This window comes from Sphingobacterium sp. 2149, from assembly GCF_031455655.1.
Classification (GTDB): domain Bacteria; phylum Bacteroidota; class Bacteroidia; order Sphingobacteriales; family Sphingobacteriaceae; genus Sphingobacterium.
The window spans coordinates 1-115,343 of sequence record NZ_JAVDTD010000007.1 but is presented as its reverse complement, the minus strand read 5'-3'; the positions used below and the strand labels follow the sequence as shown (position 1 = coordinate 115,343).

Genomic DNA, 115,343 nt, shown 5'->3' with positions numbered 1-115,343 from the left:
TGGCAAACGAAATGCACAAAAAAACCGCTGCCTTTTCGCGTGGAATGAAACAGCGACTCGGCCTGGCTGAAGTGCTCATCAAAGCACCCGCCGTTGCTATCCTCGACGAGCCGACTCTGGGTATTGACCCCAAAGGTGTGGACGAATTTTTGGAACTGATCAAACAGCTCAGCAAAGAGCAGAACCTTACCGTACTGCTCTCTTCGCACCATCTTCATCAAGTACAACGCGTCTGCGATCGAGTGGGTATCTTTGTAGGCGGTAAACTGTTGGTCGAAGGTTCCATCGACAGCTTGGCCAACAACCTCCAGCAACAAGAAGGCGTCAGTACAGTTATCATGCTCGAAAATAGTGGCGACAGTAAACGCTTTGAGTCGGCGCTCAAAGAACTCCCCGGGCTTCGGACTCTTTCTTTAGACGGCGACAGTATTAAGTTGAAATCAGAAAAAGACAACACCGCCGATGCCGTCCGCATCCTGGTACAGCATGGCGCTGCAATTGTTTCTGTACAGCGCAATGATTATGCGCTTGACCAAATCTATCATACGTATTTCGAAAATAGTAAATTATAAAAATGATGAATGTATTGATCAATAAGGAGGTTGCCACACATATCCGCAGCTGGCGCTTTATCGTGCTGATCCTGCTGATTGTACTGACATTTGGCGCATCCCTGTATGTTTCATCTTCAGGACTTAAAGAAGCTGTCGGTAATATGAAAGATCCCGACCAGTCATTCCTTTACCTCAAGCTGCTTACAACTACGGATAACTCGATCCCTCCATTCCATGTGTTTCTGAATTTTTTGGCTCCCCTATTGGGTATAGCCCTTGGCTTTGATGCCATTAATGCCGAGTATAACAGCGGCACTTTAACACGACTTGTGGCACAGCCGATCTATCGCGACAGCCTTTTAATTTCCAAGTTTCTTGCTCCGCTGATTGTTGTGAGCACCCTATTTACCGCACTGGTATTGCTCATGATCGGGGGAGGACTAATCGGCACAGGTGTGCGGATAGAACCACAGGAACTCCTGCGCATCTTAGGATTCACCCTGATCAGCATACTATACGTTGCCTTCTGGCTCAGTCTGTCGATATTACTTTCCATTCGTTTTAGGCAGCCGGCAACTTCAGCGTTGACAGCCATCGGCATCTGGCTATTTTTTACGGTATTTTTTCCGATTTTGGTCAACTTGGCCATACGGCCATTTTTACCCAATCCCAATTACATTTCAGAGCAGGAATACCTGAGCTACAACGAACTCATTCTTAATCTGCTCCGCCTATCGCCCAGCCAGCTTTACACCGATGCCACTACAACCTTATTAATGCCATCGGTACGCAGCCTTGGCCCCATCGCCATGGAACAGATGGTTGGCGCCATTCCCGCACCACTTTCCTTTCGCGAGAGTTTCCTGATGGTATGGCCGCAGATCAGTGGGCTTACAGCAGCCATGATGATCTGCTTTGCCTGGTCCTATTTCATTTTTATGCGAAGAGAAATTCGGAATTAGGAAAGTTTTATTATCGATCAAATACGTTTAAAAGCAGGATCTATGCAAGTCAAATTGTCGTGCAATAGATTACAAAAAATAAAGGTTGCCTGGAATAACTCCGGCAACCTTTATGCATTTAAGATTAATCCCCCCCTTAAGCAGAGGGCACTCTGTAAACAGTTATCCTAGTATACTGTTCGAATTTATGTATCACTTGTGCTTTTTAATGCCCATGCTACCAGCACTGGCTGAAAAAACAAGCGTGCTAGGCGTTTACCGTCCGTATCCAGACCAAATCCATCGCGGCGATCGGTATATTGTGCAATATTTCCAGGAAATACTGCCGCAAAAAAAGCAGCAGCAATTTTCCCAACCTTCGACCGCTGTTTAGCAGGCGCCAGTATCAATGCTGCCCCCAGGGCAATCTCAGCGTAGCCAGAATATACAACGGTGTCGTCTTTGGAGATCGGCACCCAATCCGGCACTTGTGCCCGAAATTCTTTGCGAGAAAATGTCAGGTGTCCAATTCCCGCCACAACTAAAAATGCACCTAAACCATACCGTGCAATTTTTTGCATTTGCGATTTATCCTTCATCTTTTAAATTTTAAAGAGTACAGCTATCTTAGTGGAATTGTTTTTCCATGCTAAAAAAAGAAGTATCCAGTTTGAAAAAAAGCGGACTATCCATTATGAGGAAATCCGCTTTAATAGATAGACATAGGGAAATCCGCCACATTGGGCAGCGTCTCCCATAGACCGAATCGATGTCAAGCAATAAACATTTCCCGTCGTTCAATCGTTTTCAAAGAAATAAATTAAATGCAGTCCGCACTAATTTCAAAACCAAAAACAGCCTATCTGTAGATGATAGGCTGCCTTTCGAATAGGAACTCAAATCGATCAACCTGTCAAGACCTGAACTGTTCCCGCTGATCGAACGTTTTAAATAAAATAAATACATTCATCGTAATTCCTATTTATTTCAATTCATTACTGGATCACACCACCCAGTGTTGGATCTTCCCCTACCCTAGGATTACTTAAACCGTTTTTAAAAGCATCTATCGCATCCTGTGCATTGGTAAAGCGCCAGTCTGTCTCCTTGTTGATATTAAACCATACAAAACTTTTTATTTTTGGGAACTGCGTTTCCAGCTGGACAAACATATCTTTGATCCACGCGGCTTTATCACCGCCTGTCGATGAACAGCCCATTTCAGCAATAAAAATTGGTTTGTTGGGGAAAGCAGTAGTTAACTTATTATAAAGTGGACCAAAAACCTGTGCAAAGGACTGCCAGGAAGACCAGCTCTGGGAGGTCCCAAAGTTGTATCCATCCATACCGATGAGATCCACATACTCATCCCCTGGATAATAAGATTCTACCGTTTGCGGATTTTTATTACCATTGCCGTTATTGGGTGCCCACACCCAACGTGCATTTGTTCCACCCGCCGCACGTACCTTATCGTGCACATAGCGAAAGGCTTTGATATAAGTAGCTACGGGTACCACCTGATCATTCTGCATGCTCCAGGGATACCAGTCCCCATTAAATTCATGCGCAAATCGCAACACGACTGGCTTACCAAATTTGGCCAACGCTTCCCCGTAGCGTTTGATGTCGTTATCATATTTCCCTGACATCAATTCATCGAGTCCCATCATGGGCTCCCAGGTTACGTGCGGTACATAGCCCGCAGCCGATGCTTCCTGACAAAATAGAGATGGAAACTCGCGTGCTCCATCGGCGTTCCAGCCATTGAACATCATGGTCATGCTCGGCTTTTTGCCAAACCCATTGTAAAACGTCATTGGCGTTCCTGAATCATCAAAAAAGCCCCAATAAAACAAGCTTGCATCAGTTTTCTGATTGACTTCGAGCGCAACAACACTCGATTTACCACCAAAAGTTAAAGCAAAAGATGCCGTCCCCGCCTGTGCCGGGACACCACTTATTTTATACAGCAATGAACCATAGCCTTTTTCCAAACGCCCTTGCTGCAAGGTCGCCGTCAACCCCAACACACCGGTTGAGGCGATGGACGCTCCATTTTCAAAGGCTGCCCCATTACCACCAGCATAAGGAAGATAGACCTCTGCCTCGTACGTAGATCCTGCAACCGCTGCTTTTGACACTTGCATAAATGCCGCATCCAAAGATTGAATCTCAGCAGATCCGTTAATAATTTCGGCATTGTTTTTTGAGCAGCAGCACAAGTAAAAACACAGTGTTATGAGCAATAGATATGATTTTTTAGCCATCATTATGATATAATTTTTATGCGTTAATTTTTATTTTACAAATAGAATGTCATCAAAATAGATCGTTTCATCCTGCGGTACATTCCAGTTATTCAATCGCCAGCCAAATTTTCGGAAGGTCGTTCCTTTACTCCACATTGGCCTACCGGAACCTTTGCCGATTGGAATTTTATAATAGGTCCATTCGTTCGTCACGATAATGCCTACTCCGGCAAAATCATTTCCATAGCCATCCGGCATTCCGTCACCCATTAAAGCCATTTGTATGCCTTCATCGCCAGCACCAGAAGTCGTTCCTTTCGCCCAGAAAGTAATGTAGTTATAGCCTTTGTCTTCAAAGCCCACCGTATTGACCAGTCCGCCGGGCGAGTAATTATTTGCCGCATATTTAATTGCCAAAGAAGACGTTCCCCGCTTAAAGACACTGGTGGATATTGATTGACTAGATCCATAATCGTCGCCATCTTTATTGGCTCCGGTATTCGCGCCATAAGCATCTGTAAATACCTGCAGTGCAAGATTTAAATTGACCATTTCGAATGCACTTTTTGTTGTTCCAAAAGGTGTCACCAGGTCGATGGTTGAGCGCGAAATACCTTCCATCTCCGGAACCTTTACCTGTAAGCTGTTAGCTGACTGTGCTAGAATAGAGAGTGCTGTTTCGCCATTAGTAAACTTCAAGGCCGTTACTTTGTCGAGATTCTGTCCAGAGATGGTGATGGTAGCACCCGGCGTCACATTGATCTCCGATGTTGTATTTGCAGACGGAAACAGACCTGCGATATTGATATCCACCAAAGTAGTTGCCCGTTTTTGATCCAGCGTATAACGGCTTGGATTGGCAATCTGCACCGCTACAACCAAATGTTTACCAAAGTTGTCCGGATCTGTAATAACACTGTTGTCCACCTCAAGATAAAATGTTGCAGCGCCATTCTCCGGCACATCCAACCGATTGGGCAAGCTATATTTTGTCACGGGCAGCGCTTTATAGTCAGTTCCAAGCGTACCTTGCTTTAAGAGTTGCTCTAAGGTATCTGTATTCGCTTTAACGTCAACGCTAAATGCGCCTTTCGCTGTGCCCGAAAGGGATGCACCTAATAGGATCTTTGTTTTGTTGGATTGTTCATCGACGATATAGTTCATCCCCGTTGGACTGATCCCATTGGATGATCCCGGAACGGGATAGATCGCATTTGATCCCATGGAAAAATTAACGCTTTGCGGCATGTAAATAAGCGAATCGCCATATTCTTTTGCCGAATCATCCTTTTGACAGGCCGCAAAAGTAAAGGCCATAGCCCAGGCAATGAACATCCTGTATATGTTATTTTTATAATTGAGTAGATTCATCTGTTCACTCCTCTTTTTATTTTTTCAACTTGTTGATAAACATCCATAACCTTGCTTGCTTGCTTGCTTGCTTGCTTGCTTGCTTGCTTGCTTGCTTGCTTGCTTGCTTGCTTGCTTGCATCTCTATTACCAGCCTGGATTTTGAATCAGCGTCCCGCCGCTGATATGGATTTCAGCTTGCGGAAAAGGATAGAAGTTCATTTTGGGTGCTATAAAAACCCGATTCTGAACCTGTCTTGTTCCATATTGTAGGTTGCCTGAAGCTGTTTTTGCGACGGTAACGCCATAGATCGGTTTATTCAAAACGTTGGCCGCATCGCCCCAACGGATCAAATCCCAATAGCGATGATTTTCAAAGGCCAGCTCCACCTGACGTTCATGTTTGATCGCTGTGCGCAATTCGGCTTTACCGCTAGCCTGCACGGCCGGCATATCGACACCCGGACGAGCCCTTAATTTATTAATCGCTTCCCTTGCGCTCAGCCCCCAGCCATTGGCTTGATCAGGGCCATAGGCTTCATTCATCGCCTCGGCATAGATCAACAACAAATCGCCATAACGGAAAAGCGGCCAATTGTGTGGATTGGTGGCGTTATTGACCAGATTAACATTGTCGTTTACAAACTTCTTCAGGTAATACCCCGTCCTACTGGCGTTGGCCCTCCGCATATCATCGGATCCACCAGCCGTCTGATCAATGATACGGCTGTTCCATTCGCTTCCATTCACCACGACTGTATAGCCGAGACGTGGATCTCTCTTGTCATACGGGTTATTTGCTGAATAATTATCCAGTTTCTCGTAGGCTGACACCAAATTCTCCGTCGGTGTGATTCCACTTAATCCACCAGGTGTAGCAATCGGATAGTTTGCACGCTCCAGATCGTTGCTTGCCGTGTAGCGGATGGCCATAATCGTTTCGGCACTGTTAAGCATATTGTTGCCGAGAAAGTAATTTCTGTAGTTATTGTCAAGCCCGTTTCTTCCACCTGCATCGTCCATACGATCGGCAAACTGTAGCGCTTCCGCAGCGGCCTTTGCAGCACGTTGCCATTTGGTGATATCATTGCCAGGATTATGCAAAGGACTGGCGGCATAGAGCAGAACACGCGCTTTCAGCATGAGCGCTGCGCCCTGATTAAAACGCCCGTCCTGGTTCGTAAATTGCGAAGTTTTCCAATTTGGTTGCAGATCTTTTACGTGGCTATCGACAGATGTCACAATAAATTCTACCACATCCTCAAATGACGAAGCTGCAATCGCTGGTTTTTCATTCACGTTGAACGTTTTGGTCAACAGTGGTACACCACCATAACGCTTGATCAGCTCAAAATAGTAGTAGCCCCGCAATACATGCGCTTCGGCAATAGACCAGCCCATGGAAGCCACATCTTTGAGGTAGTTGGTCCTTGATTCAACCGTGATGGTATCGCGGTTTACCGCCAGCAGGGCCTTGTAATCACCTCCTTTTTTTTCGAGGTATTCCAAAAAATAATTAGCGGCATAGATGCCCGAGTAGTACATGTTGTAACGATCGTCGGGATTATTAAAAGCGCCCCAATTGCCATTATTGAACAGATAAACGTCACCTATAGTATTGGTTTGCCGGGCTTCATCGGTAGCCGCAGCAAAGAGGTTTCCGTCCAGAGCCGCAAACTCGTTGCGTTGGGACAAATAGGCATAGGGCGTATTGGCCAGCTGCATCAGACTGGCGTAGTTGCCATCAATATTATGCTCGGTAGGCTGCGTGTCGAGACGCGTATCCAAAAATGATTTCCCACAGCCCGACAGGCTAAGCGCTGTTATAGCAATCGCTATTTTGGTAGTTATATGATCATGTAAATACATGGGATAAACAGTTAAAAGGTAAACGAAATTCCTAAATTATAAGATTTCAGTGCCGGATAGCCTGCAGGTGTCTCTGGGTCCATTTTGTATTTCCGGTAGAATGAAGACCAGACGAACGGGTTAACAGCAGTCAGAAATACCCTAAATTTCTGTAGGTGCATTTTTTCCGATACAGCAGATGGCAAGGTATATCCGACCTGCAGTGATCTCAGTTTGAGGAAGTCGGCATTTTTCATCCAGAAGGTAGAGCTGGTATAATTATTTGCATTGCTCTGCGTCGTCAAACGCGGAAAAGTTGCACTATTACGCGTGTCATTACCTTCCGTTGGATAATAAGCCCATGCATTTTCCGCGATGGGATAAATCGTTGTATTTCCCACAAAAGGAACAACCTGATTGTAGGCTGCGCCCAATAAGTTGACATCCATACCCGCTGCGCCCTGAAATAAAGCCGATAGATCAATTCCTTTGTAGACGAGCCCCAGATTGAAGGCATAATACCATTGCGGATAAGCCGGTTTACCAATTGCTGTCACATCGCTTTGATCAACAAGGCCATTCTGGTCCAGATCTTTGTATTTCAGATCCCCCGGTTGCACCGGACCAAAGCTTGGCTTGGCAAGCCCGTCTTTCAGATTGCCGTCGGCATTGAAATCCTCAAACTGGTAAAATCCATCTGCGACGAGTCCCATAGGGGTACCGATAGCACGTCCAGTCGTATTGGAGAAGGCATTTTTATTGGGTATTTCGGCCTGATATACGATCTTATTTTTCGCATAAGTCGCCATCATACCTACATTCAGCTGCATTGCTCCGATCTGTTCCTGATAGCTTAGTCCCAGCTCGATGCCCTGGTTGTTGACTTTGCCTATATTCTGAAGCGGCAACATATCAGCCCCTGTATAGCCCAGGTAGCCCGCTACGAGGTTGTTTCGTGTGATAATGCCCGATCTCCGATCGCTAAACCAAGTCGCTTGAAAATCCACATTTTTGACCAGACGCAGATCCAGTCCCAGTTCGTATTTCATGCTTTGCTCAGCAGTAATATCCGGCGTAGCCAGCCGTCCCAACCCCAGTCCGCCGTTGAATGATAGACTATTGTTACCCGTTACACTACCGGGCAGGAAACGATAGTACTGCTGATAGAGGTACCTCCCCTGCAAGGTCTGGTCATTGCCAGTCTTTCCTGCGGCGATGCGCAGCTTGGCATAATTGATCACCGGACTGTCCTTGAGGAAATCCTCTTCCGAAAGTACCCAGCTCAGCGATGCTGCCGGATACAATTTCCAGCGGTTTCCCGGTGCATAAGAATCCGACCCGCTGTATCCCCAGCCGAGTTCCGCGAAGTATTTATCTTGATAAGCATAAGATGCCCTTGCAGAAAACTGCTGATAGTGGTAAGCAATTTTTGAAGCATCCTCATTTGCATCGGGGATCATATCACTTGCATAGTAATTGATCACAGCATTTATCCGATGATTTCCGAACTGCCTTTTATAGCCGGCCGATAAGTTGGACTGTCGCCAGGTCAGCTGCCCATACGGTGTATTACTTCCGAAAACTAGCGGTGTATTCTGATCGGCAGTAGCCTGTTTACCTTCGTAATAACGGGCATAGGTAGCCGTTTTATTCTGGATCACACGTGACCAGGTGTTAAATGAAACGGCCTGTTCAAGGTATAATCCTTCCGTCAGAAAGCTCAGATCTTCCCGCAGACTAAAGTTTCCCTGGAGGGTACGGTCATGTGAGGCGTACATGCCCAAGGCGTTCAGCTCCGCAACCGGATTGTTTGGATAAAGGGCATTACCAGACCATTGTCCTGTCAGCTCATCGCGCACGGGATAGATCGTATTGGGGTAAGTTGTCAGCCTTTTCCAAAAATTCTGCGCATTGTCGTAAGTATTGTTGCTAAAGGGCTGGCTATAGCTTTCTATACGTCCCCCCAGATCAATCTTTCCGGTAAAAATCTTAAAGAATTTCAGGTCCACATTGGAGCGTAAGTTATACCTTTTGAGCCCCGTATTGCGGCTTGCTTCAGCTCCACCCGGGATATTGAATAAACCGGTTTGATCCATATAATCCAAGTAGAGATTATATTTAGCCACTTCCTTCATTCCGCCCTGCATATTGACATAGGTATTGGTATAACGGCCGTTCTCCCTGAGCGACTCATCCAGCCAGTCGACATTGGTTCCGGCCCCGTCTTTATACTGCTGCAAGGCTTCATCACTGTATACAGGAGACCACTGAAAACGGTTGCCATTAAGGGCATACCCATCGTTACTGATGGCCTGATTGTATAGGCTGGCGTAATGATAAGCGTCATATGGCTTCCTGATCTTTACGGCCTGTTGAATACCAGACACTACCTGCGCGTCAATACGGAAGGTGTCGGTGTTGGCCCGTTTTGTCGTCACCCACAACACGCCATTCGCACCTTTCATGCCGAACGTAGCTAGGCTTACAGGATCTTTCAAGAGTGTAACGCTTGCGATCTCGCCTGTTGCGAGGTACTGAAAATAAAACGATATATCCACTTGGAAGCCATCGACGTAACACACCATGGCGGCCTGATCGTAAGTTGCCCTTCCCCGCATCATGAGTGTAGCTTGGTCATACCCCGGCTGCCCATTGGTCTGCGATACCATCAGCCCGTTCAGGCGTCCATATAGGGTATTCGTTAAGTTGGCCACAGGTATCTTTTCCAATTCCTGTCCACTTACTGTAGCATAATTTTTCACTTTTTGACTGCCGGTGGAATCCGGGGCAATCCATTCGCCCGGTTGCTGGGCCATCAGCGCAGTGCTTCCCGACCAAACCGCAAAAAGTAAGGCGGTAGCCTTTTTTATCATCGAATAGGTATTCATAGTTTAAAGTCTTCTAATAGGGTCAATCTTATAATTAATAGCCCGGATTTTGGATCAGATAACCTTTGTTTACCTCACCTTGTGGGAAAGGATTTAACAATTGTCTAGGATGCCAGAAGCCGTTATAACGTACGGCATTTCCAAAATTGGTATTTCCAGAAGGCAAGGCATCGCCACCATTATTAAAAACCAGAAAACGGATCGGTCCACCGATGATGCCCTTGTCGATCTGACTATCCTTCCAATGTTTCAGGTCGTTAAATCGGTATTTTTCCTGGATAAACTCAATTGCCCATTCCCGTTGGATAATTTTGCGCAGCTTATCTTTATTGGTCTCGGTGACAGCTGGCAGTCCTGCACGCTGATGGATCACATTGAGGCGGCTGAGTGCTTCGACAGGCTGCCCCATTTCGTTATACGCTTCTGCTGAACTCAAATAATAAGCTGCCAGACGGAAAATCGGAAAGTCAAACCATTCGCGACGTCCTGCTTTATAATAAAATTTTGTGGGCTGTCCAGCACCGAAGTGGTTGACATCCTTGTAATGCTCGTTCATATGCCAAATGGGATCGCCAGGGTTGTTGTCGGCCTGCATTTCCCAACCGTTGAAATCAGCGCGCATACGCGGCTCCATCTGTTTAAATTTCGTCAGGTATTCAGAAAATGGTGCCGTCTGCCCTACCCCTGGCCAGTTCTGCTCAGTACCGTCCGCCTTGTAGTAATTTTCCAGCATACTGCTCGACAACACCGCGCCATTGGCCTGATAATGGAAATTGACCACGTTAAAAATATTGTATGGACCAGCACCACCAGACGATGGTACCTGCTGTTTGAACGCTAAGATCATTTCCCGGTTACTCGGCGTGGAGGTAGCCGTACCATAGTCGTCCAATGGATTTCCCGTATTGATGATATGCAGTCCACCTGCCCCCTCAGCTTCTTTGATCAGGGCTTCACTGGCTGCTAGCGCCACATTCCAACGTTGTGGATCATTGTTTCCAAAACAAATCAGATCATTGTTTGCACCCAGCTGCAAATAAGGTGTTGCACTGTTGAATAAAGGACGGGCTGCATAGAGTAACGCTTTTGCTTTAATCGCCAGTGCTGCAGACTTGGTTATCCTCCCCAACGAGTTATCTGCCCAGCGCGAAGGCAGAACCGCAGCAGACTGATCACACCAGCTTACGATGGTATCCAAAACGCTTTTTAAAGGAGCCCGTTGGATGGCCAGTTCTTCCAGATTGTTTAAGGAAGTAAGCGGAAAGCTTTTGGATATAATTGGCACTCCACCATACATGATAAACATTTGGGTATAGCGGTAAGCGACCAGCGCCTGCATTTCAGCCTGTACAATTTTCTTATCCGCATCGCTCATATCAGGCACGCGGCCAATATTTTCCTTCACCAGATACGCTTTGCGGATCGCCTGAAAGTTGTCGGTGTAGCCATCATTTCCATAACCACCATTGGAACCCATATCCTGACTATTAAAATTGGGCGTAAAGCCGCCACCAAGAATGGATACCGCAGCCACGCTGCCGGGAATCTGCACCCAAAACGCCTGACTTCCCGCCAGCTGATCATCGGTGCTTGGTGAATAGTAACCGCTCCAATTCAGTCCCTGGCGCAACGAAGCGAAATAGGCGCCGGCAATGGCATTATAAGCGTTAGAAGACTGGTTAAAAACCGTATCCACGGTAGGGCTTCCCCCCGGGGGAACCTGCAAAAAATCTTTTTGGCAAGATATACTGCTTCCCAAGATCACCATGGACATGGAAGCAAACAAAGCCTTTTGCCAATAGCGTTGTATTGTATTGATCATATCTGTAAGTTTTAAAATGAAATGTTCACACCCAGGTTGTATGTTCTCACAAGCGGGAATATATAGCCATTGCTATTCTGGCTGGTAGACTCGGGATCTATCCCTTTCACGAGCTTGGTCCAGGTAACGAGGTTATTGCCACTGGCATACACCCGCACCGAACTCAGGCCTACACGCTGCAAGAGTTTGTTGTCGCGGACGGTATAGCCTACAGAAGCATTTTTCAAACGCAAAAAGTCTGTTGAGCGCAGCCAGAATGTACTTCTTATTTTCGAGGCCTGTGAAACCCCGTCAATAGCATTCAGTGCCGGGTACAAGATTTCCTGTCCACTTTCATATTTTTCCTGCGTCCATCTGCCATTATTGACCTCCTCGACGATACGATTGCCTCCATAGTAGGTGTTGCTGATATCATAAGATCCCTTTGCAGTACCGATAAATAGCGTGTTTAAGTCCCAGCCTTTGTAGGTTACCCCCAAACGGAAGTTGTACGAGATCAGCGGAAAAGAAGGATAGCCAATCGGGATCATATCGTTGTTATCGATAATACCGTCACCATTAATATCCTTATAACGCAGGTCGCCAACATCCACCAGATTGCTAAAACTATTGTACGGGCGGTTAGCCAGGTCGGCAGCATTGTTGTAAAAGCCATCAGCGACTAATCCTTTTGGCTGACCGATCATGTAACCCGTTTGGTTCATCCAAGGATATGGGAATGCAGCTTCGGCCATGTAATCGATCTTATTCCGTGCATAAGAGAAGTTTCCTTTCAGGAAGTAGGTAAAATCTTCGCTCAACTTATCGTCCCAGCCCAATTCAAACTCCCAGCCGCTGTTACTAACGCGGCCGACATTGGAAACCGGCGTACCGGCAACTCCGAGATTGGCCGGAATAATGCTCGGCTGGACAAGGATGTCGGAGCGTTTCTCGTTAAAATAAGTACCTGAAAAAGATAATTTATCGCGGAAAAATTTCAGATCAAGCTGCACATTGCTCTTTTTTGCCCGTTCCCAGGTGACCAGCGGATTTCCGACCGACGCTTCAATAGCTCCTGGAATATGCGGATTGGTTGCCGATCCATCTGTGCTTCCAAAATAATAACCATTGTTCTGATCCGCCAGGTTCCATGAATTGGCCAGATAGAGGTAGCGCATGGCACCGATCTGATCATTACCGACCTCACCATAGGATCCTCTGATCTTGGCAAAGCTCAAAAAGCTATTATCCTGCAAGAATGCCTCTTTGGAAATAATCCAGCCCGCCGAAAAGGCCGGAAAGAAGCCAAAACGTCGGCCAGGGGCAAACTGTTCGGTCCCATTGTAAGCCATATTGACCTCGGCTAGATAGCGTTCGGCATAGTTATAAGTTGCCCGTCCAACTAAGCTCATTAAACCCGAAGGTGTATTATAGGCCAAGTTGTTGTCAATATATTTTTGGGCATTCGCCAATACGAGCCCCGATATATTATGTTTACCAAAGTCACGGGTATAGTCTATGCCAGCTTCATAATACATTTTTCTAAAACTGGAGTTGAAAAGGTAGTCGGTGAGGCTATTGTCGGTATTGACCATGCCACCGATGTAGACGATTTCTGTCGGGTTTTGTGGATTGCGGTAAGCCGAATAGGTCGGTACACCGGGAGTAATCGTATAGCCCTTCCCATAATTATCGTCATAGGCCACTGTGAAATGCGATTTGAGCCCACGTGTCAGGTAGTCCATTTTATGCTTTAGCACAGTCTGCGCACTCAGGTTGGTTCCCTGCGTAATACCGTAGCCCCGCGTCACGAGATTGAGTGGATTAATCACCTGACTCGGGAAGCCCCCATTTCCCCCTCTTACCGTACCGATGGGATTCGTTGCGCTGCCATCGGCTCCAAGAAAGTTCAGGACAATTCGTCCGTCAACGATTCCGGGCGATATAAAAGGCCCATGCTTCAAGTTGAGCAATAAAGACTGATACCGCGAAGCCAGGTCGGAGCCCGATACATTGCTAAAATTATCCGACTTTGGGTTGGCAATTTTATTTTTTAGAAACTGCCCGCTGATGTTGACACTGATATCCAGATTTTTGACCACCTCAATATCGAAATTATTACGGAATGTATACCGAGAGAATTTTGGATCCACATCTGCCCCCGCTATTTTTGTATAGTTCAGGATACTCGTCTGGTCAAAATAACCTATTGAACTGGCGTATTTAAATCGCTCACTGCCCCCTGAAACATTTAAGTTATATTGATTCTGACGGCCTGTACCATTGAAGAGTTCCTTATACCAGTCGTGGCTGGTGTAATACAGTGCCGGACTGTTTTGCAGCTGCTGCTTCTGTTGCTCGCTGATCGGCATTGCTGCAATTTCTGCCGCTGTATAATCGCGGTTGTTCTTAAATTTCCAAAGCTCGTCTTCCGAAAACAACATATTGTTGTACACACCATTTCCTGAGGCATCGAGTTTGCGGATCGATTCATTTCTACTGGATGCAAAATCGTGCGAATTGGTCATCGCCATAAGGGACGTGGCCCGCGTAAAGCCAGTATTTGCCGAAAAACTAAAGGCAGGTCTGCCCGAGCGGCCGCGCTTAGTGCTCACGATAATCACACCATTGGCCCCACGAATACCATATACTGCTGTCGCCGAGGCATCCTTTAAGATACTGACGTTCTCGATATCGTTTGCATCGATGGCATTCAACATGGTAAACGGATTTTCAGCAGGCTGTTGTACCCCGTCAATGACGACGAGCGGATTGGCACCATTCAAAGTGGATATCCCGCGGATACGCAAAGTTGTCGCATTTTGTCCAGGCTCACCGCTGTTCTGTATACCTGTTATACCGGGAGCCATACCGACCAGCATATTGCTGACATTAGCGACGGGGGTCTGCACCAGATCTTTCCCTGTTACCACACTGACAGAACCTGTTACGGTAGGTTGCTTCTGTTTACCATAGCCGACCACTACTACCTGTTCCATCTGGATATTATCTTTATACAATTGGATGTTGATGGCTTTCAGGTCGCCTACGACCCTACGTTGCGGCAAGTAACCGACAAAGGTGTAGATAAGTGTATCAGTAGGAAGTGCTTTTATCGAATAATCCCCCGCAACATTGGTCAATGTCACATTATTCGAATTTTTGACGCTGACATTAACGCCAGTCAGCGGACGTCGCTGCTCATCCACCACATTTCCAGAAATGCGGGTTTGCGCATGAGCCATGAAGGTGATTGACGCCATAAATATCCCTAAAAAGGCCACCTTTTTAGAAAAATGTACTGTCGAGCGTTCAAGACAAGTCGAATGACTGTCAGTGGACAAACAAATCATATTTATCAGTTCGTTTATAATTTTGAAATTATTTCCCTTACGGTAACCTGAGTGGTTAATCAAAAAATTGGTTACAGCATTAGCGTCAAAATTAGGCTATTGGCTATGTTTGAGGGGATGAATTTTAGCAGAATATAGGGTGAAAAATGTTTCATTTTTACCTTTCTAGAGCTTCTGGCGGTGTTTTTCCTGAAAGGCAGAGGGTGTAATGCCGAATTCCTCCCGAAATACTTTGGTGAAATATTTCGGATCTGTAAAGCCAACTTGGTAGGCAATTTCAGCAATAGACCACTGTCCGTTTTCGAGCATATGCTGCGCCCGCTGCAAACGGATGTTCCGGATAAATTCTACCGGAGTCTTACCCGTCAGGTCAAAGATACGACGGTATAGGGTTGCGCGCCCCAAGGCAAAAGCCTCACCAAGTCCCTGCACGGAGAGGTTTGAATTGCCCATGTTGGCCTCGACATAGGCCAGCACCTTCGTGATCCATTCATTATCGAGCGACGAAGTGTCCAGTTCACTGGCAGCTACTGAGACCTGCTTTTGGTAAGTTTCCTTAAAACGGTCCTGTTGCGCCAGTAGGTTTTTCATTTTTGAGATCAGCATTTCCATGCGGAAAGGCTTGGTGATGTAATCGTTAGCTCCCTTTTCTAGGGCCTGCAGCTGACGCTGCTCTGAATTTACCACGGTAAGCAGGATAAAAGGAATAAATGCCGTCCGTTTGTCCGTCTTAATTTTCTGGCAGAGCTCCGCACCATTCATTTCGGGCATATTGAGATCGCTAACGATCAGATCGGGATGCTCAGCGAGCGCCTTCTGCCAGCCTTCCTTTCCATTGGAGGCCACAATAACATGAAAATAAGGCTGTAGGAACTCCTTCATATAACTGCGGTAATCTTCGTTATCTTCAACCAGCAGTACAGTTTTGTGCATCGAAAATGGGGTGCCTAGTTCTTCGGGCAGCACAGGATCGGACATTGCTTCGGCATGCTCCTGTAACGCTTGCAACGGCAGTCGCAGCACCAAAGCACTACCTTGTCCGACTTCGCTTTCAGCATGGAGGGTCCCCTGGTGCAGCTTGGCAAACTCGCGGCTGATGGCCAGCCCGATACCACTCCCCTGATTGATCATATTTTTGGGCAGTTCATTCTGAAAAAAACGTTCAAAAATCTGTTCCAACCTATCGGCAGCAATACCTATCCCCGTGTCGCTGACGCGAATTTCAAGCCTATCATCCCCTCTGGTGTCGACAGATAAGGTCACCTTCCCGCCTTCGGGTGTAAATTTAAAAGCATTGGTTAACAGGTTGAACAGAATTCGTTCCATTTTATCCGGATCTAGGGCGGCCCAAACATCCTCGCCCAACGTTTCGAAGGCAAACTGCACCTGCCGTTTTTCAGCCAGGTCCAAAAACGACTCATAGACCTCTTTACAAAACCCAAAAATCCGAAGGTCTTTTTTATGCACATGGAGCTCACCAAGCTCCAGTTTACGAAAATCGAGCAGTTGGTCGACGAAATTGAGCAGGCGTCTGGCGTTTCGGTGGATCAACCGGAATTGGCGGTGTTCATTTTCCGGATAAGGCTGATCCAACAGTTTTTCAACTGGCGTCAGGATCAAGGATAGTGGAGTCTTAAGCTCGTGACTGACATTGGTAAAGAAGTGAATCTTCATGGCATCCAGCTCCTGCCTACGCAGCAGCTCCTGCTCCTGTTGCTCTTGCTTAAATTTCAGGCGCGTACGGTTAATAATCCGATAGCGCCCCCAGACCAGTCCCAGTACGATGACCACGCCATAAAAGCCATATGCCAAGGCACTCGCCCAAAAAGGGGGCCTAATTTCAATTTCCAGTTTAGCATATACTGGATTGGCAGCTCCGCTTTCTTCGGCACGGACCACCAGCGTATATTTTCCGGGTGCTAATCCCGTAAAACTTATTTTTCGGTTGTTCCCATCCACGGTGATCCACTGGTCATGCAGCCCCTGCATCTGGTAGCTGTAGTTTATTTTTCCGGCGTTGACAAAATTAAGTGCCGCAAATTGGATTGCAAACGCATTCTGATCGTATTTTAAAGCCAGTTTACGGGTGGTGGATATACTCTCAGACAAAATTAGGTTGCCCTCATAGTGCTCCCCCACACGCACACTATTATTGAACAGCTGGAGATCGGTAAACAGCAACGGATAACAATGCCCTTTCACTTGGTCATTAGGTGGAAAGAAAAGGTTAAACCCATTACTGCCACCAAATGCCAATTCACCTGCTTTGGTGATAAATGCCGCGTCATCATTGAAGACATTGCCCTGCAGGCCGTCCGTCTCATCGTAATTCCGAAACGACAATTTAACACCATCCTTTAGGTATTGTGGAGAAATTCTGGACAAGCCATTAGGTGTACTGGCCCAGATCGCATGCTGATGGTCCATAATGAGACGCAAGATCGTCTGGTGGGGCAAGCCATCCGCTTTGTGATATTTGAAAAACTTTTTTTGTTCCGGATTATAAATCGATAAGCCATCGCGTGTTGCGATCCAGATCAAACCCTTTGCATCCTCAATAATATCCAGAACTGTGGTATTACAGAGGCTATTTTCAGCGCCCTGCTGATAGCTAAAGTGTTGCAACAATCTTCTATTCCGATCATACAGTTCGATACCCGCCGATCCACCCACCCACAGGTTTCCTTTACGGTCTTCCATGATGGCGTTGACCGAAAAATTAAAGGGATGTTTGTAGCGGTAATCCACGAAGGTATTTGTGCTACGGTCCAAAAGCTGAAGTCCATTATTTAATGTTCCCACCCACAAACGTCTTTCGCGATCCTCAAATATTTCCCACACATTATCCTCCGATAAGCTGCCTGGCCGCTTGCTATCGTGTCGATAGTAAGTAAATCGCTGACCGTCGTAACTATTCAGTCCACCAAAATAAGTACCGATCCACAGCTTGTTATCGCGGTCGACATATAAGCTCGCAATAATATTACTTGAAGGCCCGCTCCCATTGTTGGCCTGCAGAAACTTTGTAAATGTTTTTGCTGTCCGATCGTAATAAAGTAAGCCGCGCCCATTCGTTCCGATCCACAGATTACCGCGTTTATCTTCGGCAAAGCAATTCACATCGTCGAAAGGCAAGCTTTTCGGATTATTCGGATCGTGACGGTATTGTGGAAAAGAAGATTTTGTTTCGCTATAGGAATTAATGCCAGCTTTGAAGGTGCCCATCCAGATCGTTCCTGACTCATCCTTTAATAATGACTGTATGGCATTTCCCGGTAAAATTTCTTTTGTACCAAATTCATTCGATATATAGCTAATGGCTCCTTTTTGTTTATCAACGAGGTTGATTCCACCGTGATCCGTAGCAATCCATATCTTTCCCCTATCGTCCTGCACGATCCCATTGACAATATCGTTATTGAGTTGAAATTGCCCCGGCTTTCGATCGAGGGTCAACCACCTATTCGCTGCAGACCGCAACCAATAGACCGCATTAGCTTTACCCGGTACATAGACCCAAGCATCATCCTGAGCATCTATAAACAGGTGGTAGGCCTGCTCGGCATTGCTTGCGGGCACATGCAACCGTCTGAGCAATTGATGATCCGAATAGCGCCGTACGTCCACTGTTCCATCTGCATACACTATCCAGCTCTGCTGCTTCGAATCAAACGCTAGTGAGGAGACCGCATTGCTATAAAGCGGTCGGCTGCTGTTTTGCATATTCAAAAGCTGCGACTTCTTCTCCCGGATGAGGTATTTATAAATCCCCTCCCCTGGGTAGATAAACCAAAAATTCCCGATGGGATCGGCAACAATTGTTTTGAACCATTCGTGCGGCAATCCAAGCTGGGCGAGCCAACGTTTGGGCTTGGATTCAAATTGTTCATTTGCCGCATTGTATCTATTCCAGCCTTTTGGTGTATAGATCCATAGCGAATGGAGCGGTCCTTTGACTATTTTATCGATATAATTATCGTTGATACTGGTGCTATCCTGCTCGTTGTGTAGAAACACCTTGAAGTCATAGCCGTCGAAGCGATTCAATCCTGAAGCCGTACCAAACCACAAAAATCCATTTTGATCTGTCGCCATAGCGATTACCCGACCATTGGAAAGACCGTTTTTGATGCCCCTATTATTAAAGAAATAGCTTTTTTCCTGCGCATACGCCTTTACGCACAGCATAATTATCGCCAGCGAAAACAATAGGCGACAGTAAACCATCAAAAAAGGAAATCTTTCTTTCAATTCAGCCAATACTTTTGAACAGGAGGAAACGCTAATTAATTATTTTCCACATTAGGATTGTCAAAGATACGTTTATTCCCTTACATCGTATAAATTAAACTTTTTTTGGACGACGTTAATGGTTTTACTTGGGAAAGTCCTCCAACCGCCTACATACTGAGGACGTAACCGTGGATTTGCAATACTATTTATCAAGAAAAGGCCGACTTAATTTTATACCTGACTGGGTATAATTACGACTAAACGCAAATAAATATACGCGATTGGGTATACAAAGAGATCGCAAATAATAGCGTAAAACAAAGTCTTTACCCAAAAGACCGGATCGAATGTTAGAAAAAAAAGAGCGAATCATAAACCATCGCCATGCGGATTTAAATTGGTCGAATAATTGCTTTATCGAGCTATGCATATTTGCATGAACACAAAGTCGATCCAACATGAAAAAATATATTATCGTATTCAGTTTATCCTTACTTACGCTAAGCGTTTCAGCACAAAAGAAAAAGAAAAAAGAAGTTCCGCCGCCTAAGGTGGAAGTTCCGCCCGTGGTGGAAAAGGTTCCTGACGCAGGATATGAAAATATAATGGTCGCCCCTATGCCGGCAAGGGATTTCACCAATATAAAGGCAAAGACCATCACCGGAAAAGACATCAGTTTTAACGATGTAAAAGAACTTCAGCAAGCAGATCTTTCTGAAATCAGAGAACTATCGTTCAACACTTTTACTGCTGGAAAAGTGCTCGAGAGCAGCATTCTGCAGCACGTGGTTAATGAAGCCAACCAGTTGGAAAGTCTGACAGTAGAAAATTTTACGCTAACAGATTTTCCGGCGCCTAAAAACAGCAATCAAAGCTTGAAAAAATTAAAATTAACGCAGAATAAACTCGCTGCATTGCCAGCAGATTTCTCCAATTTTACTGCACTTGAAGATTTCTCTAGCACTAATCCTTTGACGGCCCTGCCGGAGTCCTTCGCACAGCTTAAAAAGCTACAAGTGCTCGGTTTGGATAACACACTTTTTACGACTTTTCCCAAGGAAATATTTAGTTTGCACAACCTGAATTTTTTATACATTTCGGGTCAATATAAGAACCGCATGAAAGTATCGACATTGCCAGACCTTTTTGGTCAACTACCCCAACTGAAAGAGTTGGGCATAGAACATGCCGAGCTAACAACGCTACCAAAATCTATTGCTACCCTTAAGAATTTAGAAAAAGCTCATTTTTCATTCAATAAATTTACAAGCTTCCCTGCCGCATTGTACAACATCCCCAAACTGGAATATGTCCCTTTCACCAATAATCCCCTCCAATGGGAAGAGTTTTTGACTTCCGTAAAAAATATAAAATGGAGCGGGCTTTTCTTTATAAACGAGACGGGACTGAATAAAAAACAATACGAGCAGGTGCAGCAGATCCTGAGCAAAACCGATGTATATTACGATGGCATGAATGAATAAAACAACAAAACCAAAGAACATTAATATTTACAACGGATTCAACGAAGCTTGCTGTACAAATTTGGGTTTCACCCCAAAATGTTTTTTAAAACTCGACGAAAAATGGGCAGGGTTGTTATAGCCTAAAAAGCGGGAAATTTCGTTTATTGGCCGGTCCCCTTGTGCAAGCAAGCGCTTCGCTTTTTGCATTCTACTCGCTGTGACATAGCCATAAATGGTTGTACCGTAGCATAGTTTGAAATATTTCTTTAAATAGTTTTCATTTGTTCCCAATTCGGCAGACAACTGTGCCAATGATGGTGGATCTGTTAATCTGCTCTCAACTATTTCTTTCGCTTTAGTCATCAGCTTTTTCATTTCAGGGCTGAGGTTACTATCTGGCGGGAGCACCCTATTGCCAACCCTATACTGATCGAATGTACGCGCCAACAGCTCCAGAACCTTACCAAAACAAAACAGCGATTTCCATTCTTTGCCCATCTCCGGATGAAGCAGTTCAGCAATGATATGTTTCTGCTGCGCGCTGATCAATATGGAGTCGTCAAACAGTACGCCCGTCTGTGATTTTTCCAAAAGGCTATGCAACTTAAGCCGAAAAGAGCTATCTACCGGCAAATAGGACTCTACTAAAGAAATCGGTATATTGATTTCAAAAAAGCTTTCTGCTGGGCGACGATGCCATAAGCCAATAATCTGAGGTGCTGCAAACAGGTAACTTTGGACATGTCCCGGTGAGCAGCTGCCTAATAGTTCACCATCCACGTAGTACTGCCGGTCACTATTTAATGCGAAAAAAACATGAATATACGGTACAGCATTGTTTATACAGAGATAGCCATCACTTGTAGATGTCAGTTCCGAATGCATCATATGCATACCCTGTGGCAAGACGATCTCGGAGACATTCATCTGCGAAGAATACTGTTTCATCGTATTTTGGCGAAATTGGAAAGACTGATTGCTAAATGTACGGATATCAAATGAGTAATGTGGTGGCGTGTCGGCCATTTCGCGCGCAACTTGCTCATCCAAAGACCATGATTCCTGCAGATGTGCATTATTGAGAAGTACTTTTTCTAAACCATCCATAGCTAGGGTAACCTTTAAAATTCCCGAATTGCATATTTTTTCTCCGCCAAATATAAGTTTAATCATCGAATTTTGTCTGCTTATTAAGATTAAATTTAAATAAGATGCGAAAAATACCTATGCTTGTCGCAACCATATGGAGTTTACAACTCACCTTCACCTATGCGCAAGAAAAACAGTTATTCAACGGAACAGTTTTGGATGAATACAATGCTCCCCTTGCCGGAGCCACAATTACAGTACTTAAAACCAACCAGCATACCGCAACCGACCATCATGGGCAATTTATATTGCCTACCCTAAGTAAAGGAACGTATGATATCCGCATTCATGCAATCGGTTACAAAACCATCAAACAGAAAATATCGATTGATCCGGCACATCCCTTTACCCTGACATTTCCCATGTTTCGCGCAGAGGAAGCGCTGGAAACGGTAGAAATCTACGGGCGCAAAGAAAAGTCTTATCGAAACACGCAGTCGTTTATCGGCAGTAAGACCGAAACCAAATTACGAGATTTGCCGCAATCGGTTTCTTATGCGACCAAAGAGCTTATTGCCGACCAAGGATTGATGCGTGTAGGCGAAATTGTTAAAAATTTCAGTGGTGTAAATCAGTTTACGTTTTACGACGACATTACGATCCGAGGTTTTCGGATCAATGGTGGATCCAACACCCAGCTTGTCAACGGGATGCGTACTACAACAGGATTCTGGAAACAGCCGCTGGCCAATTACCTGGAACGGGTAGAAGTACTGAAAGGCCCATCGTCAGCCCTATTTGGGAATGCGAGCCCCGGCGGTGTCGTTAATCGTGTGACAAAAAAGCCGCTTGACGAGGCACGCAAATCGTTGCAGTTCTCGGTAGGAAGCTTCAACAACCTCCGTGCCCTGGCGGATTTCACAGGGCCTATGACATCCGATAAAACGTTGCTTTACCGCCTCAACATCGGTTATGAAAACGCACAAAGTTTTCGGGATCTGCAGTTTGACAAAAACTTGGTGCTGGCACCATCGTTTTCCTTTATTCCATCAGAAAACACCCGTATCAATTTTGATATGGTCTATAACGATTCCAAGTCGAGACTCGACAGGGGACAATCTGTCTTTGCCAACGGTGATCTGTATTCCACCCCTATCAGCCAATCCATGAGTACGGCCAATGATTTTCTGAACGAACAAACCTATATGGTCACTGCCTCATTGAATCACCGTTTCAATGATAAATTGAGTTTCAATGCATCTTATATGAAAACAGGCTACGCCGAGGATCTTTCAGAACACCGCTCGGCCAATGCATATGCTGTAGATGGCAAAGGAGCCAATATTGAGAATATGGTGGCAAGACAGGTTTTCATCCGAAACAGAAAACGATTTGTCGATAACATCACCGCTTTCTTCAATTACAACGTCAATACAGGTGTGCTATCCCACAAACTCATTGCCGGCTATGATTACGCGCAGGAGGTATTACCTGTGGGTGGTTCGCAGCTGACAGCGAGCGGTTACAGAAATAAAGATAATACAGGCAGCATTGCTAAATTTGATCCTAAAAAGATCAATGATTATTTACTTGACAAAAATGGCAATCCAGTGCCCAACGTATCTAGTTTTGACCTTAGCAACCCCCTGAAAAGTCAACAGTTGCAGGACGAAAGCAAGTATTTTTTTGCACCGGCATCCACTACATCAGTTGCTCCTACCTATTATCATCTAAATGCATTGTATGTGCAAGATCAGCTCACTCTTGGCCCGCTTCAATTATTACTGGGATTACGGTATGAGAATTACAAAGATATTGCCAATTATAAAACAGATCAGGCCGAGAATGTACACCAAGATGTGCTACTGCCACGCTTTGGCGCAGTGTATACCATCAATCCGCAGATTAATCTATACGGAACCTACGTCAAAGGCTATAACCCGCAAACGGCTTCGGCACTGGCAAATCCAAATGCAGGCGGGCCATTCGATCCGCTCGAAAATGACATGACCGAGTTTGGATTAAAAACCGGCTGGTTGGATGGAAAATTACAGGCGAGTACAGCCATCTATCAGATCAACCAGAAGAACACGCTTTATCCCGCGCCTACCGCCGAAAATGCGGATTTGATGGAACAGATCGGTAAGGAAAGATCCAAAGGGATAGAGTTTGACATTCAGGGTCAGATCCTTCCGTATTGGAGCATTATCGCTTCTTATGCTTACAACGATGCCAGAATTACCGAAGGCGGGAATAATGAAGAACTGAACAAACAAAAACCCAATGCGCCTCAGAATACCGCGAATATCTGGACCAGATTTTCTATTCCCTCCGGAAAAGCCAAAGGTCTGGGAATCGGCGTCGGCGCCAACTACGTAGACAAGCGATACCTGTCGCTTAACTTGAACCAGACAATACCCTCATACAGTTTATTGAATGCTGCTTTGTACTATTCCATTGGTAAGGTGCAGCTGCAGGCCAACTTCAATAATATCACCAATAAAACCCATTGGGTAGGTGGTTACGATTACATCCGTCTATTTCCAGGTGCACCACGAAACTTCCTATTTACACTCGGCTATACCTTTTAAGGATGACTTTTAAAAAGACGATCTTGTTTTTACACCGCTGGATCGGATTATTGTCCGGTCTGGTGGTTTTTATTGTGAGCATTACAGGCGCTATTTATGTATTTGAGAAGGAACTATTTGCCCTTTTTCATCCAAGTTATGTGACGGTAACGGCACACAAAGGCGAGAAAACACTTCCCCTTTCCATCTTGAAGGCAAATGCACAGCGTGTCACCGATCATCCCATTACCCTTATCCGTGTGCCTGCTACAGATGATCAGCGACAAGTTTATCTATTTGAAGCCCTTAAGCGTCGTCCAAAGAACGATATCGTCGGCGTATTCATCAACAAAGAAATCCGCTATTGGGACCGTATTTTTGTAGACCCCTACAGCGGAAAGGTTTTAGGGAAAATAGATGTCGAAACTAATTTCTTCTGGATTGTGAGGCAGATCCATCAATTCTTATATCTGAGGCGCGATGTGGGCAGCACCATCGTAGGTACCGGCGTCTTGCTGTTTATCATTACGTTACTTTCGGGTATTTTCCTTTGGTGGCCCAAAAACCGTAAAGTCGCTGTTAAACGCCTCAAGATTAATTTTAGTGCTAAATGGAAACGCATAAACTACGATCTTCACCAAGTACTTGGCTTTTACGCTTTCTTCGTTGCTATCGTCATTGCGGCAACGGGTTTAGTTTGGTCCTTCAAATGGTGGGAAACCAGTATTTACTGGTTGCTGGATGGTAAGCGGCCCAATAAGAAACACGAAGAGCCAAAAGCTCCAGACAATACGATAGATGCCGCCAGTGTGGCCTCGTTAGATCTGATATGGTCTGATGTTGTGAAAAAGTATGGCGCGCATGAAGGTGCTTTGTTCAATATCCCACAAAATGCTTCACTAGCCAATATTACCGTCTATAAAAAAGGAAATACCTGGTGGTCAGCTTCCGATACCTATACCTATGATCTTCGTAGTGAAAAGTACTCTTTCAAGCGGCTGCAAAATGATAAAACATTGGGCATGAAGTGGCGCGATTCCAACTATGATATCCATGTAGGAAAAATTGCCGGGCGTACAGGCATGTGGATCGCATTTTTGACCAGTTTAATCTGCGCCTCTTTGCCGGTAACAGGCTTTTATATCTGGTATAGTAGAAAGTTTAAGAAGAAGAAACGGGACTTTTAAAAGATGTCTATTATGATGGGATTAATGATTATTCTAAATTACACGCGATACAATTATTGTTCATGAAATTTATCTCTAATTGCTTTTGTTAAATTGGGTATATCATCTATAGCTTGATCAATTTTTTGTCGATATAAATTTTCTCCATATTTTGCTATTAAATGCTCATTTAAATCACCGCTCGTCGGCCTTCCGTCACTATAGACATAAGTAGGCAAAATTAAATAATTTGGCACATCATCAAAGGTTATCATTTCCCATGACAATAGCCCTTTAAAATCTTTTACAGCATCCTTGATTTTGCTATATATAACATCATTTTTATCTTTTTCCTTAAATCGGAAACGTAGAAATGGGTATCCCGCATACCGATTTTCTATTCACATCTTGTATCAATAAGGCAAATATCATTTAGTGTAAAAAATAAAATTCTATCTACTTTTTCGAAATCCATATTACAGAAATTTAATTTAATAGCAATGTTAGTCTGACAGTATATTCGCCTTGAATTTTAAAAATCAAATTTCAATTCTTTACTTTTTCCAATCCAAACTACATCTTCCTCAGCACTTTTAAACAGAACATAACTAGATACTTTCGCGGTAATATCATACCAAGGAAGCATTTTAATATTAAATTTTATAGCGCGATTACGAGAAAAAGTAAAACTAACATGCTGATAATTAAACCAAATAGACGGCAATAAATTTACTATTTCCTGATTTAAGATCTTTCCTTCGAATGTAATCTCAAAGTTATTATAACTAAAATTATCTTTATTGCCTAAAACCAATTTTAGCTTTTCGAGCAAACTAGGGTCATCATAATCAGGCCTACTTGCATTTATATAAAAATAACCCGTTTCCAAATTTAGCTTTAAAATCAAGTTGATAAAATATTCTCTATCAGAATAGATATCAACTACAGACTTGATAGACAGCAAATTGCTACCCGCATCATTATGAATTTTTAAATCTTTCATTATTTCATTTTTGATATTTCCTTAAAAAATGGTACTTTAAGTGTCGATAACTATTTTAATTAGAATATCGTAGAACCGCTCCATAGTGAACGCATAAATATATATTAGAATTGATTCACTATCATAAAATGTTTATGCTTTACCACTACCTCATCTAATTTACCCCTAAAAATCAACAGACATTATTAATTCGGAGAAAGTGCGTTTTGAAAGATTAATTTCTAATTTCCCATAGCTACCTTCATATGCGGGCGAATCAAAAGAAATTATAGGATAGTACCTAAAAAAACCCTTAAGAGATTTATTATTCTTTAAGAAGATATTTACCTCAACAAGTACACTATCCGAATTACTATAAACTTTCAATTGTTTGTAAAATGCACTATTACCATCTTTATTTTTCAAAATTGATGTTAGAACAGAATCAATAAAAATTAAATCTCTTTGATTCAGATTATAACTATTATCAAAAACAGAATCCTTTGGAGCATTGAAAATTGCATAATCATGAAACCTCTTTTGATCGAAATAATTTATACTATACGTATTCCCTTTTTGTAACCGTAGCCTCCTAAAGAAACTATCCCCTATATATAAATCCATAAAGCCATTTTTTAGTAAAGCCTTATCAACCTGTTTAAAACCGGGATTAAAGAAGAAAGTATTTCCATCTATTCTAGTTTTACCAGTAACAGTATTCTCTGCCAACAATAGCGAATTTTCTTTAGGATCTATTAATTCAAACGTAACAGAATCAAGACCTACAGAGTAATCAATTATCCGATATGAGGAGTCTTCTATTATTTCAACAACGTAATCTGCAGCACCAAACATATCACTATTGACTGTCATAGCCTTAACCAAAACATGGTCTTTACAGGTTTTATTACAAGAAACTGTAAAAATTAATACGACCATGCAAATAAACGCAGTTAATCTCATCGTTTTCCCCATTTTAATTGAACCGACATAACCTATTCGAGCCCAACTTCATACCCTTCCTCCTTTAGATTCCATTACCTTCTCAAGCTTTTCATGATCAGACAAATCCCAATACCACCATTTGTAAGGATTGTCTTTTTCATCAATAAATCTTCTCACATAAGCTACTTTAAATAAATTTAAAAGCAGTACAAATGCTTTTGTTAACTCATATTCCGGCAGATTTATAATTTCTTTTAAATTATGGTTTGAACTCCTCTTTTAAGCAGAACGCAGGGGGTAAAAGTGGAATTTAAATCACTTTTTATAATCGCGGGTTCAATATCTCCTTCTTCCGGTTTAGACTGCATAATTAGAAAACGAAGTTCGCTTAAAAATTCCTTTTTCGTCATCAATTCAAGTAATCTAAAACCTGTTGTTAATTGATCAATTGCAATCAAACCTTGTCCAAACCCATTGACTAAAATTTGGTCTTCTAATTTCATATTTATATAAGTACGGATAAATAGCCACATGAACTTGGTTCTCTTTTTAGCGACAACAATAATGGTAAACATGTCGTTTTTTTCATATATAGTGTCTCACCCCTAAGACTATAATATCAATTAAATTGAAGTAAATAGACGCTTTAGTGCTGTAAATTTTTATTTTCAAAATTTTATTCTCTCTATCATAATTGAGCCAATTATCATAAAAAAGAAACCCGCGATTAAAGTGAACTCAATATATTTTTCCAAGATTTAAAGATTCGCCTTCTCGTGGCAACTTTGTGTCTCTTTCTTAACATCGTTGGAAATTTCTATCGTATCATTTAGAAATAATATGCTGGCTCTAGCTTTGAAGTAACAGTCTTCTTTAACTTTTCTTCAATAGACAATATACCCGCTCTAGTCTCAACCCTGGAGCTGGAAAGTAGTAGAAACCATGGCCCTGACTGTTTTCTAAATACTTCTTTTCATCCTGTTTATTATTTGCAATGACCTTTAAAGTATCCTGGTCTATCTCATAAATTCCGTAAGGTTTTTCCTTTGCAATTTTATCGAAATATTTAAGATTTGGGCAGTCTGGCGAAATGCTATCCCCAGTAACAAATATATTATCAATTTTTTTACTATAATCTTTTGTTGTGCCGTACCATCCTTCTTTCCCGCCCGGCAATCCGATCGCTCTACCGTATATGTGTAATTTATTTTCTTGAACAATATAGTTACCGTTATAGGTATCTTTCAAAAGATAATACACCGAATCCTTTCCCGTGTAATACTTTAATACCAACAATACACTATAATCTTGTAAAAACGGGCCATTATCAATCATGGAGATTAATATTAGCGAGCTATCAGCACTCGTCCAAACAATGTTGTTATTATTTCATATCTATTAAGATCGGTCGCTGTAACCCTCCGAAAAGAATCTTGACTATAACCTAAAACCAATAATCATCAGTTTCCATAATATTTTCTTTGAAATCATATTTCCCTGTTAATGATACCCCAAATTAAAAGTAAACCTTGTTCATCGCGTTACCGGTATGTTTGTACGGGAATCCCAGATTATCCAATACCCTGTTTTTAAGTTTTCTATAGCAATTTTTCTATCACGGATCTCCTCTTCATTTTCAGTTTTGTTATTAACATGTTTTCTTTCTCCCGATTGCTTATTTTCTACAGAAAGAAGCAATAATTCGGTTGGAGGATCTGCTGGAACCGGAATTAATACCCAGTAGATATCATTATTTTTCTCATCATTGAAATAACCTTTGTAAAAATACGGACTGTTCGCACCAATTTTTAAATAATGAATCCTGGAGATTCATCTTATTATAAGCCGTTATCTTTTTAATAAAAGAATCCTGTGTTATATCAAATTCATACCGTTCGGCCATTAAATTACTTCCTGCGGCAATATAGTCGCGAGAAGAAAAGAAAACACTCAATAGAATTATACTCACTATGGTTTGATAAAATTTGAACATGCTTATTCATTTTAAAAATAATATGCTATCAAGTTATTCAGAACGATAAGAATTTATTTTGATCCAATTGCTTGACGTTATAATTCTTCCATTTCCCTTATTTTTTAGATATAGGTGCAATTTCACCTTCCTATCTGAGGTCGAAACCCTCAATTTATTTTGGTCTTTCCCCGCAGCAAATTCATAAACAACTACTTTATTTTTTTTTAACGCCAATTCAAATTCTTCTAGGAAAGCACAATTAGGGAGGACAGATGGAGTAGTTTCTTCTCTTGGTATAAACTGAGATGATAATAGTCTAAGTTTATCATCTGTATTTTCAACAATAATTTGGTTATGTTTTAATGCATCTGGATTCTTGGTTTTATAAAATACGGTCGGGTCTTCCCAGTAATCAGGACAGCCAGTAGCAAACATTCGTTGATCTAATTTTAATATTGTATCAATTTTTGATTTGAACTCCAATCTTACAAGATAATTATTCCCCGTTTTTCTAATCGCTGTTTTTAAACATATAGGATCTTCACATTTTTCAACAGATTGACATGAAGATAAGATAACTATCATTAAAATATTAAAAAGTAAATTTGTTTTCATAACCTTTTATACCTCTTTTAAATTTTTCAGTTGTATTTTGCCAAGTTTTTGTCGATCGTTGGTAACGGATCGCATCCAATTCTAATATCGTACGAGTTGGATTAACTAATGAACCATGGTGAACTTTGACCGATTGAAGTAAGTGTCTTTTTTCATGAGAAATTGCATTCCTGGTATTATAAGGATCGGATAATAAGGTATTTGTTAACCCTTGATCTTGTATTACAAATTTAATATTAAACATATCATTAGCCTTTTCGTAAACCTGCACTCCTAAAAGTGCATCGACTGAGAAGGCACTCTGATCATCAGTTTTTACCTCAAACTTATTAGTACTTGAAAACCAGTCGAATCCTCCTTCAGCAAATTTCCACTGAGACTTAACATAATCAATTTTTTGTTGGTCAGTTCCAATCCAAACATTTAACTTCGCTAGCTGAATTGAATTTCCTTTAAGCATTTCTAAACTTGTTATTTTCCCAACATCATCATTAACTAAAAATAAGTTACCATCTGCTTTTCCGTCATCGAAAACTACCGCCCCTTTTCTGTTTATACCTATGTTATCCTTAGACCATCCTCCATCTACATCAATGCCACTTACCGGATTATTTCCCATCCCAACATAAGGTGAATCATATTGACCATAAGGATCAGGTGTGAGCCATCGCGCTAATATCGGATCATAGTTACGGAGCTCGAAACTATTCAAACCGGTTTCTTTATCCCGTTCTGCATACAATCCCTGATAACCATAGCGATGGTCTGTTCCCCCGGATCGAACTTCTGTACCAAATGGAAGGTAATCGGCATAATATACGACATCTACAGATCCACCCGTAGTCTTATTGCGATTGATTACCACACGGGTGTTACCTAGATGGTCATTTAACGTATATTGGTAGTTACCTCCCTGTCTATAATATATACCCAACCGATCCGAGCCATAGATTGGCTGCTCCTTTAATTTAATGGCACCTGTACCCTGCTGTTCAAAGATCGCTGCTAGACTTCCATTCCCATCATAACTGTACCAGGTCACCGCACCGGTACGATGGTCCTTCTTCATCACACGGTTGCCATCTTCGTCATACTCAAAGCTAACAATTATATCCGATTTCCTTGTACTATCATAAATCTTAGTAACCTTATTGAAAACATTATATTCGTAATATTGACCACGGGAATCGTTAGCATCCTTTACAAGCCGCCCGATTTCATCATATCCATAACTGGCATAATCAGATTCTCCAGCTAATTTATTTGTATTAGGTTCATAGTAATAAGAATATTCTTTATCAACCCCTCCTCCTATCCTCGTCATACTTAGAATATTTCCATGTCCATCATAAACTATATCTTTTTCCCGATTGATATCACCCGCAGAACTAAACGAAGCATTAGCAAAATTCGGGGTTCCCCAAGTACTCTCCAATAATTGGCCTTTGTAATCGTATTTATAAATATTCATGACAGGAGCAATGTCTGTCGAACTCGGTTTCTTCGAAAACCAGCTTATCCCATTAATCAATCCACTATAGCTTGCGACATTTCCCCCATTCTGGATATTCGGTATTCCCACCTGTTTATTGTTATAGTCCCCTGCATGATATTCCATGTTCATCCCAAAAACATCCGCAGCAAAACCATTGCCACCGTCACCCCCAGGATCTTTAGCCGCATTCGCATTGTTGATGCTCTTGAGCTTACCATCAATACCATACACATAATCTATCCCCTGTAACTTATCCCCCAACTCTACTCGTTTAAGCGGACCATGTAGGTAATAACTATATTTCGCATGCAGGACTTTGGTACTTTTGTTATCCGTTGTATTGGTATATGCGGCAACTAATCGTTTATTCTTGTCGTATTCGAAATAATGGACCATCGTCTCAGCTGCTGTACCCTTTTGGTAAATACTCTTGGTCACATTGTCCAGATCATCATACACATAATCCATTGTCTTGTATCCAAGCCCCGTAACATACTTGACCATCCACACAACATTGCCATTCCCGTCATAATTGTACCAGGTTTTGCTGACCAGATTGGAAGCTGTTACAGGATATCCACTGTATTTTGCTTTGCTTGATACCGCGCTTCCTGAAAGGAAATAACTATCCTGTACATAGCCTGCCGGATTTGGAATACTCTCTGGTTTATCATAATTGATCACTGTAACATCGGTACGGGTACCCGTCAGGTAATTTGAAGCAGCAGTACCGACAGCATCAAGACCGGCTGTACTCACTGTTCCAAAGTTGAGTGTACCTGACGGAGTAATTTCTCCACTTTCAATACTACGTCCGTAACTGTCATAGTTCGTATAACTAAACTTATTTGTCAGCTTCTGTAGTGCATTCTGTGAAAAACGAAGTTTGCCATCACTGCTATATTTCATCTCGGCCTTACCTGCATCGGGACCCGTACTCTCGATCAGATTGCCTCTACCATCGTACTTGAATGTTTTGACAAATGGGATGCTGGCTAGCGTCGCATAGCTCGTCACTCCATACGTCCATAATTTCTTCACACCTTCCGGTGGGATCGTTGCCCTCACCCGGCCAAGCTGGTCGTAAAAAGTAAAACTGACATCGGAAAGGCCCACTTCATAATTTATATCATAACCATCAAAATGTGAAAACTGGTAAAAGCCTGCTTGTAACGAAACCGTTCCTGCTGCCAAAATCTCTGCCTCGGAGCGGAAGTAATCTTTCAACTTGCCCGAAGCAACAGCAATCGGACCCGTTATCTTAGGAAAATAGATCGTCTGGGCATTAGGCAACCAAAAATAACCCGTCCGCGAACTGTCCAGTACAAGGCTACCTTTCAGGATCATATCATTACCTCCACGACCCGTCATCACGGTACGCCCGTCGATACTGATATTCACAGAAGCCCGACTGTCTGCATCAAAGCTAACCGACATCATTTTTTGACCATTGGATACCAATACTGTGTCACCAATCTCGGATACAGAGAAATAGGTACGACGAACTAGATTATAAAAATCAAGTTCCTTGTTCACAGGAACATTGAATTGACGTACTTCATGTCCTCCTCCCAGTTTCATTACCTGTCCAACTCCCCCACTCACTGTGTAAATATTGGTTCCGTTCTTAGCACCGGCTGTCGTACTATAAGGCATATTGGTATGGTCCTGTAGACGTTCCCAAGCATTGCGACTACTGTAATAATATGCCAGACTTCCTATCGTACTCCCTGCAGTATCAAGCGGATCCGGAGCAAAGCTTTTATCAGGCAGACCCGATGTGCTGGTAAAACGACCGTAGTTCCGGTAATTTAGTGTTGTAAAATCAGCCTTGTAACTAAAGGCGGCATTATTGATCGGAGCTGACATAGTCGATCCTACCTGCTTACCGCCAACATCGTACAGTGGCTCAACCGCAAAAACATGCCCCGCTTCTATATTGCGCGTCTGTGTCTGAAGCTGCTTACCCATTTTATCGAAAAATGTCTTAGTCTCGCCGATTACTGCTCCGCTCGCATCAAAAGACCGCGCAAGTGTCCAGTTCAGCTCTAGGTTATCATTAGGATTGTTGGGGGCCGCCGGACCTGTCATATTATTGTCGATCCGAAGAACCACATTTGAGCCGCTTTTAAAGTGGACTCCTGGCCTGAGTGTAATTCCGACAGCACTTGTCGCATTATAGCTTTGACCAGATTCCACCACAAAAGACGTTGTACCGCCAGAAGGCAACACGATAGCGTTCCGATTGATGGTCTGGGCTTGTATTATATTATGATGGATTATAATTAATAAAAATAAAAATACCTTTTCAATTCTCTTGTTAAGTGATTGCTTTTCCATATATACATTACAATTAATCACAGTTTCCAACTAACTCTATCTCTGCAGACACATTAACATTTTCCTGATTTTGCCCTCGACTAAATTGTATACCTGAACGAATGGTGCTAACACATACATATGCGACTAAATATGCCCCCGTATTTATATCTTGAGGAAGTGTTTCATAAGTAACAGATCTATATTGATTATTACAGTCGTAATAGTTAAAATACAACTTATCAAAATTCATTCGATGGACTTTTACACGATACTTTTTACAGGTAATACATCCATTTGTACTATTAGCATAAGCTTGACCATTTTGATTTGCTTCTGCCATAGCTTTGCTATTTGCATCACCTTTACTAATCTCAGAACTGTATTTTCCTTCGGGGACATCATATTTTACTTCTGCACCCTCTCCAACTGTACAATTAGATTTACGAAAATATAGAGTTATTTTATCATTATAATAAACACTGCTGCTAAATCCATAATTTTGTTGATACTCATTGGTTTTATATGGAGCTCTTCCAAACTGTTCTTTATAAGTTCTCACCAAACGACCCATTCCGTCATATTCAAATCGGGTATATAGATTAAAGTGATCTAAAATATAGGTCAGCTCGCCAGAGAAATTATCGTAGACATAGGCCAGGGCATTTGTATTCTTGGGATGAAAACGAAAATCATCTACAAAACTTGAAACTGTACCTTCATTTTTTACGTACACCTTTAATTGAGTGCCACCTGAAATCGGAATCTCAATATTTACAAGGTTCCAGTCACCAGATTTCTTGGTGCTCTGTGCTGAATTTATCGGCGCTACTGTTGCAACACCATCAACATCATAATAAAGACTAACTTTACCATTTATTGCATTTTTCACCCAAACACTAGCAACGTAGGTCCTATTTTCGGTGAGATTGGTGATCGGGACACTATATTCAAAACCTGTGGCGCCTCCTGCCAAGGACAAACTTTTGCTTCCGGTATGAAATGCTCCGGTAGATACTGTACCCTGCCCCTTGGAAACCTCTCCCAATACTGAAGTTCCCATCAGCTCATCCTCAGCCCCACTGAAAGCAAGTTCACCGTATTTTGCAAAATTCGCTCCAGCAATGATCTTACCATTGTTGTATCCATAGCGGTTTGCAGAATAATTGTTGTTACGATCGTAGTCTTCCAGCGCTTTAGAATATACATTGTATATCCTAATTCCATTAACTAGTTTCCAGTATCCATTAGTAAGCGTGAATTGAGCGATTGGAAGAATACCTGAACCGCCATATGTGTCAGGAATTTCTAAAACCTCTTCACGTTCTTTGCGCCAAACTTGGCCATTTGCAGCACTATTCTGTTTAATGATAGTGCCATTAGGCATTAGAACATCGGCTTCTTTGCTCCAAATAGCTTTAGTACCGCCTACAACACCAACTTTTGCATTGCTATTGTCAACCTTGTAGGAAACCCGGCTATAAACCTGCGTCAACATATTTTTGTTACTTATGTTGGCAAGTCTGTTCCCCATTTCTGCATACTGTAAATAAGCAAACCCAGTTTCGGTTAGGAATCTGTTGCCATAGGAATCTTTTGTTAGCACCTTATTAGGTTGGCCGTTATAGAAATCAAAGCCAAGATTTTCAGTGCTTTCAGACGATTTATTAATAAAATCTTGAGTAGTCGAAGATAATAGTATCGAAGGATACTGCTCGCGAGCGGCCATTACTATGTTAGTACGGTTGCTATATTTTTTGTTATTATGATATCGGGCTTCTGCGAACCGTTCGGTAACTAGCCCTTGGGAATTGAACCTGCTGCTAAGTATATTTCTATACTGGGCTCTTAAATCAGCTGATTCTGTTGCCTCATCAAAAAGATATCGATTTCTCATCTGTTTAACCAGCCTACCTTCAGCGTCGTAAGACGTGATCTGAAGTACATCACCTATGTTTGTAGTAAAGTCAGAAATACGTAAATTAACACCATGCACATACCCTGTTGTACCTGGCATATCCTGCATAACCGTCCTGCTAATCATCCTTTCATCCATGACGCGATAAGTATTGTCGGTAAAACCTTCCTTTTGACTATCGCCATTAGATTGTAAAACCTTGTTTTGTATACGGACTCTGCTATACATGATACCAGGTCCAGGTATTTCTCTAGCGAATTTTAGAATTTTATTAAAATCTCTATTTAAAACTTTTTTATAATTGGTCTTTACGCCCTCTAAAGGGAGATTCTCAAAATAGCCTGTCTCCATATTAATAGGTAAATAAGATGTTACGCCATTTGAAATATTGCCGGTTCTATACAAATAATCAGTTTGGTAGATTACATTATTAACTCCTACATTTTTAATACTTTTAATACGACTTCCACCCCCATAATTTAGATTCTGGCTAATATTCAAGCGAATATTCCCATAGTATAAGTCTTTAACTGGAGATGGATTCAGAGGTGTATCATAAAATTTTTTAAAATTTAAAATAATCCTATCAGAGGTTCCATCTCTCCCACCAAAATAGCATTGCGCTGCATCTAGAGAGGACTCAATAAGCGCGTATGATTTTGCACCAGAGGGGAATAAGTAAGATTCTAGAAAAGTACCGTCTACTACCTCATTTAAAGCATAGCTGTCGATAAGATCCTGAACACCACCTATCAGCTCTACTGAAAATTTATTATCACTAATTCTCCTAAAATCCTTTATTGGGACAGAAAACTTCTTTTCAAAAATTGCCTTTTTAAACTCATTACTTTCATAATCCAAATCAATACGATTACCCGTAGGCGAACTAATTGACCTAAGGTTCCAAGCGTCAGTTGATTTTGCAGAGCTTAATGTAACTTTTCTTGCAATATCTTCATTCAAACCCAGTAATGTTTTATCTATATCACCTTTGTAAAAACCCCATATATCCCTACAATCTTTGCAATAGTTCGGATTCTTGGTCTGCCTGAGTGTAATATTGGTAACATTGGAGTCAAAAGCTTTTCCATTCATCAGCGTATAAATTTTTCCCTGTCCACCGTTTCTGACCGCTGTAACCATCCCGTAATACACTGGATTATCTTCCGCACTTTCAATCATCATTCCCAACTCTAAAAATGTTGTATTGGCAGTAGAAAATTCATTAACAGCATTTCTAGTCGCCTCGAATGAACTCACATCGGATTCTTCATAAGAAAATCGGGTGGGTGGTAAAAGATTGACTCCACCTTTACCACGAAAAAGGATTCCATCCAAAGTTAATTTCCCCAACTTCTCATCGGGTTTTCGACTATTAAAGCTATTGGGTGTTTCAGCACTCAGATCATAACTAAATCCAAAGTCAATAATTCGGATAGCTTTAGCTTCAACAACACTACGTCCAACCTTATCTATATCAAAGTTATCAATCACATTATCGTAATATTCCCAACTATTTCCCATATTGATAGTCTCACTTGTCTCATTAATGACACTGGCATCGGTACTATTAAAAAGATAAACTTTATTCAATCGCATGCTCTGCCGAGAAGTACCATCAAATAAGTTCGCATACATCCCCAAATTCTTAGTCTGCAGAGCACTTGTAGAATTTCCTTTACCATCAAATCGAGCTTCCTTTTCGAAGATAGCAGTATGTGTACGTGTTCTTATCTTATTTATATAATATAGCTCTTTTTGTCCGGAAGTATACATTGAATAGTTCTGATCGAGATCCCGATCTGTTCCTTCTGCCGGAGTTCTCCACACATAGTCATTACTCCATTTACCATAATCCATTGCCACCCAATACCCCCAGTCATAAGCATCCACCAAGCCGTTTCCATTTCGATCCACATAATCGGGACCAGTGACCGCAGTCAGTAGCCAAGTGTAAGCATATGGCTCTTTACGCGTAGTTTCAGTATATTTACCATTATCTTTAGGAGTATAGTTGTATGAATATTCATTGAAAGAATAGACGGGTAAAGCATAATGGTATGTTACGCCTGATTCGTTGGTAACCATAAATCCACCTATTTGACTCCCCCCCTTGGTGGCTATCGTAGAATTAGGAAAAGTGGTTCCATTCGTTATTCGAGTAAACCCCCTATTAACTGAACCGACATCAATAAAGCCTTTAGTCTTAGCATTTCCATTCCTTATCTCATCATTAGTAAAATATTTAACGTATTTGGAGGCTGCAAGTTCGTTACCAATCCTTCGATCAGTATTACCTCCCATACCAAAGGGTAATGTGTTTGGATCCTGAGGTGTTCCAGATTGATAGATGACATCGTCAAGCCCTTGGTCAAAGGAATTAGAGAAATCATTAACAAAACGAAAACCAGCTCCTGCTTTAACCGAGACATTAGCAATATTTTGCTTCATCTGACTTTTGGAGGGAGTGTTGTTTGATAAATGTAAGGCTCTCTGATAGAGAGACGGTCTAATCTGACCTCCTATACCCTGGCCTGTGACAACATAGTTATCATATTCTGGCAGGGTTCCACCTAGCATTTCATAATCTTCTGGACTGTCTGCGATATTGATATCGTCGGGAATTAGCCTGTAGTTATCGAAGCTACGATTATTCATGTATGTATTCGGAGTATTCACATCTAAAATTGGTGTATAAAGGCTTCCTGTTGATGGTATTTCTGCTGTCTCGTCAATCCAATAACGCGTATTACGAAACGACGCTCCAATGCTAAAGATCCCCAAAGGTATTGTAAAACCAAAGCCTGAGCTGCTTGTACTGATCTTTCCAGAATTACTGTTGAATACTGATCCTCTGATTCCCATTACAGATAGGCTCGGTTTGTTTGAAGAACTACTCATTGACACAGAAAGTAAATTGGTAGAGGCTTTTTCTGCACCATTGTTTTTATATAACGACACACCGTTGTTAAAACTAATACTTTCAAAATTAGTAGTCAATCCAGCACTTCCCCCTAGTCCCAGACCCTTTATTATTTCTACTCCTGATGAAGCATTGATTCCGGCGTATCCGCCACCATAGGGATTGAGCCCAACATCAACACCAATGCTAAGAGATCCAAATTTAATTCCATAACCTAAACTAGCGCCAACACCGAACCCTTGGTAAGTATCATTTGCAAACACAAGACCGACATTAACTGCACTAGCAAACCCCACATCCAATCCATAATCTTTTCGATTTCCACCCGACCAATAATCCCTTCTCCTTAAACTGACCTCATCGAAATCGTCAGGTAGTCCGGCAACATTTCGATTAATGGCCCCTGGATTCAGCGTCCAACCAAGACCCACCCAAGAAGCTTCAACATCTGGGCGTATACCCGCATGATAGGATAACGAGAGTGGATAGCCCCCTTCTGGACCAGGGACCTCCAACAGCGGTAAATTATAGGTAAAACTTCCTGTTAAGGGATTTACCATATCAGTAGTATCTACAGGTTCAAAACTCGTGGCCTCCGGGGCTGTCGGACCAGCCGTCAACGCCATCGCGACCATAGGGCTTACCAATTCGAAAAGAAATACAACACCCCATATCGCTGCAATTTTTCGAGTATACCTATTTAATATTTGAATAAATTTCATTTTCGGTTAATATTATAATTGTTCAATTTTAGGTGAATAATTAAACTTTGCAAGATCTATGGAAAACTCTATTTGTCCCATGTTCAATCCAAATTCCTTTACTACTAGTTGAAGTGTTTTACAGGAGGAAAGATCTTCATTAAAAACAACTATAAGTTCATTGCTTTTACCCATATTATAAGTAGGCTGATAGCTAACCATATTAGCAGGATATTCCTTCCCTGAGTCTGTTTTAAGTAAAATAAATCGGTCCATACCAAAAGAAAAAAGCTGCACATAAACACCATATTCTTCACGCGGAAGCTGTGCCAACAGTTCATGCCCCTTTAACGAAAACTGTATACTGAAATACTTTTGCTTACCTGGATTATTGCTTTTTTGAACAAGAGATGCTGGTAGTAGCTGAATTTTCATTTCTACGCCGTTACTCAACAGTGTGTCTTTCACAAACCCATTTTTACTTTCAGAGATATATTGAAGACCATCGTTAACGGTGGCGAACTGATCTGGAGGATTCCCACAACTAAAAAAGGCTATGAGAAAAAATAAAATAATTAAAATTCGCATTCTAAGAGTCTACTTATTATTAATCTCTTTCAGAACATCATCGGTAACATTGGTTCCGTCGGCAGCGTAGGCTATGGTACCCGACGGATTGGCAATAAATATAAACTTATAACCGTTGCGCTTACCATAATCTTTAAGGAATGCATTTAATTCGGCGGCAACCTTTGCCATTACCGCGGATTCTTCCGACTGAAGACTTTCCTGCACGCTACGCTGATAATCATTTAGCTGCTTTTGTTTAATCTGGATAATCTGTTTAGCGTTATTGTCAGAATTGCCGTCATACTTAATAATTGCCTCACGCACTTCGAAATTTAGCGTATCAATTTTAAGCTTAAACTCTTTTCCTTTTGCTTCAAGTTTCTCGCGTTCAACTTTCGCACCCTTAAATTCCTGAAATATACGGGTAGACTCAACATAAGCAATCTTTTCACCTTTGAAGAACAATAAATAAACACACAATCCCAATACTAGGATAAAACACGCCCATAGCGCTTGGATACTTTTCATAAAATGATAAACTATAATACTTTAAAATAGGGGTATGGTTAGGTGAAAAATTCAAAAAACCGAAATATTAATTCGAAAATAAAAAAAAATAATCACTTAAATTATCAAAAAATAGTTAAGAGAGAAGTCTTAATATAACACATTAAGGTTGAGTCGATTATTTTCTCATTAAAAACAACAATTAATACACTCCATTATCAAATCGATAATTTTCATCTTTTTTCTAATAACCGTATCTTCTCTGCCTGCCCATCAATCTTTTCACCCTGTTTTTTCATTTCATTATTCATCTGAATAAGTTGTAAAGTCATTTCCTCCACCTTTTTAAGCAAGAGCAAATTCATTTCAGCGAGATTCAATCCATCAGCTTGGATCTGTTTAGCCGAAGGTATCTCAGGCAAATGTTTATTTGCTTTGACATAGCTTTCGATTTCCTCAAGACTCTTTAAATTATAGTCAGGCTCAAAAACATAGTCGGGTACATTGATATCTGTTTTAACCTTGATTTCTTTTGCCAGAATATTTCCTTCCACAGCTAATTTAGCCTGTGGGTTACTGGTTCCAATACCAATATTTCCTCCTGGCATCACGGTCAATCTAGCAGCCCCGAAACCACTTCCGTGATAGCCATCGCCGCCGTCTTCCATAATATTAAACGTGGTCGAATTCTGAGTTCCGCCGATAGACCATTGTTTTGTTCGGTTACGGTAACTAAATAGCAACTTGGGATCATCACCAGCCGCTTTGTCGGTTACAACAGCTAAAGCGTGTCCCCAAGACTGTTCGCCATTTGAACGGAAAACTCCTGTTGAAATATTTCCTATTGGTGGCTCAACATCCAGTCGAGTTCGGGGAACTGAACTACCAACACCAAGGTTTCCCTCACCAGTAAATAGAAAAGTGGATTTAATTAAAGGCGTACTCGAAAAGTAAATAGAAGCTAAACCAGTTCCTGCATCAAAATGACTTCGTATACGCGTTAATTCTTCTCCATTTGTCTTTTGAAACACGATATCTCCAGCATCTGTCGGATTGTTATTCGCGCCTTTGAAAAATAAGTCCCGTCCATTCGTTAAATTGATACCTTCAAAAGAGGTCTGCCCATGAGCTCGATACACCGAACAACTAGCAACCGCTAATAAAGTTGCGAGCAACAATTTTCTTTTCATTATTAATACCTTTTAAGTTTCTTTGATTAATTAATACTTATTCTGGATCTCATTTGGTAGATTCTAACTTTTCAAGTCTTTCCATAATCCGATTGATGACCTTATCTTTTTCAATCAGGTGGAGCGTCATTTCCTCAATTTTCTTCAACAAAATTTTATTCATATGACCTAAAGAAACTCCATCTGATTCCACCTCTTCAGCTGTAGGTACATCAGGTAAGTGGCCATTTTTTTGAATGTACTTTTCGGTTTCCCGTAAGCTCGATAGGATATAATTAGATTTGAATACGTAGTCAGGCCAGTCAGCCGAAGCCGTAGTAACTTTAATTTCCTCCGCAAGAATTTTACCTTTAACTGCTAATTTTTCTTGAGGATTTGATGTGCCGATACCTGTCCGACCGTTGTTAGTCACCCAAAATGAATTCCCTATTTTAACACCGTTGGTAAAATCCCCCTCATAATTGATCGTCAACACGTTATTAGCATCATGCACAAATGCCCTACCGCCGGAACCTCTTGGTGGATAGGAAAAAATAACATCTGCAGCACCGTTATAACGGAATTCGTACGCCTGTCCATAGGCGGAAGCTACCATAGACACGGCAGCGAGTAAGGTTAAAACTCTTTTCATATGTTGGCATTTATATAGCTAGTTTCTATTTCATCAATTACTTACATTTATAACATATCCTGTAAGAGAATTACTTGATGACTACAAGAAGAACATTAATTAATCAGTTAGCTCCAGTCGAACGAAAATGATTTAAAATTAAAGCGTTAAACATTCAATAGTTTAACATCATCAAAAAAAAGATAATAGTAAAAGTTAACAATCAAGCCCATATTCAACTAAAATGTCTTATAAAAATTTTAATTGAACGGCCTAAAATTACATATTTTACCGAAAAAAAAACTTAAAATTTGAATCCAATTTATTAAAATACACAGAAAAAATAAAACAAAGCAAACAATAAAGAAAAGACTAACGATCTCACTAAACACGTAAATAGCTATGACAAAGTCGGTTAAAAAACAAAATCAATTCTTGCAATACGCTAAATACGAGTACATGTAAACAAAAGTTATAAGATAAAAATAATTATATATCTTTGATAAAATTAACAATTTATGAAAATTATTAACATAACAACACCATTGCTAGCAGCATTTATTTGTCTTAAAAGCAAATTATGATTTAAAACCCTTATCTGAAATCGAACAGTATATTAAAACCAAAGGGCATCTCCCCGAAGTTCCAAATGCCACAGAGGCAGAGGCGAATGGTATTGCTTTGTGTGAATTCAATAAAATTCTTTTAAAGAAGATCGAAGAGCTGACCCTTCATGCTATTGAAACAAAGAAGCATATACAACAACAAGATAAAGAGATCCAGACATTAAAAGAATTAATCAATAATAAATCTCCCCAGGAAACCAATAAATTCATCCATTGGTATGCAATGAACACTCAACAATCCAAGGATTCCAAACCTTTTTGGGCTCCTTGGATTTCTATCGAACCATAGAACGATTTTCCTTCAACAGATTGATTTCCTCAGACTGTTTTACTAATGTCTTATTCATCTGAATCATCTGTAATGTCATCTCTTCGATCTTTTTGAGTAACGATAGATTCATTTTTGCTACATCCAAGCCATCAGTTGCCACCTCCTTTGCAGATGGAACCTCTGGAAGATGTTTATGCTTTGCAACAAATTCTGCAATCTGCTCCAAGGTAGTCAATTTATAACCGGGTTCAAATACATAGTCTGGAACCGCGATATCAGTCTTAACTTTTATTTGCTTTGCTAAAATATCACCATTTACCGCCAGATCAGCCTGCGGGTCATCGGTCCCAATGCCAACCCGCCCTAGCACATTAAACCGAGACACATGATTGCTGATCTTTCGATTTGGGGAAAAATCTATTATTTCTTTCAGAATGCCAGTATTTTGTGCTACCCCCATTTTTCTCATAGACAACTAACTCTAAACTAAGACCCGACGATTTCGCCCAACCTACAAACTGAAATCCATTCTGATGGTAAGCAGCTAAATAAGGAACTTCCAACGCAAGATATTTTTTACCATTGTACCGACATGTTTTAAGCTTCCAAACATAATCCGCCTCATCATTAGAGACGAGGTTAGCATAAGTCGAAGTATAGGATGAGGAACTATTTATATTAGCGACATTTAATCTATTTCCTGCGCTTGTACTCCCACGCCGAGCTGCGATTGTTCCGATCAAGTAATTATCGGGAAGCACAACGCCATCATAAATTTCGTGCAACAGAATCAAGGATTTGGTATAGTCTGTATTTTCAGCAGAATTGATTGTTTTATGGACGTAGTCTCCGGAGATAGTTGTCACCTGGGCATTGAGGCTAATCCAAAAAAATGTCAAGATTATCGTGAGGAAAAAAAAACTAGATTTAAAACATTTCATACTGCTATTTAATTTTCTCTTGTAATGCTTCAATAAGATGTTGTTGTTTTTTATTGGCTTTATCCAGTTCGATCACATGAAGAGTAAGCTCCTCAATCTTTTTCAACAATATTTTATTCATCTCACCTAATGCTAGACCATTTGATACTACCTCCTCAGCTCTTGGAACATCCGGGAGATGTCCATTAGTCATAATAAATTGCTCAGTTTCATGTAATGGAAGTAGGATATAATTAGGTTTAAAAACATAATCAGGCCAGTTATTTGTCTCTACTTTATCTCACGTGCACGTATATTGCCATTTACGGAAAGCTTTTCTTTGGGATTAATTGTTCCGATACCAACGTTTCCTTCAACCGCTAAACCGGTGCCATAAGGAACATCGGTATATGCTTCATAGCCTATTGCTACCCCTCGGTAAAAGCCTATCTCGTCGATTTTAGGTTGCAGATTCAACGTTGAATAGTATTGTCCATAATCCGGGATCGAGAGATGACGTGCCAAAAGCCATGCCTTCCGGGAGTTAAGTCCATTGGCTATTCCTATTTCCAAATCATTGTTATCAGCTTGAAAAAGTTGCATAATATTTCCGCGGCTAGCCTTTGAAAGATAAGCAGGCAACCCATTCGCTTTAAGATGGAGAAAAGTTTCAGGCATAGAAATACCAATTCCAACATTTCCGCTCGCAGGGAATGTATTTTGAGCATACATGTTGAACATGGCAAATGAAGCCAATAATGTAAAGAAGATTTTTATCCTTTTCATATTATTTTATAAGCATTGAATTAGCCGACACTTTGGTTTGAAGATCCTTAATTTCCTTTTGTTGTTGGATGACATAAATGGTTAATTCCTCTATCTTTTTCAATAGAATTTTATTCATTTCTCCGAGTTCAATACCCTTCTCTTGAACGTCATGAGCTGAAGGCACGTCGGGAAGATGTTTTTTTGATTTGACAAATAATTCTAATTCATTTAAGTTGGGCAGGTTATATCCCTCCTCAAAAACATAATCCGGCCAATCAGCTGCTGCCGTCGTCACTTTGATCTCTTCTGCCTGAATCTTACCTTTAACAGAAAGCTTCTGTTGGGGATCAGATGTACCAATTCCGACATTACCATTATATTTGATACGCAATTGTTCTGAAAGTGGGCTATAATCAACTGGCCCGCCTGTTGAAAAAACAAGGTCCATCGATTGAATCAAAGCATTATTTGCAACCCATGTGTTAATCCTTTCGCCCCGAATTCGAGCACCAACGTAATCGGGATTATAGTCCCGCCACGTTGTAAAATCGAGATTATACCCACCAGTCGCACTACCAAGGGGTACATTAATATTTCCCGAATCACCTGATTTACCAATTTTAATGGCACTTATTGTGCTATTTGCTGGCATTGCGATTGTTAACGGGTTCAGTGGCAGAGTCGTTCCTATTCCAACATTTCCACTTGTAGGGAAAGTATTGGTTTGACCATAAGCTGAGAAGGTGATTAGAAAAGAGAATAGGCTAAAATATTTATTCATATCAATTATTTTTTTGATTCTAGTTGGCTGAGTCGTCGCTCCAAAAGTTTTACGAGCTGTTTCATATCATCAATTTCTCCGTGCTGTTCTTCTAACATTTTTTTTTGTTCCACCGATTTCAAGTTCTGGGATTCTATTTCTTTATCTTGCTGAATAGCATAAAGTGTCAGTTCTTCTACCTTCTTCAATAAAAGAAGATTCATCTCAGCTAAATCAAGGCCATCTCGTTTTATTTCCTTTGCGGAAGGAATTTCAGGGAGATGCTTATTCTTTTTCACATAATCGGCAATATAGTCCAGACTATTAAGTTCGTAATCTGGCTCAAACACATAATCCGGAACGCTGATATCAGTTTTTACTTTAATTTCTTTCGCCAGAATATTGCCTTCAACGGCTAATTTAGCTTGCGGTGTCATTGTACCTATTCCAATATTTCCATTTGCATTGACGATCATTCTGGGACTGTAGAAAGCCTGCTCTCCAGTCGCCTGACCAGGTTCTTTCGTATGAAATATAATAGATCCTTGAAAAGTTTGTTGATTACCAGGAATTAAAATCCCCGCACCCGCCAATGTAGGGTGCGTGTTAGCCAACTTCATATTTATATTCAAACCTACCGAATTGTCAACATACACATTCGAGCCAATAATCACTGAACCATGATTATCTGCTCCAAAATTAGCATATCCCTTTGGAGAGGTAGAGTTTAAATTTCCGAATGAGGCATTCCCTGATCTCACAAATCCACCTGCAACCTCTAATTTATCTGAAGGACTCGCCGTGCCTATTCCAACACTTCCTGTTGTTGGAAAAACGTTCGTCTGGGCAAGGAGTACATTACTGCCCCATAGTATGATTAGTATACAAAAAAAAATCTTCATATCTTATTTCATTAGTAGTTTCTCTAGTCTAGAAACCTTAGTCTCGAGTTCATTCCGTTTCTTTTCATTTTCAATAGCATGCAGCGTCAGTTCTTCTACCTTCTTCAATAAAAGAAGATTCATCTCAGCTAAATCAAGGCCATCTCTTTTTATTTCCTTTGCGGAAGGAATTTCAGGGAGATGCTTATTCTTTTTCACATAATCGGCAATATAATCCAGACTATTAAGTTCGTAATTTGGCTCAAATACATAATCCGGAACGCTGATATCAGTTTTTACTTTAATTTCTTTCGCCAGAATATTGCCATCAACGGCTAATTTAGCCATCGGATCCCAAGTTCCTATACCAACATTTCCATCTCTGTTGTACTTAACCATAAGCCCATCATAGGCTTGTGCTCCCTCCGGTTGGATATAAAATAGCTCAGAAATTCCCAGTCGATTTTGTGTATCATTCGTATTGTAAATTGTAAAACGAATTTTTGATGGACATACCGATCCAGGAGAAATTCGGGCCATATAGTGCCAAGCTGCATTATTACTCACATCAGCGATTGTGCGCCATTGATTAACTCCATCGTTAACATCGAGAACTTCTATTTTAAATTTTGTAGCCATGTAATAGCGTGTCGTTAATCCTATCCAAGCTCCCTCTTGCGCATGATAGAGGGGAATATCTTCGATTAGAATAATGTACGGATTTTGAGGATTTATACTCGCACTTGAATAAGTTGGAAAAAACTGACCATTAAACAAAGTCGGTAAATCAAGAGACACACTTCCGGACTGCGTCACTTTAAACCGTTTATCTGCAAAGAATAGTACATTTTTTTCTAATGATGATGCAGACCGATTAGATGGCGGAACAATAGCTTCTGTCTGTCCAAATACAGATAATTTCATGAAGGCTAGCAACGTGAAGAAAAATAAATTTTTAATTTTCATATGGAATAATAAATAAGGAAATACTCACTTAGCATAATTTTCGTTTGAATGTCAGGCCGGAATACAAAAATACTGATAGATCTTTTATGTAAACTCCCTCACCTCACTTTATCTTTTTCTCTCTTCCTGACGATCAACTTTTTTATTCAATTCGATCACTTGTAGAGTCAATTCTTCAATCTTCTTCAATAGGATTTTATTCATTTCACCCAGCGAAATACCACCTGTCTCTACTTCCGAAGCCTTAGGAACTTCGCTCAGATGACCATGCTCTTTAATAAACTGCTCCGTTTCCGCTAGCGTAGGCAATTTATAATTAGTATTAAACACATAATCGGGCCAATTGCTTGTCTCGACCTTGATTTCATGCGCTCGGATCTTTCCATTTACGGAAAGCTTATCCTGTGGATTTGTAGTACCAATACCTATATTACCATTGGGTCTGAATACCATATAGGTATTGTTATATTCACGGCCTATATAAGAATAGGTTAAATTTGAGATACCGCCAAAATAGTTTCCAAATGTCCCTAGCTGAATGTAAGTTTCCGAATTATCCTGATTAGCGATGCTATAGCCCCGGGCAAAACCTCCTGTACCGTTGGGAAACTTGGAAAGAATCTTGACGCCATAAGCGGGTCCATCCAAACCGATAAGAATACGGGAATCTTGACTATAAACCTTACTAGCTGTTAAACACATAACAAGAATTGTTATAAATCCTTTTATTCCTACTTTCATAATAATTCATTAATACAGTTTGTTCCTATTTTTTTTTAGATACTCTACCATTTCAACAGGTTTCAAAAATGAAAAGATTCCACCAACCCTTACTTCAACTTTCACCAGCGGTGTGGTAGTCCCTATACCAACAGAACCGTTAGCTGGAAAACTATTGCTTTGTGCTTGACCATATTGAAAGCTTATCAAACTTAAGAGCAGCACAATTGTTTTATTCATATTCTTGTTTTTAACTGGTTTTCTACAAATTTTATGGACCGATAAATAATTTTTACAAACGACTCTCCAATTCCTTTATCCGTTTTTCCTGCTCCCCAATTCTTTTTTCCTGACGCTCCGCCTGTTCGGTTGCTCGAATAAGATGCAAGGTGAGTTCTTCAATTTTTTGTAATAAATCAATCTGTAGATCACCAACATTTACGCCCTCTTTTTCCATCTGTTTAGCGCTCGGAATTCCTGGCAAATGTTTGTTTTCGACAATAAAGGTCTTAACCGAATCCAAGGAAGGAAGCTGATGATCAGGATCAAACACGAAGTCGGCAGTTTTTTGAGTATTTACGCGTATTTCATGCGCCCGCAATGTACCCACTATATCTAATTTATATTCGGGGTTGATAGTGCCGATTCCGATGCGCTCGTCATTAAAATGACGATATTGTCGCGCAATTCCTCCGACGCCAACTACAGGGTTAGATAATGTGATACCCGACTGCAAAATTGGTAAAGACTCCTCATGCAACAAATGCATCTTTAAAAGGACGCTGATGTTATTGTGTATATTATTAAGGTGATAGATAGGTATGCGTGAATTTACCTTATCAAAATCTCCAATAGCCCAATAGTCCGAAAATGGTTCCGAAGCTACTGTAATTTCACTAGACTGATTGAGGTAACTTTGGGATGTACCATTATATACTATATCAATACGCTTTGCAATGAGTCCCCTGTTCAACTGATTATTAAATCCTCCGGCTACTTCTATGTAGATTGTTCCATAAATGTTGACATTTTTAGGAATCTGTATGTAACAAACTTCATTAGCTACACCTTGATTAAATGAAGTTTGAAAAGATTTTTCAAAAAAATGCTGAGCTTCCGCCTGAAAGGAAAGCGTTAGGCTCAAAAGAGCAATTAAATACCTAATAATCACGTTTCGAAAATAAAATAAGTTAATTTTTAGCTGAGGAATAAATTTTCAAAAAGCTAGCAAGAGAATTTACTCAAATCAAAATTAAACTATTTAGCAAAATATGCAAAATTATTTTCCTGTTAAATTACAGCTTACCCCACAAATTTTAAAAAAAGGTATGACTTTAAAACATAAAGTAATCTGTTATTCATAATCCGCGTTCTTTAAGTAAAAATTTGTGTAGATTTACAACACTTAACGCATTAATATTACATGAAAAGATTTTTAGCTATATTTCTATTATTTTCCTTTTGCTTCGCCGCCTGTTCTGAATTCATAGAATATCCTTTGGAGAAAGAAAGTGTCGAACTATTGGCTCCGATGGACAGTCTCTCAACACAAGATAGTGTCGTCAGCTTTTATTGGAAAAATCACCAAGATGCAGATAATTACCGTCTGCAAATTGCACGACCAAATTTTGATTCTATTCAAAAAGTAATAGTAGACACGGTAACCACATTGGATCACCTTAATCTTACAGTAAGTCCAGGAAGGTACACCTGGCGCGTGCGACCGGAAAATTCGGGCAGTGTAGGTCTTTTCAAACAACGTCAGATCACCATTTTGCCGAGCTTGAAATAGAGATGAAAAACAAAGCGATGACTTATATATTGCTTTCCTTGGTCGTTGGACTTTGGGGATATATCATATATAGGATTTTTGCGGCTGTTTCTGATGATGATCAGGGCCCGCGGCAGGCACAAAAGAACTTTGTTCAAAATGTGAGCGACCTCAGTTTTTACAATCAAAAGAAAACAACAGCTTTGCTATTAAACTATCCCGATCCCATGTTAAAAAATGTCGTCGCCGATACCGTACCTTCAGCACCAGTAACGCCCGCAGTAAGTAACTATGCCGCTCCACCTGTTCAGCAATATCAGCCCGAACCGGAAATTAATGTGCGCTATATCGGCTTTATCGAAAATCTAAACGACAAGAAACCTACTGCCATCGTCGCGATAATGGACAGACAATATATGATGAACGTCGGCGATGAACAGAATGGGGTTAAATTGACAGCTATTAACCAAGGGCAGATTACCATCAAAGCCCACGGTAAAAACAAGACAATATTTAAAAATGACAACTAAAAAAATTCGGTGTACCTTCTTCTTATTCATGATTTCTATATGCTGTCAGGCGCAGGTTAAAGAACTCGCTATCTTCCGAAGATTCACCATCTCGTCTGATGATGGAAGCAAGACCATATGCTATGCGGACAACATCAAAATCAGCCCAAATAGTGACAAAACCTACGCCTGGTACCAAAGCAATCAGCTACACCAAACGATGGGTGGATATTCAGGTAAACTTCTTAATGGACAGTTTACACATTACTTCCCCAACAAGAACCTTTCCGACCAAGGGTTATATGTTAAAGGACTCAAACAGGGGGTATGGCGCCACTGGTATGCGAATGGGAACCTCAAAAGCGAATCCCAATGGATGGCGAATATCGAAGAAGGACCTTTTGTACGTTACGATGAGCAGGGTAATTGGATACAACGCGGCTATTTGAAACAAGGAAAATTACATGGTAGCATAGAGAACCAAACTGGCGGAACCATTAGTTACCAATATTTTGATCTGGGAAAGGAAATTTCCAAAGAAGCTTTCCAAAATAACAATATCTTCCGTAAGACTGGAAAATTGATCGGAGACCAAATCAATAAATGGTTTAAAAAGAAAGAGAATCAGCACGAACCTGTAACACCTTAATTATTAGAACCATGCTCAAGGCGGCAGCATTATATCTAGTGTTGGTCATTTCCCTTATCGTGTCGGTGATATTGGGGAGTTTGATCTATCTTGCTTTCTTTTTTCGAGATCAAGATGCCCGTTTTAACCGGAAAGAACAGCTGAGACAGCAGATCGATGCTGGCTATAGCTTTGTTACCTCCGCCAATTTTCCGTACGCACTTGACACCGCACTGACCAATGTCACGCAGCAGGGGGATTCGGTCTACCTTTCGAAATACGAATGGGGACTTTATGACATCGCGGTTGTCCGAGCACATATGCAACAGGATTCGCTAATGAAAACTGCACTATTGGGCGCAATTCCCACGGACTCAACAGTATTGTATATCACAGATGAAGATCGACCAGTTTCCGTAAGTGGGGAAACAGTAATTAAGGGGACAGCATTCATTCCCAAATCTGGAGTCAGACCATCCTATGTTGATGGCGAATACTTTAAAGGCAATGAGAAGATCGTTGAAGGGAAAAGCAGAGACAGCGACCGGCAGATGCAGGCAATAAATATAAAACGCCTTTCAACCCTGCAGGCCCTACTCAAACACGACAGTCTGAAGGGCGAGACGCTGCCCTTAGGTATATCGAATAAAAATCCCTTTCACCAACACACACTGCGTTATAAACTTATGGCTGGCCAGGGACAGATCAGTGATAGTCTGATCGGAAATATTCAATTACTATCAGACACGACAATTATTATTCCCGCTACCGCAGTCTTACAAGATATTATAGTCATTGCCCCCTGTATTCGCATTGAAAAAGGATTTAAAGGCGCTGCCCAGTTTTTTGCCACCGACTCGTTGATATTGGAAGACAATGTCTCCCTGCAATATCCATCCACCGCAGCAGTAATCGGCGCAGAAGATAAAAAAATAAGCTTAAGAATAGGCAATAATTGCAGTATCGCTGGCACAGTACTCCTATATGAGCCTAAACGCTCCGATATGCCATCGGCAGCGAGCCTTGCTAAAGATTGCACCATTCAGGGAGACCTTATTGTGTATGGTCTTTTAGACTACAGCAAAGGGCTACAAGTAGTAGGTCGCACAGCCTGTTACCGGTTTCTCTACAAAAGCCCGTCCTCCATGTATGAGAATTTTTTGGTGAATATCAAATTCGACCGCAGCAAACTATCCCCCCATTTTCTGAGCTCTTATTTATTGATCCCCGATCAAAAAAAACAGATCAATAAACCTTTAAAATGGTACAGCTATGGAAGTTAAAATCATTAGGCTCAAAGCTTCCTCCCTGGTAGAAACATTGGTTTCCATGGTGATTATCCTAATCGTTTTCGGAATAGGCATGCTTATTTTTGTTAACCTGACGAAAGCTTCCAGAAGTGAAACCCGAAAGAGCACAACTGAGCAAATGATGCTTTGGAGCCGTCAGCTGGAGACAAGCGGATTTGATGGCAACACAGTGGGAGAAAGTCAGCAGGATAGTATAAAATTAAGCTATCAGCTTAACGAAGTCGAAGGGTACACCGACCGCCTGCGCCTTGCCGTCTATACAATGTCGGAGGAAGGCAAAGTAACAGATAGTCTAGTACGCTATATTGAAAATAAAACAGAAGGGGGGGCTCAGCAATGAAAACCCTAAAACTAAAGGCTTTTACCCTCATGGAACTTACCATTGCCATGCTGATTTCGGCCATCAGTATTGGTATGGCCTTTTATATGTTTCAATATTTTCAACAGCTTTTTCTACAACAGCAAAAGCAGAGACAGGAGCGTTTTTCCTACAGCCTATTCAAACATCTGCTGGAACAGGATATCGATAGATCGGTCTGGTTAAAAACTAGCGAAAATGGTCTGATCTGCGAAAATGAATTCGGAAATATCAGTTATGAGTTTGCACCAAAATTCATTGTGAGAAATCAAAATACCGTAGAAAAAGATACTTTTCTGATCCAAACTGTCAATCTGGATACGACACCAAGGATACAGCATCTTCCATCGGAAGAACTGACAGATCATATTCATCTGAATATCCGGTTTGAAAATAAAGAACATCAATTTGATTACCATAAGATCTATTCGGCTCAGCAGCTTTTACAGCTGGATTCGGAGGTCACTAATTAATGTATTTCGACTATGCCCTCAATTGATATCTCAAAATATAAGAAAAAGCCTGAGCAGCCTACTTCTCCTAAGAAAAAAGAAGGGGCTGGCGATATTCTGGCCTTTCTAAACAAAGACATCAGCTTTGGAAACGGACAGCTTCCCGACAAGAAAAAAGAAGAGTTCTATGTCGAATTCAGTACGCTGCTCTTATCGGGAGTTGACCTCAAGACTGCGTTTGATCTGGTTCTTTTGGATCAGAAAAATAGCAAGGACAACAAGTTGTTTCAAGAAATCAAGAGCAATGTGCTTGTGGGCGACAGCCTTTCGGATGCCATCCGTAAAAGCGGAAAGTTCAGCAATTACGAATTTTTCAGTTTACGGATTGGCGAAGAGACCGGGAAGCTTGGCGAGGTCATGAAAGAATTGGCTTCCTTCTACAAAAGCAAAATTGGACAGCGCCGTAAAATTATTTCGGCACTCACCTATCCAGTCATTGTCTTAAGCACGTCGATGGGAGCGGTATTATTTATGCTCAAGTTTGTGGTCCCGATGTTTTCGGATATTTTTAAACGCTTTGGCGGCGAGCTTCCGGCCATTACGGCATTTATATTAAAAGTCTCCCAATTTATGGACCGAACGTTCTGGTGGGGTGTACTTGCTATAATCGGAATTATCGTATTTATTCGCTTCAACCAAAAGCAGCTTTGGTGGCGCAAGTGGTCGTCCAGAATTATGTTGCGACTTCCACTATTTGGCGATATTATCCGCAAGGTCCATTTGGCACGTTTTGCCAATACGATGCGCCTATTGGTCAGCACCAATACGCCGCTGTTGCAGTCTATCCAATTGGTGCAGCAGATGACCGACTTTTACCCGATAGCATATTCATTGGAAGGAGCCGAAAAGGAAATTCTACAGGGCGAATCCCTACATGCAGCACTTTCCAAATATCCTTTTTATCCAGCCAAAACCGTACAATTGATCCGTGTGGGCGAAGAAGTGAACCGATTGGATTTTTTCTTTGAAAAGATTGCCACGCAGCTGACGGAAGAAGTGGAATATAAGACCTCCACACTCTCCAGTTTACTGGAACCCTTTATTATTATCTTCTTGGGCTTGGTCGTTGGCTTGATCCTCATCGCCATGTACCTGCCAATGTTCCAAATGAGCAATAGTTTTTAACCACAATAAAGTATATTCTATGAACAAGTTTATTTTTTCTATTGCCCTACTGCTATTGGGGTATGTTTACAATGCCGACGCGCAAAAAACGAATGAAAGTTTAAGAAAAGAAATTGATTTATTAAAAATGAACCGATAAAACACCTCTTCTAAATCCAATTTTAACCACAATTAACGTCTATGATATGAAAAAGTTTATTTTATTCATTATTCTGATTTTATCAGGATTTGGCTATGCTGTAAAGGCACAAAATGTAAATGATTATTTGGAAACCATCGTCGTCTTTCCAGTAGATTTCAAAATAGGCGATTATATTGAATTTGCCTCCGCCAAACCGATTGCCGTCGGAGCTTCAGGCTATTTTGAAATATCCATTGCCTACACAAGAAATAATGTGGCTGCTGCTGCAACACACATAGCCTCTTCAACACATGCCAATAGTTCAAGATGGCAAGAAGCAGGACGTATAAACAACAATGTTTACACAAGCGGCGGCGTGAATTTCACCGTTGATCACAACCCAAATACCAAGGCTTTTAGGATAAGAGCTATTAATACATTGGGTATTGAAACAGCGTTAAATGTGTCTGTAAAAATCCGTTCTGTCAATTTCAATTTGGGATATAATAAATATGTGACACCTATTTACGGAAATGAACCCAATGCTATAAAATTGCTTCCCATGACATATGATTGGGATCTCATTGTGGGCAACAATTATATGTCGTCAGAAGGTATTCTAGCCATCAAGGCTGCTTCTAACGGTAATGTTGGCATAGGTACAGCAAATCCGACAGAAAAACTCGCCGTAAATGGAACAGTTCGTGCTAAAGAGATTAAGGTTGAAGCAAATCCATGGCCTGACTATGTTTTCAATGACGATCATCAGCTGATGCCATTAGATTCACTAGCAAAATTTGTAGAAGAAAATAAACATTTACCGAACATTGCCCCTGCAAAAGCTGTCGAGGAAAATGGTGTGGCCTTAGGTGAGCTGAACCGACAGCTCCTACAGAAAATAGAGGAAATGACTTTGTACCTAATCGACCAAAATAGAGAAATTAAAAGTTTGAAAAATGAAATTCAGGCTTTAAAAATGCAGCAACATTAATTTCCGTCGCAAATAAAAAAGAGCGAATAAAATTAAGTATTCGCTCTTTCCTATTCTTGAAGCTCTAGACAACTGCAAATACCTCAAACTAGACCAAATTTTAGAATGGATATGTAATATCACACAATCAATGTATAATCCAATCTATACAACTATATTTTTATTTCTCCAGTTTTTTCAGCCGCTCAAGCACACTACTTAAAATTTCATCTTGCTTTTCAATCTTCTTATCCTTTTCTATTAAATGCAAAGTCAGCTCTTCAACTTTCTGCATCAAGATCTTATTCATTTCCCCTAAAGACAGTCCATTTTCTTCAACCTGCGTCGCTTTAGGTACACCGGGCAGGTGCTTATTCCTCTTGATAAATTCTGCCGTCTCTCTCAGACTTGGCAATTGATATCCTTCGGCGAATACATAATCTGGCCAGTTAGCAGTTTCTACTTTTACTTCCTGCGCACGGATTGTTCCACGAACGGCCAATCTTTCATTTGGATATTCTATTCCAATACCAACATTACCATTTGATCTCATGGTGAACTTCGAGGCCATATCACGGTCGTTGTCACTTAAATAAAAACTTATTGATGAGCCCCAGCCCCCATTATCTGCAATAATGCTTATCCCTGCAGTTCCTTTTCCCGCTACAAAACTGCTCCAGCCCTTATTTACATCATCATACAAATTAGCACCTAAAAATAGTCTATGTCTTGTGTCTGAAGTTTGAACAATTCCTCCATACCCGCTGCCAAACGGATCGCCTAACAGAACACTACTATGATCACCTTTGGCTATATGTAATCCACTATTGTTAGTTCCTGTCAAGGGGCTTAGTGTACCTACCCCTACATTTCCACTTGCGGGAAATGAATTTGTCTGTGCCTTTCCAAGGAACGGCAACCCTGATACTATTAGTAAAACGATCTTTAATTTCATGCTTATTTAAAAATTATCATTACTTCCAGCTACAATCAATAGCTTTTCAACATTAAAAACGTTAATAATCTGGTTTTATCTAAAAAGGATCAATGTTAGCTACGAAGTATACCACAGAGTATTCATTTAGAATATATCTTCAAACGATCTCTACCTTTCAAACTTCACCTTAAACCCCACTTCCCCCTCGATCATTTTACGCTCATTCGTTGATACTCTCCTGTTATCAAACTTTAAAGTCACCGTGCTCAGATAGCCCAAAGTATTGATCTTTTCCAGTTCGGCAACAGAAGCCACAATAGACCGATAATCTCCCTTTAAGGTTAAGCTCTTTGATCTGACAGCAGCGCTATCCACTTGCATCGCACTATTCTTAGGGAGATTATTGAAATAGACCTGAATACGGGGCGAATTAATTGCACGGCTTGCCTCCGAAAGGAAATTATCGTTCCAGGTTGCCGAGTCGCTTTGATAAACTTTACTCAGGCTATCCAAAACTTTGCTCTTCCGTGTAAAATCATACTGGGTACTGTTGCTGATATCGTAACCAACCAACCCATTCAAACGTGTATTTTCACGATAGGCCAAATAGGTCTTTTGGAAGGCCAAAAACCAGGCAAGCACCAGAAGAATCCCAGCACCGACAAACAATAGCTTGTTGCGTTTTTTATAGTCAATTTCCTTCCACTTTATCATTGTAGTTTATTTTTATGGTAAAAGCATCCATCGTTTCGTCCTGTTGCTTATTGCCATATTCTTCGATACTAACGTTTGCTATCCAGGGGTTATTCTTGAGTTCACGCAGCCAGAGGTTGAGCATTTCCAAAGTTGGACTACTCCCTTTGATGATAATCTGGTCAGCCTGTTGGATCACTGTATTCCCCATTCCTTTTGATTGCGGATTAACCTGGATCTGTGTCAAGCTGATCTGCGTAAACTGTCGGATGGAATAGCCGATCTGATCCAATAGCCAAGCTTTGGAAACTCCGCCGTTCCAGCCCAGTTCAGTCAATAGCACCTCATTGCTCTTTATTCCACCTTCTAATTTTCCTAAGTCCTGCACCGTACTCTGCTGATTACTCACCCGATCCCCCAGAGCCATATTTTCTTGATAATAATGACTAAATAGGAATGTGTTCACCAACAGCAAAACAAAAAAAACAGCAACTAGAATCACTAGATTCACTTTGAACTTTTGTTTTTCGAGCCAGGCCTGATGCTGCTCTTCCACTTCAGGAATGAGCAACCCATACTCCGGAACGTAATCGGCCATTAAAGCTGAAAAAGCCGTTGCGTAAGCGGTCAAGTATTGCGGCTTGATCGGGTGATCGCCAATCTTTAAAGCAAAACGGCTCTCAAACTCAGACCCGAATCGGTAGTCCTGCCAACGCTTATCTTCACCACTGACATGTATTGAATGTCCATCAAAGGTGTAGGCATCACTGTAACTATTGATCTGTCCAAGTATTGCGTCCAGCACAAAGGGACCGATAAACACTTTGATGACCTGATATCCGCTGACCATTAACCTGTCGAGCATCTCTACAATATAATCCTTTCGAACAAAAGCCACCCATTGCTTTGATTCTCCTTGCAGCTGTGCATGATAAAAACGCTCCACATCATAGCTGGGAAAAATAGGCTTCAACCGCTCCTCATCCAAATCCATCGGCGCAGTCTCTTTGATAAGGATCTGCCTCGAATCAAGGTGCAGTGCAACAGGTGTATCTTTATACCTGTTGCTCGCTAAAAGCTCCCAATCATCTACCTCCCAGGTCTCTTCAATTTCAAGTTGGTCTTTTTCCAGCTTCACCTTGCAGCAACGAATGGAAAGACCGGCAGAGTCCTGTCGAAGCGAAATGCCGACGCAAGTATGTAATCGATATTTTTCCTTGATCCTGTTTAACATGGATTAATACAATATCGTTGGTTTAATAAAGACGACCGAGACGACCTTTTGTGTACTTTTCTCCCGGCTGCTAAATAACCATTTCAGGATTGGAATACGGGATAATATCGGAATCCCCCTTCCACTATTACTATTTTCGGTACGCTCAATTCCTCCTAATACAATCATATCTTCGTTACGGGCACGAATGATGGACTCAAATTTACTATTGGATGTCGGAGGTGGTTCATTTTTCGCAACAGTACCAATAAAATCAGAAATATTTACGGAAATTTTCATTGTAATCTGATCGTCACCAGAAACTACGGGTGTAACATCGATTTTGAGATCTGCACTGACATCTTGATATTGCGTCGTAAAAACATTGGTATTCGTTAATCCGGGATAAACATTTTGCGTCTCAATTTTATAATAACGTTTACTTCCTATGCTAAGCGTTGCTTTATGACCATTTAAGGTAGATAGCTTAGGTACAGAACGGAGTTCCACATTTTTATTTTCTTCCAAGGCCTGCAGACGCACATAAAAATTGGGGGTGACACGACCAAGGTTGAATGAATTATTTTTCCCGATCTGAGACAGAAAGCGATTCACTGAACCGGCGCCAAAGGTAAAACCATCCGACAGGCTTCCTCCCGTTTTTGGAATGGAATCTGCTACCCCCATCTTAATACCCGTTTTTAGCGTATTTCCCTTCTGAATATCCAGTAGTGTTACCTCAATCAATACCATCGGCACCAATTTATCCAACTGCTTTACATAAGTTTCAATTTCACGGATCTGTGGTCCCGAGCCTGAAAGCAGCAGCATATTCTGTTCCTTAAATTCTTTGATCTCGACATCTTTTCGCCAATCCATCGGAATCATCATCATGATAGTATCAATGGAACGGTGCTGGAGCTGAATAATCTTGTTATCACGCAGTCCTTCGTTTCGACGATTGCCGATCAGATAGGTGTCCTTGTCCATGCGGAAAGTATACGGTGTTCCCTGAAAAATAGAAGTTAGAAACTGGTCAAAGGAAATATCCTTTACATTGGTCGTAATATTTCCGTCAATCTGACTATAAATAAAATAATTGACATTAGCTTCTTCTGAGGCACGCTTGATCAATTCGATAATGGGCGTATTGCTTGCCTGTATGGTGAAACGTTTCCCTCTACCCTCTTCCGTCTTTCCATAAAGTGCGTAGTTACCCGGCTGCCCACCGCCCATTCCCGAGTTCATTCCATTCGCTCCATTTGCAGGATTGTTTGCATTGTCCGGTCTAAATCGGACATCAGTTTGCCGGTCGTCATTGATAAAAAGTTCCTCTCCGGGTATCAACGATTCAAATACATACACATTGTCATTGGTTTTGCGGTATTTCAATCCATTCACATAGGCCAATTTTTCCAATGCCGTTTCAAAGGGCGCTTCAGCCATAAATCCCGTCACCGTCTTCTGGAGCAAGGGTGTAGGCACGATCAAGTTTTTGCCCGATAGTGAACTGATCTTTTGTGCCACCTTGCCCAGGGGATCATTCTGCAATTCATAGCCAAGTCCATCACTTGATGTATTATACTGCACCTTGATATCTTTTTCAATCTGAACAGGTTGGGGCTCCGGTAATTTTTTGATGGTCATAATCGAACCGATCACATCGATATCCAAGCCATACGTCTTCGCCAGGAAAAGCAGTACATTTTTCGCGGTCTCCCCTGTAAAATTATTGACAATGGAAAAGTTTAATGTAGGATCCACATTGATATTCAAGTCATTGGATTGTGCAAGGGCACGTAGAAATTCCTGTGCCGTAACCCCCGAAACAGAAAGTTTCACCTTCTTTTCCAGTCCAGGCACCGTCCCTGCCAATGCTTCCAGCCGCTGTTCCACACGCGCATAGTTTTCTGCTGCATTTTGAGCAAATGTACCGTTGCTAAAAGACAGTAGTAGAAAAAAGATTAAATATAGTGTTTTCAAACTCATCATCAATAATTGAATAGTAATGGATAGATTTCCTCTATCGTTGTTTCCCCGGCGGCAAAAAGCTCAAATGCGTTTTCGCCGAGTGTTTTTATTTTTCGTTCTTTTAATTGCTCATCCACACGCATGTTTCCCTTTTTGATCTCATCCACCAGTCCCTGATCCATCGGGATAATCTCATATACCGCTTTTCGCCCTTTATAACCTGTAAAATAGCAAGAAGCACAGCCCACAGCAACCGCATGTTTATGAACCGTAAAATAAGGTTTAAATTGCTTTGGGTAGAGATCAGCAGTTAGCTCCTCCTCCCGTTTGCAACTAGGGCAAAGGGTGCGCACCAAACGCTGGGCAACAGAAGTATTCAGGGTATTGGCGATCAAAAAATTGGGAATACCCATATCGATCAGACGAGACACTGTTCCCCAAGCAGAATTTGTGTGGATCGTAGACAATACCAAGTGTCCTGTCAGCGCTGCCCGAATGGCCATATTGGCAGTATCGGGATCACGGATCTCCCCCACCATAATGATGTCCGGATCCTGGCGCAAGAAAGTACGCAGTGCAGCACCAAAGCTCAGCCCGATATTTTCCTTAAGCTGAACCTGGTTGATACCCTCCAGCGTATATTCGATAGGATCCTCTATTGTTAAAATATTATTTGTAGTCTTATTTAAGTGTTTTAATGTAGCGTACAAGGTTGTTGTTTTACCCGAACCTGTGGGTCCGCTGATCAGTAAAATACCATTAGGCTTTTTCACTCCGTGGAGATAATTTTCATAATCCTCCGGAGACATTCCCAATTTATCCAGTTGGATATTAGTGGCATTATTGTTCAGCAGACGCAGTACCACCTTTTCCCCGTGCAGCGTGGGTAGCACCGATACACGGATATCAAACTGATCCTGATTACGTCTGTAATGGATACGCCCATCTTGTGGCAGGCGTTTCTCGGCAATATCCAGATTGGACATGATCTTGATCTTATTGATCAAAGCTGGGTAGTCCTCCCTTTTTAGCACATAACGCTCCACCATCATACCATCAATCCGGACCCGCACTCGACAGCGGCTTTCATACGTTTCGATATGGATATCACTGCTTTTAAGCTGTTTGGCTTCGTAAATCAAATTATCAAGAAAATCCGCGTTAAAGACCAGGTTTTTAACAGCTTCATTTCCTTCCGACTGTTTTTCGCCAAAGTAATGCCTATTGAGCCACTCATCAATCTCGGCCGATGAAGTAATCTCTAGGATAATATGCTCATCAAAGAGGATCGCAAGTTCATTCTCTAGCCCCGACAGGTCACTGGACCGGTCTGTATAAAAATGAATTTCCTTACTATTCCGTTCAAACGGAATAATACGGTAGTGCCATGCGATATCCCGTGATATCGCATGCAGTATTTCTGTTGAAAAATGATAACCTGTCCCCACGATGCTTCTTGTTAATAATTTGTTATACCTTTCTATGCTATGACATCAACGATCGACCGATCACGGTCCAATCAATCCAATTCATTCGTTCAGAGGTAAAATATCCTAAAAAAAGTAGCGCCTGACAGCCTGCCAGTGGAATACCCTTTTGCTGATCCCGCCAGTTTTTGTTGACCATAGCAATCAATAATGCGGCAATCAAACTGATGATGTGGAAAAGAAAAAAGTTCAGAAAGGGCATATAGAGCACTATACACAGCAAAAATGCAATATCCCCCCAGCCCAGTTTTCGATCCATGATCCGTCCCCAAATACCTTCTTTGATTCGGAAATAGAACAGGATACCTCCCATCTGAAAAGCCAAAAACAAGATATTGACCAGGATATCCGAAAAAGAATCCTCCCAATAATTTTCTGTCAACTTAAGTCCCAAAAGCAGTATGGCCAGTAAAATAAAGAAAACAATGCTTACAGCGCGTTGTCTAAAATCCTGATAAGCAATACCGATTAAAAGAACAGCAATGGATATGGTCCACCACATGTTAATCTGCGGTAACCTCTTTTAGGTTTTTGTCTTGGTCTATTTCCCACACATTGAACTTACCGTCGCCATTGAAATCCACTACAGCCGTTGCTCTCCCTAAAAAGGTATTCTGATCAGCGCGGACAATTTCAATGCGATAATTAGCTTTTCCGTCTTTACCGTCGGTACTTAATTTTTCCTGTACAAAACCGATTTCATCCAAGTTGCCGCTATATTTGGACTTTTCGAAAAAATAATTTTTCTCCAGGGTCTGCAAATGTTGGAGCTGTACTTTGGCTTCGGTGCTTTTCGCTTTGGTAATTAATGGCATCAGGTTAGGTAATGCCAATAACACCAAGATACCGATAATCACCATGACGACAAGGATTTCTGTGAGACTATAGGCCTTTAATCGCTTTTTGTAAAATCTTTTCATAACACTTTTCTTTCCCAAGTTAATTTAATCAGCGCTAATATAAATATTTTCGTTTAACTCTGACAGTACTTCTTTCCCACTATTGGAAATTCTTTTAAACTTTTAATGTTTAAAATGGATTAAAAAAGTGGAAATGAAAAAAGATTTTGCGCATTTGGTTAACCTTTACAAAATAAGTCCTTCAACACATTTCATGTCTCGGCCTTACAGTTAAATCTCTGTCCAAATTAAAAAAGTAAGGTGGATAAAATTCCAAAATATCCTTATCTATAGCCCATCTTCCTTTGATTTTTAAAACTAGTTTTTTATTCCGATCATAAACCTTTCTGTAATAAACATTGTTGCTAGATAATTCAATCGTGTCATAAGTGTTTTTATAATTAGAAGGCGTATAAATTCCTATCATTTCATTATCGGAATAACTACAAGACATAATAAATACTATAATAATAAAAATAATTATTTTCATTCTTTAACATTTTATAGATGGAATACGCAAATGCTCGGAGGCTTTATATTCCTGTCTTATTTGATTAATTCTATTTATATGATTTGTGCGAATCTGATTCTTTTGTTTAACTTCATGCATAGATTCTGTCCAGATATATGTTTGACGTGTTGTACCATTTTGTGCCAAAGTCGATCTTTCCCAACTTGGGGCCATTCTATACAAAAAGGAAGTCTCGGACTTACTATCATTCATTAGAAATAAAACTTTATTTCCAAGGCTATAATATGAAAGATTTGCTCTTCCTAAAAATTGCTCCCATCCATTGGTGCCAGCTGTGAACGGATTAACATCACTGTAATTTAAATGAATTGTTCCTTTACTTCCATCACCTCCTTTAACCGCTTCTGATCTCGCTTTACTAGCATATGTTGAAGATACCCTATTTAAAGAACCAAATATGCCAACATCTGTGTTATCAAAATCAGAAATTAAACTGTTAGCAGGACCATCTCCCCGCTCCCATTCCCAATATAGATTTTGCCAGCTTGTATTTTTATCTCTTTGTGACGTTTCTCTAATAAGCTTTTCTCCACCTGCGATAATATTCGATTTGCCTGATTCTCTATTAACAATTTTTGTATCTCCATTTACCTGATGATAAAAATCAACCACATTACCTCCAAGATTAGATATTTTGTTACCTTGTTGATTAAATTCGTCTGGTGGTGTCGTGAGCATCCCATCGGGATCAATAAAACGTATCGGATTATCGGAGGCGTAGTTATACGGTGAATGTCTACGCATCTGATCTGCTTTTGGATCCACGACATTCCATCTACCGACCTCGGCATCATAAAATCTTGCCCCGTAATCTTATTCGCTGCCTATTTTTAAGATTTCATCCCTTGAATTACTAAACGGTGGATATTCTATAAAAATTATTTTATTTATTTCTTCAACTTTAAATTTCGCCATATTTCGATTCAACTTGAATGATTCCAAATCTGTCAAAATACAAACTTTTTCTTTTATATTTTCCGGAGTTGGAAACCACTCATAAGAATAAACATCTCGTCCATTGTGAACAAAAATAATTCTTGCACCAACGTCTTTATAATTCTTTATTTCAAAACCTATAACTCTATTTATTTCTTCCAGAGAATACTTACCACTAAAATAATAAACGGTATCCCAGTCAAAATTAAAAGCCTTTGTCATATCCAAAACACAGCTCTCTGATTCCTTACATTTTTGGAATTCTTTCTTGATAGAATTGTCAAATTCTGATTCTTGGCTACATCCAAGGGTCAAAAAAATCATAAAGCATAAATAAAATATTTTATAAACAGTCATTCTATTACCATTTAGGGCCGAAATTGATAAGCTCTCGTTGTTTTTTCGCTTTATCTTCAATTGCACTATTTTCTTCATTAGTCCTGCCATCTTTATTTAATTCTGAAAAGATCTTCTTCAACTCTTTATATTTATCAGCAGAAAGCTTGGTTTTAGAAACTGTCCATTCTCCATTTTTACCTTTTGTAGCGGTAAACAGCCCATTTTCTTTAAATTCATCCAAAACTTTCATTGCTAATTTGTCCATTGTTGCTCCAAAATTATCCCTTCCAATTTCTCTTCCTATGATATTATTATTTAAATCAACAGTTTGATCTGCTTCGTCGAGATCTGTAAATTTAGATCCAGATAGATCAGTATAAGCATTTCTCTCATGTGCATTTCCGGCCTCTTTTGCTGTATTGGAGCCAAATTCAGAAGTAATAGCTGCCTGCCATAACGTATGTCTAAACGCTCCATTTTCACTGCCTCTATCATCTTGGGAAGATTTAGATCCAGTAAGTACTTCGCCTCGAGTGGCAAATCTAGTTTCATTAGTTGAAAGGTCTGTGGAGCCTTTACTAACCCCAAATCCAATACGATAGGATGCTATTGGATGACGAATACCGAATCCTACATATCGAGAGTTAATACTAGCTCGATATCGTCCTGGCCCGGGGCCGTTAGTTTCAGCTGGAAAGAACCCGTCTACATCTATAAATCTTATCGGATTATTGAAAGCATAACTATACGGACTATTTCGTCTCATCTGCTCCGCCAGCGGATCCAGCACATTCCAGCGTCCGATCTCTGCATCGTAGAATCTCGCCCCATAATCGTATTTACCTTTGTTTAGCTTCTATATTGGCTTTATATTTTTTTACAATATAGTCGTAATCGTTAGCTCTATGATAAACACTATCCACTGATTTTTTATCACCCGAAAAATAACTTAAATAAGTTATTTTTTTTTGATCCGGTAATTCCAGCGTTCCTAAAGTACCAACTGTCAACTTCTTGTTTCCATTATCCATACCTCCATTATTTTGTATTCTTTTTCTTGTTTCGTCAACTTCTACCAAATCTATAATGTCGTCTGGAACATATTTACTGAAAATTATGCCATCCGTTGGCGTATAAAATACTATCTTGTTATCCGTTTTTTCAAACTTACCTCTATTATATTCCTGGCCATAAAATATCCAAATTTCACCTTTATATGATTTCGGTATAACTAGCTCTTGCTTCGTAAACTTATTACTGCTACACGACATAAAAAGGAATAGGAAACACACAATTATCAATTTATTTTTCATTTTGTCAATCTATCAAATTGCTCGAGAATTTTTTTATTCCATTCTTCTACTGGGATGGTCTGTTTTCCATTTCTGACGCCAATAAAATTTCCATTCTTATCAAACTTCACACTCATGTTCACATTAAAAATATTCACGTCTGCACCACCTGTTAAAGTCAACACATTCCCTTCCTCTTTACTTGCGCCTAAAAATAGCCTATTTCCAGATTGATCTTCCACAAATGCTTCTGTTGAGGGGAAATCATCTCCGTAAAAACTAGCTGAAATATTCAAATTATCTCCAGATTCTTTCATTACAAAATAAGCCCATATATCCAATGCTGGAGTAGCAAACTGAGGTGTCAAGGGATCTTTTGCCGTATAAGAGAATTCAAACGCACCTTTCCTACTATTTTTATCTCGATTATGAATTTCAAAAGATGGATTTGCTATTTTTTTCTCTTCAATCTTACCATTACTGTCATATTTTACAGTAGCATCAGCGCTAATATTTGCACCTCTATATTGTCTCATATCACCATCGAATACAAAGTTGAATTTTGTTCTTGACGTTGCTCCAGTTAAGTTAGGCCCTGAATCTGCGGTTGACGGTCCTCGCCCATCACCTCTAAATTTTTTAGCGTAAAAATCACTTCCTGCTCTTGCTGTAGAAATGAAACTTCGAACCCATACTGGCCACGGCCAAGCGCCATCTGGATCTATAAACCTAATCGGGTTATTGAATGCATACATATAAGGAGACAAGCGCCTGCCTTTCTCCGCAAGCGGATCCACCACGTTCCATCGTCCTATCTCGGCATCATAGAACCGCGCTCCGTAATCCAGTAGAATATTAAAAATTTATTTCCCACTTCTCATACTGTAATCTCTCATTTCCGTCTATATGATTAAGAATCTTGATAGCAAGTTCATTCTCTGCTACCCAAAACACCTCAACTGGGGCAGCTTCTTCATAATCAAAACTTTTCAAGTTGATAATTGAATTATCGTCACAAATCAAATACAATTCAATTTTATTGCTTAGATAATCTATCTCAATATTATTACTAAAGGTAAAAAACATTTTCCCATTCTTGTTTATATAAGGAGTTGATAACAATTTATAACGATTACCATTTTTTAGATTTAGCAGGAATAATTCATTGTTTTCATAACCATCCTTAGAAAATAAGGATATAGTTTTATTTAAACTGCTCAAATATCTATATTTTCGATAAGTTAAATCATCCTCCTTACCTTTATCTTGCAAAACAATAGACTTATTATTTTGCAAGATAAATTCAAATCTACTTCTTGTCTTTTTTATAGTTGAAAATGAGTCTAATTTGCGGTCAATTTTATGTGCAATTAAATTGGTATACTCATCCTTACTTATTTTTTTCGATATGATTTGAGGACGTGTAATGCCATTTATCTTTTTGTAAGCCTGCCCTTTGCATAGGAATTGATTTGACACAAAAAGACATAAAAATATAAATATTATCTTCTTCATTATTTATCACTTAAAACTAAACTTACTTTTATTTAATTTCTGAATGTGCATATGATGTTTATGGTGGAAATTTTGTCCATTTTTAGGCGCTACAAAATTTGTTCTTGGTAAAGCCGGCCCATTGCCACTTGAATTCTCAGTAAGAATTGAATAAGGATTGTTGAATCCCAAACTAGAAAGCGATTTAACAATCTGGTTGCTAAAATATTCACTATAATTTTTATCCCCTACCCAAATTGCCTGGCTCATTGAAGGATAAGAACTTCCATATCTAATATCGGCATATTCACCTAATTTTCCGCCATGTCCACTATGTTTTCCATTTTTGTCAGTTAACTGTGTTGTTTGTAAGCCATAGTCGCCGTAATTTCTGGCCATGCCGTTTAAATCATCGGCGGTAAAATGACCTGCCGCTCCTAACACCGCCGCAGCAAAATCTTCTTGCAAATAAGTTGAACCTTGTGCTTTTGCATTATCAGTAATAAGTAACAGACTTGGATCTACTGTTGATAAATCAACTAGCTCAACGGTGTTTCCTTTCGAATCTTTTATATCACGTTTATTATATGTACCAAGATCTCTAGTTGCTCCATCAGCATCATGATATGTATAAGTATTGGTTTTATCTTTAGTTCTAGTTACTTCGACTCTACCATCATCATAGATTTCATAGTCATCCACTCTCATTCCATCAGGGTCAATAAACCTCATTGGATTATTTACTCCGTAGGTATAAGGAGACCACCTTCTATACTGCTCTGCCATCGGATCTATCACATTCCACCGACCTATTTCGGCATCATAAAACCTAGCCCCATAATCATATTGGTCTCCAAGCTCGCCCTGGATCTCCTTGCCATTATAAAGATACTGATTATTTCCGCCTGCCACAACCTTACGTTTTCCAAATGGGTAATAATTGTCCCGCTGTGCTACATCAACTGCCGTAGGGCTGCTGCCGCGTTTCAACGTAGCACGTACATTGCCCAGATGATCTGTCAGATTGTAATGATATACATAGTTTGCCCCATTCCGTTGGGCATAGCCTTCCGAATTATGGATGATATCGATAGCACCGTTATTGTATTCGATTCCACCAACATAATCACGAGTCGTGGTGATCACATTCGGCGCCGTGCCGATCTTCGACAGCTTCTGTAGCTTGGTACCCATAGCATCATACAAAAATGCCACATCCACCCCTGTTTTTTTTGCCGTTTGCGGCAGGTTCAAGTAATTATAGGTAATCGCCATCCCCATTCGGTCTGTTTTCACACTACCATTAGCATCGTAGGTATAGCTTCCTGTCAAGCCGCCACTCAGGCTCATCAGTTTATTGCCTGTATAGGTATAGGTCGTAGCAGTAAGAGCATCTCGTTTCAAGGTCTTGATATTGCCCATACCAAGATCATCATAGGTAATTACCTCGGCTATGCTCGCCGTGCCAGTCTGGCCATTTGTTCCACTGGTCAACCTATTCAATTTATCATATTGATAGCTAAAGGTATATGGAAGTGTCGCATCGTCTCCCCACAGCTGCTGGCTGATATTGCCGTTCCACTGTGGGTTTGTACCGTCCTGGTATTTCAGCTGCTGGCTAAATTTGGGAGAAGTACTTTTACTTAGCCAGCCACGCTCATTGTAGCTATACGTAGTGGTGTTCACAAAGGAAGTCTCCGTGCCCGACTTGCCCACGGCTTTGCTTTTCAGCTGGCCGATCTCATTATAGCTATTCGATGCCAGGATAACCTCAGCCTGCGATCCGATTTTTTCCTTCGTCGAAACCAGCCTGCCCACATGGTCATATTCATTCGTGGTAACGATAGTTGTTGCAGACCCTGTCGCCGGCGTATGTACCCGGGTGCTGGTCAGCAGCTCCCCCGGAAAATTATAGGTATTGGTCACATAATCCGTGCCGCCAAGATGGTTTTTTGAAGCGCTCTGAATCACCCTGCCGTAGTCATCGTAATATAATACAGTCAGCAGCGGCTGGGTACCATCTGTCCGGTAAACTTTTGTGCCTGTCTGCAGGGACTTGATCTTGGTACTTCTGGTGACTCCGCTCACAGGAAGGACCGTCGCGCCGGCAAAGGCATAGTCATCGTAGTAATTGACCTCTAATATGGTCAAATTCTCCGTATTCTGCGGAATAGTATTGTTCGTATATCCTTCCATCACACTACCACGCTGTTCCCACATCGGACCTGTAAAATCTGCCAGGGCCTGCTGCAGATCATCGTGATTGTCACCGACATGGCCTTTCTCAACCCCGGTCATCACCACACGGCCGAATGCATCATATTTCGTAAAGCTCCACTCCTCTCGCTTCAGCTGCTCGGCATCACGGGTGAACACCACCTGGTCATTCTTGTTGTACACCAGGTATTCCCAGCCTTTGCCCGGGATCTTTTTCTTGATCAGACGTCTGCGCCCGTCGTATTTATAGGCATAAACATAATTGTCGAAATTTGTAAATGTTGGTTCTGTGGAAAGCTCGCTTATACCTGTCCCTGTTACTGCAGGAGGGATCACATACCTCAGGTCGCCAAAATCATCGTATACATAATACGTATTCAGTGCTTTGCTCTCGCTCTCCCATACCCGCTTGAGAATCACCCGACCTTCAAAATCTTTATATTCATCCACCGATCCGCTACGGGATGTTGTATTGACGGAATTCTCGTCCCTCACCGTCGTACGGTAAAGCTTACCGGCAGAATAGTTCGTCGTACCGCTGGCTCCGCTTGCCGTTACCGTCCATAGCTTAACAACATCAAGCCCCATGGCCGTATTCGTGCCATAGCTGGTTTTCACCGTATGCCCCGTACCCGGCGCTGGCAAGGGCTGCCAGGCTGCACCCGGTGCCCCCTTTTCCAGTACACGGTTCAGCGGACTGTTCTCAAAGACCGTGATCGCATAGGGGTTCGGCGTCTTCACAGTAGCAGCATCCCAGCCTATCCCGTCTTTGTAAAAGTCCGACTGTGTTGTTTTAGCTCCCGACCTGAAACTACCGTTGCCTGACTTCTCGCCATAGGGAAGATATGTTGTCGACTCACGTCCAAACCCATCATATTCGATGTGCTGTATAATGTCTTTATACGTCGGGCTGGCCATCAGCTGCACCGTCTGGCTCGGACGACCAAGTCCGTCAAAATACTGGATGCTCTGGTTTTCCTGACCGATCGTGCGCAGGCTCCCAAGTTGCGCCAGCTTGACCGTATCCCGAAAAGTCCGTGTAAGGATATAGTTCTGCCCCGCTGTCGGGGCACTCACGATATTCTGAAAACCGGCAATACTGATCGTAACCGTCTTGCCCGCCGCGGGTGCTGGAATATAAAAGCCATTGGTAAGCGTGATACTCTTGAGCGCCTGTATATTCGTCTGATTGCTATAGGAACTCAGGGTAAGGTTGTCCATAAGGCTTTGTCCATCTACAGATCCCGCAACAACCAAGGATAAAAATGTTAAAAAGTTCTTCTTCATAATTGATCTGGCTTAGTTGGAACGGTAATTGTAATCAAAGGACCTGTTTACATTGTTCAGGTGGTCAAGAATAGCTTGAAGACGCTGCATGCCGTCGTACGTATAGGTTTCTTTTATTCCTCGGGCGTCGGTCTTACTCTTCATGCCTACCAACGGCTTATAGGTATAGCTAGTAACCATAGATTTTGGCAAACTTGTCCGCAGTTTATCCGCGGCGCTCTTGATTAATGCCTCCATTGTCGCTTCGGTTTGAATACTGCTGTTGAGATTGTCAATGGACGCTTGTGTAAGCGCTGTAGTCACCTCGGCATAAGTTGCATTCTTGATTTCTAAGATAGGGTATTGACCGCCGTACCCCCACAAGTACACGGTACTGCTCCTTTCCTTTTCTTTTAATTCTGTTGGATTTCCGTAGATATCATAATTGGAATATTCGAGTTGCTTTTTATAACGACTATCTGCTTGAAAAGCAGATGCTGAACCATTTGGAGAAATCACTCCCTTCAAGCGATTGGTAATTTTAAAATCCTGCACAAAAATAGGCTCAACTGTCTCCAACTTATAATAATTATCTTTCAAAAGAGTTCCTCCGATCTTGTAAGTATTGATTTCGCCATTTGTTACATATTGTTGATTTGCACTTTCAAGTACTTTTAGCCGCTCAATTGGATATGCTATTTGATGTGACTGTCCTTTTTTCATCTGATCAATGAATGGTATTCCATTAGCATAATCATCCGGAAAAGTAAGATATTCCGTTTCTTTTTTATCATTACTTGCTATACGCTCTATTCTATTAATTTGACCATGGATAGGATTATCGTTAAAATAATTTGTTGTATTGCTTACTATTTCGTTACCTTTATCATATTCTTTTATAGTCGTTGATGCCAATTTAAACTGTCCAAAATAAACTTTGTATTGTATATGGCTAAAATCCGCAGGATCAAAGACGGTACCCGTAGTCGTGCAAATAGAATGATTATAAAAATTCCTTCTGAAGACAAAAGTTACCGGTTCATCGCCTTCATACTTAATTTCATATTCCTGAATCTTGGTCTTGACCAGTTGAAAATCCTTAGCAACGGGATCATATGAGTAATGATACTCAGAAGGGACTTGCGATGCTAAAATCAAATTGGAAATGTATTCTCGCATTCCTGGAAGTAAGGGATTATAAAATGAACTGTGCCCCAAGGGCTGATAACTTCTCGTTAACTCAACTTTGCCTAGAGGATTCCCAAACTGATTACGTATTGTTTTTGTTACATTATTGTAAAGAATTGATGCCCCTTCTAAAGTAATCATTGGAAGACTACCGGACGCGTAATAGGTTACCGTTTTTGTATCTACCCAACAATTAAAGCATAAAGCTGTTTTAGACACGCACGCTGGGTCTGTAATAAATTCTCTCTTTTCGACAAAATTGTTTTCAAATTCCTTGTCACCTCGCAGAAAAGTACCTGTCGGATAGGTATAGGATTCGGATTGTAATAATGTACTGTTTTCGTCATAGTAGGAGATATTTTGAACTCTAAGCCCCCCTCCATCACGTTCTTCTTTGCCCGTTAAAGTTATACTTGACGTAAGACTGGCGGTTAAATAAACAGGTTCCGATAGTGAGGGTTCGCTCATTACACTTGCAAACACCTCATAAACCTCTCCGGGATTCAGATATAGGTAAATATCAATATTTTTTACATTATAAAAATCTGTTGTGTGGGTATAAGTAGCTACATCCCGGTTTTGGGTGACATTTCTTATCTTTATATATTGAACATCTTCAAGGTTAAACGGCCCCGCCCCTTTGTGTGCACTCATTGTGATTAAAAGCCTACACATTCCATTATTCTCCAGATTTGGAGGAAGAGTAAACTGCTGTCTGCGCTGGACAGGAACCAACATTGATTTAGCGGTTAATCGAAACGATTCCATAACTGATACATCTGCAAATCTTGTAAAATCCGATAGATATTTATTACTTTCATAGGAATATTCAACACTCCCCCCAGTGGGAAAAATAATCTTTTTTAATAATCCTGCTTTGGCATGCCCACCTGAGACTTTACGATTAGCAAAACCAATATTTACACTTCGATGAGCAGTTAAAGAAGGATGCATTGGCTTTACATCTGGTAGGAAACCATAACTATTAGAGCCATTATAGTACCCCCAATAATCTTGAGATTTAGAATCAGTCGATGGTAATCTTATGGTTTCGTCATATTCAAAACTATACTTTTCTTGAATCAAGGAAGTTGAAATGGAAACTTTCTTTACCGCAATCAGTTTAAGCCGATACTCTGAAGGGTAGGTTGGCGATGAATTTGCTTCAAAGTAACCATATTTAAATTCATATTTATATGTTCTTTTACCATTGTTCAATACAACAACACTGTCAAGCTGCTTACCAAAATCCTTACGCTGAGTTTTGGCATAAAATAAAATACGAGAATCTTTATATTTTATCTCACTCACCAATGATTCGTTATAATCCAATAAATTAATTGTCTCCTTAACTCCTGCATTTACAAATGAAGGATTATATGTTACATTGTTACCTCCTAAATAAAAGTTATTATCAGCATATGTTCTAAACTCTGTAATATCTTTAAGATAACCTTGTGCATTATATCTTCCATAGTTAAAATTTATAGTGTCAACTTTATTGGCCGAAATAATTTTTGTTAAATGCCAGCTTTGATTATAATTTCTCAGAGCAAGAGGTGTTCCTATTGGATTTGAATCACCAAAAACAGCATCCCTCTGATCGAAAAAATATTGTTTACCGAATTCGTCTGTAAGCTTAAACCGAGAATTTGTCTTTACGCTTGAATTTTCCCATTCTATTTTAACAGGATCTTGAGTTAATGATTCTAATTTTCCGCTAGTCTTCCGATAAATAAATGTAAAACTCTTTCCTGGTAATAATAAGTTGAAATAATCAGGAAGACAGTCCACTTCGTTCTCTGCATAGCGCTTCAATAAGTCATAGGAATTGGAAGCTGCGATATCATCGGCAGTCATCGAATTTGCCATATAGCCTTCAATTGGTGTCTCATCGGGTAAACCTCGAACCGTACGAGATATGATGCCCGAAGCGTTTAAAGACCAGCCGAGGCCAACCCAAGTACTTACTTGATTTACTTTGATTCCGGAAGCGTTATAACTCAAAACTAGACTTATATCTGAATTACTATTATCCGAAAACAATGGGATTTTGATATCTGGAACACCAGTTAAGGGGGAAACTTGATTTGAACTATATTTATAAAGCTCTGCCGCCTGAGGTTGTAGTGGGATAGGGTTAACCCCCTGCGCCTTCACAAATGATGTAAATAACACCAATATCAAAAAAATAGGAGATAAAAATTTATAGTTCATAAAAAAATAGGATTTAAAGTTACTAAAGGGTTTAATTTTTTACATTTTGATCAAGACGGGAAACTTTATAAAATGAGACTCAATGTATTAACATGTCGTTAAAGTTGCGTCATTAGCATAGTGAAATTGCATTAAGTTAATTATGGTATTTAAATAAAAATTTACACAACAAATATAAACCTTTTAAAGAAAAATTAAAAATTATTTTCCAACTGTGAGCACCCCATTTTTCCGACAGCTGAGATCGGACTTTTCTAATTTACGTACTAATTGATTTATTTGTTGTTTGTGTATAATATTCTTTGACAATTCCAGTGGTGTGAGATTCCCCAGCCCTTCATGGGGTCTGTTGTTCCAAAGGTTGCTTCTCCCGAGTAGGTAGCCAACGTTTGCTACGCCGTTTCTTGTTCATATTAAGCAGCTTATATACTCTGTATACTTTTTTATGGTTCCATGACTTACCTTGTCTGCGCAGGTAGGCATATAGTTTTCGAAAGGCATATACAGGATGTTTGCAAGACAGTTGATCTAATGCTACTATAACGGTACTATCATCTTTCTTACCAAAATATTAATATTGTGAACGGCACATACCAGTCAATTTACAGGCTCCGGTGACACTAAAACCGTAATCTAGGATAATCTCTTCAGTAAACTGTTTTTGTTGCCGGAGCCCCAATCTTTTTTTGTGATAACTTCTTTTAGGATATCATGGTTCATACTCAATTCGGCAAACATCTTTTTTAAACGTGCATTTTCTTCTTCAAGTTCCTCAGGCGCTTTACATCTGACGCTTTCATGCCACCATAAGGGCTTTTCCAGTTATAAAGGGTGGCTTTGCGGATCTAAAGCTCTCGGCGGATATCTTCGGTCTTTCGACCTTCTTCTCCCTCTTTTAGTGCTCGCACAATCGGTGTTTCTGTAAAACATGTCTTTTTCATCTTATTACTTAAATCTAAACATTTATGTCCAGTTTTAAGCTGCTAGATTTTTTGGGACACTTACACTCTGCTACGAATCCCTTAACAACACTCAAATCTACAGCCATTATTTTAAATGAATTATCAAACTTTCTATGCATCTCTACAAATTTAAAATTAGTTATTAAATCTGTCTCCCACTGAAGGTAGCCACTCCAATACCATCTTGTTTCTATTGAAGATCATCAATCAACGAAACAGATATCAATATATAGTAAGCGCATCAAAACAAAATATGGATCATCGAAGACAGTCACAAATAGGAAATTTCAGAAACACCTTTATAGGTGGTAATTATTTAATAAAATTATTTGTACTATCCGGCTTTATTGATAATGGTCTAAAATTGAACGTATCTCGCCTTGCTTCAAGCTTACCCGTTTTGATGTATTTTCGTGAAGTTATGATAAATTGTCCTTCATTTACTACGTATCCTTCATCAACATAAGTTTGATAGGATTCACCAAAAGCAGGTACTTTATAAAGTTCAATTATGATATGATTTTGATTTATACTATAAATGCCCCATATATATGGGATTTTTCTATCATATGAATTATTGAAGTTATATGTTGCTAAAAAATTGCTATCAACACTATTTATACCAGCACTTACTTCTGAACTGCCCCCGTCGAGGACAATACCATTTTGGTAAAGAACTATCGAATTATAAAGATTCTTATCTTTTTTAACGTAAAAATAGCCACTAAGCTTTATTTTTCCACTCGTGTTATTTTTCAAAATCAATGTTGGCGCTTGTCGATATACAGAACATCCCACTGCTAGGAAAACACTACCTATTAATAAATACTTTACCATACCGTAAAAGGATTAAGTGTGCGTTTCAGTTAATTTATCAATAAATTTCGAGCTTTAGAAACACTACTTACCAGTTGCGCTCTTACACGGTGGGCAACTCCTTTATTCCATTTTGACTACCATCTACAAGATGTACCTCTTGTGTTCGTTTGATGCCAAATCTCGTTCCACTTGTAATACTTTCCTGAGTAGACAGTTAGCCTCCAAATAAACACTTTCATAATTAAAAAATTTCAGCTAATTTAAACTAAATATATCGGTAAGCAGAAACGAGCGCTAGACACATGAAAAACTTCGAAAGAATCGGAAACGAATACAAAATGAAACCCCAGCTAGAAACCTATGTACCGTTGATCGGCATTTTTTCCATTATAATGATAGTGGGATTCGTAAAACTTCCCGAATCCTCTTTTAAATGGTGGATGCTCGGTATTTTGGTCATCCTAATAATTTCCCTGCTGCGATCTTACTTTATCATCGATATGGAAAGAAGGGAAATGCGTGTACGTAAAGGTCTTGTAGGAAGGGAAGTAACTGTGCCGCTCGATCGCCTAGAAGGGTTTACCATCCACAAACTCAAACAATACGGTCTCATTACTATCAATGTGTCCCTCATAGCACGTTATCGCCACGAGAATGGTAAAGAAAAAAGGGTACAGCTTGCACAGAGTTATTTTACAAAGCCCATTCAGCGGATCTGTAATGAGATCGACGAAATTATCGGGGCGGATGATGGCCGGTAATATTCAAGATCGCTGCCATCACATCATCCCTTAAATTTCGGGCGATCGGAATTTTATATTCCCCCACATGTAACTGATTCCCTGCTATGATTGCTATTTTACTCTTATTGACCAAGTAGGATCGGTGGCAAGCAATAAAGTGCTGTGCTGGCAGCATGCTTATCATTTGCTGTAGGCTGCAATAGGTCACTTCACGTGTACCTGAGGTATGCACAACCACGTAGTTACCCATACTCTGTACAAACAAGATATCCTGAATAAAAATCTTTTTTAATTGTTTGTCCACCTTCAGAAAGATATGCGCCTCCTGTGAATTTGCCAACAGCCCCGCTGAAGGAGCAGCATTGCAGAGTACATCGAATGCCCGATTGGCCGCCTTAAAGAAGCGTTCAAAAGGTACAGGCTTTAACAGATAATCGACTACTTCCAATTCATAACCGCGCAAAGCATACTTTTCGTAGGCCGACACCACGATAATCTTCGGCGGATTGCTTAAGCTCGCTATATAATCCAAACCCGATATCTCGGGCATCTCGATATCGAGAAAGATCAGATCAAGGGGATGCAAACGCAGATATTGGCTCAATTCAATCGCATCTTCGCATTCCACAACAAGCTTCAAAAAATCTATTTTTGCTATATAAGATGCAATTCCCTTACGGGCAAAAGGCTCGTCGTCTACGATAGCACATTTGATTTCCATCATCATCACTTATAAATCTAGTATTAATTCTGCCAAAAAAAACGTTCCATCGGCTCGCGTTTGTAAGGTATGCCGCTGCGGATAGCGCAGTGCCAACCTCTTTTTCAGATTGGAAAGTCCAGCCCCCGACTCCGTTCGCTCAGTCCGCGGAATTGCTGACGCATCGGCAGCTGCCCCAGACAAACTGTTTGAAATACTGAAATAGATTTTAGTTCCTTCACGCTTGAGGCAAATCGAGATCTCGTATGCTCCTCGCACATATTTAAAGGCATTCTCTATTAAAGGCTGAAACAGTAGAGGATAGATACGGACACCTGTCCAATTCTTTTCAATGTCGGTATGCACATGCAATCTTGCCGTCAGCCGCTGCTGCTGAAACGCTATATACGATGTCAGAAATGCAAGTTCGTGCTCCATGGAGACCTCCTCATCCATCGTGTAAATCTGGTAGCGCAACAGTTCCGAAAGCTGCTCAACACTTTTTTTTGCTGTTGTATTGGATTCGTCAATCTGAAAATAAACGGTATTGAGTGCATTGAACAGGAAATGTGGATGATATTGACTTTTCAGCAACTGCAATTCGGTATCTAACTTATCCGCTTTAATCTGTTCAACGTAGATGCGATTTTCGGCCATATTCCTGTCGCTGCGCTCGTTCCGCAAAAACATATAGTACAGCAGAAAGAGCGGCACATAAATCGCATTGACCAAGATATAATCAATATAACCGTCACCCATATATACCCAACCGAGACGCTCCGACACATACACGGTTGGATTCAATAGACCCATTATCTGTACGACGGCAACCATATACTCTACCGCTACATTGGTTGTAACGGTAGGCTTCGCAGCAAATATTCTGCCCAGCCGCCGCCGCCACAAAAAGGTGATCACATAACAAAAAATCACCGAGATGAGCAGCCCGACCGAATGGATCTTAACACCCCCAGACCAAAACTCATTTTTCTTCGTTAAATCGGTCACCACACGAAGAATATTGAAAGAAGCGATTCCCCAAAGCGCCGGGCCTAGATAAGGTATGGGGTTTACACTTAGTTTTGCAATGCTCGCTCTCATGATATCAATGATTAATCCGGTTACCTTCTTCTAAACGGTCGTTGCCAGGCACGCTCTTTAGATTATCTTTCTTTCCGCGGTGTAATCGGTAGGAAAGATTGATCCCCACGGATCTGCTGTCGTACAACTCCCGGTATCTGCCTTCCATAGCATCACTGCTAAAGGTTATTTGAGGCCTGTTTGTCCGGAAAAGGTCATTGCCATAAATATACAAAGTTAATTTATCTTGCAAGAAGGTTTTGCGTACTCCTGTATTCATAGACCAGAGGGAAGCAATAGTAGCCTGCCCTTCGGCAGTAGTGCCATTCCAGAACCCGTTGAGGTCTACACTGAGTTTAAAAGGCAGACTGACAGTATGCTGCACTTGCAAAGAAGGGACAAGCCGCCTATTTTGCTGCACATCGTTTCCTATAAGCCATTCAAAACTGCTGTACATCAGGTTTCCATTCAGCTGGATGTTCCACTTTTTGACGGGAGAAATATTGGCCGCATTGAACCGCAGCCCCACCGCCGATGCATGTTTCAAGTTCATCGGCATCACAATAGTCCGCCTTTGTTCGTCCAGGTTGTAGCTCTTGCTGATCGCATCTTGCCGTTGGCTATAGCGGAGCTGCAGTGAATATGAATTTTTAAACAACCAGGTAAGCTCCATATTGTTGGCAAATTCGGGTTTCAACGCTGGATTTCCCCGCTCGTACAAATAGGGGTCGTTGACCTCCACAAAAGGACTCAGGTCTTTGAAATTAGGCCGGTTGACCCGCCTATGGTAATTGACCGAAAGCTTTTGCGCTGCATCCAGTGCATAAGTGAGGGTAAGGTTGGGGAAGAAGTTGCTATAGGACCTTTGTACGGTAAAAGCTGTATCCAGTTTATGTGCCGTGGTGCTCTTAAAAGCAGCATCCTCAAAACGTAGTCCCAGATCGATCTGAAAAGCGTCCGACGGGTTGTACCGCGTTTGCATAAAAAGTGCTTTTAGCTGCTCCTCATGGCCGAACGTATTGCTTAGCTCGGGACGCACTTGCCAATGCTTATCAGCTGCCTGCTGAAATAATGAACGGTTATGCATGTCCACCTGCGTCAATTTTCCTCCAAAGGAAGCCGCCACATTTGGCCGGATGTCAAGCAGGTATTTCGATTGCATGGTCGTAATCGTAACCTTCCCCCCCGCCTCACCGCGCAGCTGCTGCTGGGAAGCTATTGCTGATCCGTCAGCACCAAATTTATCCAACAGCTGATCTTGGGTTTCCGCTTGCCTAAACTGTTGCCGGTCAACATAATTCTCCCATTTGGAACCGGTACCGAGCTGGAGCGTTACATGTGCGCCTGTGCTAAAATTCTTAAAAGCATGCTTTAAGATATTCGCGGTTGCTATGCTGGAATCTGGCTGTGAAGAGCTGTAAAAAAAATGAGAACGGACAGCTTCCTGTTTGGTCCGCTCATGATTGTTGATCAGCACATAGCCCCCTATTTTCACGTTGTCATTGGGCGTATAGTCGAGCGTGCCGTTGTAATAATGATTGTGGTACTTTCTTTTTCTTACGGCATCCATATCCAATCGTAAGTCATTGCTGCCCATATCCGTCCCAGGGCTGATATACCGGGTGGAATTGACAGCAATCAATTCGGTACCTTCCCCATACGAATACGTATGTGACGTCGTCCACTTGGACGCATTGGCGGTCACGGCGATATTTTGATAAGTCCGGCTATATTTTCCCTGTTCGGCATTGCTTGCTACCGACACAGTTAGGCCATTGGCCTTACGAATGGCTTGTTTTAGATTAATAAACCGGGCTTCACCGTTGGCATCCAGGGTAGCATCTGGCTGTGTAATAAGTTCGACCACATCAAGCGATGAAGCGGGCATGGAGGCTAGAAAATTGATCAGATTTTCGCCATTCATAAAATTTGTCTTTCCATCCACCAGCAGCTGAATGCCGGCTTGCCCATTTAAACTGATCGTACCGTTTGCTAAAATACTCACGCCAGGCATTCTGCGCAGCAGCTCCAGCGCGCTCCCCGAAGAACCTGCACTCCCTTTGGTCACCTGATAAGTCAGCTTGCCAGGAGCAATTTTAAGGGGATTTACCCGCCCCGACACTTCAACCTCGCTCAACCGTATTGACTTAAGGGTAGTTGTATCCTGTAAACAAAAATTGGTCTCTCCATACGCCGCACCGCAAGCAAAGAGCGCTGCGGCAAACTGCAGATAAATAAATTTTGTGGTCATTATTCGTATTTCTTGATTTGATACGAATGTATTGCCCGAATTGCGGTTACCTAAATAATTTATTCGAACGGTAAGATCGGCGTGATGAACGGCAAAAAGCCACGACGAGCGGCGCTTGCTTTTGAGTGGTATTATTAGCTTGCTCCCGAATTGCTACACCTTTAATTTCCTGTTGCGGGAGCCATCTCCATGGTATACTTATCGATTCCTTGACCAAAGCCGTCGGGCACAATATCAACAATGGAAAAGCCATTTTTTTCGTAAAAGCCCGCCGTATGCTGAGACGTTTCAATTTTTAGCATTTTGTCGGGATACCTTTTCTTTAAAAGAGCTATTCTAAACGCTGTCAACAGCTTACCAATCCCTCTGTTATGATAGAAAACACTGACCATACCCCAGGCCAATCCAGCCTCATTATTTCTGTTATCAAAAAATATCCCACCACAGGCAACAGGCCGGCCATCAATTAAAACGACGTAATAATCAGCTGGAATGACCTCATCCAAAAACTTGTCAAAAAGTTCCAGTTCGTCCGCAGCAAAAAATTTAGGCAGGTTACTGTTGAAGATTGCTAGACAATCTTCTCTGAAGTCCGGTGTGTATTGAACGATTTGCATGAGTTCCTTTTAGCTATGCGAATGTAACAAATAAACGCCTGAATTGCTAGGTTCAGGCGTTTTCGTTATTGGCTTTTATTTCCAGTTTTTGATAATTTCGCTTATCTTTTCAAAGGAGGTTTCTCCGCCGCCGGTACTTCGGTATACGATGGTTCCGTTAGGATCCACGAGGATCTTTGTTGGAAATCCAGTGACATTGAGACGCAGTACATAATTGTTGCTTCCTTTGTCGTTCAATATATGCGCCCAGTTGAGGTTGTGCTGTTCGATGGCTTTTCGCCAGCTGTCATTTTTATCGGACGCAATGCCCAGCACACGCAGTTGATCGGGGTAGCTGTCTCTCAATTTTTTCAGATCAGGGACATCGGCCATACATGGGCCACACCATGAGCCCCAAAAATCGATGAGGTAAAATTTCCCCTTCCAGCTGTTGGAGTCAAACACCTGTCCGTCATATGTATTCCTGGTGTTTATCTGGAATATGGACTTGCCTACATCATATTTACTTCCCGCCACACGGTTCTTTAAAATCGTATAGAACGGGGAGCTTTGGTATGCCTTCGCTACAGTAGGTAATAGAGCCTCCACCGTATCGATCGTCACAATCTCCCTGATCAGCATATCTTCCAGGTAATAGAGTCCGGCTATTGACGAAATATTCTTCTTTAAAAAGTCCTTCAAGTATTTTTCGGCTTCGGAATCGATCCGTTCTTGTTCGGCTTCAAGACGCTTTTTGAGCGCTTCTTCTACTGTATCTTTTGCCAGTTTCAGTTCAATATTTGCCGATTTATTCAACAAAGGGTGATAGCCCTTATTGAGTTTACTGATGACATCATTTTCTTTATCCCCACTCGGATATACTTCAGCAAAATCGGACAGCTTTCCTTTCAGTAATATTTTACCACCCGGCATGGCGACAAACCAGATGGATTGGCTTTTGACAGGAATGTACCCTCGGTCGACACGCTTATAAAGCGATTCGGTCGGAAGCGTTAGGCGTATGATCAGCGGTACGGAAGTGGTATCCTGATAGTATATCTGTCCATTTTTAATGCTGCCCTTTTTAAAGACGACATCTGATATCCCATTCCAGATGGTCATGTTGTAGGTACTGTCTTTCAAGTCGGCAATTTTGGAAGTGACTGTAAAGGTTTTGCGCTGTCCGAAGCTATATAGGCAGCTCGCTATCAACAGGCTTATTGTGATTACTATATTTTTGAATTTCATGACGTAATGTATAATCGTATTTCATGTTTTAATAAGGATTCTGCTGGATCTGTCCCTTGCTGGCATCGATCTCCACACCGTTGATCGGTACGACCAAATGCTTACTTTCGAGGGTATAAATTTGGGGTGTAGAGAGGTCGACTCCTGTTCTATTGACTTGGTAAAAGTCTCTCTTTACGGTAATATTATCCGCAGCGTAGTCGTTGACACTAAATCGGCGTATATCGTACCATCGCATCACAAAAGGAAGTTCACGGCGTCTTTCAGCCAGCACCTGTTTAATCGCTTCATCCTTGTTAGCTGCCGTAAGTGCACTATAGGTGGACATCCGTTTTTGACGTAGGGTATTGACCGCCAATAAGGCATTCTGAACATCTCCCTGACGGGCTAGCACCTCGGCTTTATTAAGAAGCATCTCGGCTCTCGTCGGACCTGAAACTAAGATGCTCCCGTCGGTAAACATGGTGTACCGATACGCAGCTGGTGTCACGACATTGAAACGCCGGCCGCCATTCGGAATCATCAGATGCTTGTAACGGAGATCGTTGGTCTGATCGTACAGCGCTACCAGTGCGTTACTCGGCAGATACCATTGTTCACCGGTATATTGATAACGGCTGTAGTAGAGCTCGCTCCAATAGAGATATTTCGCGGCATTCCAGTCGTTTAATTGACTGTACCGGAGCGTTGCCGCTGGATTGCTGTAAGAGACGCTTCTGCCCGGAAGGATGGTATTATAGTCCACTAAACTTACGGTAGCCGACTCCAGTGCCTTGTTTGATTCGGCTAAGCTCTTATCGTAGTCACCCGTAAATAAATAGTACCGGCTCATGAAAGCTGAAATAGCTTTCTGGCTTACCCGCCAGGTCTTTCTAGGATCGACATCGGCTTCAGCCACTTTCTTTGCTGCTTCGATATCTGCCAGAATGAAATCGTAAGTTTCCTGAAGCGTGGCCCGTTTCAGCGATTCTTCGTAATCGACGGTACGCTTTAACGGCAGTCCTAAACTATTCATATTCGCCGCAGCATAAGGCGCACAATAATTATTGACCAGGATCCAATAAGACATCGCCCGGATAAAATGGGCATCCGCTTTAACCCTTCGGCGACTGGCTTCATCACCGCTAACCAGGTCGATGTTTTTTAAAATGACATTTGCGGTGAAAATCTTTTTGAATTCTCCAGTCCACAGCTCGTCAGTAGCGAGGTTTTCAATACCCGCTGTAGATGACACATAACGCTGAAGACTATTGACTGTAAAAGCCGTGACGTTATTTTTATACAGCTCCTTGCTGATCTCCGTATCGTCGGTCGAATAGGTAGCCGTAAAGTTAGTTTCTTTCGAAAACTCGGTGGCATTATTGACCAAAGCTTCTAACTGCTCCACGGTTTTGATACTAGCCTGTTTCTTGGGCTCTTCGGATAGGTATTTTTTGCAGCTTGCGGTCGTCAGTATGGCAGCGGCAAACCCGATATATAGGAACACTCTCATGTTTTTCTGTTATTAAAATTGAAAATTAATACCGAATGTATAGCTCTGTGCAGGTCGCATCGTACCTGGTAGCCAATCGGGATTGTACCCTTTCGCATTGGCATGCCAGATCAGGCCAAGGTCACGCACCTGTACAAATAGATTGACATGGTTTAATCGGATGGCTTCTGTCCACCGGTTAGACAACTTGTATCCCAAACTAAGTTCTTTCAACTCGATATAGGACGACTTTTCCACCTGGCTGCTTAGCGCCTCACTGTAGCGATCCCAAAGGTAGAGGTTAGGCTCATCAGGAAGTGCAAATCCTGGAATATTAGGATTCCCCGCCAGCACTTCATTCACATATTTGTTGACAAAAGTCTTATCAGACCCTACGAGTGCTGCATAGTTAAATACAGGATTACGGTACACACCACCCATCTTGCCCAATAGGATACACATGATGTTAAAGTTACCGAGTTGTAACGTATTGGTCCAGCCCAGTGTATGTGGTGGTACGCTAGTACCCATATAATGCAGGAATGGAAGACCCAAACCTCGATTGTACAGCGACACATCATTGAAGCTCTGCTGACTATTGTTCGGTCCGGCGACATGCGGTACTCCATTGATCATACCGACGTAGTCAAAAGCATAAATAGAACCTACGGGGCGGCCTTCAACAAAAGCCCCATTGATCATTTGGTAAGTATACAATGAGGGGTTATAGAGCTGGTCTATATTATTTGCGTTAAAAGCATAATTGATATTCGTCTGATAAAGTATGTTTTTGCTTATTTCGACACGGGTACCCAGTGCAATTTCGAACCCTTTATTGGTGATTTCGGCATTATTGAATTTTTGGATTTGCGTTCCAGTTGCTGTAGGCAATGCGATCTGCCCAATGATTCCAGAGCCTTTTTTGCGGTATAGATCCAACGAACCAAATAGCAGGCCCTTATAGAGGGAGAAGTCGACTCCAAGGTTGGTCGACGCTGTCTTTTCCCAACGTAGGCTAGGATTACCATTATCAGCAATGGTTGCGGTAATGGTGCCTGTTGATGTATTTAGACTGCCACCTACATTGAGTAACGTCGCCGTAGAGGTCGAATTTTCCATATTCCCATTTTTACCATAGGTCAGGCGCATTTCAAGTCGGTCTATACCTTCTTGCGAAGTCATAAAGTTTTCCTTCGCGACATTCCATTTAGCTCCTATTGACCATAATGGTGACCACCGTAGTTTGGGATCGTCTGTGATGAAATTCGAGGCATCACTTCGTATACTTCCAGACAGCGTATAGCGGCTCAGGTAGGTGTAAGCTGCATTTCCGTAGAGTGACACAAATTTGTTTTTTTGCCACTTAAACGTTGTATTACCTCCAGGAATCGTGGTCGGGTAACCTTCAAAATCGGTGAATTGGTCTACCGAACTCCCATAACCGTAAGGTGGTGTAGTCGCCTGAAGCTTGTCTTTGTAATAGCCGTACACGGTCGGATTGATGGTTCCGTTAGTCAAGTATTGCGACACTTCAATACCGGCAATGGCCGAGATCTGATGATCGGCACCGAACGTCCGGTCAAAGTTCAATTGGTTCCTAAAGACAAAACTTTGTATATCCTCCGCCCCCAATTCCTCGTCATTGGAGCCATCTTCATATTGTCTAATGCCACGTCTCAAAATCCCGCCTTTGGGGATATAAGCTTTACCTACGGTCTTTGTATCATCGTCATACTGCGTTTTTCTATTCACCAGACTACGTACATAGAAGGTACTTTCATCATACATACGCTGCCGGTCTATCTTATTGCGCTCGTATTGGAATTTGGTATCGAAGGTAAGCCCTGGAATGATCTTGAGGGTAAGGCCCGTCTGTATACGGGCATTGATACGCTCGTCAGTAAACTCTCGGCCACGCACTTCGCGCAATAAGTTGTACGACCAGTCGGCATAAGTAAATTTTTCAGTCGGAATCAGACTAAGCTGTTCACGGTTGTAGGTTTTTAGATTGACCCCATAACTACCATCTTCGTTCAAGAGCAGTTCATAAGGCGATAATTGCGCGATCTCCTCAAGGGTAGCCCCTCCGTATTGCTGTTTTTTATATTGTAGGTTGGCGCCTAAGTTAAACTGCAAAAACGAGGTTATCTTAAAATCATTGTTGAAATTTAAATTAAAACGGTCATAACCGTTTTTCTGAAAGGCACCTTTGTTTTTTTCATAGAGAACAGAGGTGTAGTTCCGTACACGCTGATTGCCGGCCTGCAGATTGATATTGTATTGATTCAGTAGGGCATTTTGCGTGAGCAAATCCCGAAGCTGTCCGCGATTATCAATCTTGCTCAATCGGTCTAGTTCGGCGTTCATGTCGGCTGTAGACATTTTACCGTATTGATTGGCATATAATGCTTCCTGCGCTAATGTCAATGAGTTCGCTATGTCACCAAACGAATTCGCATAGGGATAAAAGGCCCAATTGTTTTCATACGCCTTACGTTCGTAGGCAACATGATCGGCCGAATTGGCTTGTGTAAGGATGTAATTTAGGTCTGGTCTTCGCGCTATCCTGGAAAATGCACTCCCCTGGATGATAAGTTTATTGTCGGTTTTAGCTTTTTTGGTGACAATAACAATAACGCCATTGGCGGCACGTGCTCCCCAGATGGATGCCGCAGCGGCGTCTTTCAGTACAGTGACAGATTCGACGTCATTGGGATTGATATCCGAGAAGTTGCTACTCGATATGGGGAAACCATCCACCACGACCAGTGGTTTACTATCGGCATATAGGGTGCTATTGCCCCGGATCAGAAAGTCTACACTACCGTCTTCATTTTCCTTGGCTTGCATACCCGCTACCGTACCTTGCAGTGCACTGGAAAGGTTGGATGCAGGACGCCTGGCCAATACCGATTGCCCGACCTGGCTGAAGGCCCCTGTAGCACGCTCTTTCGAAATCGTCTGATAACCTGTACTCACCGTGATATCGACACCTTCCAGTGTTGACAAACTTGCCGTAAGCTGGATTAGCCCCATGGATTCTTTGGCTTTGAGCGTGAGGGGTTCATAACCCACGTAAGAAACCAAAATCATTGCCTCTTTATCGGATACCCGTAGGCTGAATGAGCCGTCTTTATCCGTTTTTGTCATCACCTCGCTGTGGATTACGCGCACAGAGGCATCCGATAGACTTTCACCCCGCTCATTGACCACTCTGCCGCTGATGACGATTTGCTGATTAGCGGTCATCACCTCAGTCTTTGGCTTTAATGCGATAATATCGGTATCAATTCGATACGTAATGTTGGTATTTTTGAAGAGCTGATTTAGGACGTCAACCAGCGGCGCGTCTTTTACGGTGAGGCTGAGACCATTAACTTTTTTGATTAGTGCAGCATCGCCAATAAAATCGTAACCACTTTGTTGACGGATTTTATTGATAATAAGTTCTAAAGAAGCATTTTTTTCCTTTAGCGTTATTTTTTGAGCAAAGCCACTTGCATATACCTGACACAGGCCAAATGTCAGCAGCACAAGAATAAGTTTCATCACGACGAGCGTTTTATAGAGGATATAGACAGGAGTCCCCCTCCATTTTTCAAGGTAAAAATTCATACATTTGAGTAATTTGGGTTAGATGCTATTGTTAGTTGTTGGAATTAATGATTGGGACCCAAAAATTGACCGGATGTGTTCGCAGCACATTCGGTTTTTTTTGTGACGCAATTTTTAGTTTTTCACTAGGGCGGGTGTTTCATGATGTTGGTTTTTCGATAGGTTTAGTTATTATTCTGTTGATCTAGGGGGTGACGGTGATTTTTCGTCCCGTTCGTTTAAATTTAACATCAGCGACGGCCTCCAGTGCACGCAATACGGCGGAAAGGTTGCGCGATCGGGATACGGCACCAATATAGGTCTTATTGGACGGCGTCTTTTCATAGGTAAATTCCACATCGTACCAGCGCGCTATCTTACTGAGGATGCTGCCTAAGGTTTCGTTATCGAAATTAAAGTAGCCATTCTTCCAGGCTACCGCATGCTCGGTATTGCTCTGGGCGAGCTGGATCTGTTTCGTATCTTCCTTAACGGTACTTTGTTGACCAGGCTTTAGCAAAACCGACTTGCTGTCATCAACATTATTTACTTTAACAGCACCTTCTAAAAGTGTGGTTACGGTGGCTTCGGATGTGTAAGCAGATAGATTGAAATGTGTACCCAGCACCTCTATCGTCTGCTGTTGACTGCGTACTTTAAACGGTTGCTTTTTATTGTGGGCGACTTCAAAATAGGCTTCACCAGTCAATTCCACCACGCGCTCCTTGCCCTCAAATCTGGACGGGAATTTTAAGGAGGAATAGGCATTAAGCCATACCTTTGTACCATCTGCCAGTACGATATTGTATGTTCCCGTCTTGGGGGTTTGTAGGGTACGATCTGTGGGCGCTTCGGATAAGGAAGAAGTAGGGTCACCCTGAAGCAATTCTGGACCGTCAGCATACCTGATCTGTGCCCCCACGATGATGGTATTCCGGCGCTCACTTAACTGGATAGCGCTCCCATCACCGCTCAACAAAACAGCTTTATGACCTCCCGGCTGAATATCAGCCTGCTGCCAAACCGGGTGCGCTATAGGTTCCTTAGTAGACTCTCTACTAAAGAAATAGCTGACGCCCAATACGAATATTAAAGACGCTGCAACTGCACTTATTTTAAACAGCTGATTCTTCCTTCTTATCCGTTTGACATTATCGTAGATATTGACCTCAATTCTGCTCTTCACCTCGTCTTGTATACGCTTTATATCCGCTACATTGGCCGTATATTGGCTTTCCTTAAGCTGTTGAAGATGCCAGGTTTCAACCCAAGATTTCTCTTCTTTAGAACAGGTGCCCAAACGGTAACGTTCAAGAATTTCTTTTGCGTTTTTACGCTCCATGATAACAAAGGTTAATACGTTGTTTTGTTATAGGTAGGTTAACGCGGAGAAAAGTAGTAGATGAAATTTAAAAAAAAGTAAAAAACAGCAAGGTTAATTTTGAACGCATGATTTTCAAGGCATTACTCACCTGCTTGCGAACCGTGTTTAGTGAAACATTGCGTTGTTTTGCAATTTCTTCATAGCTTTTTTCTTCCTGACGGCTCAGGATAAATATCTCCCGCATCTGAGGTGGAAGATTCATGATTTCTTTTTCGATCTGCTGTTGCAATTCTTTTTCGAGGAGGTAGTTGTCGATCGAGTATTCGCCCTGATCCAAAAAATATTGTAGTGAATCGGCATAGCCCTTTCTCACTTTCTGCTTGTCCATGTAGTCAAATAGCTGGAACCGCACAGCCGCATAGATATAAGAAGAAAAACTTCTATTTATTGCTAACGGAGTCTTTGACCAGAGGGACACAAATACGTCTTGAAGAAGATCCTTTACCACCTCTTCATCGGCTATGATTTTGCGGGCATAAATAAATAACAGCGGAAAATATCGCTCATATAGGACGCCAAACGCTTGTTCATCTTTTTCTAAAACAAGCGCAATCAACTCTTTATCCGATAAATCTGCGTAGCAATACATCTGTTATTCAGAACCTGAAATCAAACTTACATTAAAATTGACAAATTACAAATTCTCCCATTATGAATTGATGGGCTGCGAAAAAAGCCACATCTCCCGACGTGGCTTAAACTAAACATAAACATATGAACCACCACCTGATCTCGTGGTTTTAACATACTCTTAATTGATAGTCACATTAAATGTGAAGGTGGCCTGCACGGTTTTCGTACCCTCGTAGGTATATACCATGGCCTGCTTAACGGTATATTTCTTTCCTGCCGCCAGCACCGCCGGATATTGTCCGATCGAGAACGTTAGCGTACTGGCATTAAATTCCGAAAACAAACCCGCCGTGGCCCCCCATGTGGTGACAGCACCGGCAGGCGTAAACCAATGTCCGTAGCCCGTAGCCGTCATGTTGGGATTTAAACTTCCATTTGGCTCTACCGCATAGAATTTAATTTTGCCGCTGCTCATCAAACCCGCCAGGTCTGCCGAAGCTATGCCAAAGGCCTCCCCTAGCTGGGCGGCGTTGACACTTACTTGTGTACCCGAATAGTTCTTCGCATCGGCAGCAAAGCTGACATCATAACTGAGTGCGATATCTTTGGGCTGACTGCTCACCGCATTGTATCCGGTAGCGTTTGTACCCTGAATGTTGATTTCGTAAGGCCATTGCTCATCGTTGCTGTCGTTATCATCCCAAGCATGCGGCTGGTAAACCGATGGAGCGCCTGTGACGACAAACCAGAGTTTGCTGCAATTGGCCGGAACAGTAAAAGTTGCTGTATTCTCTGTACCCTCCATCCGATCACCGTATACCCGGGTACCATCTTTCAGCAAGGCCACATAGCCGTAGCGCCACCCTGCACGACTGGCATCCACCGCGTTAAATCCAGCAGCGTTTGGCAGGCCTTTAAAAGCTACCGAAACCTTTGTTCCCACGGTAGGTACGTCCAGCGGAATCACATTATACCCCGTCGTACCCGGACAGCGATCGTAAGTGACGCGAAGACTTCCATTGGACTGCCGCGTAAATTTGGTTGTCAGCTTACCGATATAATTTTTTCCATAATCCCGGATGCTGTTCAGGTCCCAGGTCACAAAGCGGGTGGCCGCGTCGTAGATCTCATTGTTGAACTGCTTCACATCGATACCCGTGATACGCATGTAAGCCTGCACGGGATCTTCGGGTTTTAACGCCTCGCGCCAGATACGGCCGATCATATCGATGCCATGTTTGCTGGTCCAGTACCAATGAATAAAATAGCTGGCATAGCGATATTTCTCGTGGTGAATATGGCGAAAGTAATTTTCTGTATAGACGGTAAAATCGTGGCCTGAGAACGCTTGATCCGGATAGGTCTGATAGGCCTGCCATTGCGCGGTCTGCTCCCAAAACCCATTCCCGCTCGTTCCGCCATAGCCGTAACGAAAGCCATGGCCGCCTTTCAGATCAGCAAATACCTGGTACTGAAAACTGTGCCCGATCTCGTGCGCAATGACGGAACCCACCGGCTTACAGGTGGCCGGATTGATCCACAATGCTCCGATCAGATCGTCGTAACCGCCACCATAGGCCATCCATTCGGTCGTGTAATGTACAAAAATCATCATCTTGTACTTATCCAGATTGGATCGGTTGACCTTGCGTTCTGCAAACTTCAGGGTATTGACATTTAATGCGTAGAATTGCTCAGCTTTGGCCAAAAGATCATCAATATCCACCCGATATTCTTCCGGTACAGCGCTGGCATTGGGATCATTCTTTCCATAACTCGGTTCCCAAAAGACGATAAAATGCTCCGACTGGCGGCTGCGCGAGTAGGACCATTTACTGCCCTTATCGTTATAGTCCATTCCCGCAAATTCTTTGGGCTTATAGATCATCAACGAATCTGTCCCTACGGGCGTGGGCGGGGTGGTCGTCTCCTCTTCGACAGGAGGTTCTACCTCTTTTTTGCTGCATCCCAGCGACACTAACACCAATGCTGAGACCAGTGTCAGCAGCAGTCTATTCAATTTTATACTTTTCATCATTTGAACTATTTATAGGTAGAGATCAACTGTGTGTGATGGTCAAAAAACGGAAGCGCACGGTATAGGTACCGCTTCTGTAGTATTTGATGGTCGATACGGGATTGAGGTTACGCCCCAAGCTGTTCGCCGTACCCACAATACGGTAATAAGAAATGGGATCGCCCGACCAAAATTGCGTGCCCACATAGGTACCATTCATGATGGGATATACCAAGCCCGAAACATTCGGGTAGCGATACACCAGGCCCGTCTCAGTAACTTCCTCCGGATAGTAAGGCGACCAATTTTTAAATGTAGGCCGGTCGCCACGCTTGATGACCTCCCCTTTTTTGGGGTTGAATGGCTTGCCGTTTTTATCTTCCCATACGTAGATGATTTTGTTTTCCCCTTCTGGCTGGTGCTCTACGCTGATCTCATAGTCTGTATAGGGTAAAAAATTGGCCTCGGCACCGTAGTCCGAACTTGTGCACGACTTAAATAAAATATCCTCCTTTTTAGCACCGATGATATTAAAATCGAGGATACTCTTAAATTTTTTCTGTCCGGCAACATTGCTCACCTCCACATCGATGGTGTACTGCCCCGGGGTCACAAATTGGGTTGCCTGTGTAAATCCTACCCGGCCTCCCGTCGCGTTGAGCATCATCGGTGGATATTTAGCCTTCCCAATTTTCGCATTTAATTGATCGAGGGTGGTATCCCGCCAGGTAACCTCGGCAAGGTAGGTGGATATCTCATGCTCTTTAGTAAACTCTGTGGTCACCTCACCCGTCTCCTTGTTTCGTACCGCCAGCAGATTCACGGTCAGCGGCGTGGTGCTTCCATTGGCCACAATGGCATCCGTGTATACCACAGCCCCCTGGTTGACCTGCAGGTTTTCCACATTATAACGCAAATTTTCATTTAAATAACCGACTTGGTCACTCTTGCAGGAATTCAATACCAACACCGATAATCCCGCTATGCCTATGATAAAACTTCGTTTTTTCATCTGTTTTATTTTTTCATTTGTGACAGAACCACCCGGTTGATTCCGCATTGCTCCGGAATCAACCTAGCTGGGTTCATAATTTATTTGATCTTAATGTTGAATACAAAAACAGCATTCAAATCGCCTTTAGTTTTGGACTTGTACACCAGCGATTGGCGGACCGTATAGGTGCTTCCCACTGTTGTTTGTCCCGGATACTGCAAAATATTAAAGGTCATTGTTGCGGTTGCCAGTTCCGATACAATGCGCGCATCTTTGCCCCACGAGCAGGTTTTGCCAGTGGCGTCAAACCAGTGCCCCGGTGCGTTGGCCGTACTGTTTGCATTTAGCGTACCATCGGGCTGCACGGCGTAGTAGGTGATATCTTTACCTACCAGCGCAGGTATTGCTCCGCTTTCCACGCCATAAAAGCGCGCTAAGCGCGGAAGCAGCACATTCACTGTGGTACCTGTATAACCCGCTGCATCATATTTGATGCTCAAGTCGTAATTAAAGGTAAGCGTAGAACCCGCTTCCACAATTTTAGGCCCTGTAAGGATACGTGGCGTAAAATCACCGACAAACGTATGGGTGTTGGCCAATATATTCAGCGTGGTGCCCGAGGCTGTTTTTATGCCTGTTGTCTGACAGTATACCCGCATATCGGCCATGTCATCTTCTTTTACGGTAACGATACCGTCGGGACTGATCTGATCCGCTTCACCCCGTATTTTGACGTAGTATAAATTATAGACGGGCCCCGAAGACCAAAGGGGTTTGGGTTGCTTCTGCCTATGGTAGACAAATCCACTTATATTGGATGCATTCTTGATTGCCGTATACGCGGTGCTGGCCGTTGCCAGATCGTAAGGCCCCTCGTTGTAGATGTATGCCCTGACGGAATCTATTGGAATCTCGCTTAGAAACTGGTCAAAAGAATACTGCGCATTTTCATCCACAAACTTTACCGAGTCTGCCTTTTGCTTAAAATAGCGATTGACCGAATAATCCGAGGGCGCCCAAAACGTTTTGGCTTTGTTAATTTCATCCTTCAGTTTAAAATGGTCGATCACCAGCAACAAGGTATCGAACATCCCAGCGGGATGAGCGGCCAGGTAGTCGTAAGTAGACAGATTGACTTCGGCTTTATGGAGACCGTCGTCTGTCAGATAAGCCGCTTTCTTGCAACCGATCACTGTCAGTCCAAAAGCCAGCAGCAACGCTAATCGATATAAGGTTTTCATTTTTTTCAAGTTTAGTGGTTTACATATTGACAGTGCTCCAGTATGGTGTCTGAATGAGTGCAGGATTGGCCGACAATAACGAAGGGTCAAAAGGCCAAAAGTATTTCTTCGCATTAAACTGCGCCTGGTTCATTTTACTCTCCGGAAATTTATAGATGTTAAAATTCTTGTATAACCGCACCAGATCGTAATAGCGATGGCCTTCCAAAAACAGTTCGCGCGCTCGTTCACTAAAGATGGCCTCTTTAAGCGGTTCTTCGTTTTTATAGACCTGCAGTCCTGCTTGCGTCCGGATCTCATTCAAGATACTTTCAGCAGCACTGTTTTTGCCCGTTGCAACCAGTCCCTCCGCCATCAGCAGCTTGATGTCTGAATACCGAAAGATGATGATGTTATTTTTAAATATGGCATTGTAATTTGAGGTATTACCCGAGTACTTTACATTTGCATATTTTGTACACAATGCATAGTTACCGCTATAAGCCACATCGAATACACTTTTAAAGCGCTTGTCGTTACTATCTTTAAAAAGCGTTTTAAGGTAATCCTGACTGATTCTTAACATCGGATCTGTAAAATTCCGAAAATAAGGTCCCGCCAGCGAATAATACCCTATCCCCCTATTGGTCCCTTCGTTTTCACCATTCTGGGCGATCTCGAAGATACCTTCATTGGATTTTCCCTGATAGATACCGCGGTAGTTGAGGCTGTCCCGTCCCACAAACGAATATTCGCCGCTTTCCAGTACCGATTTAGCCGCCGCTATGCAGTCGGCATATTCGCCTCTCCAGGCACTAAGGTGCGCCTGTAGGGCAAGTGCTGCACCCGTATTTGCACGCGTTGCAAAATCATTTTGGTCGATATTGCTCCATTTCAATAACGTTAGTGCCTTGGTTAAATCTGCCTGACTCTGATCCAGCACATCGCTCTCTTTTCGGGCAGGCAGATTGACCGCATCGATCGGCGCTACAGATTCGGTTATGATGGGCACCGTACCCCATACCCGCGCCATATAGAAATAAGCAAATGCGCGCACAAAATAAGCTTCGCCGATGTAATAATCGCGTACCGACACGTCGTTAAAAACATTTTCGTCCATCTTGGGCAGCCTTTGGATCACGCGGTTAGCCTGGTCTATGACCTGATAAAAGATATCATAGCGCCGCAGCTGATACACGGGCCGCCAAGTTTCCAACGCCGGTACGGATATATTGAGCTGCATGTTTACAAGCGGATTAATATCGACATCGGTCGAAGAAGATATTTCGTCCGACAGCAGATCGCCATATACATAATAGGCCATCCCATTACCCTGATTTAGGGCCTTCCGCAGCAGCGCATACATGGCATTGGTTGCACTATTGGCATCTTCCTGCGTTTTCCAGAAGTTCTCATCTGTTGCCGAACTCACAGGCTCAATGTCCAGAAACTTGGAGCAGCCCGAAGCGAGATACATGAAAGCACTCAGCACTAAAAACAATATTTTTCTTTTCATCTCTAATTAATTTTAAGCCACCGTTATGCGATGGAACTGACACGATTAAAAGGTAACATCCAGGCCTATAGTCCATTTCTTAGGGATCGGATATCCGTTACCCGTTGAATAACCGTTGGCTTCCACCGCTTCAGGATCTGGCACCGTCGACCAAGACTTAACAGCCACATTATCCACCACACCATACACGCGGAGCATTTTCAATTTAAGCTTCTTTATGATGGCCTGTGGGAACATATAGCTCAGCTGAATATTTTTGAGGCGTACAAAACTGGCATTTTCCACAAATGTGCTGTTGGCGATGTGCCAATTGTCGACCGTATTGTGAAACAGCGATGGGTATTTGGTCTGATCCCCATCTTTCATCCAGAAGTCGCTGGGGTTAAAATCGCCAGCAATGGCCGAATTGGTACCCCAGGTCGAATACAGGTTAGATGAACCCGCATCCTGCAATTTGTCCGACATATAACCGTTCCATAATGAGCGTCCAAACACAAAGCTCACCAGTGTGGATAAGCTAAAATTCTTGTAAGAAAACTGGTTGATAAATCCGCCTACGAGGTCAGGATTTGGATTTCCCATATCAATTTTGTCGTTGTGGTCGATGGTGTAATCTCCATTCACGTCCCGGCGGCGCGGATCGCCGGCCTGATATAAATTCCCCCTAAAATGCGTAAGTCTTTTTCCTGTCAAAGGATCTACAGGTACATCTGCAGTGGTCGCATATACTCCATCCACATCCCATACTTTAAACGGGAAAATAGGCTGACCTACGTTCAGTGCACGTTGCATCCATACCGGTCCCACCTGTATTTCCTGTCCACCGCCGGGGAGGCTGGTGACATAGTTTTTATTGTAAGCAATATTGAAATTGGTGGTCCACTGGAATTCCGACGACGGAGCCATATTGCGTGAGATAAGCGTCATTTCTACCCCACTGTTTCTCACACTGATAAAATTGTTGGAAACCGTGCTGTATCCTGAGGTCAATGGCATGTTCAGATCGTATACCAGCTGTTTGGAGTCGCGCACATAAAAATCGGCAGTCACGGTAACGCGATCGTGCAGGAGGTTCATATCAAAACCGGCATTAAACTGCGGCGAGCGCTCCCATCGGATCGTCGGCGAGGTTGCTGCCGCGCCATAATTAGGCGCTACAGTAGGCTTGCCATTATAAGAGAGTACCGAACCACCAATACCATTTTCCAATACCGAGCCAGCGTATGAGGCATCAAAAGTCAGCCCGGTATAGCGCGCGTAGTACGAGCCCGGATCACGTCCGGTAACGCCATAGCTACCCCTAATTTTGAAAAAGGATATGGCATTTTTCACCCCCTGGAAAAAGGGCTCCTGCGAAAGCACCCAGCCGGCAGATATTGACGGAAAAATGCCCCAACGGTTATCCTTGCTGTAGCGCGACGATGCGTCCATGCGATAGCTGGCAGAAAGCAGGTACTTGTCTTTGTAATCGTACCCAAAACGACCGAATACCGATACACGCGAGCGCTCATTGATGGAAGTGGTAGCATAAAGATCGGGGCCAGAAGGGATACCCGTTACGGTTTTTACATAATTCCCATTGTCGTTATAGCCATACATATAGTTTGCATTGGACGTATTGCGTTCAATACCGGTACCCAACACGGCACTTATATTATGGGTATCGCGAATGCTCTTGATGTAGTTAAAATAGGTTTCCCATTCCCAGCGTTTATTCTGGTTCACCCAATTCTGAGCATAGTTTCTATTACCTGTCAGCAGTTTGGGACGAAAGAGGTCGCGCGTATTGTTGTTGACATTGAACGAAAACTGCGAGCGCAGGGTCAAGCCATTGATCAGAAACTTTTTAAGCGTTCCGGCAAAGTTACCATTCAGGCTGATCGCGTTATCGCGGTCCATCATGCCATCGTAGCGCCCCGTATAGATCTGTTCGTCCACGTCGGTTATCTGATAGAAAGACGAAGGAAAGCCCCAGGTACTAAAAGGATATTTCGAATCGTCCCCCGACCCATGTTTTGCTTTTGTGAAACCGGCGAACAAGTTGGTCTCAAACTGAAAATTGTCTGTCGGATTGGCCTGCAACATGAGGCGCGGCGTTAGGTTTTCATTTTCAAAACCCATCATCACACCCTGCTCATAGTAGCGCTGCGCCGAGAAACGGTATAAAAACTTTTCCATGGTGGCACCGATACTCACATTCACATTGTTGATGTTGGCCGACTGCAGAAAAAGCCCCTGCCAATCCGTATTATTGTTAAATGCAGGGTTTAAACTATCCGTCAACATCGGACTGATCAAGCCATTGTTGAACCAGTCGTACGATCCACCCTGATAAATCAAATTCATTTTCAGCCTACGCTCGGCTGCGCCCACGGTGATGGGCTTCATGGCCGGACGGCTCGAAACCCCGTTGTATGCCGAGATCCTGATTTCGGGTTTACCCACTGCCGGACGTTTGGTTTTGATGATGATAACCCCATTTGCTGCACGCGCACCATAGATGGCCGATGCCGAGGCATCTTTTAAGATATCAACCGATTCGATATCGTTGGGATTAATAGCCTGCAACGGGCTTGCATTTCCGTAAGCCGCCTGTATATCGCTCACATCGTAAATAATATTGTCGATGACATACAAGGGGGCCTGCAGCTGATTATCGGCCAAGCCGAGGTTGCTCGTTCCGCGGATATTGACGATGTTATTGGTACCCGGTTCGCCCGATGTACTCAATACTGTCAGACCCGCCACACGTCCCTGCAACATGGCGTCGAAGGTGGCGTAAGGCGTATTTTCAAAATCCTTACCCTTCACGGTAGTGATGGCCCCTGTCGTTTTGCGCCGCTGCACATCCTGATAGCCCATTACAACGACCTCATCGAGCCCCGTCCCATCTTCTTTCATGGTAATCTGAATGGTGTTGTCGCCATCGCGCAGCTGTTTTTCTTGCCGCACATAGCCGAGGGAACTAAAAATCAAGGTTGGATTTGCCGATTTCAGTTTTAAGGTAAATTTCCCATCAGCACTCGTTTTGGTCGCATTGCTGACGCCTTTCTCTAAAACACTGAGATCAGGCAGAGGGGTGCCTTTTTCGTCTTTAACGATCCCCGTGACCGTTCTCTGTTGTTGCGCATACAGCTGTTGACATAGCAACAGCAGCAACATCAAAATACCCGTTAGGCATTTTTTTGGAAGATTTTCATACATAGTCATAATTTCGTTAAGCAGATGTTCAGTTTAGCATACTGGCAATCACACATTAGATCCCTGGGACAAACGCGATCCTTTTCGCAAAAAGGATAGTAGCAGCATGTTAAAAATTGATTAGTTCTTCTTTCTGTAACAAAAATAGTACTTCGAAATAGTGGATTTCGGTCAGATCTTACCCACTCATTCTAACATTTTAACAAAAGAAAAAGCTGGGATCCAAGGGGGTATAATTGCGTCAGAAGGGGTATAAAAACAATGAATCCGTCTAACTAAGCGATGGATAGATACCTTCGTTAGCTAGACGGATAGGGTTGCAATTAGCAAAGCGGCGCGTAAATAAGGCCGTGGCTATAAAACCGGCTAATCGTATAAGTAATTTCTGTAGTTGCGCACATATATCTTTGGCGATATGCCCAATATACTGCGAAAAACACGGTTAAAGTTGGTGATGCTATTGAAGCCCGAATCGTAGGCAATCAGCGAGATCGAATCGTGCCTACCCAGCCCCAGCAATTTACAGGCTTCGCGGATACGCAGTTCATTCAGGTAGGCGATGAATGTTTTTCCCGTGCAATTTTTAAAATAGCGGCAAAAGGCGTGTGGCGTCAGGTTTGCTTTTTCGGCGATTTCATCCAAACTGATATCCTCTTTAAAGTGCTCTTCCAAAAATTGACATAATTTCTCTATTCGGAACGGTTTGGAGATCTCTCTTTTGGGCAATTGTACACCCGAAAGCGGTTCCAGTTCGGTGAATACTTTGCTGAGCGTTTTTAATAAATAAAAGAAATTGACGAGCTGATCCAAAAAATCAGACTTTTGCAGGACTTCGATGTATTGAGATACCTCTGCATGAAGTTTGGGTGGAACCCTAAATCCGCGCTGGCATTTATGCACAAAATCGAGCAGGTTTCGGAGTTCGGGCATCGTCGCCATGGTAGACAATGCACCTTTGGTGCTAAAGAATAAAGAGATCGAGCGCACATGGTCGCCTGCAAAGAAACTTTTAAAAACATGGGCCTGATTTGTTCCCAATAGAAAAATGTCTCCCGGCTGAAATTCATGTACATTATCGTCCACCAGTAGCTGGCCGATACCTTCCTTGATCCAGATTAATTGATATTCTTCATGACGATGCATGTATGGATAAAACTTATCCAGCACATCTTCTTGAATATAGATAGATTTGTCCTGAGGGGCAGGAACCTTAAATTGAACTGGCTTCATAACAAGTTAGATTAGTTAAATGTCAATATGACATTAAATATAAACAAGCCATTTCACTGTTGCAATACCTGAACCAAAGATGTTAAAATACGGTGATAATTGGTTACAATCTGCACACAATAAAAATCACTATCGGCTTGCTACCCAGCCCCGAGCTCTTCGGCCAGCAATTGTAAGCTTTGGTTAGCTTCTTCAAATCGTTTCAGTTCAACCGCATAGGATTCAGTAACCGTTTCGAGCAAGGCAGTTCCTTCCCTAATGTCAAGGTACGCCATCACCGTATCTCCACCCCACATCCAGTCAAAAATAAGGGCATAACCATCCAAAACATAGCCCTCCAGTTGTTTTAAGAGAGCCAGCATCGGCAATATTTCAAGATAGTTTTCACTGAAGTTCAGCACGGCAAATGTCCAATGTTGCCTCTCCTCATCATAATGCTCCTTCGCACCATAAAATGGGTCTTTGAGCAGATCATCGAAGACTTCACGAATACACGAATGTGAATAACTTGGGATATTTTCCAAAGCAGTTTTGCTGTACATCTGCCGGCTCTCCCACCACTGCGACCAATTATCGTCTTTGTTCGGGGAAATCGGTTTAAAAGAAAAAAACTCGTTCAATCTCGATTTTTCTATTTTAATACTTATGTAAAGGCTATCCAATTCCATACGATTGTTCTAAGATATTCTTAACTTCTTTTTTAAACGTTACCGGCTCGACAGTTTGATCTTACCATCGCTATCAAAATCCGAATTGTCCGTCACTCTTTTTAGATTTAGTTGCTTTAAAGACAAGCCTTCCTGCAGGGGTACACCCGCAGAATTTACCTTAAATAAGGGATAGGATAGTGGTTTTTCACCCCATTCCAACACAAAATGGTAGCCATCTACAATCTTCTGCTGATCGTCAGTTTTGAGGATTAAGATATTATGAAAAGTTTGTTCCGGTTTGGCAGGATCACTATTCGGTGAGATACCCCGCGCTTTATAGGTGGCGATAAATTTATAATAGTGGTACTTGCCACCGATCGGATTAAATATTAATTCCCGACTATTATTTTCCGCAACCAGATCCGAAAAAGACTGCTCAAAATTGTCCAGTAATTTGTAATTAAAATCGGTATTGAGCTTATTGGCGACCATGACATAGGTCTTTGCATCTTGACCGGTGCTACTCCCCTGCGTTTGAATTTGTGCGTGCACTGAATAGCCACTGAAACAGGATAACAATACAATTATTAAATACTTCATACGCTAAAATATTAAATTTTGAGCAGTATTTGCGCTACTGATGATTAAATAGACATTTCTTCAACAATAGATACGTCCATTACAAACCTTCTTCATTCAGCCGACATCTCAAACCAGCGCTTAAAATCAGCAGCATCATACCGGCTAACCATTACCTCCTCATGCTTGCCGAAGCTATCTTTCAACGCGATAGCCAGCACCCCATTGGCTAAAGGCTTGTATCCTTTTATAATACTCCGATTGACGATATAACGCCTGTACATCAGATAGTATTGATCGTGATCAAGTACCTTCATCAGGTTGTCGAGACTATAGTTGTGGGTATACTCGCGACTTCCGGTTAAGGTAAGCAGCCTTTTGTCATCTGCCGAACTTTTGATAAGCGCAATCCCATGCAGCGGCACGTAATTATCTTCGTAACCATACTTTACTTTCAGACAGGAATCGAGACTAACCGCATCCGAAATATCGTCTACCCGTTCGGCCTCCGCTTTCAGCTGCAGCTCTTCGTAGGTGACAATGATTTCTCGGAGGACTGTTTTCTCAATTTCGGCCTCTAAGTATTGATCTTTCACAAATCGGGCAAACCGCATCACATATATCACCATAAAGAGCAGATTCAAGATGAAAATAAACAAAAACAAGAACCCAAGTTCGTTGGACAGGTAGCGCATAATGACTCGCCAACCTTCTTCGTTAAATGGTAAAAATACCAGCACGGCGAAAATTACGGTGAGCAACGAAGGCAATACCCACCCGTAGAGAACCTGCCTGATCAGCCTGGGCTTAAAATCCGTCAGCCAAGAAAGTTTCCTATCCATGTACTTATTGAACATATGCATACCGCTAAGCACCGCCATCGCGATCGATGCGGAAAGAAGCCAGTACAGATAAAATTTCGGTGCAGAATACCGCGCATCGAAAACAAGAAACGCGCCCGGCGAACAGAAAAAATTACCCAATAGAATCGCCAAAAGTAGCTGGAGTCTAATCGGTAAGTAGTTGACATGGATCTCGGAATGAAAGGTTTCGATAAGCTTTTTAGTCTGCATAAAAATTGTGGAATTGATTAAGGCAACCTAAAATAACTAATTTATCAAATAAAAAAACAAAACAGCCTTACAGTATTTCGTCACAACTGAAGAAATACTGCCTTATTTCACTGTAAGAGCGCAGTGCGAACTACCGTTCATCCTATAATTTCATTTTTATAACATCCTAGAAAACCCTCTGTAGACAGTTCTAAAGCAAGATTTAGACATTTGTTCTATACCATTCATTCCGATGCCAACATTTTACCTTGACTTCGAGGAAAGACCTTGTTAATTTTATAATAGCATAATTCATTATTGGATGAACAATTACAGCAATGCCATTTGGTGCAGACCGAATGACGATGTACCTTAAAAAAATAAGTTATGATCCGATCGTTGAACCAACTGGAAGATGCCATTCTTGCTTATGGCATACTGCAGGATAGCCCAAATGGGAATTATATACCAAGTGACGAAGCGATCGTCATCGCCTGCGATGCGCTGATACGCGATTCGGAACAGCTCTATATCAGTCACGCGAAATCGCGCATGGCCAAAGAATCTTTTCGCCGCTATTACACCAAATTCAGGCTGTTATTTGACAAGCTTTACCTGTACAAGGCCCAGCAGCCGGATGATACCATTAAAAAACTGCACGAGAGTATTAGCCAGAGCATTGAGCGCTTTAAAGAGCATATGAATCCTTCGGAAGAACTGCCCATATACGACCAACAGCTGCTCAAATCGAACAGCCTCACAAAACTTGCTCAATTATCGGTGCATTTACAGGCCAAGCAGCTTGACGAAAAATATCTTTTAGAAATCCAATATGGTCTAAATAGCCTGTTTGACGAGCATAAGCCGCCCAAACTACTATACTACCATGTCGAATGGTTGGAAACTTTCCTTTCGGCACTAGAAAGCCTTGCCCATGATAAACGTGTCAAGCATTACGCCAAACGTTTTATTGAGTTACTGATCCGCTACAACTTTAACTATCTCGGCTTATGCAACCGGTGGCATGAACAGATCGAAGCGCAGATCGATACGCTCCCCCGTTCGGAAAAGCTGTCTACACTGCTGCTTATGGAAAAAGAAATTACCCATTATCATCCCCTGCCGATGCTTTATTACGATATTGAGCAACCCCATCTCAAAACAATGATGAATGAATACATTTGGGCCGAACTGGATTATCTTGAAAAAATGTCGAAACTGGCATCGGTAAACAATGATTCACGCCCCGAGATTCCCGCATCTTCCAATGGGATCCATACGACGCTGACGGGCGAGGGTCTTACCTGCCTATTCCACTATTGCAGTAAAGTGGGCCTGTTTAAAAATAAGCATAAAAGTGATGCAGCCATTGGCGTAGCGCAGCATACCGTTACCGATCGCGGCAATCGCATCACGGCCAATCAGCTGGCCAAATTCAACAAATTCGAGCATATACTCAGTCTCTATATAATCGAAGATAAGCTTAAAGAAATGCTGCATTGTATAAAAAACGACATTGAAGAAGTGGAGCGAAGAAAATAATGGCCTTTTCAAAAAAACTTGGGGGATTCCACTTTATCCCCCTCCAGTGCCGGCACCTCCTGCACAGCCTATTGTCCCTAAAAACAGCACGCTGCATCCTTTGCATGCGCTGTTCCCTCTGCTCTCCGTTGTGATAGAAGTAACACCGCTATATCCCCAATTACATCAGTCAACATTGCCCTAGCTACTTTAAAGGCGGTTTTCTTGGCGAAATCCTTCTATATAAGATTGCTGCTTATTGTCTTTTCTTTGCTTTAAGACTTACACAGTATGCACCATGAAAGCGAAAAAGATTACCTATCAGATCATCGTCATTACACTGATGGCACTTTGGATCCCGATCAGTCTGGACAAGTTTATCGACTATGAACTGTTCAAGTCTGCGATGATACAACAGCCGTTTAGCGACCGTCTGGGAATTTTACTTGCCAATACCTTACCTACGATTGAGCTTACGGTGGGCCTACTGTTTATCGTACCCAAGATGAGAGTATGGGCATTTGGACTCTCCGCATTGCTGATGGTGGTTTTTGTTGGCTATGTAAGCCTAGCGGTCTTAAACGTATGGGGCAAAATCCCCTGCGGATGCGGCCTTGTATTCCATCACGTGGGCTGGATGGCGCATCTGTGGCTTAATATCGGATTTTTACTGATCAGCCTAATCGGCTTGCACCTGGAGTTATCCGCGTTTAGAAATTACGGTTCAAAAAATAGCAATAATAGCCATAGTGGGGGGCATCATCCCCTACGTATAGCGATAAATTCAGAAGCTCAAGATGTCATGAGATTGAAAACCAGTGCTAGGTTAAAAAAAGAATAGTGTACCCGATTAACAGCGGAACTTGGATTCGAGGCTGATCCAGGTGAAGGGCGCGTCTGCCAAAAGACACTTATGGTGTTCCAGCGCTACTGTCGATGGCTACGTACAGAAAACCGACGCAGCGAAGGGATAAAAAAGAAATTTAAAAAATTAAAGTAAAAAAACTTAAAAATTAAAGACATGAGAAATTCAGGTAATTTTATTAAAAAACACGGTTTGGCCGTATTTGCCATGACACTTTTATTGGGTTATGGAGGTTTTAGTTATGCAAAATCGATGTTCAGTACGCCTTGGTATCAAATTACAAGTATGGCATCTAATCCGAACGATGACCAATTGGGAAGTGCAACACCTGATCCCACATCGGGCGGTGAATGTGATTTCGAAGAAAAAAATACACGCTGTAACGTACAATTCATCAATCCGAACAATCACGATCTTTCAAACAAAACCGTCGCTCAAGCCTTGGCTTTATCTGGTGTAAGCATCAATGACTACACGTACAGAGACAATCCAAACTAATAATTTATACCTATCAGCCAGCCCTAGTTAGGGCTGGCTGATAACTTAAGGGTTTTGTTCAATATTGCTTTTTAGCATCACATCTTTAGGGATGGGAAAAATATATCGGGTACTATTCGGCAGTAATTCATATTCCTTATCGTTTACCCTCCGCTTTAGTCGTATGGCATGATCTTCCTCTCTATTCAAGCGCCTTAAATCAGACCACCTTATTCCTCTTAACAACAATTCTTTCTGTCGTTCCAATAAAACCAGTTGTAATGCCTGCTTTTGAGATGTACTTGCTATCGGCTGAAATTTTCCAGAAACAAACCGCTTAGATAGCAACTGGTTGAGTACATCAATTCCTTGATCAGATTGCCCCAACCGAATTGCACATTCAGCTTCATTGAGCAACAGTTCATCCCAAGCATATCCGGCAAAATGGTTTACATTTCCTAGATAGGAACCTTTGTAAAGAATATTACCTTTAGCATCCTTTTCAAAAAATAGTTTTTTTCGCAGGTCATTATCATCATAACTGTTATAAAACTCAATGGGTATTAACAGTTTTGTTTTACTGGAAAAATTTGAGCTATTTGATCCGTCAATATAGATTATTTCTTGATTGCCATTGCCATAGGTAGGAAACGGATATGCTTTTGTGCCCGATACCGTATTATAGTCGAGTACAACCCCACCAATAGCTCTGGCCTTGGTGGCGCAATCGAATGCCTGTTTATAGTCACCCAGTTGCATATAGCACCGTATCAATAACAGGTATGCTGCCACTTTGCTGGGCGAATACATATCTACACTTCTGTCAGGCAACATCCCTATCGTCAACAGCAGATCGCTGATGATCTGATTATAGGTCTGTGTGACCGTAGAACGTGTTGTCATTAAGTTGATATCGCTCTCTAATTTGAGCGGTATCCCAAATCTATCCCATTCTGGCATACCTGCAGGCGCAGCAAACTGTTGGGCAATACTAAAAAAAGCATCCGAGCGAATGAACAATGCACTCCCCTTTATACGGTTGTACTCTGCATTTTGAACAGGAGTTTGTATATGATCTAATCTTTCAAGTATCACGTTGGCGTAGAGGACACGCTTATAAAGGTTGTTCCAATCGGGCACATTCTCTTGCGTATTCACTATTTCTTCAGACCAATTGTAAGCAAACTTTTGCAGCTGCGAGCTCGCCAAATTCCAGGTGTTATCCTCCACATAAAACTCACCTGCCGCGATCGTACCCAACGACTTACCTGCCCCGACATTGATGGTCGAATAATCATTCAATAATGCATCCAAATCTTCCAAAGATTGTGGGATAACTTGAGACTTGTCCCTCTTCAGTTCCAGAAAATCAGGATTACAGCCCGTTAAAAAAAGCAGCACAGCCATTATCATATTTCTTTTCATATTCATCGTATTAAAGGTTAATCTGAAAACCCATAATCCATGTCCTCGGATTAGGATAAGTAACATTTGGCATGTCGGGAATTAGCCCCAGAGTATTCGCCCGATAGATCCATGCGACATTCCTGACTGTTGCAAACAGCCGACATTCTTTATTTTTTAAAAAGCCCGGAAATGTGCGGTAGGAAAACTGTAAATCGGCCAATCTCAAGAAATCCCCCTTTTCATACATCAATGCTGAATTCACATAGAGCTCATCGCGGCTGATGTTTTTATCTACAGGAAATACCGGTACAGACGTGGTCTTTTCATCACCCGGCACCTGCCACCTTTTTAAATAATCCATATGTCCTACTCCACTGGTGAACAATTGACTATAATTGATCGTGCTACGCTTAAAATAAAAACCAAATTTATAATCCACACTCGCGCTTAGGGAAAAGTTTCCATAAGAAAACGTATTCCTAAACACCCCTGCATAGGGCGGAAATTTCATGCCCATATCTGCGAGGTCATCTATTTTTGCATTATTCATATATGCAACATAGTCCTTCGTCCCATCCGGGGCTAAAAGTTCGCCCGTCGCAGGATCCAGCCCACCCGATTGCCATGCATAATTCAGGTCCAGACTCTTACCAACAATAGGAATCGGCGTCGAAACCATTGTGGACATGGTCACATTGGAGTTTGCCATATAATCAAGTACCTTGTTTGCTGTATAGCTGAATGAGAGCAAGCCATTCCATTTTAGACGATTTTTACCCAGATTGGCATTCACCGTCAGATCCAGACCCTGTGTACGAAGCTTCGCATAGTTCATCAAGTTAGTAATCTGATAGAAACCAGTTTTTTCAAAAATACCAGTTGTTGGATCCATAAAGTTAACCCCTATCAGATCACTTGCATTTTTCTGATAGTACTCTACAGAACCGGAAAGCAAATTATTAAACAGTCCAAAATCTAGTCCGATATTGACCATCCGCACTTTCTCCCAACGCAATCCCGGGTTGCCAACACTTTTTAGTTGTGCATAGCTTTTTTGCGTAACAAAATTGACATCACTGAAAAACGACGTAATTGGATAAACACTAACGGTGTTATTGACGTTGCCGCTTACCCCATACGTTGTTCTGAACTTTAGGCTATTTATCCATTCTGATTTCATCCAGTCGAAACGATCCAGATTAATTGCACTACCTACAGACCAAAGCGGTACTCCTTTCTGATTCGTCTTTACACCGAAAAGGTTTGAGGCGTCCCAACGCAGACTAGCGGTGAGCGACAGCTTGGCGTCATAAGTATAGGCACCGTTGAAAAAATACGATAAAAATCGATCTGTCAGTGACACCATCCCTGTTGGAGGAGATGGTACCGTCGCTGAACCGAGCGGCCTCAGTGGATAAAATGTGGCATAATCCAGATTTGATTGCGCTGTCAATACCGCATCGTTGTAGCCATACAGTCTATATCCGGGGTTGGAGAAGCTTTTTGTCTCGCGAAGCTCTGCACCTGCAATGGCATTGACCGCATTCTTCTCGCCATATTGCCGATTAAAATCCACCTGTATTCTTCCAGACTGGGATGATATTTCGTTATTAAACCCTTCTTTGATGGCCCCCTCAGGAATAATACGTTTAAGATCGGGTTGCGTGTACTGATTGACAAGATTCCGGACATAATACGAGTCAGCATCATACATATTGGTTTGATCTGTACGGAGCCGTTGATTTTGATATTTCATAGAAAGCTTCAAGCCATCCAAGATTGTATAACCCACCCCCAAGTTGATCAAAAGATCTTTTGTATTCGATCTTCTGTCTCTAAGTTTGGCCTCGTTTAGCGGCACATAGTTCCAGTCCAGGAGACCATTGACTACGGCCTGATCGACGTAATCTTTGGCATATCTTCCGGTAACGGAAATAGGAAAGCCATTTTCATCGACCAATGCGGTATAATTTGGGAGTTCCCTGCTCCCGACCTTTAGTCCCTGCAATGTCAAACCGTTATTCTTTGCTTCCATCCAGGCATAATTAAGTCCAAAGGAAAGATCTAAATCTTTTGTCAGTTTGATCTGGTTGCGGAGGCTGAGGGTATTTCTTTTATTGTTGTTGCCCTTTACATTGGAATTATTCTTGGAAAAGGATGAAGAGAGCCAATAACTATAGATAGATCCACCGCCATTTAGCGCCAGATCATATTGTTGCAACAGCGCGGGTCTATAGAGATACTTGCTCGCATCCTTTCTAAGATCGTGCTGTGCAAGCCAATTCCTTTTCTCAACAAACTCCTTTTCCGAAATGGCGTTGTTTTTACGATCCATTAACAAAGTGATATATTCCGGCAAGGCTGAATAATCCGAAGTATCAAAATTATCCAGCTCAAAGAGTTTATCTTCTACATCAAGCATGGAAGCCGAAGGAAGATAATCACGGGAATACAAAAGATCAGGCCGCTGTGACAACTGCCATGTACTGCCAAATACAAGATTATTAGAATGCGCAAACTTTCCCTTCTTGGTGGTAATGACGATTACACCATTCCCTGCTCTCGCCCCCCAGATGGATGCCGCTGAGGCATCTTTCAGTAAAGTGATGGATTCGACATCGTTTGGATTAATCGAATTCAATGAACCCTCATACGGAAAGTTATCCAAAATAATCAATGGTTCAGTCTGAGAATTGATCGTACTCAGCCCCCGCAGCCGCAGCTTAGGATCTGTTGAGAATTCGCCTGAATTAATTGACCGGTCAAACTGTAATACCGAACTTATCCCTTCGAGCCGCTCAATAATATTCGGATCGGGATTGCGATTCAGCAAATCACTGTTGATCATCTCAAAAGAGCCCGTTGCACGCTCCTTTGGAATACGATAATATCCTGTAGAGACTTCAACTTCTTGAAGCACGTTAACACTTTCCTTTAGGACAATTTCAAAAAAACGACTTTTGCCGGGGTCTATAAATATGCGTTGAGCTATTTTTCCGGTTCGGGTTACCATTAAAGTATCAGGCCTGACCAAAGCAAATTCGAATTTTCCGAACTGATCAGCCCGTATAATTCCCCCTGTTCCAACAAGTCTCAAGCTTACATGACCGAGTCCATTTCCCGCTTCATCTTTTACGATACCACTCACCATTTGCTGCCCATAAGCATGCCCTAAAGTCCATATTCCCACTATGAACACAAACAAACATCTACAGATTTTCATGGCCCTTGGAATTTGAATGATCAACGGACTGACTTATGAGCAAATAAGGGGTTGGTTTCTCCTCGATGACGATCTGTAAACCATATTGCTTCAGTAGATTTTGAATATTTCCAAACTTTCGCTCTTGTGCTAGCGCAATAGGAAAAGAAAATTTAGCCGGAAAATCAGGTGCTATTCCTGTCCGATCCCATATTCTATATTCTGTCAATTCCAACGACTTTAAATTTTTGAGCGCATTCTCAATGAATAACTTAAAATGCGGTTGGTCGCCAAAAGGGACAGCGTAGTTTTCGTAACCTTTCTTTGGCGGACGCTGTAGCGTTCGGGATAATCTTATCTCCGCTTGTTTAATGGTATTCCGCGGGATTAGAATCGGGTAGCGTCTTATTTCACCGTATTGCACTTTTGCTGTCAGACCGAATTTCTCTTCAATCTGAGCAGCCAGTAACTTTTGCATTTTTATTCTTGCACCATTGATCCCGCTGTCTCTCGGGACGCGCACCATAATGCTAAAATAATGCTGCCGCTTCCAATCTTCTAACTGCTTATCTTTGTATAGATCGCCCGTCCAAGTTTCCTTTGGTTTACTTTCTTCCAGATATGAAGTAAAATCAGCTCCGACATTCCATCTAATCGCGCTCTTTTTGCTTTGGTACGGATATATTTGGTCTTTATAAGCTTCTCGATAAATACGATCTATGGTTGAATTAATGGCATACAGCGATAACGAATCTCTGGTCTTAAACACGTTAAAATTTGTTCCAGTATAGCCTGCAATATATCCAACCAATTTACTGTCTTGGCTATCGTAAATAACATGATCAGGTAATCCATTATCCTTAGTAAAAAGCGTCGTTTTCGTATCGATTAGCTTAACTTCCGTTTTATTGAAGACTTCAAACTTACTATCGTTTAAAACTGCATTGATATTCGCTGTATTGGCATACCCCGCTTTTGGGGTTGCTATAACACGGCCATCTTTGATCCATACCATAAACGGCAACGCTTGATGAGAAAATCGAGTCGAGAGGAAGCTATCTTCATAGATTGATTGGTAATCCCACTTAAAATAATTTAATGTTTTCGATATATCTTTCAATCCAATGGTAGTGACAGGTATGATGACAACTTTATCTTGATCCCAGTTTTTTTTAAGCGAATCAAGTTTCTTTAAAGAGCCTAAGCAAGGGCTACACCATGGAGCCCAGAATTCTAATATAATCAGCTTATTTTTATGCAACGAAAGATTGGTCTGTGATATAGCTTTGGAGCTCCAGTCAACGGATTTGTGCACGTAAGTGTAAAAATCATCGCCGACAGGATCACCCACTTTCAACGCCCGAATAGCAGTTAGCCCATCGGCCCCGCTTTCCTTGCGGGGCGTCTGAGCCGATAAACTAAACATAGAAACTAAACATAAAAACAAGCAAGTCAAAATGATGCGATAGGCACACTTATAATCTGCAACAGATAAAAAGCATTTTAAAGCCCGCTGAACAACTGGACCTATTAATCCAAACAAAGTATCAAGTTGTAATATAATAGAAGCACACATCGCCTTAAAAGACCTCAAAACAGACCGTTTAGGTTCAACTGTATTGGATGACACAGGATCTATTACTAATTTCTCAACCAATACCTGATCAATAGGTAACCAATTCCCCCCTTTCTCCCAGCATTGCTCGAATTTTCTTCGGGTGGGCTTCGGGTCTCCTTCGGATAAAATACGAGTAACGGTAAAGCAAAACCCGAGGCCGGCCGCATTAAAGGCAGGAGTTGGGGCGAAGTTGGTCAGGAAAAAGTCCCTAGAAGGTGATACCTCTCCCCCTAGTCGGCTGGCCTTTGGCTCAGCTTTGGGATTTCTTCGGGACATATTCGGGACAGGTTTGGTACTTCTTCGACTCGGCTTCGGCAGGGCTTCGACAGCGCTTCGGGTAGGAGTCGAAGCGCTGTCGAACAACAGTCGAAGCGCTCCCGAAGAAGAGTCGACGGTGGTACGAAGCAGTGTCGAACGCTCCTCAAACAAAACCCGAAGGCCTCCCGAGGAAACAGCTGTTTTAATTCGATTCTGAATTTCACTAGTATAGCGCTTTTTTAGTCTAACATTCTTACGCAACAGTTGCGTAAATGGCGCTATAGCTGCACTTAAGCAGTGCTTCACAGGTACTTTAAATATATAGATTATACAGCCCATTACAAAGGCTAAAAATTTCAGGATATTCATTATTTAGTTTATTAGTGGTTTTGAGAAAGCTGATAAAAAAAATCGAAGATTTCCTTGCTACTTTCGAGTTCGCAAGCAATAAATCTGTTGCTTCGGAGAAATGAAATCTCCACCTCTGACAGATTGATCTTTTTGTAATGAATTAGAAAATATGCCATTACCATGCGAAACAATGCGACGGAGAAATTCTGTACATCAGTTGTACTGATAGTAGGATTAACTCCCCTGTCTCGATCGAAATAAACAGTTAGCAGTTCTACTAGATGATTGCGACAAGAGTCCATATCATACTTAGTCCAAAAATCTTTGATACATGCTACTGGATCATACTCCAGATGATGGATTTCGTACATGGCCAGGTCAAAGGCGACGAGTTTTTTAAAAAGCTCTTTCATTTTTTTAGGCTTTTGAGGGCGTGTTTTTGCATAGATTTTTTGGAAAAAATAGGGTAAAATATCCCCCTATCGAGCCCAAAGTCTCAATACAGCTTACACTGTTAAAAAATTTTAATTAACTAAACCTCAGAATGCCGTTTTACTCTTTTCGTTACTGGTTATATAATATGATCGTCACGGACATCCACAATGATAGGAAGAACCGACCCTTTGTTGTGTTACGACAAAATTTTGAATAGAAATTTGTCTTCGAAGAAAAGTTTGCATAGATTTATGGTGCAAAACAATTATCTAGTGCTAGCCATCTTCTTGCCTTTTATTCTCTATTTAAATATTGAAGTAATGGGTCGGTGGCAGACACGCAAAGGGAAGTATTGCGATTCTGTTGAACAGAAATGCCGAGTCATTTTGTTGCTCCTCTCCTTTTACGTGCTGTGTATGGTTAAATGATTAATCTGGCGCGCGGATTAAATTTTTGAAATGTTGCTTAGCGGAATACCGAGTAAGTCGATCCTTGATCTGGTACTGGTCAATTAGGGTTTTAACTGGAGTCGTTCTCATAATTTTATCTGGTTATGATGAACGATGAACTTTAGCTAAGAGATAAGTTACCTCCTTACCTTAATTGGTAAGCAAGGAACGGCCTCACACTTTGAACCCCAGGAGAGCTAATCCTGTCGTCTTCTTACAATCTACAAGAGATTTTCAGAAGACTACCAAAGTTTACGTGAAGCCGCTCACATGCTACCTCATATGTCAAAAGTATAAAACTTTTATGGCATATCAGTGCACGGAGCGATCAACACGGTTCTCTCGGTAAAAATTTAGCTCTTTTTTGGGTTCGAGAAGAACATCGTTAGTCAAGGCAAAATGCCATGATTTTCAAATCGCTTAACAAATATAGGAATATAATTCCATTTAACAAAATGATTTTAAATGGAAACTGTAAATATCTATTATATATGGAGGAAAATGACTTATTAGTAATTGAAGTAGATAATTTTGGAGATTACGTATTATCGAGAAAAATCATTCTAGGTTTATCAAATGATGCTTTTGCTAAATTAACCGACGTATCGGGAGGCGATATTAGCAAGATAATTAATAAAAAAAAGAAAAGTGTTTCTCTTCACTCTTTCTATAAAATTGCTGTACTTTCTGGTGACACGATAGAAAATGTCCGTGACACCGTTTATACAAAAAGAAACCTTGAATTAGTAACTAATTATAAGCTTGAAGAAAGAACCAACTTTGGCACATTCATGCGAGATGAAGTTGAAGCTAATTATACCTTTGATATTATTATGTGCAAAACAGGCATAGAAAAACAAAGACTAATCGACTTATATTATAATACTGGTGCCCCTGAACCGTATGAACTAATACTTATCGAAAAAGCTACAGGGAGAAAACCAGGTGAATTGATGGGAAAATATATAGCTAAGTATCCGATTAAGAAAAAGGGGGAATGATGTGAAAGCTTACGAACTCTTACTGTTTGGGAACGCAGGCAGTAATAAACAAGGAGAATTGTTTGAGGAGTTTTTCGGGAGATAAGAGATATTATAGAACAACTATACCATCGGACTTGAACTCCTAACAATAAAATCAAAAACTTATGCCAACTTTACCAACCTATTGGGCTAAATTATTGAACCACTACGAACAAAATAGTTATTTCAAAAATGGCCTAACATTACCATTCATCATTGGATCGCGATCTATTATAGAACCTAATGAACCTTTAGAGTCTATAAAAGATTTTTTCGAAAATGTAAAATTAACTGGAATCTATTTAAATGTTATAAAGTGTGATGGAATTGGAGAATATGTATTCAGAATAGGAGATATTGATGATATAAATATTTATGATACTAAAGGATTACTTATTATACCAGATAACATATTTGAAACCTATATTGAAGTTGATGAAATAATTAATCAATTAGATAATGAATACAGATCCTATATAGAACAAGGCACATTTTCAAAAAATGGTGGTAGTTGGGGAAATTATAGTAAAAAAGAATTAAAGGAAATATTAGAGGTAGTAGGGATAGAAAATATTTAATTTAATGAATTTTCAAGCTCTTCAACCGCAAGAGCTTTTATACTTGAGTATTTCGTAGTGATAGTATAGCATGGAAAGATAAAAATGGAGTTACGACTACGGAGAATGAAGAGGAAAAAATTGGTTGGTAATAGAAACACTGAATAATAAAAATTAATATGTCCATAAATTACAGCAAATATTGTATTGATATTTATAAACACTTTTTTAAGCTATAAATGAAAATAACAGGAAGACTTATTATTATCGCTTTTACAATTATAGCATGTGTACTTTGCTATATTAATTTCAAAAAAAATGATATAGCAACATTAGTAGCTGCCATATCTACCATTGTTGCTCTAGCATCCTTTTGGATTGCATTTGAAGTTTTTCAAAGACAGGAAGCCCTAAATAATCCCCAATTAGTCATTGATTTTGATGTTAAAAGCAGGCCCAGAATCTTACAATTGATACTCTCGAACTATGGAAACAGCCCCGCATTCAATGTTTCAATAGACTGGGATATTATATTAATACAAAGAGATGATTCCCCTTTCAATGTTTTGACGGGTCAACAAAATCAGATTCCTGTTCTTAATAAAAATCAAACACTTAACTTCTTTATAGATAGCACAGTCGATTTCTATGCTAAAAAAAGAGATTTGACATATTCTGGTATTATAAATTATTCTCTAGATAGGAACGGAAAATATTATAGAAAAGAGAAATTTACCATTTCATTAATAGGATACAAAAAGACAATGCTCTATCAAACAGAGTTATCGGAGACTTTAAAGCAACTTCGCAAAATTCCTGATGCTTTGAATGAGATAAGAACAGAAATTCAAAATAAAAATACATAGCAAAATTATCAACCAACTGCTATACCCCACTCATTACAATAGAAATTTACTGATCAAACCAAGTATTAATGGCACACGAACCTAAATTAGAAGTATATAAAATTTATACAAAACCATTTCCAACAACGGAACATCCGTCTTTCGGAAATTTCTTACTTGATAATTTCTCAACCAATGATGAACGTATCCGGCCTATGAACTACAGGTCTGCTGATTTTTTGAAGTTCTGAGGATATAGATCCTTTAAGTTTTTATGGTTTATTGACATGATGTTTTC

The 115,343-nt window shown here is 41.6% G+C and carries 88 protein-coding genes and 3 pseudogenes (1 of these 91 running past the window's edge); 21 read left to right on the top strand and 70 right to left on the bottom strand.

All coding sequences use genetic code 11. From position 1 onward, the window contains the following. Both J2X77_RS11690 and J2X77_RS11685 read left to right on the top strand, forming a co-directional pair. On the top strand, positions 1 to 572 hold the 3' portion of the coding sequence (locus tag J2X77_RS11690; protein WP_310080860.1) for an ABC transporter ATP-binding protein. 400 nt of this gene lie to the left of the window's left edge; only the last 572 of its 972 coding nucleotides appear in the window; its start codon lies off the left edge, out of view; its stop codon occupies positions 570 to 572. 2 nt (positions 573 to 574) lie between these two features. Further along, complete coding sequence (locus J2X77_RS11685; protein ID WP_209578996.1) at positions 575 to 1,516, top strand: ABC transporter permease; 942 nt, start codon at positions 575 to 577, stop codon at positions 1,514 to 1,516. 185 nt (positions 1,517 to 1,701) lie between these two features. On the opposite strand, the gene J2X77_RS11680 is transcribed toward J2X77_RS11685, so the two are convergent. From J2X77_RS11680 to J2X77_RS11645, 8 genes are all read right to left on the bottom strand, one after another. Beyond that, positions 1,702 to 2,094, bottom strand: coding sequence for a hypothetical protein (locus J2X77_RS11680; RefSeq protein WP_209578995.1), 393 nt, complete (start codon positions 2,092 to 2,094; stop codon positions 1,702 to 1,704). Positions 2,095 to 2,490: 396 nt separating this feature from the next. Then, complete coding sequence (locus J2X77_RS11675) at positions 2,491 to 3,768, bottom strand: glycosyl hydrolase (RefSeq protein ID WP_310080858.1); 1,278 nt, start codon at positions 3,766 to 3,768, stop codon at positions 2,491 to 2,493. A gap of 27 nt (positions 3,769 to 3,795) precedes the next feature. Next, positions 3,796 to 5,118: a BT_3987 domain-containing protein gene (locus J2X77_RS11670; RefSeq protein ID WP_209578993.1), complete on the bottom strand. Its 1,323-nt coding sequence runs from the start codon at positions 5,116 to 5,118 to the stop codon at positions 3,796 to 3,798. Between the two features lie 126 nt (positions 5,119 to 5,244). Continuing rightward, positions 5,245 to 6,966 (bottom strand): RagB/SusD family nutrient uptake outer membrane protein, encoded by a 1,722-nt coding sequence (locus tag J2X77_RS11665; RefSeq protein WP_209578992.1) that lies wholly within the window; start codon positions 6,964 to 6,966, stop codon positions 5,245 to 5,247. An 11-nt stretch (positions 6,967 to 6,977) separates the two neighbouring features. Continuing rightward, positions 6,978 to 9,818, bottom strand: a complete 2,841-nt coding sequence (locus J2X77_RS11660) for a SusC/RagA family TonB-linked outer membrane protein (RefSeq protein ID WP_310080856.1) — start codon at positions 9,816 to 9,818, stop codon at positions 6,978 to 6,980. Between the two features lie 49 nt (positions 9,819 to 9,867). Beyond that, positions 9,868 to 11,655, bottom strand: coding sequence for a RagB/SusD family nutrient uptake outer membrane protein (locus tag J2X77_RS11655; RefSeq protein ID WP_209578990.1), 1,788 nt, complete (start codon positions 11,653 to 11,655; stop codon positions 9,868 to 9,870). 11 nt (positions 11,656 to 11,666) lie between these two features. After that, positions 11,667 to 14,978: a TonB-dependent receptor gene (locus J2X77_RS11650; RefSeq protein WP_209578989.1), complete on the bottom strand. Its 3,312-nt coding sequence runs from the start codon at positions 14,976 to 14,978 to the stop codon at positions 11,667 to 11,669. Positions 14,979 to 15,152: 174 nt separating this feature from the next. Next, a complete protein-coding gene (locus J2X77_RS11645) occupies positions 15,153 to 19,175 on the bottom strand; it encodes a two-component regulator propeller domain-containing protein (protein WP_209578988.1) in 4,023 nt (1,340 codons plus the stop codon). Between the two features lie 503 nt (positions 19,176 to 19,678). Here J2X77_RS11645 and J2X77_RS11640 point away from each other — a divergent pair. After that, positions 19,679 to 20,704: a leucine-rich repeat domain-containing protein gene (locus J2X77_RS11640; protein ID WP_209578987.1), complete on the top strand. Its 1,026-nt coding sequence runs from the start codon at positions 19,679 to 19,681 to the stop codon at positions 20,702 to 20,704. A 27-nt stretch (positions 20,705 to 20,731) separates the two neighbouring features. Here the strand turns inward: J2X77_RS11640 and J2X77_RS11635 are convergent, their stop codons facing one another. Next, complete coding sequence (locus J2X77_RS11635; RefSeq protein ID WP_209578986.1) at positions 20,732 to 21,859, bottom strand: helix-turn-helix transcriptional regulator; 1,128 nt, start codon at positions 21,857 to 21,859, stop codon at positions 20,732 to 20,734. 38 nt (positions 21,860 to 21,897) lie between these two features. On the opposite strand from J2X77_RS11635, the gene J2X77_RS11630 reads away from it, so the two are divergent. Next, positions 21,898 to 24,366, top strand: a complete 2,469-nt coding sequence (locus J2X77_RS11630) for a TonB-dependent receptor (RefSeq protein WP_209578985.1) — start codon at positions 21,898 to 21,900, stop codon at positions 24,364 to 24,366. Between the two features lie 2 nt (positions 24,367 to 24,368). Then, positions 24,369 to 25,532: a PepSY domain-containing protein gene (locus J2X77_RS11625; protein WP_209578984.1), complete on the top strand. Its 1,164-nt coding sequence runs from the start codon at positions 24,369 to 24,371 to the stop codon at positions 25,530 to 25,532. 53 nt (positions 25,533 to 25,585) lie between these two features. Here J2X77_RS11625 and J2X77_RS11620 read toward each other — a convergent pair whose 3' ends face one another. From J2X77_RS11620 to J2X77_RS11515, 22 genes and pseudogenes are all read right to left on the bottom strand, one after another. Beyond that, on the bottom strand, positions 25,586 to 25,786 hold the full coding sequence (locus J2X77_RS11620; protein WP_209578983.1) for a hypothetical protein: 201 nt from the start codon (positions 25,784 to 25,786) through the stop codon (positions 25,586 to 25,588). Between the two features lie 257 nt (positions 25,787 to 26,043). Further along, positions 26,044 to 26,514 (bottom strand): hypothetical protein, encoded by a 471-nt coding sequence (locus J2X77_RS11615; protein WP_209578982.1) that lies wholly within the window; start codon positions 26,512 to 26,514, stop codon positions 26,044 to 26,046. A gap of 165 nt (positions 26,515 to 26,679) precedes the next feature. Then, entirely contained in the window at positions 26,680 to 27,456 is a 777-nt protein-coding gene (locus J2X77_RS11610; protein ID WP_310080847.1) for a hypothetical protein, read from the bottom strand. A 48-nt stretch (positions 27,457 to 27,504) separates the two neighbouring features. Next, positions 27,505 to 27,941 (bottom strand): annotated as a pseudogene (locus J2X77_RS11605) (DUF5958 family protein). A gap of 370 nt (positions 27,942 to 28,311) precedes the next feature. Continuing rightward, positions 28,312 to 28,773, bottom strand: coding sequence for a hypothetical protein (locus tag J2X77_RS11600; RefSeq protein WP_209578979.1), 462 nt, complete (start codon positions 28,771 to 28,773; stop codon positions 28,312 to 28,314). Positions 28,774 to 29,464: 691 nt separating this feature from the next. Next, positions 29,465 to 30,028, bottom strand: coding sequence for a hypothetical protein (locus tag J2X77_RS11595; RefSeq protein ID WP_209576102.1), 564 nt, complete (start codon positions 30,026 to 30,028; stop codon positions 29,465 to 29,467). Continuing rightward, positions 30,006 to 33,863 carry an RHS repeat domain-containing protein gene (locus tag J2X77_RS11590; protein ID WP_209576104.1) on the bottom strand — a complete coding sequence of 1,286 codons (3,858 nt, stop codon included), beginning with the start codon at positions 33,861 to 33,863 and terminating at the stop codon, positions 30,006 to 30,008. The genes J2X77_RS11595 and J2X77_RS11590 overlap by 23 nt, the downstream gene beginning before the upstream one ends. Positions 33,864 to 33,876: 13 nt before the next feature. After that, complete coding sequence (locus J2X77_RS11585; RefSeq protein WP_310080844.1) at positions 33,877 to 39,405, bottom strand: DUF5977 domain-containing protein; 5,529 nt, start codon at positions 39,403 to 39,405, stop codon at positions 33,877 to 33,879. A gap of 12 nt (positions 39,406 to 39,417) precedes the next feature. Then, complete coding sequence (locus tag J2X77_RS11580; RefSeq protein WP_209576108.1) at positions 39,418 to 39,972, bottom strand: hypothetical protein; 555 nt, start codon at positions 39,970 to 39,972, stop codon at positions 39,418 to 39,420. Between the two features lie 9 nt (positions 39,973 to 39,981). Then, positions 39,982 to 40,482 carry an OmpH family outer membrane protein gene (locus J2X77_RS11575; protein WP_209576110.1) on the bottom strand — a complete coding sequence of 167 codons (501 nt, stop codon included), beginning with the start codon at positions 40,480 to 40,482 and terminating at the stop codon, positions 39,982 to 39,984. Between the two features lie 212 nt (positions 40,483 to 40,694). Beyond that, complete coding sequence (locus J2X77_RS11570) at positions 40,695 to 41,651, bottom strand: hypothetical protein (RefSeq protein WP_209576112.1); 957 nt, start codon at positions 41,649 to 41,651, stop codon at positions 40,695 to 40,697. Between the two features lie 49 nt (positions 41,652 to 41,700). Next, positions 41,701 to 42,282, bottom strand: a complete 582-nt coding sequence (locus tag J2X77_RS11565; protein ID WP_209576114.1) for a hypothetical protein — start codon at positions 42,280 to 42,282, stop codon at positions 41,701 to 41,703. 880 nt (positions 42,283 to 43,162) lie between these two features. Then, positions 43,163 to 43,543 carry a hypothetical protein gene (locus tag J2X77_RS11560; RefSeq protein ID WP_209576116.1) on the bottom strand — a complete coding sequence of 127 codons (381 nt, stop codon included), beginning with the start codon at positions 43,541 to 43,543 and terminating at the stop codon, positions 43,163 to 43,165. Further along, the gene (locus tag J2X77_RS11555; RefSeq protein WP_209576118.1) at positions 43,530 to 44,057 is read right to left on the bottom strand and encodes a hypothetical protein; all 528 of its coding nucleotides are present in this window, start codon (positions 44,055 to 44,057) and stop codon (positions 43,530 to 43,532) included. The genes J2X77_RS11560 and J2X77_RS11555 overlap by 14 nt, the downstream gene beginning before the upstream one ends. A gap of 46 nt (positions 44,058 to 44,103) precedes the next feature. Then, positions 44,104 to 44,292, bottom strand: coding sequence for a hypothetical protein (locus J2X77_RS11550; RefSeq protein WP_209576120.1), 189 nt, complete (start codon positions 44,290 to 44,292; stop codon positions 44,104 to 44,106). A gap of 77 nt (positions 44,293 to 44,369) precedes the next feature. After that, complete coding sequence (locus tag J2X77_RS11545) at positions 44,370 to 44,864, bottom strand: hypothetical protein (protein ID WP_209576122.1); 495 nt, start codon at positions 44,862 to 44,864, stop codon at positions 44,370 to 44,372. 1 nt (position 44,865) lies between these two features. After that, a complete protein-coding gene (locus tag J2X77_RS11540; protein WP_209576124.1) occupies positions 44,866 to 45,627 on the bottom strand; it encodes a tail fiber protein in 762 nt (253 codons plus the stop codon). 5 nt (positions 45,628 to 45,632) lie between these two features. After that, positions 45,633 to 46,508 (bottom strand): hypothetical protein, encoded by an 876-nt coding sequence (locus J2X77_RS11535; RefSeq protein ID WP_209576126.1) that lies wholly within the window; start codon positions 46,506 to 46,508, stop codon positions 45,633 to 45,635. Positions 46,509 to 46,511: 3 nt separating this feature from the next. Beyond that, positions 46,512 to 47,411, bottom strand: coding sequence for a hypothetical protein (locus J2X77_RS11530; RefSeq protein WP_209576128.1), 900 nt, complete (start codon positions 47,409 to 47,411; stop codon positions 46,512 to 46,514). 150 nt (positions 47,412 to 47,561) lie between these two features. Beyond that, positions 47,562 to 48,194, bottom strand: coding sequence for a hypothetical protein (locus J2X77_RS11525; RefSeq protein WP_310080839.1), 633 nt, complete (start codon positions 48,192 to 48,194; stop codon positions 47,562 to 47,564). 9 nt (positions 48,195 to 48,203) lie between these two features. Continuing rightward, positions 48,204 to 48,413 (bottom strand): hypothetical protein, encoded by a 210-nt coding sequence (locus tag J2X77_RS11520; RefSeq protein WP_209576132.1) that lies wholly within the window; start codon positions 48,411 to 48,413, stop codon positions 48,204 to 48,206. A 52-nt stretch (positions 48,414 to 48,465) separates the two neighbouring features. Then, complete coding sequence (locus tag J2X77_RS11515; RefSeq protein WP_209576133.1) at positions 48,466 to 49,344, bottom strand: hypothetical protein; 879 nt, start codon at positions 49,342 to 49,344, stop codon at positions 48,466 to 48,468. A 252-nt stretch (positions 49,345 to 49,596) separates the two neighbouring features. Between J2X77_RS11515 and J2X77_RS11510 the strand changes: the two genes are divergently transcribed. The 8 genes from J2X77_RS11510 (at position 49,597) to J2X77_RS11475 (ending at position 55,498) form a co-directional block, all read left to right on the top strand. After that, entirely contained in the window at positions 49,597 to 49,965 is a 369-nt protein-coding gene (locus J2X77_RS11510) for a hypothetical protein (RefSeq protein ID WP_209576135.1), read from the top strand. A 17-nt stretch (positions 49,966 to 49,982) separates the two neighbouring features. Then, on the top strand, positions 49,983 to 50,474 hold the full coding sequence (locus J2X77_RS11505) for a hypothetical protein (protein WP_310080837.1): 492 nt from the start codon (positions 49,983 to 49,985) through the stop codon (positions 50,472 to 50,474). After that, complete coding sequence (locus J2X77_RS11500) at positions 50,464 to 51,102, top strand: toxin-antitoxin system YwqK family antitoxin (RefSeq protein ID WP_209576139.1); 639 nt, start codon at positions 50,464 to 50,466, stop codon at positions 51,100 to 51,102. Before J2X77_RS11505 ends, J2X77_RS11500 begins: the two co-directional genes overlap by 11 nt. A gap of 11 nt (positions 51,103 to 51,113) precedes the next feature. Further along, positions 51,114 to 52,364: a hypothetical protein gene (locus J2X77_RS11495; RefSeq protein WP_209576141.1), complete on the top strand. Its 1,251-nt coding sequence runs from the start codon at positions 51,114 to 51,116 to the stop codon at positions 52,362 to 52,364. Continuing rightward, positions 52,354 to 52,731: a PilW family protein gene (locus J2X77_RS11490; protein WP_209576143.1), complete on the top strand. Its 378-nt coding sequence runs from the start codon at positions 52,354 to 52,356 to the stop codon at positions 52,729 to 52,731. Before J2X77_RS11495 ends, J2X77_RS11490 begins: the two co-directional genes overlap by 11 nt. Continuing rightward, complete coding sequence (locus tag J2X77_RS11485; protein WP_209576145.1) at positions 52,728 to 53,222, top strand: prepilin-type N-terminal cleavage/methylation domain-containing protein; 495 nt, start codon at positions 52,728 to 52,730, stop codon at positions 53,220 to 53,222. Before J2X77_RS11490 ends, J2X77_RS11485 begins: the two co-directional genes overlap by 4 nt. Before the next feature lie 12 nt (positions 53,223 to 53,234). Beyond that, positions 53,235 to 54,386: a type II secretion system F family protein gene (locus J2X77_RS11480; RefSeq protein WP_209576147.1), complete on the top strand. Its 1,152-nt coding sequence runs from the start codon at positions 53,235 to 53,237 to the stop codon at positions 54,384 to 54,386. A gap of 185 nt (positions 54,387 to 54,571) precedes the next feature. Further along, positions 54,572 to 55,498 carry a hypothetical protein gene (locus tag J2X77_RS11475; RefSeq protein WP_209576149.1) on the top strand — a complete coding sequence of 309 codons (927 nt, stop codon included), beginning with the start codon at positions 54,572 to 54,574 and terminating at the stop codon, positions 55,496 to 55,498. A gap of 160 nt (positions 55,499 to 55,658) precedes the next feature. Here the strand turns inward: J2X77_RS11475 and J2X77_RS11470 are convergent, their stop codons facing one another. The 17 genes and pseudogenes from J2X77_RS11470 to J2X77_RS11395 form a co-directional block, all read right to left on the bottom strand. Continuing rightward, positions 55,659 to 56,432, bottom strand: a complete 774-nt coding sequence (locus J2X77_RS11470) for a hypothetical protein (RefSeq protein WP_209576151.1) — start codon at positions 56,430 to 56,432, stop codon at positions 55,659 to 55,661. Between the two features lie 150 nt (positions 56,433 to 56,582). Beyond that, positions 56,583 to 57,128, bottom strand: coding sequence for a hypothetical protein (locus J2X77_RS11465; RefSeq protein WP_209576153.1), 546 nt, complete (start codon positions 57,126 to 57,128; stop codon positions 56,583 to 56,585). After that, entirely contained in the window at positions 57,106 to 58,341 is a 1,236-nt protein-coding gene (locus J2X77_RS11460; RefSeq protein WP_209576155.1) for a hypothetical protein, read from the bottom strand. Before J2X77_RS11460 ends, J2X77_RS11465 begins: the two co-directional genes overlap by 23 nt. Positions 58,342 to 58,344: 3 nt before the next feature. Then, a complete protein-coding gene (locus tag J2X77_RS11455; protein WP_310080831.1) occupies positions 58,345 to 60,312 on the bottom strand; it encodes a secretin and TonB N-terminal domain-containing protein in 1,968 nt (655 codons plus the stop codon). Continuing rightward, positions 60,312 to 61,739, bottom strand: a complete 1,428-nt coding sequence (locus J2X77_RS11450) for a GspE/PulE family protein (protein ID WP_310080829.1) — start codon at positions 61,737 to 61,739, stop codon at positions 60,312 to 60,314. Before J2X77_RS11450 ends, J2X77_RS11455 begins: the two co-directional genes overlap by 1 nt. 37 nt (positions 61,740 to 61,776) lie before the next feature. Beyond that, positions 61,777 to 62,280, bottom strand: a complete 504-nt coding sequence (locus J2X77_RS11445; RefSeq protein ID WP_209576157.1) for a hypothetical protein — start codon at positions 62,278 to 62,280, stop codon at positions 61,777 to 61,779. Position 62,281: 1 nt separating this feature from the next. Further along, positions 62,282 to 62,698: a type IV pilin protein gene (locus J2X77_RS11440; RefSeq protein WP_112375240.1), complete on the bottom strand. Its 417-nt coding sequence runs from the start codon at positions 62,696 to 62,698 to the stop codon at positions 62,282 to 62,284. Positions 62,699 to 63,170: 472 nt separating this feature from the next. Beyond that, a pseudogene (locus J2X77_RS11435) lies at positions 63,171 to 64,007 on the bottom strand (hypothetical protein); the annotation flags it as partial. 15 nt (positions 64,008 to 64,022) lie between these two features. Next, positions 64,023 to 64,502 carry a hypothetical protein gene (locus tag J2X77_RS11430; protein ID WP_209576164.1) on the bottom strand — a complete coding sequence of 160 codons (480 nt, stop codon included), beginning with the start codon at positions 64,500 to 64,502 and terminating at the stop codon, positions 64,023 to 64,025. A 4-nt stretch (positions 64,503 to 64,506) separates the two neighbouring features. Then, positions 64,507 to 65,274 (bottom strand): DUF6973 domain-containing protein, encoded by a 768-nt coding sequence (locus J2X77_RS11425; RefSeq protein WP_310080827.1) that lies wholly within the window; start codon positions 65,272 to 65,274, stop codon positions 64,507 to 64,509. A 49-nt stretch (positions 65,275 to 65,323) separates the two neighbouring features. Beyond that, positions 65,324 to 65,797 carry a hypothetical protein gene (locus J2X77_RS11420; RefSeq protein WP_209576166.1) on the bottom strand — a complete coding sequence of 158 codons (474 nt, stop codon included), beginning with the start codon at positions 65,795 to 65,797 and terminating at the stop codon, positions 65,324 to 65,326. Positions 65,798 to 66,477: 680 nt separating this feature from the next. After that, positions 66,478 to 66,621, bottom strand: a pseudogene (locus tag J2X77_RS23750) (RHS repeat-associated core domain-containing protein); the annotation flags it as partial. A gap of 10 nt (positions 66,622 to 66,631) precedes the next feature. Continuing rightward, positions 66,632 to 67,291, bottom strand: a complete 660-nt coding sequence (locus tag J2X77_RS11410; RefSeq protein ID WP_209576201.1) for a hypothetical protein — start codon at positions 67,289 to 67,291, stop codon at positions 66,632 to 66,634. Positions 67,292 to 67,297: 6 nt separating this feature from the next. Next, positions 67,298 to 70,774: a DUF6443 domain-containing protein gene (locus tag J2X77_RS11405; RefSeq protein ID WP_209576203.1), complete on the bottom strand. Its 3,477-nt coding sequence runs from the start codon at positions 70,772 to 70,774 to the stop codon at positions 67,298 to 67,300. A gap of 12 nt (positions 70,775 to 70,786) precedes the next feature. Continuing rightward, positions 70,787 to 74,158, bottom strand: coding sequence for a hypothetical protein (locus J2X77_RS11400; RefSeq protein ID WP_209576205.1), 3,372 nt, complete (start codon positions 74,156 to 74,158; stop codon positions 70,787 to 70,789). A 337-nt stretch (positions 74,159 to 74,495) separates the two neighbouring features. Further along, complete coding sequence (locus J2X77_RS23745; protein WP_409050313.1) at positions 74,496 to 74,681, bottom strand: IS3 family transposase; 186 nt, start codon at positions 74,679 to 74,681, stop codon at positions 74,496 to 74,498. 751 nt (positions 74,682 to 75,432) lie between these two features. Next, positions 75,433 to 75,957, bottom strand: coding sequence for a hypothetical protein (locus J2X77_RS11395; RefSeq protein ID WP_209576207.1), 525 nt, complete (start codon positions 75,955 to 75,957; stop codon positions 75,433 to 75,435). Between the two features lie 284 nt (positions 75,958 to 76,241). Between J2X77_RS11395 and J2X77_RS11390 the strand changes: the two genes are divergently transcribed. Next, a complete protein-coding gene (locus J2X77_RS11390) occupies positions 76,242 to 76,700 on the top strand; it encodes a hypothetical protein (protein WP_310080824.1) in 459 nt (152 codons plus the stop codon). Here J2X77_RS11390 and J2X77_RS11385 read toward each other — a convergent pair. The 18 genes from J2X77_RS11385 to J2X77_RS11300 form a co-directional block, all read right to left on the bottom strand. Beyond that, positions 76,675 to 77,409, bottom strand: a complete 735-nt coding sequence (locus J2X77_RS11385) for a LytTR family DNA-binding domain-containing protein (protein WP_310080823.1) — start codon at positions 77,407 to 77,409, stop codon at positions 76,675 to 76,677. The two genes, J2X77_RS11390 and J2X77_RS11385, sit on opposite strands and share 26 nt — an antisense overlap. 3 nt (positions 77,410 to 77,412) lie before the next feature. Further along, the gene (locus J2X77_RS11380; protein ID WP_209576213.1) at positions 77,413 to 78,483 is read right to left on the bottom strand and encodes a sensor histidine kinase; all 1,071 of its coding nucleotides are present in this window, start codon (positions 78,481 to 78,483) and stop codon (positions 77,413 to 77,415) included. 4 nt (positions 78,484 to 78,487) lie between these two features. Further along, complete coding sequence (locus J2X77_RS11375) at positions 78,488 to 80,713, bottom strand: TonB-dependent receptor domain-containing protein (protein WP_209576216.1); 2,226 nt, start codon at positions 80,711 to 80,713, stop codon at positions 78,488 to 78,490. A 161-nt stretch (positions 80,714 to 80,874) separates the two neighbouring features. Beyond that, positions 80,875 to 81,330, bottom strand: coding sequence for a GNAT family N-acetyltransferase (locus tag J2X77_RS11370; RefSeq protein ID WP_293886769.1), 456 nt, complete (start codon positions 81,328 to 81,330; stop codon positions 80,875 to 80,877). A 75-nt stretch (positions 81,331 to 81,405) separates the two neighbouring features. Then, positions 81,406 to 82,557: a TlpA disulfide reductase family protein gene (locus J2X77_RS11365; RefSeq protein WP_310080821.1), complete on the bottom strand. Its 1,152-nt coding sequence runs from the start codon at positions 82,555 to 82,557 to the stop codon at positions 81,406 to 81,408. A 28-nt stretch (positions 82,558 to 82,585) separates the two neighbouring features. After that, positions 82,586 to 84,049: a RagB/SusD family nutrient uptake outer membrane protein gene (locus tag J2X77_RS11360; RefSeq protein ID WP_310080819.1), complete on the bottom strand. Its 1,464-nt coding sequence runs from the start codon at positions 84,047 to 84,049 to the stop codon at positions 82,586 to 82,588. A 12-nt stretch (positions 84,050 to 84,061) separates the two neighbouring features. Then, the gene (locus J2X77_RS11355) at positions 84,062 to 87,643 is read right to left on the bottom strand and encodes a SusC/RagA family TonB-linked outer membrane protein (protein ID WP_310080818.1); all 3,582 of its coding nucleotides are present in this window, start codon (positions 87,641 to 87,643) and stop codon (positions 84,062 to 84,064) included. A gap of 184 nt (positions 87,644 to 87,827) precedes the next feature. After that, on the bottom strand, positions 87,828 to 88,964 hold the full coding sequence (locus tag J2X77_RS11350) for a FecR domain-containing protein (RefSeq protein WP_310080816.1): 1,137 nt from the start codon (positions 88,962 to 88,964) through the stop codon (positions 87,828 to 87,830). Positions 88,965 to 89,031: 67 nt separating this feature from the next. Next, a complete protein-coding gene (locus J2X77_RS11345; protein ID WP_310080814.1) occupies positions 89,032 to 89,595 on the bottom strand; it encodes an RNA polymerase sigma-70 factor in 564 nt (187 codons plus the stop codon). 162 nt (positions 89,596 to 89,757) lie between these two features. Next, complete coding sequence (locus J2X77_RS11340; protein WP_310080812.1) at positions 89,758 to 91,617, bottom strand: DUF4859 domain-containing protein; 1,860 nt, start codon at positions 91,615 to 91,617, stop codon at positions 89,758 to 89,760. Between the two features lie 22 nt (positions 91,618 to 91,639). Then, a complete protein-coding gene (locus J2X77_RS11335; RefSeq protein WP_209576230.1) occupies positions 91,640 to 92,608 on the bottom strand; it encodes a hypothetical protein in 969 nt (322 codons plus the stop codon). Positions 92,609 to 92,688: 80 nt separating this feature from the next. Beyond that, entirely contained in the window at positions 92,689 to 93,831 is a 1,143-nt protein-coding gene (locus J2X77_RS11330) for a DUF4859 domain-containing protein (protein ID WP_310080810.1), read from the bottom strand. 19 nt (positions 93,832 to 93,850) lie between these two features. After that, entirely contained in the window at positions 93,851 to 95,326 is a 1,476-nt protein-coding gene (locus J2X77_RS11325) for a RagB/SusD family nutrient uptake outer membrane protein (protein WP_310080808.1), read from the bottom strand. A gap of 45 nt (positions 95,327 to 95,371) precedes the next feature. Next, a complete protein-coding gene (locus J2X77_RS11320; protein ID WP_310080806.1) occupies positions 95,372 to 98,530 on the bottom strand; it encodes a SusC/RagA family TonB-linked outer membrane protein in 3,159 nt (1,052 codons plus the stop codon). Between the two features lie 363 nt (positions 98,531 to 98,893). Next, the gene (locus J2X77_RS11315) at positions 98,894 to 99,757 is read right to left on the bottom strand and encodes an AraC family transcriptional regulator (RefSeq protein WP_293955589.1); all 864 of its coding nucleotides are present in this window, start codon (positions 99,755 to 99,757) and stop codon (positions 98,894 to 98,896) included. A gap of 140 nt (positions 99,758 to 99,897) precedes the next feature. Beyond that, the gene (locus tag J2X77_RS11310; RefSeq protein WP_310080804.1) at positions 99,898 to 100,425 is read right to left on the bottom strand and encodes a hypothetical protein; all 528 of its coding nucleotides are present in this window, start codon (positions 100,423 to 100,425) and stop codon (positions 99,898 to 99,900) included. A gap of 39 nt (positions 100,426 to 100,464) precedes the next feature. Continuing rightward, positions 100,465 to 101,007: a hypothetical protein gene (locus J2X77_RS11305; RefSeq protein ID WP_310080802.1), complete on the bottom strand. Its 543-nt coding sequence runs from the start codon at positions 101,005 to 101,007 to the stop codon at positions 100,465 to 100,467. 92 nt (positions 101,008 to 101,099) lie between these two features. Further along, positions 101,100 to 102,059, bottom strand: coding sequence for a LytTR family DNA-binding domain-containing protein (locus J2X77_RS11300; RefSeq protein ID WP_310080800.1), 960 nt, complete (start codon positions 102,057 to 102,059; stop codon positions 101,100 to 101,102). A 366-nt stretch (positions 102,060 to 102,425) separates the two neighbouring features. On the opposite strand from J2X77_RS11300, the gene J2X77_RS11295 reads away from it, so the two are divergent. The 4 genes from J2X77_RS11295 (at position 102,426) to J2X77_RS11280 (ending at position 104,922) form a co-directional block, all read left to right on the top strand. Beyond that, positions 102,426 to 103,580, top strand: coding sequence for a hypothetical protein (locus J2X77_RS11295; RefSeq protein WP_310080798.1), 1,155 nt, complete (start codon positions 102,426 to 102,428; stop codon positions 103,578 to 103,580). After that, positions 103,555 to 103,764, top strand: a complete 210-nt coding sequence (locus tag J2X77_RS11290; protein ID WP_310080795.1) for a hypothetical protein — start codon at positions 103,555 to 103,557, stop codon at positions 103,762 to 103,764. Before J2X77_RS11295 ends, J2X77_RS11290 begins: the two co-directional genes overlap by 26 nt. A gap of 93 nt (positions 103,765 to 103,857) precedes the next feature. Further along, entirely contained in the window at positions 103,858 to 104,400 is a 543-nt protein-coding gene (locus J2X77_RS11285; RefSeq protein WP_310080793.1) for a MauE/DoxX family redox-associated membrane protein, read from the top strand. 180 nt (positions 104,401 to 104,580) lie between these two features. After that, on the top strand, positions 104,581 to 104,922 hold the full coding sequence (locus J2X77_RS11280; protein ID WP_310080791.1) for a hypothetical protein: 342 nt from the start codon (positions 104,581 to 104,583) through the stop codon (positions 104,920 to 104,922). 45 nt (positions 104,923 to 104,967) lie between these two features. Here J2X77_RS11280 and J2X77_RS11275 read toward each other — a convergent pair whose 3' ends face one another. Genes J2X77_RS11275 through J2X77_RS11260 form a run of 4 tightly spaced genes read right to left on the bottom strand, consistent with a single transcriptional unit; the run spans position 104,968 to position 112,150 of the window. After that, positions 104,968 to 106,326 (bottom strand): RagB/SusD family nutrient uptake outer membrane protein, encoded by a 1,359-nt coding sequence (locus J2X77_RS11275; protein ID WP_310080789.1) that lies wholly within the window; start codon positions 106,324 to 106,326, stop codon positions 104,968 to 104,970. A gap of 10 nt (positions 106,327 to 106,336) precedes the next feature. Next, positions 106,337 to 109,531, bottom strand: coding sequence for a SusC/RagA family TonB-linked outer membrane protein (locus J2X77_RS11270; protein WP_310080786.1), 3,195 nt, complete (start codon positions 109,529 to 109,531; stop codon positions 106,337 to 106,339). Beyond that, positions 109,518 to 111,755 (bottom strand): TlpA disulfide reductase family protein, encoded by a 2,238-nt coding sequence (locus J2X77_RS11265; protein ID WP_310080784.1) that lies wholly within the window; start codon positions 111,753 to 111,755, stop codon positions 109,518 to 109,520. The genes J2X77_RS11270 and J2X77_RS11265 overlap by 14 nt, the downstream gene beginning before the upstream one ends. Positions 111,756 to 111,766: 11 nt before the next feature. After that, positions 111,767 to 112,150: a hypothetical protein gene (locus tag J2X77_RS11260; RefSeq protein ID WP_310080782.1), complete on the bottom strand. Its 384-nt coding sequence runs from the start codon at positions 112,148 to 112,150 to the stop codon at positions 111,767 to 111,769. A gap of 962 nt (positions 112,151 to 113,112) precedes the next feature. Between J2X77_RS11260 and J2X77_RS11255 the strand changes: the two genes are divergently transcribed. The 3 genes from J2X77_RS11255 (at position 113,113) to J2X77_RS11245 (ending at position 115,066) form a co-directional block, all read left to right on the top strand. Beyond that, positions 113,113 to 113,622 (top strand): hypothetical protein, encoded by a 510-nt coding sequence (locus tag J2X77_RS11255; protein WP_310080780.1) that lies wholly within the window; start codon positions 113,113 to 113,115, stop codon positions 113,620 to 113,622. Positions 113,623 to 113,768: 146 nt separating this feature from the next. Next, the gene (locus J2X77_RS11250) at positions 113,769 to 114,221 is read left to right on the top strand and encodes a hypothetical protein (protein ID WP_310080778.1); all 453 of its coding nucleotides are present in this window, start codon (positions 113,769 to 113,771) and stop codon (positions 114,219 to 114,221) included. Positions 114,222 to 114,439: 218 nt separating this feature from the next. Beyond that, on the top strand, positions 114,440 to 115,066 hold the full coding sequence (locus tag J2X77_RS11245; RefSeq protein WP_310080776.1) for a hypothetical protein: 627 nt from the start codon (positions 114,440 to 114,442) through the stop codon (positions 115,064 to 115,066). Positions 115,067 to 115,343 lie beyond the last annotated feature (277 nt).

Coding starts and splice junctions, on each gene's coding strand:
- J2X77_RS11685 (WP_209578996.1), top strand. CDS start 575: ATGATGAATGTATTGATCAATAAGGAGGTTGCCACACATATCCGCAGC.
- J2X77_RS11680 (WP_209578995.1), bottom strand. CDS start 2,094: ATGAAGGATAAATCGCAAATGCAAAAAATTGCACGGTATGGTTTAGGT.
- J2X77_RS11675 (WP_310080858.1), bottom strand. CDS start 3,768: ATGATGGCTAAAAAATCATATCTATTGCTCATAACACTGTGTTTTTAC.
- J2X77_RS11670 (WP_209578993.1), bottom strand. CDS start 5,118: ATGAATCTACTCAATTATAAAAATAACATATACAGGATGTTCATTGCC.
- J2X77_RS11665 (WP_209578992.1), bottom strand. CDS start 6,966: ATGTATTTACATGATCATATAACTACCAAAATAGCGATTGCTATAACA.
- J2X77_RS11660 (WP_310080856.1), bottom strand. CDS start 9,818: ATGATAAAAAAGGCTACCGCCTTACTTTTTGCGGTTTGGTCGGGAAGC.
- J2X77_RS11655 (WP_209578990.1), bottom strand. CDS start 11,655: ATGATCAATACAATACAACGCTATTGGCAAAAGGCTTTGTTTGCTTCC.
- J2X77_RS11645 (WP_209578988.1), bottom strand. CDS start 19,175: ATGCTGTGCGTAAAGGCGTATGCGCAGGAAAAAAGCTATTTCTTTAAT.
- J2X77_RS11640 (WP_209578987.1), top strand. CDS start 19,679: ATGAAAAAATATATTATCGTATTCAGTTTATCCTTACTTACGCTAAGC.
- J2X77_RS11635 (WP_209578986.1), bottom strand. CDS start 21,859: ATGATTAAACTTATATTTGGCGGAGAAAAAATATGCAATTCGGGAATT.
- J2X77_RS11630 (WP_209578985.1), top strand. CDS start 21,898: ATGCGAAAAATACCTATGCTTGTCGCAACCATATGGAGTTTACAACTC.
- J2X77_RS11625 (WP_209578984.1), top strand. CDS start 24,369: ATGACTTTTAAAAAGACGATCTTGTTTTTACACCGCTGGATCGGATTA.
- J2X77_RS11620 (WP_209578983.1), bottom strand. CDS start 25,786: ATGATAACCTTTGATGATGTGCCAAATTATTTAATTTTGCCTACTTAT.
- J2X77_RS11615 (WP_209578982.1), bottom strand. CDS start 26,514: ATGAAAGATTTAAAAATTCATAATGATGCGGGTAGCAATTTGCTGTCT.
- J2X77_RS11610 (WP_310080847.1), bottom strand. CDS start 27,456: ATGAGATTAACTGCGTTTATTTGCATGGTCGTATTAATTTTTACAGTT.
- J2X77_RS11600 (WP_209578979.1), bottom strand. CDS start 28,773: ATGATTGATAATGGCCCGTTTTTACAAGATTATAGTGTATTGTTGGTA.
- J2X77_RS11595 (WP_209576102.1), bottom strand. CDS start 30,028: ATGAAAACAAATTTACTTTTTAATATTTTAATGATAGTTATCTTATCT.
- J2X77_RS11590 (WP_209576104.1), bottom strand. CDS start 33,863: ATGGAAAAGCAATCACTTAACAAGAGAATTGAAAAGGTATTTTTATTT.
- J2X77_RS11585 (WP_310080844.1), bottom strand. CDS start 39,405: ATGAAATTTATTCAAATATTAAATAGGTATACTCGAAAAATTGCAGCG.
- J2X77_RS11580 (WP_209576108.1), bottom strand. CDS start 39,972: ATGCGAATTTTAATTATTTTATTTTTTCTCATAGCCTTTTTTAGTTGT.
- J2X77_RS11575 (WP_209576110.1), bottom strand. CDS start 40,482: ATGAAAAGTATCCAAGCGCTATGGGCGTGTTTTATCCTAGTATTGGGA.
- J2X77_RS11570 (WP_209576112.1), bottom strand. CDS start 41,651: ATGAAAAGAAAATTGTTGCTCGCAACTTTATTAGCGGTTGCTAGTTGT.
- J2X77_RS11565 (WP_209576114.1), bottom strand. CDS start 42,282: ATGAAAAGAGTTTTAACCTTACTCGCTGCCGTGTCTATGGTAGCTTCC.
- J2X77_RS11550 (WP_209576120.1), bottom strand. CDS start 44,292: ATGACTAATGGACATCTCCCGGATGTTCCAAGAGCTGAGGAGGTAGTA.
- J2X77_RS11545 (WP_209576122.1), bottom strand. CDS start 44,864: ATGAAAAGGATAAAAATCTTCTTTACATTATTGGCTTCATTTGCCATG.
- J2X77_RS11540 (WP_209576124.1), bottom strand. CDS start 45,627: ATGAATAAATATTTTAGCCTATTCTCTTTTCTAATCACCTTCTCAGCT.
- J2X77_RS11535 (WP_209576126.1), bottom strand. CDS start 46,508: ATGAAGATTTTTTTTTGTATACTAATCATACTATGGGGCAGTAATGTA.
- J2X77_RS11530 (WP_209576128.1), bottom strand. CDS start 47,411: ATGAAATTATCTGTATTTGGACAGACAGAAGCTATTGTTCCGCCATCT.
- J2X77_RS11525 (WP_310080839.1), bottom strand. CDS start 48,194: ATGAAAGTAGGAATAAAAGGATTTATAACAATTCTTGTTATGTGTTTA.
- J2X77_RS11520 (WP_209576132.1), bottom strand. CDS start 48,413: ATGAATAAAACAATTGTGCTGCTCTTAAGTTTGATAAGCTTTCAATAT.
- J2X77_RS11510 (WP_209576135.1), top strand. CDS start 49,597: ATGAAAAGATTTTTAGCTATATTTCTATTATTTTCCTTTTGCTTCGCC.
- J2X77_RS11505 (WP_310080837.1), top strand. CDS start 49,983: ATGACTTATATATTGCTTTCCTTGGTCGTTGGACTTTGGGGATATATC.
- J2X77_RS11500 (WP_209576139.1), top strand. CDS start 50,464: ATGACAACTAAAAAAATTCGGTGTACCTTCTTCTTATTCATGATTTCT.
- J2X77_RS11495 (WP_209576141.1), top strand. CDS start 51,114: ATGCTCAAGGCGGCAGCATTATATCTAGTGTTGGTCATTTCCCTTATC.
- J2X77_RS11490 (WP_209576143.1), top strand. CDS start 52,354: ATGGAAGTTAAAATCATTAGGCTCAAAGCTTCCTCCCTGGTAGAAACA.
- J2X77_RS11485 (WP_209576145.1), top strand. CDS start 52,728: ATGAAAACCCTAAAACTAAAGGCTTTTACCCTCATGGAACTTACCATT.
- J2X77_RS11480 (WP_209576147.1), top strand. CDS start 53,235: ATGCCCTCAATTGATATCTCAAAATATAAGAAAAAGCCTGAGCAGCCT.
- J2X77_RS11475 (WP_209576149.1), top strand. CDS start 54,572: ATGAAAAAGTTTATTTTATTCATTATTCTGATTTTATCAGGATTTGGC.
- J2X77_RS11470 (WP_209576151.1), bottom strand. CDS start 56,432: ATGAAATTAAAGATCGTTTTACTAATAGTATCAGGGTTGCCGTTCCTT.
- J2X77_RS11465 (WP_209576153.1), bottom strand. CDS start 57,128: ATGATAAAGTGGAAGGAAATTGACTATAAAAAACGCAACAAGCTATTG.
- J2X77_RS11460 (WP_209576155.1), bottom strand. CDS start 58,341: ATGTTAAACAGGATCAAGGAAAAATATCGATTACATACTTGCGTCGGC.
- J2X77_RS11455 (WP_310080831.1), bottom strand. CDS start 60,312: ATGATGAGTTTGAAAACACTATATTTAATCTTTTTTCTACTACTGTCT.
- J2X77_RS11445 (WP_209576157.1), bottom strand. CDS start 62,280: ATGTGGTGGACCATATCCATTGCTGTTCTTTTAATCGGTATTGCTTAT.
- J2X77_RS11440 (WP_112375240.1), bottom strand. CDS start 62,698: ATGAAAAGATTTTACAAAAAGCGATTAAAGGCCTATAGTCTCACAGAA.
- J2X77_RS11430 (WP_209576164.1), bottom strand. CDS start 64,502: ATGACTGTTTATAAAATATTTTATTTATGCTTTATGATTTTTTTGACC.
- J2X77_RS11420 (WP_209576166.1), bottom strand. CDS start 65,797: ATGAAAAATAAATTGATAATTGTGTGTTTCCTATTCCTTTTTATGTCG.
- J2X77_RS11410 (WP_209576201.1), bottom strand. CDS start 67,291: ATGAAGAAGATAATATTTATATTTTTATGTCTTTTTGTGTCAAATCAA.
- J2X77_RS11405 (WP_209576203.1), bottom strand. CDS start 70,774: ATGAAGAAGAACTTTTTAACATTTTTATCCTTGGTTGTTGCGGGATCT.
- J2X77_RS11400 (WP_209576205.1), bottom strand. CDS start 74,158: ATGAACTATAAATTTTTATCTCCTATTTTTTTGATATTGGTGTTATTT.
- J2X77_RS11395 (WP_209576207.1), bottom strand. CDS start 75,957: ATGGTAAAGTATTTATTAATAGGTAGTGTTTTCCTAGCAGTGGGATGT.
- J2X77_RS11390 (WP_310080824.1), top strand. CDS start 76,242: ATGAAAAACTTCGAAAGAATCGGAAACGAATACAAAATGAAACCCCAG.
- J2X77_RS11385 (WP_310080823.1), bottom strand. CDS start 77,409: ATGATGATGGAAATCAAATGTGCTATCGTAGACGACGAGCCTTTTGCC.
- J2X77_RS11380 (WP_209576213.1), bottom strand. CDS start 78,483: ATGAGAGCGAGCATTGCAAAACTAAGTGTAAACCCCATACCTTATCTA.
- J2X77_RS11375 (WP_209576216.1), bottom strand. CDS start 80,713: ATGACCACAAAATTTATTTATCTGCAGTTTGCCGCAGCGCTCTTTGCT.
- J2X77_RS11370 (WP_293886769.1), bottom strand. CDS start 81,330: ATGCAAATCGTTCAATACACACCGGACTTCAGAGAAGATTGTCTAGCA.
- J2X77_RS11365 (WP_310080821.1), bottom strand. CDS start 82,557: ATGAAATTCAAAAATATAGTAATCACAATAAGCCTGTTGATAGCGAGC.
- J2X77_RS11360 (WP_310080819.1), bottom strand. CDS start 84,049: ATGAGAGTGTTCCTATATATCGGGTTTGCCGCTGCCATACTGACGACC.
- J2X77_RS11355 (WP_310080818.1), bottom strand. CDS start 87,643: ATGAATTTTTACCTTGAAAAATGGAGGGGGACTCCTGTCTATATCCTC.
- J2X77_RS11350 (WP_310080816.1), bottom strand. CDS start 88,964: ATGGAGCGTAAAAACGCAAAAGAAATTCTTGAACGTTACCGTTTGGGC.
- J2X77_RS11345 (WP_310080814.1), bottom strand. CDS start 89,595: ATGTATTGCTACGCAGATTTATCGGATAAAGAGTTGATTGCGCTTGTT.
- J2X77_RS11340 (WP_310080812.1), bottom strand. CDS start 91,617: ATGATGAAAAGTATAAAATTGAATAGACTGCTGCTGACACTGGTCTCA.
- J2X77_RS11335 (WP_209576230.1), bottom strand. CDS start 92,608: ATGAAAAAACGAAGTTTTATCATAGGCATAGCGGGATTATCGGTGTTG.
- J2X77_RS11330 (WP_310080810.1), bottom strand. CDS start 93,831: ATGAAAACCTTATATCGATTAGCGTTGCTGCTGGCTTTTGGACTGACA.
- J2X77_RS11325 (WP_310080808.1), bottom strand. CDS start 95,326: ATGAAAAGAAAAATATTGTTTTTAGTGCTGAGTGCTTTCATGTATCTC.
- J2X77_RS11320 (WP_310080806.1), bottom strand. CDS start 98,530: ATGTATGAAAATCTTCCAAAAAAATGCCTAACGGGTATTTTGATGTTG.
- J2X77_RS11315 (WP_293955589.1), bottom strand. CDS start 99,757: ATGAAGCCAGTTCAATTTAAGGTTCCTGCCCCTCAGGACAAATCTATC.
- J2X77_RS11310 (WP_310080804.1), bottom strand. CDS start 100,425: ATGGAATTGGATAGCCTTTACATAAGTATTAAAATAGAAAAATCGAGA.
- J2X77_RS11305 (WP_310080802.1), bottom strand. CDS start 101,007: ATGAAGTATTTAATAATTGTATTGTTATCCTGTTTCAGTGGCTATTCA.
- J2X77_RS11300 (WP_310080800.1), bottom strand. CDS start 102,059: ATGCAGACTAAAAAGCTTATCGAAACCTTTCATTCCGAGATCCATGTC.
- J2X77_RS11295 (WP_310080798.1), top strand. CDS start 102,426: ATGATCCGATCGTTGAACCAACTGGAAGATGCCATTCTTGCTTATGGC.
- J2X77_RS11285 (WP_310080793.1), top strand. CDS start 103,858: ATGAAAGCGAAAAAGATTACCTATCAGATCATCGTCATTACACTGATG.
- J2X77_RS11280 (WP_310080791.1), top strand. CDS start 104,581: ATGAGAAATTCAGGTAATTTTATTAAAAAACACGGTTTGGCCGTATTT.
- J2X77_RS11275 (WP_310080789.1), bottom strand. CDS start 106,326: ATGAAAAGAAATATGATAATGGCTGTGCTGCTTTTTTTAACGGGCTGT.
- J2X77_RS11270 (WP_310080786.1), bottom strand. CDS start 109,531: ATGAAAATCTGTAGATGTTTGTTTGTGTTCATAGTGGGAATATGGACT.
- J2X77_RS11265 (WP_310080784.1), bottom strand. CDS start 111,755: ATGAATATCCTGAAATTTTTAGCCTTTGTAATGGGCTGTATAATCTAT.
- J2X77_RS11260 (WP_310080782.1), bottom strand. CDS start 112,150: ATGAAAGAGCTTTTTAAAAAACTCGTCGCCTTTGACCTGGCCATGTAC.
- J2X77_RS11255 (WP_310080780.1), top strand. CDS start 113,113: ATGGAGGAAAATGACTTATTAGTAATTGAAGTAGATAATTTTGGAGAT.
- J2X77_RS11250 (WP_310080778.1), top strand. CDS start 113,769: ATGCCAACTTTACCAACCTATTGGGCTAAATTATTGAACCACTACGAA.
- J2X77_RS11245 (WP_310080776.1), top strand. CDS start 114,440: ATGAAAATAACAGGAAGACTTATTATTATCGCTTTTACAATTATAGCA.